General features: G+C 33.5%; 104 protein-coding genes and 1 pseudogene (2 of these 105 cut by a window edge). 22 read left to right on the top strand and 83 right to left on the bottom strand.

What is annotated here, in order from left to right:
• Both AC4FRF_RS13335 and truA read right to left on the bottom strand, forming a co-directional pair.
• Positions 1–264 carry the start of an ABC transporter ATP-binding protein gene (locus AC4FRF_RS13335; RefSeq protein ID WP_491160049.1) on the bottom strand. It extends 1,491 nt beyond the left edge of the window, so only the first 264 of its 1,755 coding nucleotides appear in the window; it begins with the start codon at positions 262–264; the stop codon falls past the left edge of the window.
• A 90-nt stretch (positions 265–354) separates the two neighbouring features.
• The gene (gene truA / locus AC4FRF_RS13330) at positions 355–1,095 is read right to left on the bottom strand and encodes a tRNA pseudouridine(38-40) synthase TruA (protein WP_491160048.1); all 741 of its coding nucleotides are present in this window, start codon (positions 1,093–1,095) and stop codon (positions 355–357) included.
• A 186-nt stretch (positions 1,096–1,281) separates the two neighbouring features.
• Here truA and AC4FRF_RS13325 point away from each other — a divergent pair, with 186 nt between their 5' ends.
• Entirely contained in the window at positions 1,282–1,779 is a 498-nt protein-coding gene (locus AC4FRF_RS13325; protein WP_491160047.1) for a metallophosphoesterase family protein, read from the top strand.
• On the opposite strand, the gene AC4FRF_RS13320 is transcribed toward AC4FRF_RS13325, so the two are convergent.
• From AC4FRF_RS13320 to AC4FRF_RS13310, 3 genes are all read right to left on the bottom strand, one after another.
• Positions 1,780–3,480, bottom strand: coding sequence for a tetratricopeptide repeat-containing sensor histidine kinase (locus AC4FRF_RS13320; RefSeq protein ID WP_491160046.1), 1,701 nt, complete (start codon positions 3,478–3,480; stop codon positions 1,780–1,782). It abuts the gene before it with no gap.
• Positions 3,481–3,504: 24 nt separating this feature from the next.
• On the bottom strand, positions 3,505–4,167 hold the full coding sequence (locus AC4FRF_RS13315; RefSeq protein ID WP_491160045.1) for a response regulator: 663 nt from the start codon (positions 4,165–4,167) through the stop codon (positions 3,505–3,507).
• A gap of 101 nt (positions 4,168–4,268) precedes the next feature.
• On the bottom strand, positions 4,269–4,682 hold the full coding sequence (locus tag AC4FRF_RS13310) for a DUF4293 domain-containing protein (protein WP_491160044.1): 414 nt from the start codon (positions 4,680–4,682) through the stop codon (positions 4,269–4,271).
• Between the two features lie 184 nt (positions 4,683–4,866).
• On the opposite strand from AC4FRF_RS13310, the gene rho reads away from it, so the two are divergent.
• On the top strand, positions 4,867–6,663 hold the full coding sequence (rho, locus tag AC4FRF_RS13305; RefSeq protein WP_491160043.1) for a transcription termination factor Rho: 1,797 nt from the start codon (positions 4,867–4,869) through the stop codon (positions 6,661–6,663).
• Positions 6,664–6,797: 134 nt separating this feature from the next.
• Here rho and AC4FRF_RS13300 read toward each other — a convergent pair whose 3' ends face one another.
• From AC4FRF_RS13300 to AC4FRF_RS13285, 4 genes are all read right to left on the bottom strand, one after another.
• Positions 6,798–8,012 carry an RsmB/NOP family class I SAM-dependent RNA methyltransferase gene (locus AC4FRF_RS13300; RefSeq protein ID WP_491160042.1) on the bottom strand — a complete coding sequence of 405 codons (1,215 nt, stop codon included), beginning with the start codon at positions 8,010–8,012 and terminating at the stop codon, positions 6,798–6,800.
• Between the two features lie 98 nt (positions 8,013–8,110).
• Positions 8,111–8,989: a dienelactone hydrolase family protein gene (locus AC4FRF_RS13295; protein ID WP_491160096.1), complete on the bottom strand. Its 879-nt coding sequence runs from the start codon at positions 8,987–8,989 to the stop codon at positions 8,111–8,113.
• A 123-nt stretch (positions 8,990–9,112) separates the two neighbouring features.
• A complete protein-coding gene (locus tag AC4FRF_RS13290) occupies positions 9,113–11,374 on the bottom strand; it encodes a TonB-dependent siderophore receptor (RefSeq protein ID WP_491160041.1) in 2,262 nt (753 codons plus the stop codon).
• A 321-nt stretch (positions 11,375–11,695) separates the two neighbouring features.
• Complete coding sequence (locus AC4FRF_RS13285; protein ID WP_491160040.1) at positions 11,696–13,093, bottom strand: alpha/beta hydrolase family protein; 1,398 nt, start codon at positions 13,091–13,093, stop codon at positions 11,696–11,698.
• Positions 13,094–13,303: 210 nt separating this feature from the next.
• Here AC4FRF_RS13285 and pafA point away from each other — a divergent pair, with 210 nt between their 5' ends.
• Positions 13,304–14,917 (top strand): alkaline phosphatase PafA, encoded by a 1,614-nt coding sequence (gene pafA / locus AC4FRF_RS13280; RefSeq protein WP_491160039.1) that lies wholly within the window; start codon positions 13,304–13,306, stop codon positions 14,915–14,917.
• Positions 14,918–14,963: 46 nt separating this feature from the next.
• Here the strand turns inward: pafA and lysA are convergent, their stop codons facing one another.
• From lysA to gltB, 3 genes are all read right to left on the bottom strand, one after another.
• A complete protein-coding gene (lysA, locus tag AC4FRF_RS13275; RefSeq protein WP_491160038.1) occupies positions 14,964–16,181 on the bottom strand; it encodes a diaminopimelate decarboxylase in 1,218 nt (405 codons plus the stop codon).
• A 204-nt stretch (positions 16,182–16,385) separates the two neighbouring features.
• Positions 16,386–17,840 carry a glutamate synthase subunit beta gene (locus AC4FRF_RS13270; protein ID WP_491160037.1) on the bottom strand — a complete coding sequence of 485 codons (1,455 nt, stop codon included), beginning with the start codon at positions 17,838–17,840 and terminating at the stop codon, positions 16,386–16,388.
• Between the two features lie 4 nt (positions 17,841–17,844).
• On the bottom strand, positions 17,845–22,359 hold the full coding sequence (gene gltB / locus AC4FRF_RS13265; protein WP_491160036.1) for a glutamate synthase large subunit: 4,515 nt from the start codon (positions 22,357–22,359) through the stop codon (positions 17,845–17,847).
• A gap of 423 nt (positions 22,360–22,782) precedes the next feature.
• Here gltB and sucC point away from each other — a divergent pair, with 423 nt between their 5' ends.
• The 3 genes from sucC to AC4FRF_RS13250 all read left to right on the top strand — a co-directional run bounded on the left by sucC (position 22,783) and on the right by AC4FRF_RS13250 (position 25,314).
• On the top strand, positions 22,783–23,976 hold the full coding sequence (gene sucC, locus AC4FRF_RS13260) for an ADP-forming succinate--CoA ligase subunit beta (RefSeq protein ID WP_491160035.1): 1,194 nt from the start codon (positions 22,783–22,785) through the stop codon (positions 23,974–23,976).
• A 331-nt stretch (positions 23,977–24,307) separates the two neighbouring features.
• On the top strand, positions 24,308–24,646 hold the full coding sequence (locus AC4FRF_RS13255; protein WP_491160034.1) for a hypothetical protein: 339 nt from the start codon (positions 24,308–24,310) through the stop codon (positions 24,644–24,646).
• A 329-nt stretch (positions 24,647–24,975) separates the two neighbouring features.
• Positions 24,976–25,314, top strand: coding sequence for a hypothetical protein (locus AC4FRF_RS13250; RefSeq protein WP_491160033.1), 339 nt, complete (start codon positions 24,976–24,978; stop codon positions 25,312–25,314).
• A gap of 77 nt (positions 25,315–25,391) precedes the next feature.
• Here the strand turns inward: AC4FRF_RS13250 and AC4FRF_RS13245 are convergent, their stop codons facing one another.
• From AC4FRF_RS13245 to AC4FRF_RS13235, 3 genes are read right to left on the bottom strand one after another with little or no spacing between them, the layout of a single operon-like run.
• Positions 25,392–25,859: a DUF1456 family protein gene (locus AC4FRF_RS13245; protein WP_491160032.1), complete on the bottom strand. Its 468-nt coding sequence runs from the start codon at positions 25,857–25,859 to the stop codon at positions 25,392–25,394.
• Between the two features lie 39 nt (positions 25,860–25,898).
• A complete protein-coding gene (locus tag AC4FRF_RS13240) occupies positions 25,899–26,936 on the bottom strand; it encodes an aminotransferase class I/II-fold pyridoxal phosphate-dependent enzyme (RefSeq protein ID WP_491160031.1) in 1,038 nt (345 codons plus the stop codon).
• Positions 26,937–26,942: 6 nt separating this feature from the next.
• A complete protein-coding gene (locus AC4FRF_RS13235) occupies positions 26,943–27,953 on the bottom strand; it encodes a dipeptide epimerase (RefSeq protein ID WP_491160030.1) in 1,011 nt (336 codons plus the stop codon).
• A 322-nt stretch (positions 27,954–28,275) separates the two neighbouring features.
• Here AC4FRF_RS13235 and AC4FRF_RS13230 point away from each other — a divergent pair, with 322 nt between their 5' ends.
• Positions 28,276–28,680, top strand: a complete 405-nt coding sequence (locus tag AC4FRF_RS13230) for an excinuclease ABC subunit B (RefSeq protein WP_491160029.1) — start codon at positions 28,276–28,278, stop codon at positions 28,678–28,680.
• Here the strand turns inward: AC4FRF_RS13230 and uvrB are convergent.
• The 13 genes from uvrB to trmD all read right to left on the bottom strand — a co-directional run bounded on the left by uvrB (position 28,677) and on the right by trmD (position 44,013).
• Positions 28,677–30,668, bottom strand: a complete 1,992-nt coding sequence (gene uvrB / locus AC4FRF_RS13225) for an excinuclease ABC subunit UvrB (RefSeq protein WP_491160028.1) — start codon at positions 30,666–30,668, stop codon at positions 28,677–28,679. The genes AC4FRF_RS13230 and uvrB overlap by 4 nt on opposite strands.
• A 113-nt stretch (positions 30,669–30,781) precedes the next feature.
• Complete coding sequence (locus AC4FRF_RS13220) at positions 30,782–31,360, bottom strand: YdeI/OmpD-associated family protein (protein WP_491160027.1); 579 nt, start codon at positions 31,358–31,360, stop codon at positions 30,782–30,784.
• A gap of 57 nt (positions 31,361–31,417) precedes the next feature.
• On the bottom strand, positions 31,418–32,707 hold the full coding sequence (locus AC4FRF_RS13215) for a nucleoside hydrolase-like domain-containing protein (protein WP_491160026.1): 1,290 nt from the start codon (positions 32,705–32,707) through the stop codon (positions 31,418–31,420).
• Between the two features lie 177 nt (positions 32,708–32,884).
• Entirely contained in the window at positions 32,885–33,844 is a 960-nt protein-coding gene (rlmF, locus tag AC4FRF_RS13210) for a 23S rRNA (adenine(1618)-N(6))-methyltransferase RlmF (RefSeq protein WP_491160025.1), read from the bottom strand.
• A 157-nt stretch (positions 33,845–34,001) separates the two neighbouring features.
• Positions 34,002–34,664, bottom strand: a complete 663-nt coding sequence (locus AC4FRF_RS13205; protein WP_491160024.1) for a thiamine diphosphokinase — start codon at positions 34,662–34,664, stop codon at positions 34,002–34,004.
• A 98-nt stretch (positions 34,665–34,762) separates the two neighbouring features.
• Positions 34,763–35,584, bottom strand: a complete 822-nt coding sequence (locus tag AC4FRF_RS13200) for a DUF4249 domain-containing protein (protein WP_491160023.1) — start codon at positions 35,582–35,584, stop codon at positions 34,763–34,765.
• Positions 35,585–35,588: 4 nt separating this feature from the next.
• On the bottom strand, positions 35,589–37,970 hold the full coding sequence (locus tag AC4FRF_RS13195) for a TonB-dependent receptor (RefSeq protein ID WP_491160022.1): 2,382 nt from the start codon (positions 37,968–37,970) through the stop codon (positions 35,589–35,591).
• A gap of 95 nt (positions 37,971–38,065) precedes the next feature.
• Complete coding sequence (locus tag AC4FRF_RS13190; protein ID WP_491160021.1) at positions 38,066–39,337, bottom strand: MFS transporter; 1,272 nt, start codon at positions 39,335–39,337, stop codon at positions 38,066–38,068.
• Between the two features lie 3 nt (positions 39,338–39,340).
• Positions 39,341–39,571, bottom strand: a complete 231-nt coding sequence (locus tag AC4FRF_RS13185; RefSeq protein ID WP_491160020.1) for a hypothetical protein — start codon at positions 39,569–39,571, stop codon at positions 39,341–39,343.
• 11 nt (positions 39,572–39,582) lie between these two features.
• On the bottom strand, positions 39,583–40,176 hold the full coding sequence (locus tag AC4FRF_RS13180) for a TetR/AcrR family transcriptional regulator (RefSeq protein WP_491160019.1): 594 nt from the start codon (positions 40,174–40,176) through the stop codon (positions 39,583–39,585).
• 118 nt (positions 40,177–40,294) lie between these two features.
• A complete protein-coding gene (locus tag AC4FRF_RS13175) occupies positions 40,295–42,532 on the bottom strand; it encodes an NADP-dependent isocitrate dehydrogenase (RefSeq protein ID WP_491160018.1) in 2,238 nt (745 codons plus the stop codon).
• A gap of 265 nt (positions 42,533–42,797) precedes the next feature.
• Complete coding sequence (gene rplS / locus AC4FRF_RS13170) at positions 42,798–43,148, bottom strand: 50S ribosomal protein L19 (protein WP_491160017.1); 351 nt, start codon at positions 43,146–43,148, stop codon at positions 42,798–42,800.
• A gap of 184 nt (positions 43,149–43,332) precedes the next feature.
• The gene (gene trmD / locus AC4FRF_RS13165; protein WP_491160094.1) at positions 43,333–44,013 is read right to left on the bottom strand and encodes a tRNA (guanosine(37)-N1)-methyltransferase TrmD; all 681 of its coding nucleotides are present in this window, start codon (positions 44,011–44,013) and stop codon (positions 43,333–43,335) included.
• Positions 44,014–44,255: 242 nt separating this feature from the next.
• On the opposite strand from trmD, the gene AC4FRF_RS13160 reads away from it, so the two are divergent.
• From AC4FRF_RS13160 to AC4FRF_RS13150, 3 genes are all read left to right on the top strand, one after another.
• Positions 44,256–44,870, top strand: coding sequence for a murein L,D-transpeptidase catalytic domain-containing protein (locus AC4FRF_RS13160; RefSeq protein WP_491160016.1), 615 nt, complete (start codon positions 44,256–44,258; stop codon positions 44,868–44,870).
• A gap of 157 nt (positions 44,871–45,027) precedes the next feature.
• Positions 45,028–46,182, top strand: a complete 1,155-nt coding sequence (locus AC4FRF_RS13155; protein WP_491160015.1) for an MFS transporter — start codon at positions 45,028–45,030, stop codon at positions 46,180–46,182.
• Positions 46,183–46,225: 43 nt separating this feature from the next.
• Positions 46,226–47,158, top strand: coding sequence for a peptidylprolyl isomerase (locus tag AC4FRF_RS13150; protein ID WP_491160014.1), 933 nt, complete (start codon positions 46,226–46,228; stop codon positions 47,156–47,158).
• Positions 47,159–47,267: 109 nt separating this feature from the next.
• Here AC4FRF_RS13150 and AC4FRF_RS13145 read toward each other — a convergent pair whose 3' ends face one another.
• Entirely contained in the window at positions 47,268–47,783 is a 516-nt protein-coding gene (locus AC4FRF_RS13145; protein WP_491160013.1) for a hypothetical protein, read from the bottom strand.
• Positions 47,784–47,872: 89 nt separating this feature from the next.
• Positions 47,873–48,430 (bottom strand): thioredoxin family protein, encoded by a 558-nt coding sequence (locus tag AC4FRF_RS13140; protein ID WP_491160012.1) that lies wholly within the window; start codon positions 48,428–48,430, stop codon positions 47,873–47,875.
• Between the two features lie 103 nt (positions 48,431–48,533).
• On the opposite strand from AC4FRF_RS13140, the gene AC4FRF_RS13135 reads away from it, so the two are divergent.
• Entirely contained in the window at positions 48,534–48,878 is a 345-nt protein-coding gene (locus tag AC4FRF_RS13135; RefSeq protein ID WP_491160011.1) for a tRNA-binding protein, read from the top strand.
• 11 nt (positions 48,879–48,889) lie between these two features.
• On the opposite strand, the gene AC4FRF_RS13130 is transcribed toward AC4FRF_RS13135, so the two are convergent.
• The 5 genes from AC4FRF_RS13130 to AC4FRF_RS13110 form a co-directional block, all read right to left on the bottom strand.
• Positions 48,890–49,384, bottom strand: coding sequence for a nuclear transport factor 2 family protein (locus AC4FRF_RS13130; protein WP_491160010.1), 495 nt, complete (start codon positions 49,382–49,384; stop codon positions 48,890–48,892).
• A gap of 124 nt (positions 49,385–49,508) precedes the next feature.
• A complete protein-coding gene (locus AC4FRF_RS13125; RefSeq protein ID WP_491160009.1) occupies positions 49,509–50,312 on the bottom strand; it encodes a sulfurtransferase in 804 nt (267 codons plus the stop codon).
• 110 nt (positions 50,313–50,422) lie between these two features.
• Positions 50,423–51,328, bottom strand: coding sequence for a mechanosensitive ion channel family protein (locus tag AC4FRF_RS13120; RefSeq protein WP_491160008.1), 906 nt, complete (start codon positions 51,326–51,328; stop codon positions 50,423–50,425).
• 81 nt (positions 51,329–51,409) lie between these two features.
• Positions 51,410–51,793, bottom strand: a complete 384-nt coding sequence (locus AC4FRF_RS13115; RefSeq protein ID WP_491160007.1) for a PUR family DNA/RNA-binding protein — start codon at positions 51,791–51,793, stop codon at positions 51,410–51,412.
• Between the two features lie 72 nt (positions 51,794–51,865).
• Positions 51,866–53,626, bottom strand: a complete 1,761-nt coding sequence (locus tag AC4FRF_RS13110; protein WP_491160006.1) for an ABC transporter ATP-binding protein — start codon at positions 53,624–53,626, stop codon at positions 51,866–51,868.
• Positions 53,627–53,866: 240 nt separating this feature from the next.
• Here AC4FRF_RS13110 and nusB point away from each other — a divergent pair, with 240 nt between their 5' ends.
• Together nusB and yajC are read left to right on the top strand one after the other, a co-directional pair.
• Positions 53,867–54,778: a transcription antitermination factor NusB gene (nusB, locus tag AC4FRF_RS13105; RefSeq protein WP_491160005.1), complete on the top strand. Its 912-nt coding sequence runs from the start codon at positions 53,867–53,869 to the stop codon at positions 54,776–54,778.
• 32 nt (positions 54,779–54,810) lie between these two features.
• Positions 54,811–55,083 carry a preprotein translocase subunit YajC gene (gene yajC / locus AC4FRF_RS13100; RefSeq protein WP_491160004.1) on the top strand — a complete coding sequence of 91 codons (273 nt, stop codon included), beginning with the start codon at positions 54,811–54,813 and terminating at the stop codon, positions 55,081–55,083.
• A gap of 96 nt (positions 55,084–55,179) precedes the next feature.
• On the opposite strand, the gene pepT is transcribed toward yajC, so the two are convergent.
• Entirely contained in the window at positions 55,180–56,457 is a 1,278-nt protein-coding gene (gene pepT / locus AC4FRF_RS13095) for a peptidase T (protein WP_491160003.1), read from the bottom strand.
• A 68-nt stretch (positions 56,458–56,525) separates the two neighbouring features.
• Positions 56,526–56,933, bottom strand: coding sequence for a DUF1003 domain-containing protein (locus tag AC4FRF_RS13090; RefSeq protein ID WP_491160002.1), 408 nt, complete (start codon positions 56,931–56,933; stop codon positions 56,526–56,528).
• A gap of 177 nt (positions 56,934–57,110) precedes the next feature.
• Here AC4FRF_RS13090 and AC4FRF_RS13085 point away from each other — a divergent pair, with 177 nt between their 5' ends.
• The 5 genes from AC4FRF_RS13085 to guaB all read left to right on the top strand — a co-directional run bounded on the left by AC4FRF_RS13085 (position 57,111) and on the right by guaB (position 62,953).
• Entirely contained in the window at positions 57,111–58,130 is a 1,020-nt protein-coding gene (locus AC4FRF_RS13085) for a quinone-dependent dihydroorotate dehydrogenase (protein ID WP_491160001.1), read from the top strand.
• A gap of 187 nt (positions 58,131–58,317) precedes the next feature.
• Positions 58,318–59,181: a hydroxymethylglutaryl-CoA lyase gene (locus AC4FRF_RS13080; protein WP_491160000.1), complete on the top strand. Its 864-nt coding sequence runs from the start codon at positions 58,318–58,320 to the stop codon at positions 59,179–59,181.
• A gap of 67 nt (positions 59,182–59,248) precedes the next feature.
• Positions 59,249–59,803 carry a hypothetical protein gene (locus AC4FRF_RS13075; protein ID WP_491159999.1) on the top strand — a complete coding sequence of 185 codons (555 nt, stop codon included), beginning with the start codon at positions 59,249–59,251 and terminating at the stop codon, positions 59,801–59,803.
• Positions 59,800–61,200, top strand: coding sequence for a DUF5723 family protein (locus tag AC4FRF_RS13070; protein WP_491159998.1), 1,401 nt, complete (start codon positions 59,800–59,802; stop codon positions 61,198–61,200). Before AC4FRF_RS13075 ends, AC4FRF_RS13070 begins: the two co-directional genes overlap by 4 nt.
• A gap of 280 nt (positions 61,201–61,480) precedes the next feature.
• Positions 61,481–62,953 (top strand): IMP dehydrogenase, encoded by a 1,473-nt coding sequence (gene guaB / locus AC4FRF_RS13065; RefSeq protein WP_491159997.1) that lies wholly within the window; start codon positions 61,481–61,483, stop codon positions 62,951–62,953.
• 70 nt (positions 62,954–63,023) lie between these two features.
• On the opposite strand, the gene AC4FRF_RS13060 is transcribed toward guaB, so the two are convergent.
• The 9 genes from AC4FRF_RS13060 to nhaA form a co-directional block, all read right to left on the bottom strand.
• Complete coding sequence (locus AC4FRF_RS13060) at positions 63,024–63,407, bottom strand: SpoIIAA family protein (RefSeq protein WP_491159996.1); 384 nt, start codon at positions 63,405–63,407, stop codon at positions 63,024–63,026.
• A 20-nt stretch (positions 63,408–63,427) separates the two neighbouring features.
• Positions 63,428–64,711, bottom strand: coding sequence for an MgtC/SapB family protein (locus AC4FRF_RS13055; protein WP_491159995.1), 1,284 nt, complete (start codon positions 64,709–64,711; stop codon positions 63,428–63,430).
• 28 nt (positions 64,712–64,739) lie between these two features.
• On the bottom strand, positions 64,740–66,026 hold the full coding sequence (locus AC4FRF_RS13050) for an APC family permease (RefSeq protein WP_491159994.1): 1,287 nt from the start codon (positions 66,024–66,026) through the stop codon (positions 64,740–64,742).
• Positions 66,027–66,136: 110 nt separating this feature from the next.
• A complete protein-coding gene (locus tag AC4FRF_RS13045; protein ID WP_491159993.1) occupies positions 66,137–66,643 on the bottom strand; it encodes a DUF6438 domain-containing protein in 507 nt (168 codons plus the stop codon).
• Between the two features lie 468 nt (positions 66,644–67,111).
• Positions 67,112–68,476, bottom strand: a complete 1,365-nt coding sequence (gene hemN / locus AC4FRF_RS13040) for an oxygen-independent coproporphyrinogen III oxidase (protein WP_491159992.1) — start codon at positions 68,474–68,476, stop codon at positions 67,112–67,114.
• A gap of 189 nt (positions 68,477–68,665) precedes the next feature.
• Positions 68,666–70,639 carry a DUF349 domain-containing protein gene (locus AC4FRF_RS13035; protein WP_491159991.1) on the bottom strand — a complete coding sequence of 658 codons (1,974 nt, stop codon included), beginning with the start codon at positions 70,637–70,639 and terminating at the stop codon, positions 68,666–68,668.
• Positions 70,640–70,939: 300 nt separating this feature from the next.
• Positions 70,940–71,551 carry an alpha-ketoglutarate-dependent dioxygenase AlkB family protein gene (locus AC4FRF_RS13030; RefSeq protein ID WP_491159990.1) on the bottom strand — a complete coding sequence of 204 codons (612 nt, stop codon included), beginning with the start codon at positions 71,549–71,551 and terminating at the stop codon, positions 70,940–70,942.
• Positions 71,552–71,582: 31 nt separating this feature from the next.
• Positions 71,583–72,890, bottom strand: a complete 1,308-nt coding sequence (locus AC4FRF_RS13025; protein WP_491159989.1) for a TIGR00341 family protein — start codon at positions 72,888–72,890, stop codon at positions 71,583–71,585.
• Positions 72,874–74,046, bottom strand: a complete 1,173-nt coding sequence (gene nhaA, locus AC4FRF_RS13020) for a Na+/H+ antiporter NhaA (protein ID WP_491159988.1) — start codon at positions 74,044–74,046, stop codon at positions 72,874–72,876. The genes AC4FRF_RS13025 and nhaA overlap by 17 nt, the downstream gene beginning before the upstream one ends.
• A gap of 452 nt (positions 74,047–74,498) precedes the next feature.
• Here nhaA and yaaA point away from each other — a divergent pair, with 452 nt between their 5' ends.
• On the top strand, positions 74,499–75,257 hold the full coding sequence (yaaA, locus tag AC4FRF_RS13015) for a peroxide stress protein YaaA (RefSeq protein WP_491159987.1): 759 nt from the start codon (positions 74,499–74,501) through the stop codon (positions 75,255–75,257).
• Between the two features lie 108 nt (positions 75,258–75,365).
• Here yaaA and AC4FRF_RS13010 read toward each other — a convergent pair whose 3' ends face one another.
• Genes AC4FRF_RS13010 through AC4FRF_RS12995 form a run of 4 tightly spaced genes read right to left on the bottom strand, consistent with a single transcriptional unit; the run spans position 75,366 to position 79,996 of the window.
• Entirely contained in the window at positions 75,366–76,946 is a 1,581-nt protein-coding gene (locus tag AC4FRF_RS13010) for an MDR family MFS transporter (RefSeq protein WP_491159986.1), read from the bottom strand.
• A 1-nt stretch (position 76,947) separates the two neighbouring features.
• Positions 76,948–78,027, bottom strand: coding sequence for an HlyD family secretion protein (locus AC4FRF_RS13005; RefSeq protein ID WP_491159985.1), 1,080 nt, complete (start codon positions 78,025–78,027; stop codon positions 76,948–76,950).
• A 12-nt stretch (positions 78,028–78,039) separates the two neighbouring features.
• Positions 78,040–79,380, bottom strand: coding sequence for a TolC family protein (locus AC4FRF_RS13000; RefSeq protein WP_491159984.1), 1,341 nt, complete (start codon positions 79,378–79,380; stop codon positions 78,040–78,042).
• Complete coding sequence (locus AC4FRF_RS12995) at positions 79,370–79,996, bottom strand: TetR/AcrR family transcriptional regulator (RefSeq protein WP_491159983.1); 627 nt, start codon at positions 79,994–79,996, stop codon at positions 79,370–79,372. Before AC4FRF_RS12995 ends, AC4FRF_RS13000 begins: the two co-directional genes overlap by 11 nt.
• Positions 79,997–80,420: 424 nt before the next feature.
• On the opposite strand from AC4FRF_RS12995, the gene AC4FRF_RS12990 reads away from it, so the two are divergent.
• Entirely contained in the window at positions 80,421–80,975 is a 555-nt protein-coding gene (locus AC4FRF_RS12990; RefSeq protein ID WP_491159982.1) for a DUF4494 domain-containing protein, read from the top strand.
• 74 nt (positions 80,976–81,049) lie between these two features.
• On the opposite strand, the gene AC4FRF_RS12985 is transcribed toward AC4FRF_RS12990, so the two are convergent.
• Positions 81,050–81,778: a sulfite exporter TauE/SafE family protein gene (locus AC4FRF_RS12985; RefSeq protein ID WP_491159981.1), complete on the bottom strand. Its 729-nt coding sequence runs from the start codon at positions 81,776–81,778 to the stop codon at positions 81,050–81,052.
• 280 nt (positions 81,779–82,058) lie between these two features.
• Here AC4FRF_RS12985 and AC4FRF_RS12980 point away from each other — a divergent pair, with 280 nt between their 5' ends.
• Entirely contained in the window at positions 82,059–82,340 is a 282-nt protein-coding gene (locus AC4FRF_RS12980; RefSeq protein WP_491159980.1) for a hypothetical protein, read from the top strand.
• 215 nt (positions 82,341–82,555) lie between these two features.
• On the opposite strand, the gene AC4FRF_RS12975 is transcribed toward AC4FRF_RS12980, so the two are convergent.
• The 20 genes and pseudogenes from AC4FRF_RS12975 to AC4FRF_RS12880 all read right to left on the bottom strand — a co-directional run bounded on the left by AC4FRF_RS12975 (position 82,556) and on the right by AC4FRF_RS12880 (position 101,523).
• Positions 82,556–83,122, bottom strand: a complete 567-nt coding sequence (locus AC4FRF_RS12975) for a hypothetical protein (RefSeq protein ID WP_491159979.1) — start codon at positions 83,120–83,122, stop codon at positions 82,556–82,558.
• Between the two features lie 148 nt (positions 83,123–83,270).
• Positions 83,271–83,819: a hypothetical protein gene (locus AC4FRF_RS12970; RefSeq protein WP_491159978.1), complete on the bottom strand. Its 549-nt coding sequence runs from the start codon at positions 83,817–83,819 to the stop codon at positions 83,271–83,273.
• A gap of 249 nt (positions 83,820–84,068) precedes the next feature.
• Positions 84,069–84,830 carry a tryptophan synthase subunit alpha gene (trpA, locus tag AC4FRF_RS12965; protein ID WP_491159977.1) on the bottom strand — a complete coding sequence of 254 codons (762 nt, stop codon included), beginning with the start codon at positions 84,828–84,830 and terminating at the stop codon, positions 84,069–84,071.
• Between the two features lie 136 nt (positions 84,831–84,966).
• Positions 84,967–85,287 (bottom strand): gamma-glutamylcyclotransferase family protein, encoded by a 321-nt coding sequence (locus AC4FRF_RS12960; protein ID WP_491159976.1) that lies wholly within the window; start codon positions 85,285–85,287, stop codon positions 84,967–84,969.
• A gap of 132 nt (positions 85,288–85,419) precedes the next feature.
• Positions 85,420–86,601: a tryptophan synthase subunit beta gene (gene trpB, locus AC4FRF_RS12955; protein WP_491160093.1), complete on the bottom strand. Its 1,182-nt coding sequence runs from the start codon at positions 86,599–86,601 to the stop codon at positions 85,420–85,422.
• Positions 86,602–86,640: 39 nt separating this feature from the next.
• Positions 86,641–87,228 (bottom strand): annotated as a pseudogene (locus AC4FRF_RS12950) (phosphoribosylanthranilate isomerase); the annotation flags it as partial.
• 155 nt (positions 87,229–87,383) lie between these two features.
• Positions 87,384–88,163, bottom strand: a complete 780-nt coding sequence (gene trpC, locus AC4FRF_RS12945) for an indole-3-glycerol phosphate synthase TrpC (RefSeq protein ID WP_491159975.1) — start codon at positions 88,161–88,163, stop codon at positions 87,384–87,386.
• Between the two features lie 58 nt (positions 88,164–88,221).
• Positions 88,222–88,590, bottom strand: coding sequence for a four helix bundle protein (locus AC4FRF_RS12940; protein ID WP_491159974.1), 369 nt, complete (start codon positions 88,588–88,590; stop codon positions 88,222–88,224).
• 34 nt (positions 88,591–88,624) lie between these two features.
• Complete coding sequence (trpD, locus tag AC4FRF_RS12935; protein ID WP_491159973.1) at positions 88,625–89,617, bottom strand: anthranilate phosphoribosyltransferase; 993 nt, start codon at positions 89,615–89,617, stop codon at positions 88,625–88,627.
• Between the two features lie 61 nt (positions 89,618–89,678).
• The gene (locus AC4FRF_RS12930; RefSeq protein ID WP_491159972.1) at positions 89,679–90,245 is read right to left on the bottom strand and encodes an anthranilate synthase component II; all 567 of its coding nucleotides are present in this window, start codon (positions 90,243–90,245) and stop codon (positions 89,679–89,681) included.
• 92 nt (positions 90,246–90,337) lie between these two features.
• The gene (locus AC4FRF_RS12925; RefSeq protein ID WP_491159971.1) at positions 90,338–91,738 is read right to left on the bottom strand and encodes an anthranilate synthase component I family protein; all 1,401 of its coding nucleotides are present in this window, start codon (positions 91,736–91,738) and stop codon (positions 90,338–90,340) included.
• A 315-nt stretch (positions 91,739–92,053) separates the two neighbouring features.
• On the bottom strand, positions 92,054–92,620 hold the full coding sequence (locus AC4FRF_RS12920; protein WP_491159970.1) for a YceI family protein: 567 nt from the start codon (positions 92,618–92,620) through the stop codon (positions 92,054–92,056).
• Between the two features lie 28 nt (positions 92,621–92,648).
• Positions 92,649–93,281 (bottom strand): NAD(P)H-dependent oxidoreductase, encoded by a 633-nt coding sequence (locus tag AC4FRF_RS12915; RefSeq protein WP_491159969.1) that lies wholly within the window; start codon positions 93,279–93,281, stop codon positions 92,649–92,651.
• A 13-nt stretch (positions 93,282–93,294) separates the two neighbouring features.
• Positions 93,295–93,747, bottom strand: a complete 453-nt coding sequence (locus AC4FRF_RS12910; protein ID WP_491159968.1) for a MarR family winged helix-turn-helix transcriptional regulator — start codon at positions 93,745–93,747, stop codon at positions 93,295–93,297.
• 280 nt (positions 93,748–94,027) lie between these two features.
• Positions 94,028–95,245: a cation:proton antiporter gene (locus AC4FRF_RS12905; RefSeq protein WP_491159967.1), complete on the bottom strand. Its 1,218-nt coding sequence runs from the start codon at positions 95,243–95,245 to the stop codon at positions 94,028–94,030.
• A 264-nt stretch (positions 95,246–95,509) separates the two neighbouring features.
• Entirely contained in the window at positions 95,510–95,803 is a 294-nt protein-coding gene (locus AC4FRF_RS12900; RefSeq protein WP_491159966.1) for a chaperone modulator CbpM, read from the bottom strand.
• Entirely contained in the window at positions 95,800–96,699 is a 900-nt protein-coding gene (locus AC4FRF_RS12895; protein WP_491159965.1) for a DnaJ C-terminal domain-containing protein, read from the bottom strand. Before AC4FRF_RS12895 ends, AC4FRF_RS12900 begins: the two co-directional genes overlap by 4 nt.
• 306 nt (positions 96,700–97,005) lie before the next feature.
• Positions 97,006–99,246, bottom strand: coding sequence for a cation:proton antiporter (locus AC4FRF_RS12890; protein WP_491159964.1), 2,241 nt, complete (start codon positions 99,244–99,246; stop codon positions 97,006–97,008).
• A 137-nt stretch (positions 99,247–99,383) separates the two neighbouring features.
• Positions 99,384–100,730, bottom strand: coding sequence for an adenylosuccinate lyase (gene purB, locus AC4FRF_RS12885; RefSeq protein WP_491159963.1), 1,347 nt, complete (start codon positions 100,728–100,730; stop codon positions 99,384–99,386).
• A gap of 97 nt (positions 100,731–100,827) precedes the next feature.
• On the bottom strand, positions 100,828–101,523 hold the full coding sequence (locus tag AC4FRF_RS12880) for an SIR2 family NAD-dependent protein deacylase (protein ID WP_491159962.1): 696 nt from the start codon (positions 101,521–101,523) through the stop codon (positions 100,828–100,830).
• 90 nt (positions 101,524–101,613) lie between these two features.
• On the opposite strand from AC4FRF_RS12880, the gene AC4FRF_RS12875 reads away from it, so the two are divergent.
• Entirely contained in the window at positions 101,614–102,276 is a 663-nt protein-coding gene (locus AC4FRF_RS12875) for a TrmH family RNA methyltransferase (protein ID WP_491159961.1), read from the top strand.
• 67 nt (positions 102,277–102,343) lie between these two features.
• Here AC4FRF_RS12875 and AC4FRF_RS12870 read toward each other — a convergent pair whose 3' ends face one another.
• From AC4FRF_RS12870 to AC4FRF_RS12815, 12 genes are all read right to left on the bottom strand, one after another.
• The gene (locus AC4FRF_RS12870; RefSeq protein WP_491159960.1) at positions 102,344–103,945 is read right to left on the bottom strand and encodes a PepSY domain-containing protein; all 1,602 of its coding nucleotides are present in this window, start codon (positions 103,943–103,945) and stop codon (positions 102,344–102,346) included.
• Between the two features lie 15 nt (positions 103,946–103,960).
• Positions 103,961–106,165, bottom strand: coding sequence for a TonB-dependent receptor (locus tag AC4FRF_RS12865; RefSeq protein WP_491159959.1), 2,205 nt, complete (start codon positions 106,163–106,165; stop codon positions 103,961–103,963).
• 95 nt (positions 106,166–106,260) lie between these two features.
• Positions 106,261–106,638, bottom strand: coding sequence for a hypothetical protein (locus AC4FRF_RS12860; RefSeq protein ID WP_491159958.1), 378 nt, complete (start codon positions 106,636–106,638; stop codon positions 106,261–106,263).
• Positions 106,639–106,910: 272 nt separating this feature from the next.
• Positions 106,911–107,696, bottom strand: coding sequence for a hypothetical protein (locus tag AC4FRF_RS12855; RefSeq protein ID WP_491159957.1), 786 nt, complete (start codon positions 107,694–107,696; stop codon positions 106,911–106,913).
• A gap of 141 nt (positions 107,697–107,837) precedes the next feature.
• Entirely contained in the window at positions 107,838–111,182 is a 3,345-nt protein-coding gene (gene secA, locus AC4FRF_RS12850; RefSeq protein ID WP_491159956.1) for a preprotein translocase subunit SecA, read from the bottom strand.
• Positions 111,183–111,260: 78 nt separating this feature from the next.
• The gene (locus tag AC4FRF_RS12845; protein ID WP_007138072.1) at positions 111,261–111,482 is read right to left on the bottom strand and encodes a DUF2795 domain-containing protein; all 222 of its coding nucleotides are present in this window, start codon (positions 111,480–111,482) and stop codon (positions 111,261–111,263) included.
• Between the two features lie 162 nt (positions 111,483–111,644).
• Complete coding sequence (locus AC4FRF_RS12840; protein ID WP_491159955.1) at positions 111,645–112,214, bottom strand: cob(I)yrinic acid a,c-diamide adenosyltransferase; 570 nt, start codon at positions 112,212–112,214, stop codon at positions 111,645–111,647.
• A 101-nt stretch (positions 112,215–112,315) separates the two neighbouring features.
• Positions 112,316–113,020, bottom strand: a complete 705-nt coding sequence (locus AC4FRF_RS12835; protein ID WP_491159954.1) for an ABC transporter ATP-binding protein — start codon at positions 113,018–113,020, stop codon at positions 112,316–112,318.
• A gap of 110 nt (positions 113,021–113,130) precedes the next feature.
• A complete protein-coding gene (locus AC4FRF_RS12830; RefSeq protein ID WP_491159953.1) occupies positions 113,131–113,910 on the bottom strand; it encodes an O-methyltransferase in 780 nt (259 codons plus the stop codon).
• Positions 113,911–114,037: 127 nt separating this feature from the next.
• Positions 114,038–114,706: a 3-keto-disaccharide hydrolase gene (locus tag AC4FRF_RS12825; RefSeq protein ID WP_491159952.1), complete on the bottom strand. Its 669-nt coding sequence runs from the start codon at positions 114,704–114,706 to the stop codon at positions 114,038–114,040.
• 33 nt (positions 114,707–114,739) lie between these two features.
• The gene (locus AC4FRF_RS12820; protein ID WP_491159951.1) at positions 114,740–115,078 is read right to left on the bottom strand and encodes a cupin domain-containing protein; all 339 of its coding nucleotides are present in this window, start codon (positions 115,076–115,078) and stop codon (positions 114,740–114,742) included.
• Between the two features lie 103 nt (positions 115,079–115,181).
• Positions 115,182–115,343, bottom strand: the 3' portion of a protein-coding gene (locus tag AC4FRF_RS12815; protein ID WP_408081972.1) for a glycoside hydrolase family 28 protein. It continues 1,194 nt past the right edge of the window; the window shows 162 of its 1,356 coding nt (coding positions 1,195–1,356); its start codon lies off the right edge, out of view; its stop codon occupies positions 115,182–115,184.

Here is a 115,343-nt window from a genome sequence, read left to right as displayed (position 1 = left end):
ATTTGCCCAATACACAAAATAAAACTGCGAAAAGACCTCTAACAAAAGTACAATTCCCATCAAACTGATGTACATTAAAAGTCCATTGGCATCTTGCGTTTGGATGTAGCTATCCACGGTTTGCTTCAATAAATACGGACGCAAAGCTGCGAAAATAGATAATGAAATGGCAAAAATTACTACGCCATTAAAACGCCATTGATACGGCTTGGTATATTGTAAAATTCGTTTGAATAATCGGGTATCAAATGCTTTTGCTTTCATTTTTTTATTTTAGTCCTTTTTTTAGTCCTTAGTTTTTAGTCCCTAGTCCTTAGTTTTTATTTATGAAATAAATTTACTAGGGACTAAGTACTAATCATCTAAATAGGGATATTCTATTTTTGTTAAATACAATCCGTGTGCTGGAACCGAAAAACCCGCTTTTTCTCTGCTTTTACTTTCAATAATAGCATTAAAATCGGCTAGCGTTATTTTGTGTAAACCAATATTAACCAGTGTTCCTACAATAGAGCGTACCATGTTTCTCAAAAAACGATTGGCTGAAATTGTAAAAATTAATTTATTTCCTTCTTGTTTCCAATAAGCTTCAAAAATAGTACAATCAAACGTATTTACATCGGTATTTACCTTAGAGAAACATTGAAAATCAGTATGATTGAATAATAATTTTGCGGCTTCGTTCATCAAATTAACATCTAACTCTTGATGAAAGTACCAACTTTGCTCTTGTAGAAAAACATCTTTATACCTATTGATGTGGTATTCATACGTTCTTTTAGTTGCATCAAAACGACAATGCGCATCGTCTGCAACAGCCAAAATGTTATAAATAACAATGTCTTTAGGAAGAAAGGAATTGAGTTTGTGAATTAATTTTGGAATATCAAAATCAGCTTCAAAATCAAAATGCGCATACATTTCGCTAGCGTGAACTCCAGTATCGGTGCGTCCAGCGCCCATTAAACTAATTTCTGAATGTAACAAAACCGAAAAAGCTTTATTCAAAGTTTCTTGTACCGAAGCAGCATTTGGCTGAATTTGCCAACCATGATAAGCGGTTCCGTTGTAAGCTAATTTTATAAAATATCTCAAGAGTAGTGTTCCGTATTCAGTGTTTCATATTCACGCAATAATGCCGAAAAATGTTCATTGAAAATTAATAGTGACAAATTTACAAAGTTTTATCTTAGTTGTTGTTTAAAAAAGCCTAAAACTAAAAAGCACAATTGGTATTAAATAATAACTTTGCTGACTAATCTTTGAAGCACTTTTAGCTAAATGAAAAAAATCCTTTTACTTTCAGATACGCATAGCCATATAGACGATGCCATTTTAAAATATGTAAATCAAGCCGATGAGGTTTGGCATGCAGGGGATATTGGCGATTTGAAAGTGACTGATACTTTGAAAAAACTTAAACCTTTGCGTGCTGTATATGGTAATATTGATGATGCTCAGGCACGTTTAGAGTTTCCTTTACATAATCGGTTTATGTGTGAAGGAGTTTCGGTTTGGATTACGCATATTGGTGGTTATCCAGGAAAATACAATCCGAATATTAAGGCCGAAATGACTGCGAATCCTCCACAATTATTTATTTGCGGACATTCCCATATTTTAAAAGTTATGTTTGATAAGAAACACAATTTGTTACACATGAATCCCGGTGCTTGTGGGAAAAGTGGTTTTCATCAAGTTCGTACCATGTTACGATTTGTAATTGAAGCAGATAAAATTAAAGATTTAGAAATTATAGAATTGGAAAAAAGAGTTTAATTAGCTTTTGTTCTCAATTGGAACCATAATTTCGATAGTAGTTCCTATGTTTGGTTTTGAAATAATTCGAAACTTTCCATTCATAGTATTGATTCTGGCTTTAATTTGGTTCAAACCAAAACCTTCAATAGTTTGGTATTGTTTAATTTCAAAGCCGATACCATTGTCTTCAACAAGAATCTGTAATTTACCGTCTTTTTGTTTCAAGTCTAGTTTGGCAACCTTGGCCTGACTGTGTTTGATAATGTTGTTTAGTAATTCGCTAATGATAAAATACATTTTCATTTCATAATCTTCATTATAGCGTGTTTCTGCATCGGTATTTGTGCTGAAATGGAAGAGGATATTCGAATTAGAGTTCATTTCGCATAAATCATTGAGTGCATAAAACAATCCAAAACGAACCAACAAAGATGGTAATAATTGGTGTGATAAATCCCTTATTTTATAATGAGTTTGTATAAGAATGGCTTTTGTTTTAGTGATTTCTTCGCTGTTAGTCTGGTTTTTTGAAGAAAAAATGGTGAGATGTAAGGCAGCCGAAGAAAGTAAAGCACTGATGTTGTCATGTAAAAAGGCAGCGATTTTTTTTCGTTCTATTTCTTGCCCACTTATAGTAGCCGTAATGATGTTTTCCTGAATTTTACTCTCAATATTTTTGAGTTTATTGGTTTGTTTTAATTGGCTATTTTGAAAATAAAAATATGAAAAAACAATAATTAGTAACAATATTGATATAATAACAATGCTTATTAGTTTGTTTTTGGATTGTTTTTCAATTAAAAGTTGGTGATTGGTTTTGTATTTAGTTTTAATATTGTCAATCTCTCTTTTGTACTCATCAATCTCCAGATTGATTCCTGCAACATTGAGTTTTCGTAGTTTTTCTTCGGTATTAAGATAGTCAGTAATTTTATTATAAGCTTCAAGATGTTGATAAGCTTTTTTGTAATCTTTAATTTTAAATAGAAATTTTGAATACTCTAAATGGGAATAAGATAAGTCTGATTTCTCATTGCCATTTTCGCCTAGTGCAATAGCTTTTTCAAAATAAAAATGCGCTTTTGTATTGTTGTTTATATGCGAATTATACATGCCGTTGAGCATGTTTAATGCAACAATGGTTGAGGTGTCACCAAATTTGTCATGATATTTATTAATGTATTTTAAATAAGGAAGTCCTAAATTGAATTTTTCAATATCAAAATATGCCCAGGTAATATTGAGTTTGGTAAAGACTATTTCAGAAGAATCGCCTGATTTTTGACTGTATTCAAGTGACTTTTTATAATAATAAATTCCTTTAGCATATTCTTTTTTGTCAAAACAATAAATATTGCCAAGGTTGTTGTTGATCCAGTTTTTTAGATGGTTATTGTTAGTTTTATTCGCATAAACAAGACCTTTTTTATAGTAAAATAATGCCTTTTCATATTCAGTTAATTGATCAAAGTTACTGGCAATCGTATTGTAACACAAAGCAATCAAGTTGTCGTCTTTTAAGAGTATGGCTTTTTCTAAAGTTTGACGAGCAAGAATTAATGATTCCTCATATTTGTCGGCTCTCATCAGATTTTTGGCTTTTTGTGCCAGAACAGTTGTTTCTTCTTTTGTTAATTTGCTGGTTTGTGCATACAAAAAGTTATTAGTGCTAATCCATAAAAGCACCAATAGCAGGTTGTAAATACGTTGGTAAGGCATAATAAAAAGTTGAAATGACTGATGTTAAGGAGTAATCAAATTGTTTTTTAAGGCAAATTTGACCAAACTGATGGTGTTTTTAGCGTTGAGTTTTTTTAGAATGTTTTTTCTATGGGTTTCTACAGTATTTGAACTGATGAATAGTTTTTCAGAAATCTCTTTTCCACTATATTCTAAAGCAATTAAAGTGACAATTTCAATTTCTCTATCGGTCAATTGAAATTCTTGATTGATTTTGCTCTTGTTTAATTTTGGATTTTTCTTTGTTGCCGAATTGAAAATAGTTTCTCTAACTTGACTACTAAAATATTCTTCCCCAGTGCTTACCACCTGTATTGCTTCAACGATGTTCTCACCGGCACATTGTTTTGTTAAATAGCCACTAGCACCTAATTTCATTACTTCCTGAATGATTTTGATATCATCATAGGTAGAAAGTACAACCACTTTGCAAGGAAATCCTTTTTTAGCAAATTCTTTAAGCACTTCAATTCCGTCTTTTTCGGGCATACTAATATCTAATACTAGAATATCTGTGGAATTATTTGTTACTTCTTCATAAAGTGTCGTCCCTTTTAGAGAATATCCCACCACATTAAAATTGGGGATAGAATTGAGCAAGGTGCGCATGCCATCAATAAGTACTTTGTGATCGTCTGCTAAATGAATTCGTATTGGAGTTTCCATGTGTAGTTTCTAATATTTTCAAATGTATAAAAAATATAGCACAAAAAAACCCGAATTTTCATTCGGGTTTCCTTCGCACTAATAAATTAAAATTTATAGGTTTACCTCAATCTGTCCACAGATTTTACAAGATCCTCATCCTTTTTGATCGCTTTATTAGCCAAAACCAATGCTGCGATAGCAATAATAGGTAGAAACATCCCAATACCTTTCTCAGAAACCTCAGGAGTTTCTCCAGATAAATTTAGTGAACGATATAAAAACAATCCTAATAAAATCAAATTTAATATGATATTCAATCTGCCAATAACAAATTGATTTTGTCTTTTCTTGTAGGATATAATGCTTAAAATTGATAATGTGGTACTTAATCCAAATAACACAACATAAACTTGACTTTGCATAAATAAGAAAGATTTACCATCGCTAAGTGTCCATAATGGAAAAATAAAAGGTAAAATTCCTGTGATTACAAAAGCAAGAAGTAAATATACGGTTTGAATTCTTTGTATCATTAGTATCAATATTGCTCTACAAAAATATATTTTCTTTTTTTAAAATACTATTGTATCCTAAAATTTTATTCGTATTATTGCAATACAATACCGTAAGCACTTCATACTGCGGTGAATTCAAAGTAAAAAAAACACACCTAATCTTTTCAAGGTTCCCCATTTTAATTAAACTCATAGAACATTCATGTTTGATATTTCGGCATTAAAAGAAATGAAGCTTTCTGAGCTTCAACAAATAGCTAAAGCTGCTAAAACAATAAAATACAACGGTGTTAAAAAAGAAGCTTTAATTACGAGTATTTTGGATTTTCAAAATTCTTTGGCAGCAACTCCGGTGGTTGAAGAAACCAAAATAACAACTGAAGCTGCTGATGATAAGGCTAAAAGGGTTCGTATCACCCCAGTAAAAAAGCAAATAACGCCTAAAAACAAGTCGCTTGCTTCTAAGGAAATTGATGCTCAAGTTGCAGTAAAGAATGTGGAGAAGATTGATTCCTCTGGTGAAACTACAGAAAATACAAAGCTAAACGAGCAAAAGGAAGAAACAGCAAAAGAAGTTGTTCCAACTGAAAAACCAAAGGTGGTAAAATTTAATAAGGCAACTTACGAAAAGAAAATTGCTTTAAAAAAGAATAAGGAAACCCAAAATGAGGATCAGACAGATGCTGTAGTTGAGGATAAACCAAAACAAGCAGAAACGTCTGCTGAGAATACTCCAGCACCTCAAAAGAAAATCAATCCGAATCAACAAAATAAGCAAAATCCAAACCAAAACCAGAATCAAAACGGAAACCAAAATCCGAATCAAAACCAAAATCCGAATTTTAAAAATAAGAAAAATAATTTTAGAGATTCCGATTTTGAATTTGATGGAATTATAGAAAGTGAAGGTGTTCTTGAAATGATGCCTGACGGTTATGGATTTTTACGTTCTTCCGATTATAATTATTTAGCCTCACCAGATGATATTTATTTATCTACTTCACAAATTAGATTATTTGGTTTAAAAACTGGAGATACCGTAAAAGGAGTGGTAAGACCTCCTAAAGAGGGAGAGAAATTTTTCCCCTTAGTTCGTGTACTGAAAATAAATGGACATGATCCTCAGGTTGTTAGAGATCGAATTTCATTTGAACATTTAACTCCGGTTTTTCCATCGGAAAAATTCAAATTAGCCGAAAGAGATAGCTCTATTTCAACCCGTATTATCGATTTGTTTTCTCCAATAGGTAAAGGACAACGTGGTATGATTGTAGCTCAACCAAAAACGGGTAAAACCATGTTGCTGAAAGAAATAGCCAATGCTATTGCTGCTAATCATCCTGAAGTCTACCTTATTGTTTTGTTAATTGACGAACGTCCTGAGGAAGTTACAGATATGCAGCGTTCTGTAAGAGGTGAAGTTATTGCTTCCACTTTTGACAGAGAACCACAAGAGCATGTTAAGATTGCAAATATCGTTCTTGAAAAATCAAAACGTTTAGTAGAATGTGGCCATGATGTTGTAATTCTTTTAGATTCCATCACGCGTTTAGCTAGAGCTTACAATACAGTTCAACCAGCTTCAGGTAAAGTATTAAGTGGTGGTGTAGATGCTAATGCGTTGCAAAAGCCAAAACGTTTCTTTGGAGCTGCGCGTAATGTTGAAAAAGGTGGTTCATTAAGTATTATTGCAACTGCATTGACAGAAACAGGTTCTAAAATGGATGAGGTTATCTTTGAAGAGTTCAAAGGAACAGGTAATATGGAATTGCAATTGGATAGAAAAATTGCTAACAAACGTATTTTTCCTGCGATTGATTTGACTTCTTCTAGTACACGTCGTGATGATTTATTATTAGATAAAGATACATTGCAAAGAATGTGGATCATGAGAAAATACCTTTCTGATATGAATCCTGTGGAAGCAATGGAGTTTATCAATGATCGTTTTAGAAAAACTAGAAATAACGAGGAGTTCTTGATTTCTATGAATGACTAATTCAGTTTGCAGTGTTCAGAAGGCAGTATTCAGTGTTCTGACTAAAATATATAAAAAAAGCGATTTTCAGTATGAAAATCGCTTTTTTTATATCTGTCTTCTAAAAATAGTCTTCTGCTGACTTAGAATTGAAGTTATGCTTTTCTTTCTAACAAAGCCATGTAGAATCCATCAAAACCAGATTCTGAAGCTAAGATTTTATGGTCTTTTACAAAGGTGAATTGTTTTCCAATTTCGGTAGTTAAAAAACGTTCAACTTGCTTTTGATTTTCCGAAGGCAAAATAGAACAGGTTGCGTAAACCAATTTTCCGCCTGGTTTTACAATTTTAGAATAGCTTTCTAAAACTTCCGATTGTACTTTACGGATATTATCAATAAATTCAGGTTTCAATTTCCACTTTGCATCAGGATTTCTTTTTAAAACTCCTAAGCCACTACAAGGCGCATCAATCAATACGCGATCAGCTTTTTCATGTAATTTTTTAATCACTTTAGTGGTGTCAATAATGCGGTATTCGATATTAAAAGCACTGTTTCTTTTAGCCCTTAACTTTAATTGCTTTAATTTGCTTTCGTATAAATCCATAGCAATTAATTGCCCTTTGTTTTCCATCAAAGAGGCTATATGCAAGGTTTTACCACCCGCACCCGCACAAGTATCTACAACACGCATTCCTGGTTTTACATCAAGAAATGCCGCAACTAATTGTGAATTGGCATCTTGAACTTCAAACAAACCTTGTTTAAAAGCATCGGTCATAAAAACATTAGCACGTTCTTTTAAAACTAAAGCATCGGGTTGGTCTTTTAGATATTCGGTATCGATATCTAAATCCATTAAAATAGCTCTTAGTGCTTCTTTGGTTGTTTTAAGTGTGTTTGTTCTTAGGATTACTTTGGCTGGTTGGTTTTGCGCTGCAATTTCTTTAGCCCAAACTTTTTCGCCTAATTCTTTAACCCCTAATTCGTCCATCCAGTCTGGAATAGATTCTTTAAGCGGTCTTATTTTTGAAAGTTCGTCAAAACGACCTTTGATTTTTCGTTCTGGAGTTCCTTCAAGTTGACGCCAATCCGGAATTGGGTAACCTCTTAAAACTGCCCAAACAGCAAACATTCTCCAAAGATTATCTCTGTCAAATGGCTCTTTAACTTCAGCAATTTCGGCATATAATCTTTTCCAACGAACAATTTCGTAGATTGTTTCAGCAACAAACTTTCTGTCGGAACTTCCCCAACGCTTGTCTTTTTTTAATGCTCTTGCTACTACTTTATCAGCATATTCTCCTTCGTTAAATATTGCATTTAGAGAATCGATAGTAGTATATACTAAGTTTCTGTGTAATCTCATTGTATTTATTTGAGCTGCAAAGGTACTATTAAATGAATTGAAAGTTAAATTTAAATTTCATTTCTGTAAAAATGATTTTCTCTTTTGTGGAATCTGTTTTATTTTAATTTCTCTTTAAAAAAATCAATGGTTCTATTCCAGGCTAATGTTGCTGCTTTTTCATCATAACGAGGTGTGGTATTATTGTGAAAACCATGATTGACATTCGGGTAAATGTATGCGGTATTAGGAACTTTGTTTTCATTTAATATTGTTTCAAATGCGGGCCAACCAGCATTTACTCGGGTATCTAAACCTGCATATTGTAATAACATTGGTGTTTTTATTTGTGCGGCTTCCTCGGCAGTAGGTTGACCACCATAAAAAGGAACTGCAGCGCCTAAAGTTGGAATTTTTACAGCCATTAAGTTAGCAATCCAACCACCAAAACAAAATCCGACTACTCCGATGTTTCCGTCGCAATCGGGATGATTTTTTAAGTAATAATACGCAGCAATAAAATCTTCGAGCATTTCATAACGGTCTCTTTTTTTCTGCATTTCCCTTCCTTCATCATCGTTGCCGGGATAACCTCCCAGTGGGGTTAGCGCATCTGGTGCTAAACTGATAAAACCATCAACCGCTAGGCGTCTTCCTACATCTTCTATGTAAGGATTTAGTCCTCTGTTTTCGTGAACTACAATTACTCCTGGTAGTTTTTTATTGGTTTTGCTTGGTTTAGAAAGTAATCCTTTGATTTTTCCTCCTCCTTTTGGAGATTCGTAAGTAATATAATCTGACTCTATTCTGGGGTCATCTGGCTGAACTGTTATTGAGTTTACATAATCAGGTGTTATAAAACTCAATAAGGAAGGTAAAGTTAATGTACCAACAGCAAATACAGATAGTTTTTCAATGAATTGTCTGCGTTCAATTTTATTATGAGCGTAATCGTCGTAGAGGTCAAATATTTCCTGACTGATATCTTCTTTGGTTATTTTTTACATTGCTGTAGCGGTTAGTTAAGAACACTTTAAATATAGTTAATATTCTGGTTGGTTATGAAACAAAAAAAGCTCCTGAAACGACAGGAGCTTTAAAAAAAAATAAAATAATCAATATTAGAACTTATATTTAAGACTTGTCATTACTTGACGAGGTGCAATTGGGTTAGCACTATAGTTTTCGTGAACGGTATAGTTTAACTCATTTGTAATGTTAGATAATTTGCATAAGATTGAGAATTTTTTCCAAGTATATCCAATGGATGCATCTACTGTAGCATATCCGCCTACTGGAACTTCTCTGTCCCAAATTCCGGTTGGATATTTTGTTAAATCATCTTTATGTTGATTGTTCCATCCTGCAATACGGTCTCCGATGTAATTTCCAATTGCTCCAATAGAAAAGCCTTTTAAAGTTCCACTTGGCACTGTATAAAAGAAACTTAGATTAGCCGTAGTTGTTGGTGTTCTTGCAACACGGTCACCTTCAACAAAACTACCATCAAGTCCTGAAGTTTTCGTGTATCGCATATCGTTGTAGCTATAACCAGCATTAATTTTGAATCCTTCAAAAGGTCTTGCCGTTACATCTACTTCTACACCTTTACTTTTAGTTTCACCGCTCATTACTTTGATGTTTGGGTCATTATTTTGGGTAATACCATCGGCTAAAAAGGCTGCAGTTTGTACCAAATTATCGTTATTTATAATGTATAAAGTAATATTAGTGCTTAAGAAGCCTCTCCAAAAATCAGTTTTAATTCCTGTTTCATATTGATCAATAATTGATGGGTCAAGTGGTTTATCGTCGTATGTATTTCCTGTATTTGGTGTGAATGAATTAGAATAACTAGCAAATAAAGAAATGTTTTTTGTTGGTTGCACCACCAATCCTACTTTTGGTGAAAAGGCATTGTCTAAACGTTTTGGATCTTCAGAAATAGCTACTGGATTTTCTGTAAAGTTGTAGATTGTTGCCTGAGATTCTTGCCAAGACCAACGTACACCAGCTAACACTTTGATATAATCAGTAAATGAGATTAAATCCTGAGCGTACGCTCCAAAACGATTGTATTCTGTATCCGTATTTTGAGTAGCAACAGTACTGTATGGATTTACAGTGCTTTGTGTACTTGGATCATAAGTAAAAAGATTAATTGGAGTATCTTCAGTTGTTTTAAGGTTACCGTTACTATCATAAAATGCAAATCTGTATGAGGATGTTAAGGAGTTTTCAAAATCAACACCTGTAAAAATTTGGTGTTTGATAGCTCCGGTTTTGAAATGGCCTTGTAAACTTAATTGATTACCAAATACTTTTTCTCGATTATCATTTTTGGTTAAACCTCTTTTCCAATCACCAGGAGTTGCATAACCATCTAAACCTGATAATTGAGATGTAGAGGTTTGTGTTCTTTTATAATTTTGGAAAGAAGTATTAAAGTTTAATTTCCAGTCTTTGTTGAATTCATGATTTAATAATATTGAAGCACTTGCTGATTTAGTGTTACCATTAGACCAAAGCGCTCCGTAGTATGCACTTCGAGGTGTGTCAAGGATTTCTTTACCAATGATTCCTGTTCCAAAATCAGGAGTCCAATCGGCACTTAAATAGTCTCCTTGTACAGTAATTTGCGTTTTGTCTGTAATTTTAAATAAGAACGAAGGGTTAAAATAAATGCGTTCATTCTTAACGACATCTCTAAAACTTTCCGAGTTTTCATAAGAACCAGTAAAACGATACGCGATAGATTTGTTTAAAGGACCATAAAAATCAATAGAAGGTTTGTAATAAGAGTAACTTCCAGCCTGCATTGAAATTTCTCCACCTTGTGTGAATTGAGGGGTTTTTGTAACTAAATTTAGAATTCCTCCCGGAGCAACGTTACCAAATAATAAGGCAGAACCTCCTTTTAAAAATTCTACTCTTTCTAATGATGAAACTTCAGGGATAGAACCTGCATTGTAACGAAAACCGTTTTTTAGCATATTATTAGCACTCATGTCGTATCCTCTTGACCAAAATGATTCCTGAGCGCCACCACGAGCAGAACCTACATAAACACCGTTAGCATTTTTTATAACTTCACTCAAACGGATGGCTTGTTGTTGTGTGATGATTTCGTTGTCTATAACTTGAACACTTTGTGGCAAATCCATTGGTTTGATTCCAGATCTTGTTGCTGAAATCGGTTTTTGTGGTTTGTTTCCAGTAATCACAATTTCTTTAAGGATTTGACCTTTTTTATTTTTTATAGTATCAAAAGGAGATGTTGTGATTTCGTTAGAAATAGAATAGTTTATTGCAGATGCTATTTCTTGTGCTTGGTTAGATATTGAAAATAATAGTGCTATTGAGGGCAGTAAAATTCTTTTCATTCGTTTTTTATTTGGATTTATTTAAAATAACGGTGCAAATGTATGAGCTAAAAACGATTTAAACAAATGTTATTTGGAATAAATAAAAATAAAAAACAACAAAAGTTTTAGAAGTTGTTTGATTTATTTTTGGAAATCAGTTTTTATTTAGAATAAATCTTAGTAATGGAGTTGTTGATATTTTGTTAAGTAGTTGTTTTGTAGGTCTTTATAATGTATTGTTGAGTGTTGCAATGCAAATGTATCTTCCAAAATACGTAAAGCTATTTTTTGTAAAATTTTTTTTGACAAGAAATTTTTATTTGGATTTTACGCTATTTGTTATTTAGACACTGAGGTTGCTTTCAGATTGATTGCGAAGAAATGGTAGAGTTCGTTTAAAGTACTAGCAGTTTGCGGTATAGCATGACCTTTACCGTAATTTACAAGAGTAGATGTTAATACACCTAAATTATCTAATTTGGCTTTGAAATGTTTAATTTGGTCAGCATAATAGGGATCATCATCCGTGTTGTAAAAGAAAAGGGTAGGAGCAGCTGTTTTTTCAACCAAAAACGATGAACCCATCGATTCCCATAAAGTTCTGTTTTCGTCTAAGTTTCCCCAAACCCAAGGGCATCTTTGTTCTAAATTTTTATCTCCATCATTTAAAGCATTATAAATTAAGGTGTAATCAAAAACACCTGGCCCTAAAGCTGCTGCTTGAACATCATCTTTGATTTCTGTGTGGAAACCAGCGTTTTCTATAGTATCTATTTTTTTATCTCCAATAGCCATAGAGCCTGCTGTAGAGCCTCTGGAAAAGCCAAAAATACCTATTTGATTTGAAAGTTTCATTTTGTTTGCAAAAACACGTAAGGTTCTAATAGCCGATTTTACTTTTTGTGCAGTATCAGGATTTGTTTCAAATGACTTGTAGGCATCATTAGGTCCGTTAGTAGGTTTTCCTTTTCCCCATTGACAATATTTTGGATGATCGGCAATAGCCCAAGCCATTCCGATGGCAGGAGCTCCTTCTAGAAAAGAATCATTAAAGCCAGCAAATGAATAGGGCAGATAAAGTCTTTGGTCTTTATAAGCATTCGTCAATATTTCTTTTTTGTTATCAAAAAAAGCATAGCTGTTGCTGTAGGAAAAAGATAAAATAGTTGGGATTTTTATTTTTGGATTTGCCGGATAAATAATATCCATGTGCAAGGAATCACCCACAATGTATTGTTCTGGGCTGTTGTATATTTTAGGATTGTCGATAAAATAACTAATATCTCGGGCTATGCGATATCCTTCAAAAAGAATATAAGATTTATTAAGAGAACAATTTTTTAAACCACAAAAACTTCCAGCAGCTATGGAATCGTTAATAGCAATAATATCCTCATTAATTTTAAGTGCAACGGCATTTTTATTTTTTTTATAATCCAATTCAATAACACGGTAACCTTGTGATAGAAGCCAATGAACGTTTTTTTTATTACTGTTTCTTCCGATTTTTTTTATGGACAGATTTTCCAAATAAATGACGGTTACAAAATTTCCATTGTAATCTTTTATTGGTTTTTTGGATTCTGTTGTTTTGTATTCAATAGTTCCAGCTGTTGTTTTACTTGTCCATCTTCCAGTAAATGCCTGAGAACTTATTGTAAGTAGCAGACTTGTTAAAAACGCTAATAGATTTTTTTTTGAAATAAAATTTAAAAAAAGGATAGGGCTGTATCTCATTGTGTTTTTATTACGAGTAAAGATTTCTAAATCTTAAGATTATTATTTTAGAGTTACAAAAATAAGTTTTTAAGTTTGTTTTGGACAGATACAATAAGCTTGAGTTTTTAATTTTAGCTTTTTTAAGCTATGATTAAAGGTTTAGATAACGATTTAATAATATAATAGGTGGCTTTAATTTGTATTTTTGCTTTTATATCCAAATTTAATATGAAAAAAATACTTTTACTTTTTGCTTCTACAGCAATTTTTAACACTTATGCGCAACAAAGGCCCAAATTAGTGGTTGGTATTGTGGTAGATCAAATGAAGATGGAATACCTCTATAGGTTCTCTGATGATTTTTCAGCTAATGGCTTTCGCCGATTGATGAATGATGGTTTTGTATTTCACAATACTCATTATAATTATATGCCAACTTACACAGGTCCGGGTCATGCTTCTATTTATACCGGAACTACACCAACTACTCACGGAATTGTGGGAAATACATGGTTTGATAAATCAATGGGGAAGTCTAGATATTGCACGGATGATGCATCGGTTACCATTTTAGGAATTGGGGATGCAGATGAAGGAAAAATGTCACCGTTGAATTTAGAAACCACAACCGTTACTGACGAATTGCGTTTGGCCACAAATTTTAAAGGAAAAGTAATTGGGATTAGCATAAAAGATCGTGGAGCAATTTTACCTGCTGGACATTTTGCAAATTGGGCATTTTGGCTTAGTGATACTGGGAATTTTATTTCAAGTACTTTTTATGGAAAGGAATTGCCTAATTGGGTTAAACAATTTAACGAAAAGAAACTTTATGAAACTTATTTGAGTAAAGATTGGTCTTTACTTAAATCTGAATCAGTTTATGATAAGAGTTTAGCTGATGATAATGCATACGAAGGTCTTTTGTATGGAAGTAAAAAACCTATTTTTCCTTATGATTTAAAATCAATGTATGCTAAAAAAGGAGCTAAGGTAATTAAGTCAACTCCTTTTGGAAATGATTTATTAGCAGATTTTGCTAAAGAAACGATTGCGAATGAAAATTTAGGTACGGATAATGATACTGATTTTTTAGCCGTAAGTTTTTCTTCAACTGATTATGTAGGACACTTGACAGGCCCTCGCTCTAGGGAAATTCAAGATACTTATTTGCGTTTGGACAAAACCATTGCTGATTTTTTAGACTATTTAGATGAAAAAGTAGGTAAAGATAATTACCTTTTGTTTTTAACTGCAGATCATGCAGCAGCTGAGAATGTAAACTTCTTGAAAGATAATAAATATGCAGTGGATGCTATAGATTATAAAGAAATATCAAATAAACTACATGAATTTTCTAAAGCTACTTTTGGAGTTGATTTAGTATTGAATTACTCTAATTACAATTTGTTTTTTGATAAGAAACAAATTCAAGAAAAAGGACTTTCTTTAGACAAAGTAAAACTTGCTTTTAAAGGTTTCTTGATGGCAATGCCTCATGTGAAAAGAGTTTATACAGAAGAAGAAATTCTAGCTGCTCCTAGTTCAGATTATTATTTAAATTTTATTTCAAAAGGATATGATCCAAAACAAAATGGGGAATTGGTTATTTTAGATAAACCTGGATATATTGAGCATGAAGGAACAGGAACTTCTCATGGAACACCTTATAGTTACGATACGCATGTGCCTTTGTTGTTTTATGGTTGGAATATCAAAAAAGGAGAATCTTTTGATAAAAAAGTAATTACTCAAATAGCGCCAACTGTTGCACAGAAAATTAAGGTTGATTTTCCAAATGGGACTCATGCAGAAGTTTTGCCTGAGGTTTTAGGAAATTAGATAAAAAAAAGGGACTTTTTAAAAGTCCCTTTTTTATGGTTTAGTATTATTTTGCTACCGAAACAGGCAATGGAATTTGATTTTTTAATAAATCTTCAAATGTTTCATGAGCTCTAATTAAGTGACCTTCTCCGTTAATCCATAAAACTTCTGCTGGTTTGTATCTGGAATTATAGTTAGAAGACATGGAGTAGCAATAAGCTCCTGCATTTCTAAAACAAAGAATATCACCTTCGGCAATTTCTTGAATTCTACGGTTGCTTGCAAAAGTATCTGTTTCGCAAATGTATCCTACTACAGAGTAAAAACGCTCTTTTCCTTTTGGATTCGAAATGTTTTCAATGTGGTGTTGAGAACCATAAAACATTGGGCGAATCAAATGATTGAAACCAGAATCTATTCCGGCAAAAACGGTAGAAGTCGTTTGTTTTACTACATTTACTTTTGCTAAAAAGAAACCTGCTTCGCTTACCAAAAATTTACCTGGCTCAAAAATTAAAGTTAATTCTTTACCATATTCATCGCAGAATGCATTGAATCGTTTAGATAATTTTTTACCTAATTCTTCAATATCAGTTTCAATATCATCTTTTTTGTAAGGAACTTTAAATCCACTTCCAAAATCTAAGAACTCAAGATTTTTGAAGTTTCTTGCAGCATCAAATAAGATTTCAGCAGCATACAAGAATACTTCGATATCTAAAATATCAGAACCAGTATGCATATGAATACCTACAATGTTCATATTTGTGTTCTCAACAATACGAACTAAATGAGGTAATTGATGAACTGAAATACCGAATTTACTATCGATATGCCCCACTGAAATGTTTTCGTTTCCTCCAGCCATTACGTGTGGGTTGATACGAATACAAACAGGAACTGTTGGGTGTTTTGCACCAAACTGCTCTAAGATGGATAAGTTGTCAATATTAATTTGGACACCTAAAGCGTGTACTTCTTCAATTTCTTCTAAAGAAACACCATTAGGAGTGTAAAAAATTCTTTCTGGAGCATAACCTGCATGAAGACCTAATTGCACTTCTTGGATAGAAACAGTGTCTAATCCAGACCCCATGTCTTTTAGAAGTTGTAGAATAGCAACATTAGACAATGCTTTCATCGCATAGTTAATGCGTAATTTTTCTACTTTTGAAAAAGCTTTAGTTAATCTATTATATTGTGATTTTATTTTCTCGGCATCATAAACATATAATGGACTGCCAAATTGTTCTGCTAATTGAAGTAAGTCTTTTGATTGCATTGCTGTTATTTTTACACAAATTTATTATTCTTTATCGATACTACAATAGATAAAAATATTTCTAACAAATTATAACAAATTGTTTTAAAATAAACATACAACGTTGTAATTATTATTTTTTAAACAAAATTTAGATAGTTAATAAAAACAAAAAAGGCTATCTGAAATTGCTTCCAGATAGCCTTTTATATAATTAGTTAAGTACTACAATGGAGGTAGATCTCCACCTTCTTTAGTAGGAAGGTTAGTAGTTCCCATTAAGAACAAATCAACTTCTCTTGCAGCCTCACGACCTTCAGAGATTGCCCAAACGATTAATGATTGTCCTCTTCTCATATCTCCCGCAGTAAATATGTTTGGTACATTAGTTTGGTAATTATTGGCTTTGTAATTGCTTCTGAAATCAGTTTCAAGACCCAATTGTTCTGCTAAATTTTTCTCTGGACCTGTAAATCCTAAAGCTAATAAAGCTAAGTCACATGGCCAGATTTTCTCAGAACCTTCAATCTCGATTAATTCAGGACGTTGCCCTGGAACCATTTTCCATTCAACATTTACAGTTTTAAGAGCTGTTAATTTACCATTAGCATCTTTAATGAATTCTTTAGTGTTAATTAACCAGTTTCTTTCACATCCTTCTTTATGAGAAGAAGATGTTTTTAATTGTAAAGGCCAGAAAGGCCATGGAGTAGATTCACTTCTTCCCACAGGTGGTTTTGGCATAATCTCAAAGTTTGTTACTGATTTTGCACCGTGACGGTTAGAGGTACCCACACAGTCAGATCCTGTATCTCCACCACCAATTACGATTACATCTTTACCAGTAGCTAAAACTTGGTTTTCAATTTTTTCACCCCAAACTACTTTAGTTTGTTGTGTTAAGAAATCCATTGCTTGTACCACACCATCAGCATCTGCTCCTGGAGTAGGTAAGCTTCTTCTTTCAGTAGCACCCCCACAAAGCACGATAGAATCAAATGCTTTTAAGTCTTCAATTGAGTAGTTTACCCCAACATTAGTATTTACTTTAAAAGTGATTCCTTCTGCTTCAAGGATAGCAATACGTCTGTCGATAATTTCTTTTTCTAATTTAAAATTAGGAATACCGTAACGTAATAAACCACCAATAGCGTTGTCTCTTTCAAAAACAGTAACAGTATGACCTGCTCTGTTTAATTGTTGTGCGGCAGCTAAACCTGCAGGACCTGAACCAACAACAGCCACTGTTTTGCCAGTTCTGTTTTTTGGAGGTTGTGGTTTAATCCACCCTTCTTGGAAGGCGCGCTCCACAATATTTTTTTCTATGTTTTCAATAGAAATTGGATCATTGATAATTCCTAAAACACATGCTTTTTCACATGGTGCAGGACATAAACGCCCTGTAAATTCAGGGAAGTTGTTTGTTGAATGTAGGATCCATGAGGCTTTTTGCCATTCACCTTGGTGTACCATGTGGTTGAAATCAGGGATTAAATTCCCTAATGGACATCCACTGTGGCAAAATGGAATACCACAATCCATACAACGAGATCCTTGTTTTGTAATTTCAGCTTCACTCAAAGGAACTGTAAATTCTTTATAATGTCCTACACGCTCTTGTACTGCTGTGTATGATTCATCTTTTCTTTCGAATTCTTTAAAACCTGTTACTTTTCCCATTGTATTATGCTGTTAATTCTTCTACCATTTGTACCTCAGTTTCCAAACGCATTAATGCTTTTTTGTACTCTGTAGGCATTACTTTTACAAAATTTTCTAAGCTTGTGTTCCAATCACTTAATAATTCACTTCCTTTTGTACTGTTAGTGTACTGAACGTGTCTTTCTATTAAAGTTTTCAATTCATCAGCTTCGTTTCCTTCTACTGTTTCAAATTCGATGGTTTCAGTATTACATAAACCATTTTTAAATTTGTGTTCTGGATCGTAGATATAAGCAATACCACCACTCATACCTGCAGCGAAGTTTCTTCCGGTTTTACCAAGAACAACTACTTTTCCACCAGTCATGTATTCACAACCATGATCTCCCACACCTTCAACAACTGCTGTAGCTCCTGAGTTACGAACTGCAAAACGCTCTCCAGCAATACCATTGATGAAAGCTTCTCCTTCAATAGCACCGAATAAACAAACGTTTCCTACGATGATGTTTTCAGAGGCAACAAAAGTTGCTTTGGCTGGTTTTTTGATGATTAGTTTAGCTCCAGATAAACCTTTACCTAAATAATCATTAGTATTTCCTTCAACAGTAAAAGTCAATCCGTGTGCACTAAATGCTCCTAAACTTTGACCGGCAGAACCTGTGAAATTGATGTTTAATGTGTCTTCAGGTAAACCTAAATGTCCATATATTTTAGAAATTTCGTTACTAACAATAGCTCCCACGGAACGGTCGGTATTTTTAATAGCGTATTCTAAAGTCATTTTTTCTTTTCTATATAAAGCACGGTGAGAATCTTTTAAGATTTGGAAGTCCATAACATTGTCTAATCCATGATCTTGTTTCTCAGTGTTACGAACCGTCATTTCTCTGTAAGATGCTGGACGGTGTAGGATAGAAGATAAATCTAAACCTCTTGCTTTGTAGTGTGTAATGGCTTTGTTAGAATTGATTTTGTGTGTTTGTCCAATCATTTCTTCTAAAGTTCTGAAACCTAAAGAAGCCATAATTCCTCTTAATTCTTCCGCTACATAGTAGAAGAAGTTAATTACGTGCTCAGGAGTTCCTTTAAAGTTTTTACGCAATTCTTTATCTTGAGTTGCAATACCTACAGGACAAGTATTTAAGTGACACTTACGCATCATAATACATCCAGAAGCTACAAGTGGAGCAGTAGCAAAACCAAATTCTTCAGCACCTAATAAAGCTGCGATAGCTACGTCACGACCTGTTTTTAACTGTCCGTCACATTCTACAACAATACGGCTTCTTAAGTTATTTAATACCAAAGTTTGTTGTGCTTCGGCTAATCCAAGCTCCCAAGGAAGACCGGCGTGTTTCAATGAAGTTAATGGAGAAGCTCCAGTACCACCATCGTAACCTGCAATTAATACAACGTCAGCTTTTGCTTTAGCAACACCAGCAGCAATTGTACCAACACCAACTTCAGAAACAAGTTTCACGTTGATACGTGCTTCTCTGTTAGCATTTTTCAAGTCAAAGATTAATTGAGCTAAATCTTCAATAGAGTAAATATCATGGTGAGGCGGCGGTGAAATCAATCCTACGAAAGGAGTTGAGTTACGAGCTGATGCAATCCAAGGCAATACTTTTTCACCTGGTAATTGTCCACCTTCTCCTGGTTTAGCACCTTGAGCCATTTTAATTTGAATCTCTTTTGCACTAGATAAATAGTGAGAAGTTACTCCAAAACGTCCAGAAGCTACTTGTTTAATAGCTGAGTTACGGCTATCTCCGTTTACGTCTGGTTGGAAACGAGTTCTGTCTTCTCCACCTTCACCTGAATTAGATTTTCCTCCAATACGGTTCATAGCGATAGCTAAGTTCTCGTGTGCTTCTCTAGAAATAGATCCGTAAGACATCGCTCCGGTTTTGAAACGTTTCACGATTTCTGTCCATGGTTCTACTTCGTCTAATGGAATAGGGTCAAGATTGTCGAATTCAAATAAACCACGAATGGTCATTAAACTCTTAGCTTGATCATTTACTGTTTTAGCATAAACATCATAGCTATCTTGATCACTTAAACGTACTGCTTGCTGTAATTTAGCTATAGTAGTAGGGTTAAACATGTGTCTTTCCCCGTTACGTCTCCATCTGTATTCTCCACCAATGTTTAAACCTAAACGGTTTGGAATTAATACATCTGGGTAAGCATAGTTGTATCTTTCGCTAATTTCTTTTTCGATTTCGTATAATCCGATACCTTCAATTCTTGAAGCGGTGTATGGGAAGTATTTTTGAACAAATTTAGAGTTGAAACCAACAATTTCGAAAATTTGAGAACCTCTGTAAGAGTGTAATGTAGAGATTCCAATTTTGTTCATGATTTTTAAAATACCTGAACCAATTGCTTTGTTAAAGTTGTCAACTGCTTTTTGTTCGCTAATTCCAGTGATAAACCCTTCTTGTACTTGTACACGAATAATTTCGTTAACCATATAAGGGTTGATTGCACTTGCACCATATCCAAATAAAGTTGCAAAATGATGTGGTTCACGAGGTTCAGCTGATTCGATAATGATATCAAAGTACGAACGTTTACGTAAACGGTTCATTTGATGGTGAACATAAGAGCAAGCTAATAAAGCAGGAATTGGAGCGAATTCTTTATTTACACCTCTATCAGATAAAATAATGATGTTAGTTCCTCTGTCTACCGCTTTACTAATTTGGATGATAATGTCTTCTAGAGCATTTTCTAAACCATTTAAACCTTTTTCTTTAGCATATAAGATTTCAATTGTTTCTGCTTTAAAATGATCAATATCAATATTTCTGATTTTTTCTAAGTCGTCGTTAGAAATAACCGGATTCTGAATTCTTAATTTTCTACATTGTTTGCTAGAAATATCAAAAATATTTCTGTCTTGACCTAATGCTAAACTAATATCAGTTACAATTTCTTCACGGATACCATCCAAAGGTGGGTTAGTTACCTGAGCGAATAATTGTTTGAAATAGTTAGGGATTAATTGTGGTCTGTCTGATAATACAGCAAGAGGAGTGTCGATACCCATAGAACCCAAAGCTTCTTTTCCAGCTTGAGCCATTGGAGTAATCATATCCTGAATATCTTCTAAAGTATAGTTGAATAAACGCTCTCTTGTCTTTAAATCGATAGTTTCAATTGGGCAAGCTTTAGTTGTAGTAGGAACGTCTTTTAGGTTCAAACGGTATTGTTTCAACCATTCTTGGTAAGGTCTTTCAGAAACAATTTTGCTTTTGATTTCCTCATCATTAATAATACGTCCTTCGTTCATATCAACCAAGAACATTTTTCCTGGTTCTAGTCTACCGTGGCTTTCTACATCTTCTGGTTCAACTGTTACAACTCCAATTTCTGAAGCCATAATCAATTTACCACTTTTGGTAACAGTATAGCGAGAAGGTCTTAAACCATTACGGTCTAATAAAGCTCCTACGTAATCTCCATCAGAGAATGGTACAGAAGCAGGTCCATCCCATGGTTCCATGATACAAGCATTGTATTCGTAGAATGCTTTTCTTTCTTCCGACATGGTTTTGTGTTTTTCCCATGCTTCAGGGATCATCATCATCATTACTTCTGGTAATGAACGCCCTGTGTGAGTTAACAACTCAACTACCATATCCATAGAAGCTGAATCTGATTTTCCTGGAAGAATAATTGGGAATAATTTCTCAATTTGTGGACCAAAAACATCACTTTTCATGATTTCTTCACGAACACGCATTCTACTTACGTTTCCACGTAAGGTATTAATCTCACCATTTTGACACATATATCTAAAAGGTTGAGACAACTCCCAAGTAGGCATAGTGTTAGTAGAGAAACGTTGGTGTACTAACGCCAAACGAGTTACTAAATCCGTTTGTTGTAAGTCAGTATAATATGGCCCAATATCCTCAGGCATAATGATACCTTTATATATTAAGGTAGTAGTAGATAAACTTGGAACATAAAAATAAGAACTTTGAGATATTTTAGAATTCGCAATTGTATGTTCTGTTATTTTACGGGCAGCATATAATTTTGCTTTAAATGTAGCTTCGTCAATTTCTTCTTTTTTGCCAACAAAAATTTGCTCAATAGTAGGTTCAGAAGCTAAAGCAATTTCACCTAATTGAGTAGAGTCAACAGGAACTTCTCTCCATCCTAAAACAGTTAGTCCTTGTGCTTTAATTTCTTTTTCAAATATGTCTTTACAAAAAACGTATTGATTTTGGATTTTAGGTAAAAATACCATTCCAACAGCATATTCACGTGCAGCAGGTAATTTGAAATCACAAACTCTATTGAAGTATTCATGAGGAATGTCAATCAAAAGTCCAGCTCCATCTCCCGTTTTTCCGTCAGCACTTACACCACCACGGTGCTCTAGTTTTACTAGAATCTCTAATGCGTCGTGAATAATTTGATTCGTTTTCTCACCTTTAAGGTTGCAAATAAAACCAGCTCCACAGTTTTCATGCTCGAATTCTGGCAAATAAAGGCCTTGTTCTTTAAGTTTCATGCTTGATAATTTTTTCTACAAAAATAGATATTTCATTAAATATATTCCATCCATTGCGGTTATAATGAGCTACTTTTACAGGAATAATAGAAAAATGTATAATAAATAATAATAATTGCATTATTTAGGTCATGTATTAACAAATCGTTAATATAGTTATGCTTTTTGACTGATATTTTGACAATTATTTCTGATTTTTTTAAATCCTTAATTGCTGTATTCCACAAAAAAACGTCAGTTAGCTTATTTTTTTTCTGCAAAATCTTTTTTTTGATAAAAATAAAATGGCAAAAGCATCTTTTTTTAACTTTATTTATAAGATATTTTAAATCACTAAAAAGATTTCAGATTTAAGTTCATTTTTGCTACTTTTGTCGCACTCATGTTTTGAAATAACTTCAAAATCCAGACAAATTCTATATTATGAACATACACGAATATCAAGGAAAAGAGATTTTAGCTAGCTACGGGGTTCGCGTTCAACGCGGAATCGTTGCTAATAATGCAGTTGAAGCTGTTGCTGCTGCAAAACAATTAACTACCGAAACGGGAACGAGTTGGTATGTTGTAAAAGCCCAAATTCACGCTGGTGGACGTGGTAAAGGAGGCGGGGTTAAACTTGCTAAAGGAATTGACAAAGTAGAAGGCGTTGCAAGCGAAATTATCGGAATGCAATTGGTAACTCCTCAAACTTCTGCAGAGGGAAAAAAAGTACACAAAGTTTTAATTGCTGAAGATGTTTATTATCCAGGAGAATCTGAAACTTCAGAATTTTATGTTTCTGTTTTATTAAACAGAGCAACTGGTCGTAATATGATTATGTATTCTACTGAAGGTGGAATGGATATCGAGGAAGTGGCTGAGCACACACCTCATTTAATTTTTACTGAAGAAATTGATCCTACTGTAGGATTACAAGGTTTTCAAGCAAGAAGAGTTGCTTTTAACTTAGGTCTTTCAGGAAATGCTTTCAAAGAAATGGTGAAGTTCATCGATGCATTATACAAAGCTTATATTGGTTCTGATGCTTCAATGTTTGAAATTAACCCAGTATTAAAAACGTCTGATAATAAAATTTTAGCGGTTGATGCTAAAGTAAATATTGATGATAACGCATTGTACAGGCAAAAAGCTTATGCTGAAATGCGTGATATTCTTGAAGAAAATCCAATTGAAGTAGAAGCTAAAGAAGTAGGATTAAACTACGTTGATCTTGACGGAACTGTAGGATGTATGGTGAACGGAGCTGGTCTTGCTATGGCAACTATGGATTTAATTAAATATGCAGGTTTTGAACCAGCTAACTTCCTTGACGTAGGAGGAACTGCTGATGCTAAACGTGTAGAAACGGCTTTCCGTATTATCTTGAAAGATCCAAACGTAAAAGCAATCTTAATTAATATTTTTGGAGGAATCGTTCGTTGTGACCGTGTTGCTCAAGGAGTTGTTGATGCTTACAAAAACATGGGAGATGCTATTAAAGTGCCTATCATTGTTCGTTTGCAAGGAACAAATGCTGAAATTGCTAAAGAATTGATTGATAATTCTGGTATGCCAATTTTATCTGCAGTACAATTTCAAGAAGCTGCTGATCAAGTACAAGCTGCGCTTTCTTAATTAAGGAATTTAGTTATATATCAAATCCTGTCTCTTTTTAGAGGCAGGATTTTTTTTGTTTTAACTGAAACGGGGTGTTAATCTATTCTTATATTAATTTAATATTAATTGGTTAAAAGTTGCTTTTTTAATGGTGTTTTGCTTGTTTTTATGCAATTGATGTAATTTTAGTTTTTCTTTTTTATGAGGGTCTTATTTTATGTACAGATTCTTTTTATACCTGATAAATATTAAAAAAGAATTCTTTTTATGATTAGGTTAAGTAATTGTTTTTATGGTTTTTATGTTGAAAACAGTGCTAATTTTGAACTGTAATTAAAAACTAAAAATCATGAAAAAATTATTTTTATCTGTTATTGTTACTTTATTTATGAGCACAGCTTTTGCTGCAGATAAGTCTCCCAATGCAGCAAAAAATTTTGATGAGACTTATAAAGAATTAACTAAGATGTTGAATACGTATCCAAATTTTGGTAGTTTGGACGAAGATGTTGTTGTGAAAGTGAGAATTGCAATTAATGAAAATCATGAAATTGTAGTAATGAGCACAAACACAACTAATGAAGATTTAAATTATTATATTAAAAATACATTAAACTATCAAAAGTTGTTGGCCGAAGAATTAGAGGTAGGTAAAGGACTTGTTTTTTTGGTTAAGTTTGCTAAATAGTTGAATGTCAATTAAAGTTTTAAATCCTGTTTCATTTATTTAAATGAGGCGGGATTTTTCGTTTTTTGGTCTTTTTTGTTGAAAAATTCTTAGAAATTATTCCTTTTTTGGGTTTTTTGTTGTTTTTTTCTTTCTGATTTATTGATTTTTGTGTGAATAGTTAAAAATTAATTATTTTTTTTTATTATCCTTTTAAAATATTGCGTTGAAAATTTTTGTAATCGTAAAACTTGCATAATCAGCAACATATATTGTTTTTTAATGATGTTTTTTGATAATTTTGTAATGAAATATTAAATCACTTATGTTTAATTTAAAACTAAGAAATCATGAGAAAGTTATTTTTATCAGCTGTTGCAACATTATTTTTAACAACAGCATTTGCGGCAAAAAGTCCTTCAACTAATCCAGATGATTATAGCAAGACTTACAAAGAAATAACAAAGTTACTGAACAGTGCTCCAGTTTTAAGCGGATTGGAAGGAGATGTTTTAGTGAAAGTGAGAATTGCTATTAATGAGCATCACGAAATGGTTGTGATGAGCACTAATACTACTAATGAGGATATAAATTATTATATCAAAAGTACGTTGAATTATAAAAAACTATCAGCCGATGATTTGGAATCAGGAAATGGACTTGTATTCTTGGTTAAATTTACCAAGTAATAAAATGTAAATCCCGTCTTTAAGTAGACGGGATTTTTTTTTTATAAAGAAGAGAAAATCAAAGAAAAGATTTCCAATTAAGATTTTTTGTTTTTACCGTTGTTGAATTTTACTTTTTCTACAACTTGCACTTTAGGAGTGGCTTTAGGATTATTTTTCTTGTATGGCTTTTTGGTGCCTGTTCCTGTTTTTAAAGGTTTTTGATCTCCTCTGGCTTTTTGGGTATCTTTAGGTGTTGCTTTAAATTCAGAACGCTCTTTTGTGTTGTCTTTTTTAGGAATTTCGGCTCTGTGTTTGGCTAACACTTCATTAGGGTTCTTAGGATTTTCTTTTGTTCCGCGTAGGTGAATTACTAATCCATTTAGAAAATTACGTAATACTTGGTCTCCGCATTCCATATAATTAGGGTGTTTCTCATCACGAAAAAAAGCACCTAATTCTGATTTGGAAATTCTAAAATCTACCAATTCTAGTATTTCTACTATTTGGTCATCGCGCAGCATCAAAGCTACTCGTAATTTTTTAAAGATATCGTTGTTTGTCATTTTTCAAATTTTTACAAAGGTACGTTATTATAACATTAGCTAGTCAATTTGACTTTGATATTGATTCAGGATTTGAATTATTTTGTCTAGATCCTTTTTTTTGTGATTAGCAGTAATAATAATTCGATTCAAAAATTGATTTTCGGCGTATTTAAAATGAGTTATAATAATTTTATGGGCTATCAAAGTATTGTTGAAATCCTTTATTTGTGGATAAATAACAGGGTAGTTTTTATCAAAAAGTATGTCTTTGTTGAGGAGTAAAGTCTCATTTATATAAGCTAAGTTTTCTTTTAACTTTTTTATTTTCTTGTAATACAGTTTTTCTGCATCGGCAAGAGTGGCAACAAAAGCGGGATTCATTCCAGCACTGGAAATAAAAGTATCATTTTCTTTAATTTTTGTAATACAATCTAAATCACTAGCAATTACTCCACCAGATAAACCCATCGCTTTTCCTAAAGAAGCAACCATAATTTTTCTTTTAATGTTGGGCTGATTTATAGAGGCGTAGATTCCTCTTCCATTATGGTTTACAATTCCCAACGAATGCGATTCGTCAATAACTAAAGTTATTTCTTTTTGATGGGAAATTTGTTCTATTGCCGATAAATCTGTTATTTTAACATTATTGCTGGATACAGCATCGGTTAGCAGACAAATTTTTTCTTTTTTGTCATCCAATAAACGTGGATTGATTTTGTCATTTATAAAAAAAGGCAAGCTGTCAACAGGATTAATAGCGGGATGTATATCTGGAAAATGATAGAATACTTCTGTTTCTGGTTTTAAATATTCAAGCACTAGACTTCCTGCTAACATTCCTGATGATATGGTAAGTGCAGCCTCAGCTTGGATGAATTTTGCGAGGAAAATTTCTCCTTTTTCGTAAGCTTCTAATTGTATATTGGCATTCCTGGAGCTTCCATAAGCGGTTCCCCAACGACTAATATTTTTAGAGAGTATTTTTTGGAATTTTTTATTTGGCGGAAGTCCTAAATAAGCGGTTCCGCCAAAATATAAATAGTTTTCATTATCAATTTTTACAACTCGGTCTGGAAATTTAGTTACTTTCATTAAATGTTATTTTAAAATAACGCCCGTTCCATTTAATTCAGAATAGTCAATTTTTCCATTTTGAATTTGAACGCCATTTGCAATATCTTCAGATAAAAGTAGGGCACCATCCATGTCCACATAATCCAATTGTGGCAATAAATGGGCAATTGCCGAAATACCGACAGAGGATTCAGTCATGCAGCCTACCATGGTTTTTAATCCTAGTTTTTTGGCTTGTTGAATCATTCTTCTGGCAGGAGTTAATCCGCCACATTTTACCAATTTAATATTCACACCGTGGAAATGATTGTAACATTTGGCTACATCTTGTTCAATAATGCAGCTTTCATCAGCAATAATTGGTAAAACAGAATGTTTGAATATGATCTCGTGTCCCTTCCAATCATCTGCTTTTAGTGGTTGTTCTAGAAATTCGACTCCAAGTTTTTTGAATTCAACAGCATTGTTAAGTGTTTCTTCAATTCCCCACCCACAATTAGCGTCTATTCTAAAAATAGCATCGGTATGTTCTCTTAAGGCTTTAACTATAGCTAAATCTTCACTTGTACCTAATTTTATTTTATAAATAGGCCATGGTAATTCTTTCATTTTAGCTACCATTTTGTCTATAGTATCAATTCCGATGGTGTAATTAGTCAACGGGTTTCTTTCAATGTTATAATCCCAAATTTCATGGAGTTTTTTTCCTTTTTTACGCGCATGCAAATCATGGAAAGCCATATCTAAAGCACAAAGTGCAAACATGTCGTGTTTTAAGTAAGGATGTACTTTTGCCCAGAAATCCTCGGGAGTTTCATCTGCCATAGATTCAATGAGAGTTCGTATTGCTTCTAAATCCTGTTTCATCATTGGCACACTAATGTTGTAATAAGGGTTTGAAGTTGCTTCACCATATCCGGAGAATCCGCCATTTTTTAATTCTACAATTAAAGAGGGCTGAATATCGATTGATTCTCTAGAGATTGTAAAGGTGTGCTTTAATTGTAGCTCGTATTCTCTAATAATCATTTCCATAATAGTCGCGTTTTATGATAAAATTAAGCTATAAAAATGAATATTATTTACTACAGATGAAGAATTTTTATTTTCGGATTATTTTAATCTCATTTTGCAGATATAATAAAAAAGCATAGTCATAAAAAAGTATTCTGTAAAAACAGGATTTTTGAACTACGTATTTAAATCGACGAAATGCAACATCTTGTGATTTTTAAGTCTTTTTTTGCTTTTTTATGTTGAAAAAAAAATATGATTTTTCAATTAAATTGTTTAATTATCGGTATTTCTTTGGGATATTATCATAAAAAATGATATTTTAGCTAAAATTATTTACGATATGGATACTTGTGAAGAAAAAAAGAAATTGCTTTTAGAGATGATTGCTTTTGCGACAGTTGATGGTCAATTGAGTAAAAAAGGCTATGATTTTTTATTTCTAATTGCTAATGAATTGAATTTTGAAAAAGGAGGGTTTATTGACTTATTGAGTCAGGAATTACCAAAGTTGCCAGAGAATATGAAATTGAACCGAATCAAACAGTTTTATCAGTTGGTGGTCTTTTTTCAGAATGATGGTGTTTTGTATAAACAAGATCCTGATTTAATAGTTCATATCGCTATTAGTATGGGATTAGATATTGATGCAATTAGAATTTTAATGAAAAAGGTTAAAAATGCTCCAAACAATGTTATACCAGACGAAGTATTATGGAATATTTTTCACGAAGAAACTGAATATTAAGCCAGTTGTTCTTGTAATTTTTTTATTTCATCTCGTAATTTTGCGGCTTGCATAAAGTCCAGTTCTTTTGCGGCTTTTTCCATTGATTTTCGTTTCTCACGAATGCGTTTTTCAATTTCGTCTTTAGATAAGTATTCGGTAACTAATTCTGCAGCCGAATTCATAGTGTGACCCAATTCGTATTCCACCAGTGGGTTTTTAGTAAAGGCACTGTCTATTTTCTTATTCAATGCTTGCGGAACGATGTTGTTAGCGGTATTGAAATTAATCTGTTTTGTTCTGCGATAATTGGTTTCGTCAATTGTTTTTTGCATGCTATCTGTAATTTTATCGGCATACATAATAGCTTTTCCATTTAAGTTACGTGCTGCACGACCAATAGTTTGCGTCAACGAACGATGCGAACGCAAGAAACCTTCTTTGTCAGCATCTAAAATAGCTACAAGGGAAACTTCAGGTAAATCCAGTCCTTCACGTAATAAGTTGACTCCAATTAAAACATCAAAAATTCCTTTTCGTAAATCCTGCATGATTTCAATACGTTCCAGAGTATCTACATCAGAGTGAATGTAACGACAACGGATGCTGACTTTAGTCAAATATTTGGCCAGTTCTTCCGCCATTCTTTTGGTTAAAGTCGTCACCAAAACACGTTCGTCTAGCTCACAACGTTGTTGGATTTCCTCAATTAAATCATCAATTTGATTCAAACTGGGACGAATTTCGATAATTGGATCCAATAATCCAGTAGGACGAATTACTTGTTCTACATAAACCCCATCGCATTTTTGTAATTCATAATCCGCTGGTGTTGCTGATACATAAATGACTTGGTTTTGCATGGCTTCAAATTCGTCAAACTTTAAAGGACGGTTGTCCATTGCCGCTGGCAAACGGAAACCATATTCCACTAAGTTTTCTTTTCTACTTCTATCTCCTCCATACATAGCATGAACCTGAGAAAGCGTTACGTGGCTTTCGTCCACCACCATTAAATAATCTTTTGGGAAATAATCCAATAAACAGAAAGGACGTGTTCCGGCCAATCTGCCGTCCAGATAACGGGAATAATTTTCGATACCGGAACAATAACCCAATTCGCGAATCATTTCTAAGTCGAAATTAGTTCGTTCTTCCAGTCTTTTGGCTTCCAGATGTTTGCCTATTTCTTTAAAATAATCTACTTGTTTAACTAAATCTTGCTGAATTTCCCAAATAGCGCCTTGTAGCACATCTGGAGAAGTCACGAACATATTGGCTGGATAAATAGTGAGTTTTTCAAATCGTTCAATCACTTGAGCTGTTTGAACATCAAAGCTTTCAATTTCCTCGATTTCATCACCAAAAAAGTGAATCCGATAGGCATCATCTGCATAACTTGGGAAAATTTCCACGGTATCCCCTTTGATTCTGAAATTACCAGGTGTAAAATCGGCTTCGGTTCTGGAATACAAACTTTGCACTAAACTATGCAATAATTTGGTTCTGGAAATTTCCTGATCTCTTTCTAATGCAATGACATTTTTTTGAAATTCGACAGGGTTTCCGATACCGTACAAACAAGAAACTGAAGCTACCACAAGAATGTCTCTACGACCAGAAAGTAGGGAAGAAGTGGTGCTTAAACGCATTTTTTCCAACTCTTCGTTGATAGATAAATCTTTTTCGATAAAAACCCCTGTAACCGGCATAAATGCTTCGGGTTGGTAATAATCGTAGTAGGAAACGAAATACTCTACCGCATTATTAGGGAAAAACTGTTTGAATTCCGAATACAACTGAGCTGCCAGGGTTTTGTTGTGTGCCAAAACTAAAGTTGGACGTTGTACTTCCTGAATAACATTTGCTACTGTAAAGGTTTTTCCGGAACCCGTAACCCCTAAAAGTGTTTGAAACTTTTCGCCATCTATGATACCTTGCGAGAGTTTGTCAATAGCTTGGGGTTGGTCTCCCATTGGTTTGTAATCCGATACGACTTGGAAATTCATTTGTTTTTTGTTGCAAAGTTTGAAGTTGCAAAGTTACAAAGTTTATTGGCAATCTGTTTTAATTGTTGTTAAAGCTATGTTGAGCTACAATAGAACGAAACATTGTCTATTAGTTAATCATCTAGTCCTTTTCCGCTAAGAATTTTTTCAAGGTGTTTTTCAATGCGGGCTTCGCGGGTTTTAGCTTGTTTGGCCGAAGAAAAATATAATAAATAGGCTTTTTGACGACCAGGAGTTAAAGTTTGGAACGCTTTTTTTAGTTCAGGCATATCATCTAAAACAGTCTGGAATTCTTCTGGCATATGGAATTCTGCGGTAGTTTTCATTACGACTTTTAAACCTGCTTTTTCTATAGCAATCGCTTCCTGTATGTATTCTTTGATAACTGATTCTAATTTTTCAATTTCTTCCACATTTTTAAATCGAAGTTGTCTTCGGTCCTGAACGTTTTCTGTTTGTTGAATTAGAATTTTTTTCTCGTCTTTCATTAAAACTCCCTTGAAAAACAGTAAAGCACAATAGTCTTTGAAACCGTGAATTAATACCACGTTAGCGTTATCTTGGGTGTAGCAAGGATGCATCCATTTGAAATCTTCCTCTAGTGCGCATTCCATAATTATTTCTCTTAGCAGTGTCATTTCGTCTTGCCACTTTTTTGCTTTGCTTAAAAATTGGGCTACTTTAGGATTCATAATTTTTTTAATGTTAAAGTTACTATTCGAGCTCGAAAAAAAAAGTTAATCATTAAATTATTTTAGCCAACTCCATCGTTTAGCCCAATCTTCTAGGATAGCATTACGCCATTTTAGAATGGTTTTTCCGCCTTGAATTTTTCCATCAAATAAAGAGCTGTCTGATTTGTCACTGTACCAGTTGTTACCTAAAATATAACTGTCTTTTTGTTGTTTGCCAGGCCATAAATTAGTCACTACAATATCGCCTTCAAGACCATTGAGTTCGGCAATTTCGGAACGAATTTGATAATGTATGTTTTCTGCTTTTTTAGGAATGTATCTTATGGCATAATCGCCATTTCCTAAATAGTAACCAGACCATTTTTGGATATTATTCCCGTATGGTATTTCCATAGTAAAACAAACAGTATTGATAGGAAGTTCTTTTTTTGGGCCTTTTAAATGCATTTCAATAATGGAACAATAAGCAACAGTGTCTTTTAGAGTTGTTGTACCGTGGTAGATAGTTCTAGGGCTATGCGTTATTTTTTCAAAGCTGCCTCCCCAGCTTTCTCTGCCTGGATTATCAGGATTTCCATCCATTAGGTAAAATAGAGAAGGGGAGTCACCCATTTTGATTTCTCCGTTATAATAGCTTTTAAAGTCTTTTCCCAGATGGCCTGCTCCCTGAATAACGGTGTCAAAATAGTCAGAGGTTTTAACGGTATCGGGTTCGTTATTGTGAGAAAAGAATCCGTAATAACTAGAGTTTACTTCGATAAAGAACAAATTAGGAAAGTTTTTTACGATGTAGGCATAGCTGTTAGCGCTCCATTTTTTGTTGGGTCCGCCTATCCAGTATATTTTGATTTTATTCTGAATTTCAGGTGCATCGTGCAAGGCTTGTGCAATATCTTCAAGACCGCCCCAACCTAAAACCCATAAGGGTTGATCGCTTTGTTTTTTGGCACATTTAATGATCCAATCGGAACCTTCGGTTGCTTTGGTGAATCCTGAAAAGGGAGCATTTCTTTTAAGCCCCTGTTTGGTAATGGAGCGGAGGTATTTTGGCTGAGCCAGTTTTTTATTGTGTTTTTTCAGTTTTGGAAGATCCTTTTCGTAAAGGTCAATCATTCTAAGAATCTCTTCTTTATTTCCGTTGCCATAGGAAGGAGATGAAACCAAACCTTCTAATTGAAACAAATCACTGTATATGAATAAATGCGTCATGGACTGATTGTCATCAGGATCGGTACCTCCAATATCAGTACTTATAAGTACCCTGGGTTTTGTAGGTGTCGGATTTTGTGCTACAATTGAAAATTGGGTCAAACAAATAAATGCCAGTAAAAACAGCTTTTTCATAATTCTTTTTTGTTTATAATCGATGTTGGTTTTTTTCTAGTTGACTAATGCTTCAATTAAAAACTGTTTAATTGAAAAACAGATGCGTTAAAGATATTTTTTTTAGATAAAAAAAACAAACAAAAGAAATAAAAAGAAATAAAAAGAAAGTAAAAGAAAATAATAAAAAATTATTTATTAAAAAAGAGGCTGCTTTATCTCAAATTCCCAGTCTTGTTGTTGGGTTTCGGTCAGGAAAGACCAGGCTAGTATGCGACTTGTTTTTTGTCCTTGTGTCATGTCGATGGTTCTAATTTGAGCAGCGTTGACCTTGTTTAAGGTTTTGTATAAACTTTTAAGGTGTGAATGTTTAGAAACAAGTGTGGTAAACCAAAGGCACTGCATGGGGTAGCGTGCACTTTCATAAATCATTTGGGTAATAAAGCCCAGTTCGCCACCATCGCACCATAATTCGCTATTTTGCCCACCAAAATTCAAAATGGCTTTAGTGTTTTTTTTATCAGCTAAATTATTTACTTTTCTCAGGCTACCTTTGCTTGCTTCTTCTGCTGATTTATGGAATGGAGGATTGCAAATGGTAAATGCAAATTTATCTTCGGGAGTGATGATGTTTTTAAAAATAAATCTCGGCTCCAGCTGTAGTTGTAAGCTAATGGCATCAATCAATTCAGGATTCGCTTCGATTATTTTACTGCAATTATTTAAGGCTTTTTCGTCAATATCAGTTCCAACAAAGCTCCATCCGTAAATTTTATTACCAATAATAGGATAGATACAATTAGCTCCAACGCCTATATCTAAACCTTCTACTTCGTCTCCTGTGGGTACAACTCCGCCATTACTTTCCGCTAATAAATCGGCAAGATAATGGATGTAATCAGTTCTGCCAGGAATGGGTGGGCAAAGGTAATCTTTAGGGATATCCCAGTTTTTAATGTCGTAAAAGTAAATTAATAAGCTTTTGTTAAGGCATTTTACCGCATCAGGATTACTGAAATCTATGCTCTCTATTTTGTGTTCGTTAATGAAAACAAAAGGTTTTAATTCAGGGCAACTTGCTATAAGTTGTTCAAAATCATAACGGGAACGATGTAAATTTCGTGGGTGTAAGTTTGATTTTTCAGTAATTACTGCCATTTTAAGGAGAGCTTAATTTTTTGCAAAGGTAGGGTTTTTATTTATGAATGGCAATGCTTAGTTGTTTGTCTTTGAATTTGTTAGGGATATTTTATTATTCAAAATAAGAAATGGGAGTTTTGATAGAAAATCCATCATTCTTTTTATTGTAAATGCATTAATCCATACATTCCATCAGTAATAAATCGCCTTCTTGGTGTTCAATTACAACCAAACCATCTTGTGCCACATGATTGCTGCTCCCTGTACGATAACCAATGGTAAGACTGTCATCTTTTAATGGGTAAAATAGGTTTTCGGAATGAATTCCGCTCACGTGTCCTATTGGAATTAAGGAAATTGGAGTGTTGGCAGTATACCATTTTTCGAATCTTCGAGGCAATAAAAATACTTTAGAATGATCGTCTAGGATTACAATTTTTAGTTTGTCTCGATAGCGTACAATATTGGTCAGATTCGTAATGGTATGATCGGCGCGTCTTCCGGTAGCCCAAACCACATTTACCGCAGGGATTTTTCTTTCGTACAAATAATCAAAAGCTTTTTCTAAATCGGTTTTGTCTTGGTCAGGAGTATGGATAATTTCTAGTGGATATTGTTTCTCTTTGTAATAATTTGGGTCAAAATCGCGGTCAAAATCACCTAAAAGAACATCTACTTTGATATCTAACTCCATAACACGTTCTATGGCTGAATCTAATACAATTACTAGCGGAGACCATTCCAGTAATTGTCCTAATAATTCAGGATTGCAAGCAGCGCCATTGGCTATAATTAAAGCAGGTTCTTGATCGTCGCGAACTATATGATGTGATGACAAAGGAGTATAGATTTAGAGTTCGGTATTGAGTTAACAAATATAGCTATTTTTTCTGCCACAGATTCGCTGTGTTTAGTAGCTTTTAATAGAATCTAAAATTATTGGATCTCATAATGGCGCATGTCTGTTTCTCCTAATGCAAAATACCCTAAAGGATAGTTTTGTGGATTTGTTAGGTTTTTAATATTTCCTCTAACCGTTGCTGGTGGAGTTTGAAAAGGGCCGCCTGAATTGTTACCTATTATTCCAATTAAAATTGTCATGTAGTTGTAGTATTCTTTAGAAATCCCCATATGAGTCAATTCAATTGCATCACCAGTTTTTAGTTCATCATTTTGAGATCGACTAAAAAATTCATTTCCTTGAAAGAACTTATCTTCATCTGCATTATAATTTACTGTGGCTTGGTTTGAGTATTGGTAACGGTATAAATAGTAGTTGTCTATGTTATCAGGATCATTAAAATAAGCTTTGATTTCGATGTCTTTTCCTGTAAAACCGCCATTGTTGTTTTGCTCTATTCGGGTAATAGGCGCTAAGGATTGAAAGGTTTCTGTTCCGGTATAGGTTTCTTCATTGTAAATGATAGTTAGTGTATAGGTTTCGCCTATTTTAGGGACAAAATTGGTACAGGCATATTCACCTGTTTCAGGAATTTCGTCAAAAGTAAAAACGGTATTTTCGCTGTTGTTAATGGTTACTTTTGCGCCGGTAACAATAGGGATTTCGGTATTATAATAGGAGGTTGTGGTCGTTAATTTTATTTTTTGGGCTTTTCCAGTGCTGCCTTTTATCCATACAATTGATGCGTCTACCACTAAGCGTGGAGGAGCGGTGTCTAATTTTAAATCGACTACTTCTTCGCAACTTGTGAATAAGCAGATAAGAAGAATAAAGAATGGTAAAAATATTTTTTTCATATTTTTAAAATTTAAAATTATAACTCACCGCTGGTACGATTCCAAAAATGGAAGTTTTTACGGCTTCATTAGCGCCAGTGTCTGTATTTTGTCTAAAATTCATAGAAGCTGCATTTTGTCTGTTGTACAAATTGTAAATACTAAAAACCCATTCGCCTTTCCAGTTTCTATCTTTGTTTTTAGTTGGCGTTAAAGTTGCTGAAATATCCAGATGATGGTAGGTAGGTAAACGATTTGCGTTTCGTAAACCATAACTAGGAACATCTACACCTAAATAATTATATTTGCCATCAGGATAAGTTACAGGTTGTCCGGACTGCAAAATAAAATTGGCTCCAAAATCCCATTTTTCATTCAAATGATAGGCAGATGTTATGGCTAAATTATGTGTTTTGTCATAGGCCGAATTGTACCATTTTCCGTAATTAATTCCTATTTCTTCAGGAGTTCTACCCGGTGTTTGTTGTTCAGAGCGCGATAAGGTATAAGAAATCCAACCGTTTAAGCGACCTTCGTTTTTCTTGAACATCATTTCTAAACCATACGAACGCATTCTACCATTTAGCACTACTTGTTCAATGGCGTCATTTGCAATCAAATCGGCGCCATCAATGTAGTCCATTCGGTTTTGGATTTTCTTGTAATAGCTTTCTATTTCAATAGCATAATCGCCATTGCGAATATTTTTAAAGTAACCAATAGCAACCTGATCTGCAATTTGTGGTTTGATGTAATTGTCACTCGGCATCCATACATCCAATGGAGTAGGCGAAGCAGTATTAGAAACCAATTGTAAATATTGCAACATGCGGTTATAGCTAGCTTTAATTGCCTGATCATCGTCTAGTTGATAAGAAATCGCAAAACGTGGTTCTAGATTGTTGAAACTTTTAATGGTTTTGTTTTTGCCGTAATAAGTACTGCCTATAGGTGTCGCTTTTTCGTATATCTGTAAATCTGAATTAAAGTGTACCGGATTGTTGTTGTCGTATCGATTGATGGTCGAATTTCCTAAACGATAAAACAGACTATAACGCAATCCATACGCCAGACTTATTTTTTTAGTAAGCTTGTTTTCAGCTTCGATGTATAGTGCGGGTTCAAAAGCATATTTTCGGTCTAATTGATCAGGGTTGATTCCAGAATCGGCACTAGAAGGTTTGATGGTTCCTGGATTAAAATTGTAATAAATAGCATTGGCACCGTAATTTAACTTGAATTTTTCGGAGATGTAATTCTTAAAATCATATTTGATGTTGTAGTTCTTAATCCCCGAATCCCAATTGAAACCTACAAAATCTAAATCCAGTCCGTAGTAGTAATCGCTGTAAATCAGGGAGAAATTTGAAAATAATTTATCAGAGAACAAATGATTCCAGCGTAAATTCAATGTTGTATTTCCATAAGTATTGCTAAAACTTTGATTGATAGCAAACACATCACGACCAAAATAACCCGACAAATAAAGGTTATTGTTGTCGTTTATTTTATAGCTCAATTTGGTGTTTAAATCATAAAAATAGGCCGAATTGTCTTTTTGTTCCGGTGAAAGTTTTAGGAACAAATGAGCATAAGAAGCTCTTCCGCCAATTAAAAAAGAACCACGATCTTTAACAATTGGACCTTCGGCAAGCAGTCGACTTGAAATTAAACCAATTCCGCCATTCATATGGAAATCATTGCTATTTCCATCTTTTTGATAAATGTCTAAAACCGAAGAAGCTCTTCCGCCAAAACGAGCCGGAATTCCTCCTTTATACAATTTTAAATCCTTGATAGCATCGGGGTTAAATACAGAGAAAAAACCAAAAACATGGGACGAATTGTAAATAGTAGCTTCGTCAAGAAGAATCAAATTTTGATCGGCACCACCGCCACGAACATTAAAACCGGATGCTCCTTCGCCAGCATTTGTAACTCCAGGCAAAAGCAAAATAGATTTAATAACATCGACTTCTCCTAAAACAACAGGCATTTTTTTAATGGTAGACATAGCCATTTTGTTTACACTCATTTCAGGAGTTCTAGTATTCGCGCGACCATGATTGTCAGTGATTATCACTTCATTCAATAGCTCTCCGTTTTCAGTAAGAGCCCAATTCCTTTTGGTACTTTGAATCAAAGAAATAGTCTGTTCAGTGTTTTGATATCCTATATAACTAATGAGTATTTTTTGGTTTCCTTTTGGTACACTAATAGAATAAAAACCATATTCATTAGTAGTAGTCCCAATTTTTAAGTCTGGAAAATAGATATTGACACCTATTAGAGTTTCATTGTTTTTAGCGTCAGTGATAACTCCGCTTAAGGTAAATTTTTCCTGAGCAAAAATAGTGGTGCTGATAAATAAAAGGACAAAAAGAAAACTGATTTTTTTTGAATTCATTTTAGAAAATTTGTAATGCAAATGTCAATTATTTGCAAAGGAATATCAACTGAACAACTGTTAATTTATACTTATTATTGTGAGCTTGTTCTTATTTATACTTCAGAAACCGTTAATAGTGATTCTGATTCCTGTTCCGGATTCTTTTTTAAATGTTGGTTTACTCGACTCAGTAAAACAATGGACAGACAGGAAATCCCAATAATGATATATCCTAAGGTATTGTAGTGTTCTAATGGGCTGAAATTGTCTTTTTGTGTCACAATTGTCCCCGCGAAGGCAGCAGCAATTCCTCCTGAAATTTGTTGTAATGAAGAGTTGATACTCATAAAAGCGCCTCTGTCTTCTTTATCAGGAACCGAGGTAACCAAAGCTGTGGAAGGAACCATTCGACTCATAACTCCCATCATCATAATCACATTAATTAAAGCGACTAATAAGAATGGCGTTTCTCCTAAATTGGTGTAAATAGCAACTGTAAAAATGGTCCAGATAGTTGCGGCGGTAAAAATTTTGAATTTATCAATTTTGTCACTCAGTTTTCCAATAACTGGCATAATAATTAAGGTCGATAAGCCAGCAATCATGAAGATTAAAGGAAGTTGTTCTTCGGTTATTTTTAGATTATTAATAGCAAAAGCACTACCGAAGGGCATCAGCATAAAACCTCCAATAGAAAGAATAGCTGTTGCCGCAAAACCGATACGATATTCTTTTTTGCTAATGGTATGAAATAAATGTTGGAGTGGTGATTTCTCTTTTTGAATGGCTAAATGTTCTGTAAGAGGCTTTAATTTTAAAGCAATTAAAACAGCTATTGCTATTGCCATGACTGCTACCCATAAAAAAGGAGCGTGCCAATCCCAGGTTGTAGCAATATAAAGACCGAGCGGGATACCAAAGATTTGGCTTGCGCCAAAAGCCATTTGGATAAATCCCATGACACGACCTCTTTGTTGCATCGAAAATAAATCGGTTACAATGGCCATTGAAATCGATCCGATGACACCGCCAAATAATCCTGTAATAATTCTTGCTGCAACTAACAAAGGATATGAAGTGACCAATCCGCACAAAATAGTTCCTAGGATAAATCCTGTATAGAAAAAAAGCAATAACTTTTTACGATCAAATTTATCTGCGAACCCAGCAGTTAATAAACCTGATATTCCTGCACTGAAAGCATAAGCCGAAACAACTAATCCAAAATGTGAAGGTTTTATTTGCATTGATTTCATTAAAATATCTCCTAAAGGCGACATGACCATGAAATCTAATATGACTGTAAATTGAGTGATGGCTAAAATAAAAATTGCAAATTTTTGGTAAGAGGTAAATGGGATGCTATGTGAGGTGTTTTTTTTCATAACTTATTCATTTAGTTCAGAACATTTGTAATCTTGTTCTGTTATTATTTTTATTACTTGTTCCGTATTTAATGTTTTGGTTTCAATACGTAAAACAGAATCGATATCTTCTAAATCAATATGCCATTGTTCAATTTCAGGATGAGCATTCAATACGGGGCTTACTATGGCTCTATCTTTCTCGGTTTTGATATTAGTTCCAAAAATCAAAATAGTATTGCTATTCGTTTCCATACGTTTTTAGTTTAAGGTGTTAATGCTTTTAGGACTAACTGAAATGTTTCGTCTGTAATTTTTTTGTTGAGTTTAAATGGGCCTCCGCCAAAATTTTTTCCATCTCTTTCAAATCGAAGTAAAGAGTATAAAGGACCATAGGCTATACTCCAGAATACTTCTTTGGAAATTGTAGGGATGAGTTCTTTTCGATCAATTGCATTTTTAAAAAACGTTCCCATTATAATTTTAAATTCGGTCAAACTTTCATCTAAAATGGATTCGCTATAACTGGAATGAGTCAATACTTCCCAACAACTTACCTCCATGGGGAATTCTTGGGTAAAAAAACTTCTGTTTTCCCATTGTTTGTATAATCCCTCTTTGAAAGACATTGTAGGAGAGAAATCCTTAGCCATTTCGCTGAAGAATTTTTTTCCAATTTCGATCCCAATTTTTTTGATTAATTCATCTTTGTCGGAATAGTAGATGTACAAGGTAGCTACGGAAATCTTACTTTCTTTAGCTAATCGATTCATGCTAAAACCTTCAATGCCTTTCTCGACCAACAATTCAATGGCTTTTTGTTTTACAATTTCTTCTTTTTGACTATCTCTGGTTCTCATGGTTTTAATTCTTGCAACAAATGTATTAATTATAAATGAATGTTCGTTTATTTATAAATAAAAAGCAAAAAAAAAGACAACCCTTTCGAATTGTCTTTGGATATATGATAAGAAAAAATTAAGCCGTTTTTAAGGTGGTAATTTTATCTAAAATAGTATTTAAAGTTACACTAGGACGCATCGCTTTGCTTACTAAAGCTGGATTTGGTTGGTAGTAACCTCCAATTTCCTGAGCTTTTCCTTGAGCGCCGATTAATTCAGCATCAATTTTAGCTTCGTTTTCAGAAAGTTCTTTTGCAATAGGAGTAAAGATAGCTTTTAAATCAGCATCTTTATCTTGAGCAGCTAATGCTTGAGCCCAATATAAGGCTAAATAAAAGTGAGAACCACGGTTGTCAATTTGGCCTACTTTTCTAGCCGGAGATTTATCGTTTTGCAAGAAAGCATCATTTGCCTGATCTAAAGTTTCAGAAAGAACAATTGCTTTTTCATTGTTTAAACTTTGTCCTAAATGTTCTAAAGATGCACCTAAAGCTAAAAATTCTCCTAAGGAATCCCAACGTAAGTAACCTTCAGTTACAAATTGTTCAACATGTTTAGGAGCTGATCCACCTGCACCCGTTTCGAACAATCCGCCACCGTTCATTAATGGAACGATAGATAACATTTTAGCAGAAGTTCCAACCTCTAAGATAGGGAATAAGTCAGTAAGGTAGTCGCGTAATACGTTTCCGGTAACTGAAATCGTATCTAATCCTTTTATAAGTCTTTCGCAAGTAAATTCAGTTGCAGCAATTGGGTTTAAGATACGGATGTCTAATCCAGTTGTATCGTAATCTTTTAAGTATAGGTTTACTTTTTCGATTAATTGTCTGTCGTGAGCTCTGTTTTCGTCTAACCAAAAAACAGCAGAAGTATCGGATAGACGTGCTCTGTTTACAGCCAGTTTTACCCAGTCCTGAATAGGAGCGTCTTTTGCTTGACACATTCTGAAAATATCATTAGCTTCAACAGCTTGTTCCATTAAAACAGTTCCGTTTGTATCAACAACGCGAACAACTCCGTTAGCTGACATTTGGAATGTTTTGTCATGAGAACCATATTCTTCAGCTTTTTGGGCCATCAAACCTACGTTTGGAACTGATCCCATTGTAGTTGGGTTAAAAGCGCCGTGTTTTTTACAGAAATCAATAGTAGCAGTATAAACTCCAGCATAAGAACGGTCTGGAATAATAGCGATAGTATCTTGTGGTTTTCCTTCTTTGTTCCACATTTGTCCAGAAGTACGAATCATAGCTGGCATAGAAGCATCTACAATTACATCTGATGGTACGTGAAGGTTAGTGATTCCTTTGTCTGAATTTACCATAGCAAGAGCTGGTCCGTTTGCAATTGCCTGATCGATAGCAGCTTTTACTTCTGCTTCTTGTGCGTTACCTGCAATTTTAGCATAGACATCACCTAAGCCGTTTTTAGTGTTTACTCCTAATTCAGCAAATAAAGCAGCGTATTTTTCGAAAACATCTTTGAAATAAACTTCAACGATAGCGCCAAAGATGATTGGGTCAGAAACCTTCATCATAGTCGCTTTCAGGTGAACAGAAAGTAAAACTCCTTTAGCTTTAGCTTCAGCAATTGTTTTAGCAACAAAAGATTTTAAAGCGTTTAAGTGCATTACAGAACTATCAATAATTTCACCTGCTTTTAATGGAGTACTTGCTTTAAGAACAGTAGTTGTTCCGTCTTGTCCAACAAATTCGATTTTTACATCAGTAGCATCAGCTACCGTAAGTGATTGCTCGCTTCCGTAGAAATCTCCACTTTCCATAGAAGCAACTGCTGTTTTTGAATCAGCAGACCAAGCGCCCATTGAATGTGGATTTGCTTTAGCGTAGTTTTTTACAGCTTTCGGTGCTCTACGATCAGAGTTTCCTTCACGTAAAACCGGGTTTACTGCCGAACCTAATATTTTAGCATATTTTGCTTTTATTGCTGCATCAGCATCGTTTTGTGGAGCCTCTGGGTAGTTAGGAACCGCATATCCGTGTGCTTGTAATTCAGCAATAGCTCCTTTTAATTGAGGAACAGATGCAGAAACGTTTGGTAATTTGATGATGTTTGCTTCTGGAGCAGTAGCTAGTTTTCCTAATTCAGCCAATGAATCTTTTACTCTTTGCTCCTCAGTTAAAAACTCAGGAAAATTAGCAAGAATACGAGCGGCAACTGAAATGTCTTCTGTTTCAATTTCGATTCCTGCAGTAGCAGTAAAAGCTTCAACGATAGGTAAAAACGAATAAGTAGCTAACAAAGGTGCTTCGTCAGTTAATGTGTAAACAATCTTTGATTTTTGTGTCATTTTTTTTATTTTATAATCGTAATTCTTTAAGGAAGAATATGAAATGTATTGTTTGCTTTGAATAAAGCGGTGCAAAGATATGTAAATCAGACTAAAATACAGTCTTGTTTGTTATAGAAATAGCTGAATTATGGGATAACTAACGACAAGCTTGTAAAATGTTATTTTTTTTAAGAGATTTTGATGACTTGTCTTTGTTTTAATATGGTTTTGTAAAAAAAAAGTCTCGACATTGTCGAGACTTTTATGATAAAGAGATAAAAAATTATCTTCTTTTGTCTTTAATTTTTGCTTTTTTACCAGTAAGTTCTCTGAAGTAGAAAATTCTAGCTCTACGTACAGCACCTTTCTTATTGATTTCAATTTTTTGTAAAGCTGGTAAGTTGATAGGGAAGATACGCTCAACACCTACTGAACCTGACATTTTACGAATTGTAAAAGTTTCAGTAGTTCCACTACCTCTTCTTTGGATTACAACTCCTTTAAAGAACTGAGTTCTTGTTTTTTCACCCTCTTTAATTTCATAGTAAACTGTGATTGTGTCTCCAGCTCCGAATTCAGGGAAATCTTTTCTTGTAACAAATTCGTTATTAACGAAATCTACTAAATTTGCCATTTTAATTGCTAATTTTTTGTTTAAAATCGGATCAACATTCACGGGTATCGCCAGAGGTTAATCAAATGTGGGTGCAAAAATAAAAAAAAGTTATGAGTTATCAGTTATGAGTTGTGAAATATTTTCGTTAAAAAAAATGAGTTATAGGTTAAGAGTTAGAGATATAACTCTTAACCTATAACTTTTAACTTTCTTCCAATAAATCCGGTCTTCTGTTTTTAGTATGTTCATAAGCCATGTCTTCGCGCCATTTGTCAATTTTTGCGAAGTTTCCACTGGTTAGTACTTCGGGAACTTTCCATCCTTTATAGTCGGCAGGTCTAGTGTATATAGGACCTGATAACAAATTATCTTGAAAACTATCAGTCAATGCTGAGGTTTCATCGCTTAAAACTCCCGGAATCAATCGGATTAAAGCGTCTGATAGTACTAATGCACCTAATTCACCTCCGCTCAATACATAATCACCAATCGAAATTTCTTTAGTGATAAAATGGTCGCGAACTCTTTGATCTACTCCTTTATAATGTCCACATAAAATGATAATGTTTTCGAACATAGACATCGTATTAGCCATTTTTTGGTTCAGAGTTTCTCCGTCTGGAGACATATATATGATTTCGTCGTAATTTCTTTGGCTTTTTAAATGTGTAATACAATCGTCAATAGGTTGTACTGTCATGACCATTCCTGCTCCTCCACCATAAGGATAATCATCCACACTTTTTTGTCTGTTTGTGGTATAATCTCTTAAATTATGGATGTGTACTTCAACCAGTCCTTTATCAATAGCTCTTTTCATGATCGAAGCTTCAAATGGACTACGTAGCAATTCAGGTAAAACAGTAATAATATCAATTCGCATATGTGCTTGTCTAAATTTTGAAGCCACAAATGTACAAAGTTTTTTCAGGAGCTTATAAATTGATATGGATTAAAGCTTTTTTTAGGATTAATTTTTTGAAAATTAGTATGTTAATTTTTTTTGATATGTATTTTGAATTTAAAAAAGTTATATTTTTGAGTGTCCCAAATTTATTATCAAAGTGCAAAAGAAAAAATTAATTAAGAATTTGATTTTGTGCCGCATACAATTTTAACCTGCGAATGAAAAATATACTATTAGGAGTATTTGTGATAGGAATACTTTGTGGTTTTGGAGTAAATTCCAAATCTTTGAAAAAAAATCAAAATGAAAGTCGATTGGAATTTGTAACCAAGGAAGAAAGAATTTCCGAACAAATTGTTGCAATAAAGTCGATGCTAAAATCAAATCCGAAGTTTAATAATAAGATTGTTTTTTTGCTGGATATGAAAATAATGTCGGGTAAAAATCGCTTTTTTGTTTATGATTTAATTCAGGATAAGATTATCGATCAGGGTCTGGTAGCTCATGGACTGGGTTCAGGAATGTTTAGCGATTTAAGATTTAGTAACGAAAATAATTCCTATTGCACTTCATTGGGTAAATATTATATTGGGCAAAGTTATTTTGGTGATTTTGGAAAAGCCTATAAATTATATGGTTTGGAATCGACAAATAGCAATGCTTTTTCAAGAAATATTGTTTTGCATCAATATGATAAAGTCCCTTATGAGGAACAGAATACTTATATCTGTAATAGTTTAGGTTGTCCAATGGTTAATGAAGTTTATTATAGTAGAATTCAAAAGTTGATTGATAATTCAAAGTCTAATATCATTTTGGATATCTATTATTAATAGTCTCTTTTTTGCTTTAGCAAACTATAAAGTTTTCCTAATATTTTCTTCGTAAAATTCTTTATGGTTAATTTTGCTGTCCCTTAAAATTAAAGAGTTTTAGGGAAGTTAAACTTATTTGTTCTACATGTATTTATCTAAAAAAAATGTCCTTTTTATGGCGTTTGCCACAGGATTGATAGTGGCTAATTTGTATTATTGTCAACCTTTGATTGTTTTAATAGCCCGTGAATTTAATATTCCTAATTCCGATGCAGGGACTATAACCTATCTTACTCAAGCTGGTTACGCGATTGGTTTGTTTTTTATGGTTCCGCTAGGTGATAAAATTGAACGGAAAAATCAAATTTTGATTACCACTTTTGCAACAGTGATTGCTTTGATTGTTGCAGCTACTGCACAAAGTTTTTTGGTTTTAGAAATTGCGTCTCTTTTAATTGGGATTAGCTCTATTGTGCCTCAACTTATTTTACCATTGGCCGCGTCTTTAAGTGAACCGGAACAAAGAGGTAAGGTTGTGGGAACTATTATGAGTGGTTTGTTAGTTGGTATTTTGCTTTCGCGAACCTTAAGTGGTTTTATTGGAGAAGTTTTAGGATGGCGTGCCATGTTTTGGATTGCAGCAGGACTGTGTTTGTTTTTATTGTTAGTTATCCAAAAGCAATTTCCGTACAACAAACCTGTTTTTGAAGGTTCGTATGGTCAGTTGATTGGTTCACTTTTTACTTTGATAAAAGAACAGCCTTTGTTGCGTGAAGCTACTTTAATTAATATGTTTTCTTTTGCGCAGTTTGGTGCTTTTTGGACAACGATGGTTTTGTTGTTGTCAGCAGATCCTTTTTCATTTAATAGTGCTACTATTGGTTTGTTTGGAATTATAGGAGCTTCAGGAGCTTTGGCGGCTCCTTTGGTGGGAAGATTAGGGGATAAAGGAGGTTCAAGAGTAGCGGTAGGCTATGGCTGTTTGTTAATTGCTTTAAGTTTTGTGATTTTTTATTTTTCAATCACGAATATTATTGGGATTGCTTTAGGAATAGTATTTATTGATATTGGTTTGCAAGGAATTCATATTTCTAATCAAACCAGAGTTTATGCTATATTGCCTGAAGCTAGAAATAGAATGAATACGGTTTTTATGTCTTTTAGTTTTTTAGGAACTGCTGCTGGTTCGGCTTATGGTTTGCTTTTATGGAAACTTGGCGGGTGGCAGGCCGTCACTTTGGGATGTTTATTGTTGTCGGGTTTTGCTTTTGCAGTTTATGGAATGACATATCAATCCAAACGGAAAGCGTTAGAAAGCGTTCACGAATAAAAAATTAATTTGTAAATTTGCACTTCAATAAAAAATAATAAAAATGGAAAACGGAATATATGCTAAATTCAATACCGCTAAAGGTTCGATTTTAGTGAAATTAACTCACGATTTAACACCAGGAACAGTAGGTAACTTTGTGGCTTTAGCAGAGGGAAATCTAGAAAACAATAAAAAACCTCAAGGAGTAAAATATTACGACGGATTAACTTTTCACAGAGTAATTCCTGATTTTATGATTCAAGGTGGATGTCCATTAGGTTCAGGTACAGGAGATCCTGGCTATAAATTTGACGATGAGTTTCATCCAAGTTTAAAACACGACAAACCAGGGGTGCTTTCTATGGCTAATGCAGGGCCTGGAACTAATGGTTCTCAGTTTTTTATTACTCACGTACCAACTTCTTGGTTAGATGGAAAACATACTGTTTTTGGTCATGTAGTAGAAGGACAAGATGTTGTTGATGCTGTGGCTCAAGGTGATGTTTTGGAAACTTTGGAAATTATCCGTGTGGGTGAAGAAGCTGAAAAATGGAATGCTGTTGAAGCTTTCAGAGTTTTTGAAGGAAACAGAAAAAAACGTTTAGAAGCAGAGAAAGCTGCTGCTGAAGAAGCAATGGAAAAATTAGCAGCTGGATTTGAAAAAACAGAAAGCGGATTGCGTTACCAATTCATCCAAAGAGGTGAGGGTAAAAAAGCAGAAAATGGAAAAACAGTTTCTGTTCACTATACAGGACAATTGCCTGATGGAAAAGTTTTTGACAGTTCTTATCCACGTAAAAAACCAATCGAATTTCCATTAGGACAAGGAAATGTAATTGAAGGATGGGACGAAGGTATTGCTTTGTTGCAAGTAGGAGATAAAGCGCGTTTTGTAATTCCGGCTCACTTAGGATATGGTTCTCGTGGTGCAGGTGGAGTAATTCCGCCAAACGCTACTTTGATTTTTGACGTTGAATTAATGGACGTTAAATAATTTAGATTTCAGAAAGCAGAATTTAGAATGCAGTTTTGTTTAAATATAAAAGCGATTTTCAATTTGAAAATCGCTTTTTTTATAAGTGCTAAAAGATGATGTTAGATGATTATTCTAAATCTAATTCTTTTTTTATAATTTGACTTTCATTTTTTCTTTCAGACTTTCTTCTCTCAGACTTTTGTTTTTGAATATACTTATTTATGTTCCCAATACACATTTCGTATTCAGCCATGAATGAACCTTGTTTAATCATTATGCCATTCATAGGACAAGTTTCATATCCACAATTATGTTTAGAATATTCACCGAAATTTTGGTGCCTGATTCTTTTTTCGCGTAGTATTTTTTCTTGATTTATTCTGATTTCATTCCAAATTTTTTCTTTGTCTCCATTTGTTAATTCCAATCCTAAAGTTTTTACTTTAATATAAGTCCAAGGATCTTTTATTTGAAGAAATTCGAAAGTTTTGAGGAAAATATTATTGGCAAAATCTCGAACCTGAATTTTTTCTTCAATGGTTATTTTTTCATTCTCGGAAATTGAACGATAAAGTCCTAAAGTGTTGAAATCAGAGTAGTTTTTGTGGTTTTTTATATAGAATTGATATTCTTCAAAACTCATGCTGTTAAATTTTTTTTCAATTACCATATTATTCCTTTTTTTGAATATTTACATCTAATTTCTGAATTCTGCTTTCTGAATTCTACAAACTATTTTTTCCATTTAATATTACAACCAATACTAGGTTTTTGGTCTGGATTTATAATTCGGTTGTAGAGTACGCTGTCAATGGCGCCTCGCAAATCACTTCCGCTTAATGGAATTCCATTTCCGGGACGGCTATCGTCCAGTTGTCCGCGATAAACTAATCGGTCTTGTTTGTCAAATAAATAAAAATCAGGAGTGCAAGCTGCTTGATATGCTTTGGCTACTTCTTGTGATTCATCATACAAATAAGGAAATTCAAATTTGTTTTCAAAGGCAAATTCGCTCATTAATTCCGGAGCATCCTGCGGATAATTGACCACATCGTTACTTGAAATCGCAATGATACCAATTCCCTGAACCCGATAATCATTGGCAATGCGAACTACTTCTTCCATAACATGATGTACAAATGGACAATGATTGCAAATAAAAAAAACCAATGTTCCTTTGTCTCCTTTTAAATCTGAAAAAGAATAGTAGTTGTCAGATTTGGTGTCTTTTAAATAAAATTCAGGAGCTTTTGTTCCTAAATCAATCATATTGGAGGGAGTTCTTGCCATTTTTTTAATTTTTTTCAGTCTATAAAGTTACTAAAATAGAAGGCTGTTTGTATCGTAAAAGCTATTTTTGACTAAATTAAGAATTTATAATTTTTTGAATTTAATGGTAGAAAGTAATTTGACTTGGGCTGAATTTGAGAAAGTAGCTATGTATGTAGGGACAATTATTGCGGTAAATGATTTTCCTGAAGCCAGAAAGCCAGCATTTCAGTTAAGTATTGATTTTGGAGAATCTATTGGCGTTAAAAAAACTTCGGCACAAATCACAAAAAGATATTCTAAAGAAACGCTTTTAAATCGTCAGGTGGTTGCGGTAATTAATTTTCCAAAGAAACAAATAGGCAAATTTATGAGCGAATGCCTCGTTTTAGGTGCAATGGGGCATGAGGGAGATGTTATCCTGTTAGCACCTGATTTTAAAATTGAAAATGGCTTGCGAATAGGATAAATTATTATGCATTAATGCAAACTAATAACTTTGGTTATTTGCCATTGGTTGTTGATAAAATGCCAAATGATAATAAATTTACTAACTTTAGAAATAGTTGATGACGGTTCTTGATTGTTATGGAATTTATGCAGTCCTATTTCTACCGCACCAAAATTCTTTATAGGGTAGACTTCGATACTTCCTTTAACTAATTTACGGGTAACTTTTCCGCAAATATTTTTTTTAGTAGCATCTAATATTTCTTTTTTGGAAGTCATTAAACCTCCCTGATCGTGGTAAAATTCCAGGCTGTCCGAATATAGTGTAGCTTGTTTATTGATGTCACAAGTATTGTAAGCGGTAAAAAAAATACTATCCATCATAGCGATAGTATCGTATAGTTTTTTATCGTCTGTAATATAGGTATATGTTTTTTGCTGCTTAATATTTTTTGAAGTAATACATGCGCTTAGACAAACTGTGATGAGTATTAAAAATAGAAATTTAAAAACAGGTTTTTTCATGAATTTTATAATTTTAGCTCCTAAATAAACAAAGAGGAATTAGAAGATTGTTTGGTTTTGTATGTTGAGGAAATTTTAAAATTCATTTTATTTCTGGTTATAAATTTAAGCCTAATTCATTTTTCTATTTTTCTACCGGTAAGTTATGGTCTTGTCCCCATTCTGTCCAGGAACCGTCGTAAATGGCTTTGGGTTGGTTGTTTGAAATCAATTCATAAGCAATTAAATTGATACAGGCGGTAATTCCGGATCCACAAGAAAAATACAGGTTTTGATCCTGATGTGGTAAAATTTGCTGCAGTTCTTCTTTGCTTAGATAATGTCCATCTTTTAAAACTTTTGAAAAAGGTAAATTTACTGAATTCGGAATATGTCCGCTTCTAAGTCCTTCGCGAGGTTCTTCTGTTTCTGCATTAAATCTGTCAGCAGAACGAGCGTCGATAATTACAGCATCTTTTGAAGTAATATTGTGTAAGATTTGAAATTTGTTTTTAAACATTTCAGTTTTGTAATGTGCTTCAAAATCACCTTCTCTAAATGATTTTGGAGCTACTTTTTCGGTTTCAAATCCTTCTTTTTGCCATGCTGGAAAGCCTCCGTTTAATACCCAAACATTTTCATGTCCCATACTTTTAAATAAATACCAGGCTCTTGGACTGGAGTAAATTCCTTTAGTGTCATAGACTACTATTTTGCTGTGTTTGCTGATACCTAGTTTTCTTGCTTCAGCGGTAAAAGTTTCTGGGCTAGGGAGTGTATTGGGTAATGGGTTAGAAGTATCGCTAAATTTATTTTTAATATCAAAAGTGCGTGCCCCGGCGATTTGTAAATCATGAGGCGGAGTGTCTAAAACAGCATCCAGAATGATAAGTTCGGGATTGTTAATGTTCTCTTGGAGCCAACTTACGGATACAATTGGGATTTTCATAAGGCAATTTTTTTGAGATTAAATGTAGCACTAAGTTACAAAATGCTTCCGCAAAATTGAAGTAATTCGACCAATAAAAAAACCTGAAATTATTTCAGGCTTTAAATATATTATGTAGAGGCAGCGGCTTCAGTTGCTTTGTGGATGACTAATTGTGGAAACGGAATTTCGATTCCTTCTTTGTCAAAGGTTATTTTGATTCTTTTACGCAATTCACCGGTGATGTCCCATTTTTTATCCGGTAAAGATTCTCCTAAAATTTTAATGACAATGGATGAATCAGCAAATTCATCAATGCGAAGAAACTGCGGCGCTTGGATAATGTAATCCTTCCATTGCGGGTCATTGGTCAGGTCGTTACCAATTTGGTTTATTACCGTAATTACTTTTTCGATGTCACTGCTGTATCCCACACCAATATTGATGTTGATTCTGGAAAATTCATTAGAAAGATTAGAAACCTTTTTGATTTCTCCATGAGGAATATGATGTACTGTTCCGTCAATATCTCTTAAGGTAGTTTTGCGTAGGCTAATTTGTTCGACTTTGCCGCTGGCTAAATCTAAATTGACAACATCACCTACACGGTATTGGTTTTCTAAAATGATAAAAAGTCCCGAAATAATATCGCGTATCAGGTATTGACCACCAAAACCAAAAGCTAAACCTACGATTCCCGCTGCGGCAAGAATAGGGCCAATTTCTATTCCGAATTCTTCCAGAACCATCAGGGAAGAAATACATAAAATGGCAATTTTTGATGAGGTGGAGAAAATTTGAATAAGTGTATTTTCTCTTTTTTCTTCGGCTTCTTTTGAAGAATATTTGTCTGGCCTAACGGCTATACGGACAGCTTTTTCAATAAAACGATGCAGTATTTTATTTAGAAAAAATGAAACACCTAGGATAAAGGTAATTTTGATACCGCTGGTTAAAAGCCAGGGAATAATGAGTTCGCTGTATTCACTAAGGTATTTGTTGGTGAGTTCTTGCCAATTAATTGTTGTTAAATTCATAGTTTGTTGTTTGTATTAATGTAAAAAGTCCAAAAACCGAATGGCCTTTGGACTTAAATTTTTTGTTGTTTTTTGAGATAATTAAATGTCATCAAAATCAATATCAGTGAAACTTGAGATTTCAGGAACTGCGTCTTCGGTAGTTACTCTTTCAGTTGCATATTCTTTTTTGAAATCTTTTTGATGTCTCTCTGAAATTACTTCTTCGCCTTTGTGGTTCAAAACGTATGAAGTCATTTCTCCTAGGATTTCTGTAAAAGCAGTAAAATCTTCTTTGTACAAATATATTTTATGTTTTTTAAAGTGGTACGAACCGTCTTCTTCAGTGAATTTTTTACTTTCTGTAATGGTAATATAGTAATCATCAGCTTTTGTAGCTCTCACATCGAAGAAATAAGTTCTTCTTCCTGCACGTAAAACTTTAGAAAAGATTTCTTCTTTTTCTAACATGTCATTTTCTCTCATAATCCGTTCTATACAATAATATGGTTGTTAATTGAAACCAAAAATGATAAAAATATATGTATTAAGCAAGATTTATAGTAATTCTTTTTCAGAAAGTTGTTTTAAATATAAAGAAGAATAATAGCCTTCTTGATTTATTAACTGGTTATGAGAACCTTGTTGAATTATTTTTCCGTCTTCAAGAATAATGATTTTATCAGCGTTCTTAGCCGATGATACTCGATGGCTTACAATGATGGTTGTTTTGTCTTTACAAATGGCATTTAGGTTGTTTAAAATTGCCTCTTCGGTCTCTGTGTCAACCGCTGATAAACAGTCGTCAAATAATAAAATAGGAGGGTTTTTGATAATGGCTCTCGCTATCGAAACACGTTGTTTTTGACCTCCCGAAAGGGTAATTCCTCTTTCTCCCAGTATGGTTTCATATTGTTTGTTGAATCCCATGATATTGTCGTGAACTACTGCTTTTTTTGCGGCAGCCATAACTTCTTCTATTTTTGCATCTTCTTTCCCAAATTTAATATTGTTTTTAATACTATCAGAAAATAAGAAAGCGTCCTGAGGTACAATTCCGATGCTATTTCGTAAATCAAATAAGTTCAAGTGGCTAATTTCTTGGTTGTCAATTTTAATAACGCCTTGGTTCACATCATACATTCTGGAAATCAAAGATAAAATAGTCGATTTTCCAGAACCTGTTTTCCCTAAAATGGCCAGTGTTTCTCCTTTATTGACCGTGAACGAAATCCCTCTAAGTGCTGTGATATTAGTATCTTCGTAAGTGTAGCTTACGTTTTCAAAAGCAATTGCACCTTCAATAATTGATTTTTCAGGATTGTTGTTTTTGATTTCAGGTTTTATTTTTAAAAATTCGTTCAGTCGTTTTTGAGAAGCTTCGGCTTCTTGAACCATGGAGGAAACCCAACCTAAAGAGGCAACAGGCCAAGTTAACATATTGACATACAAAATAAACTCGGCAATGGTCCCAATGCTTTTGATGGTTCCGTGAATGTACATTAGACCACCAAAATAAATCACCACCAAGTTACTGATTCCAATAAGTGCCAGCATTAACGGACCAAATAAAGATTGTACTTTGGCTAAATCCAAACTTTTACTTTTGCTTTCTAAAGCTAAGGCTACCATATTGTTTTGGTGTTGATTTTCTAGCGAATAGGCTTTGATAACTCGAACTCCAGAAAATATTTCTTGCGTAAAACTTGAAACCTTAGATAAATATTGTTGGAAGGTAGTACTGCGTTTGTTGATTTCAGTACTCAGTTTAAAGATGGCATACGATAATAAAGGTAATGGTAAAAGTGTATACAAAGTAAGTAAAGGCGATACTCTGTACATGAACAAAATTACAATAGCAAAACGAATAAAAGTATTGATGGTGTACATTACTGCAGGGCCAACATACATTCTTACTTTAGAGACGTCTTCGCTAATACGGTTCATTAAATCTCCAGTACGGTTTTTTTTGTAGAAATTTTGTGATAGGTTTTCGTATTGTCTAAAAACTTCATTTTTTAAGTCAAATTCTACGTGACGTGACATTACAATCAAGGTTTGACGCATTAAAAACGTTAGAAATCCCGCAATGATGGTGGTGGCAATAATTAAAAGAATATTGTTGATTAATTCTCCTCGAATGACTGCATTAGAAATACCCTCGTTTTTAGCAAATGTTTCGATTGAAGCAAAAGATTTGCTAATTAATTTGGGTGTAAATAACATGAATATTTGAGCAACAATGGTAAAAATGATGCCCAGAATAAAACGGTATTTGTATTTGATGAAGTATTTGTTAAGATAGAGTAATTCTTTCATTTCTAGGGTAAACTATTTTATAGAAATACAAAGATAAGGAATAATTACTATCAGATTTTGGGCTTTAGCGTTCCTTTAGGAAAGATTAGTTGAAATTAGGAGGAAGTATATTAATTGTTATGAATTCCTTTTTTGCCCATTTAAATTTTATTTTGAAAAAGGAAATCCTTATTTTTGCACACTAATTTTATAAAAAGTTCTTACAAGGTGGTAAATAGACGACACATTCGCGTTAAAGTTATGCAAACCATTTATGCGATGCATCAAAACGGCTCTGATAACATGGAAAAGGAAGAGAAATTTCTTTTTCACAGTATCGACAACATTCAAGATTTATACCTTACAATGATTTCTTCCTTGCTGGAAATTTGTAAAAAAGAAACTCAATTTTTGCATTTGTCTAGTCAGAAACATTTAGCTACTGCTGCTGAACGTAATCCTAACGAAAAATTTATCAAAAACAGTATTTTCGAAATTTTAGCCGAAAATAATTCTTTAAGTATTGCTTTAGAAACCAGAAAAATTGATGCTTGGCATTTGCACGAAGATTATATAGCATTGTTATTAGCGGCTATAAAAGAGAGTTCATTTTATCAAAAATACATGAGCAATCCAGAGCGTTCTTTTGAAGAAGATCGTCAATTAATTGTGGATTTGTTTACGGAAGTAATTGTTCCAAATGAGAAATTATATGAATTTTTAGAAGACGATAAGTTGACTTGGATTGATGATATTCCGATGGTGAATACACAAATCATCAAGCAATTGAAAGCCATGAAGCCTATTGAAAATGATAATTTCAAAGTGCCAAAATTGTATAAGGATAATGAAGACAAGGACTTTGTTAAAGATTTGTTCCGCAAAACAGTTTTGAACGAAGCTGAGTTAGCCAAAGAGTTTGTAGATAAAACACCTAATTGGGATAGCGATCGTATTGCTGAGGTAGATACTATTATTTTGAAAATGGCTATTTGCGAATTTTTAAAATTTCCATCTATTCCTGTAAAAGTAACTTTGAACGAATATTTAGAATTAGCTAAAGAATACTCAACTCCTAAGAGTAGTATTTTTATCAACGGAATTTTAGATAATTTGGTTAAAGATTTGGAAACAAGTAAGAAAATGATAAAAGCCGGTCGCGGTTTAATGTAATATACTAATTAATAAAAAAAGAATTAAAAATTATGGGTCAATTAAGTCAGTTTGCGCCGTTTATTTTAATGTTTGTGGTTATCTATTTCTTCATGATTAGACCACAACAAAAAAGAGCAAAACAGGAAAAAGAATTTGAAAGCAGCTTAAAAGTAGGTGATAAAATAATTACTAAAAGTGGTCTTCACGGTAGAGTGGCTGAATTAGCCGAAACAACTGTAGTTATTGAAACTATGGCAGGAAAATTAAAAATGGAGCGTACTGCAATTTCTATGGAAATGAGTGCTTCATTAGCTAAAAAATAAGACTTAGTTTAATCTTATAAAAAAAAACAGCTGTTTCAAGTAATTTGAAACAGCTGTTTTTTTATTGCAAAACAAATAAGTAAGCTTTTTTATGTGTTATTTCTTCTTTTTTGTTTTAGGTTTTTCTAAGCCAAATTCAGGTAAAGCGGTCAATTCAGCAATTTTTACAATTACTTCTACTGCTTTTTGCATGCTTTCTACAGGTACATATTCGTATTTACCATGAAAGTTGTGTCCACCAGCAAATATGTTTGGACAAGGTAATCCCATATACGATAATTGAGAACCATCCGTTCCGCCACGAATAGGTTTTATAATTGGTTTGATCTTTAAATCTCGCATGGCCTTTTCAGCAATATCAACAATGTGTTTTACAGGAAGTACTTTTTCCTTCATGTTGTAATATTGGTCTTTGATAACGGCAATAGCAATATCTTGACCAAATTGCTTTGCAAATTTCTTATTGATTTTTTGAACTATTTTCTCAATGGTCTGTTTGCGTTTTTCAAATTTTCTCTTGTTGTGGTCTCTAATAATTAATTCTACTACAGTTTCTTCGATGCTTCCATTAAAATGGTGTACGTGGAAAAAACCTTCGTAGCGATTCGTTTTTTCAGGAACTTCGTCCGAAGGTAATTGGCTGATAAAATCATTGGCAATTAGCATCGAATTAATCATTTTTCCTTTGGCGTAACCCGGATGAACGCTTTTTCCTTTGAAAGTAATTTTGGCTCCAGCCGCATTAAAATTTTCGTATTCTAATTCGCCCACTTGGCTTCCGTCCATGGTGTAGGCCCATTCAGCTCCAAATTCTTCCACATTAAAATGATGAGCTCCACGACCTATTTCCTCATCAGGAGTAAACGCAACTCTTATTTTTCCGTGCGGAATTTCTGGATGATGCAGTAAATATTCCATAGCCGTGATGATCTCGGTAATTCCAGCTTTATCATCGGCTCCTAAAAGTGTTGTTCCGTCAGTGGTAATTAAGGTTTGTCCTTTGTATTGCAATAAGTCTTTGAAATAACTAGGCGATAAAACAATATTTTCTTCTTCGTTTAAAACAATATCTTCTCCGTCGTAATTAACTACCACATGCGGACGGACATGAGCTCCTGAGAAATCCGGTGAGGTGTCAAAATGAGAAATAAATCCTATGGTAGGTACTTCGTGTTCTACGTTGCTGGGTAGGGTAGCCATGATATACGCCTTATCGTCGATAGTTACTTCTTGCATGCCCACTCTTTTTAAATCTTCGACTAATTTATGAGCCAAATCCCATTGTTTTATGGTACTAGGAGTTGTTTCGGAGTTAGGGTCTGATTCAGTGTCAATCGTTACATAGCTGATAAAGCGATTAATAATATCTTGCATAAACTGGTATTTTTTTAATGGATTGCAAAGATAGGATTTAATTAGGCTCAAGTCCAGCCCAGCGCGTTTTATTGCATGTTTTCTAGGATTTTTATTATTTTATCCAGTTTTTCTATTTCAATTGAATTGAGTTTTGCCGCTAAAGCTTCTATCTCTAATTTGGCTTCTTTGTTGGTTTGATAATCGTCTTGTGCTTGGATACGGTCTCTTTCATTTTGACGGTTTTGAGCCATCATAATAATGGGTGCTGCATAAGCTGCTTGGGTTGAAAATAAAAGGTTTAGTAAAATAAAAGGATAAGGATCCCAATGTTCAAAATAAGCAACGAGATTCAATCCCATCCAGATGAGTACAAATATGGTTTGGATAATAATAAAACGCCAGGAACCCATTCCTTTGGCTACCGCATCGGCAACTCGGCTTCCAAATGCCAGACTATCATAATGTCTTTGATGCCAGTTTTTATTGATGTTCATTTGCATTGATTTTTTATTTAAAAGTACAGAAAGTTTTGTTTGAAAATACATTCCGAATTGTAGGAGATAGTTAATTTTAATTTAAAAAGAAGTTGAGGATAACATCTCTAAAAAATACAGTCAATTGTTTCTTATTCGCTTAGATAATTCTATTTTTGCACCACAAATTAAAAACCTATGTATAAACAGCTTATCCGACCGCTATTTTTTTGTTTTGATCCAGAAAAAATACATCATTTTACGTTTTCGTTAGTTCGTATTACTTCTAAAATTCCAGGTTTCTCTTCCATTTACAAATCACTCTACTTGGTAAATGACAAAAGATTAGAAACGGAAGTTTTTGGATTAAAATTTAAAAATCCAGTAGGACTAGCAGCTGGTTTTGATAAAGATGCCAAATTATACAAGGAATTGTCCAATTTTGGTTTTGGTTTCATCGAAATTGGAACTTTAACACCAAAAGCTCAGGATGGAAATCCTAAAAAACGTTTATTTCGTCTTAGAGAAGATTCAGCAATTATTAATCGAATGGGATTTAATAATGGAGGAGTAATGGAAGCGGTGAAGCGATTGAAATCTAATCCAGGAGTTTTGATAGGAGGAAATATTGGTAAAAATAAAGTAACTCCAAACGAAGAAGCAACTTCGGATTACGAAATTTGTTTTGATGCTTTATACGATTATGTAGATTATTTTGTGGTGAATGTAAGTTCGCCTAATACGCCTAATTTACGTGCTTTGCAAGATAAAGAACCATTGACACAATTGTTACAGACTTTGCAGAATAAAAATATGGCTAAGCCAAAACAAAAACCAATTTTGTTAAAAATAGCTCCTGATTTGACTGACGAGCAATTGTTAGACATTATTGATATTGTAAAAGAGACCCAAATTGCAGGAGTGATTGCTACTAACACTACTATTTCTCGAGAAGGTTTGCAATCGGAAAATAAAACTGAAATGGGCGGTTTATCAGGAAAACCTTTAACCAAACGTTCAACAGAAGTAATTCGTTTTCTATCTCAAAAAAGTAATAAAGCTTTCCCTATTATTGGAGTAGGAGGGATTCATACTGCCGATGATGCCATCGAAAAATTAGAAGCTGGAGCAAGTTTGGTGCAATTATATACTGGTTTTATATACGAAGGTCCAGCCTTGGTAAAAGCTATTAATCAAAAGATTTTAAGTCGATTATAGCGTTATAATTTCGCAGAGTTTCACAAAGAAATACGAAGATTTGCTAGGTTTTTGTTTAAAAGTGCATGCAGATTAAATTTTCTTTGTATATCTCTGTGGTTTCTTTGTGAATCTTTGTGGAACAAAAGATCTTTTTTTGTTGGTTCTAAATTTTGCCACTTTACTAGTTTTAGTATCTTTGAAAGCTATGGAACCAATAAAAATTATAGAATGTCCCCGCGATGCCATGCAAGGTATCAAAAGCTTTATTCCTACCGAGAAGAAAGTGGCGTACATTCAATCTTTATTGCGAGTAGGTTTTGATACCATTGATTTTGGTAGTTTTGTTTCGCCAAGAGCTGTTCCGCAAATGCAAGATACTGCAGCTGTTTTGGAACAGTTGGATTTGTCAGAAACCACTAGTAAACTTTTGGCAATTATTGCCAATACTAAGGGAGCCGAAATGGCATCTGAATTTGAATCCATCCAGTATTTAGGATTTCCTTTTTCTATTTCCGAAAATTTCCAAATGCGTAATACACATAAAACCATTGCAGAGTCTATTGTGAGCATGCAAGAAATTCTGGAAATTGCTTATAAGAAAAATAAAGAGGTTGTGGCTTATTTGTCTATGGGTTTTGGAAATCCGTACGGAGATCCTTGGAATGTAGATATTGTGGGCGAGTGGACTGAAAAGTTAGCGGCTATGGGAGTGAAAATTTTGTCGCTTTCGGATACCATTGGAAGTTCTACTCCAGAAGTTATCCAGTATTTGTTTTCTAATTTAATTCCAAAATATCCGCAAATTGAGTTTGGAGCACATTTGCACACTACTTACGATAAATGGTTTGAGAAAATAGAAGCGGCACACCAAGCGGGATGCCGTAGGTATGACGGCGCTATTCAGGGATTTGGAGGTTGTCCTATGGCAAAAGATGAATTAACCGGAAATATGCCCACCGAAAAATTACTTTCGTATTTTACGGCCAATAAAGAGAATTTAAATTTGAATCCACTGAGTTTTGAAAGTGCTTATAATGAGGCTTCCAAGGTGTTCAATACTTTTTATTAATTCACATTAATTATACGAATGCATTTAAAATAACGTTGGTATTAGCTGGAGGAATTTATTAAACAAAATGAAAAATTATTTTTTACACCATATATGCTGCATTGTACTTCTTATTACGTGTAGTTTTTCATGTACGAGTGATTTAGATTTTAATCAAGTTAATGATTTAAAATTAGAACCTGTAGTTGTGGGGAATTTTAGTCATTTTGATATTCCTGCTACAGCTTTTGTGGCAAGTGATGGTTCTGAATACGATTTAGCTTTTGATGATGAGGAATTTGATGTTTTTAGAGATAAGTATTTTAATAGTTATTTGCAAAAAGCTGATTTCTATTTTGAAATAAACAATACTATTAATCGAGCATATTCATTTTCTATTGTCTTATTAGATGCTAATGATACTGCATTGGAAACCATTCAATTTAATATTCCTGCTTATTCAGGAAGTACTAATATCATTACTCAGACTGAAATTTTTGAAAATGCAAGATTGGATTTATTGAAAAGATCTAGAAAAATAGGATTTATACTTGCAATGGATCCTGGTCCAGCTTTGGATAAAAATAGTACAGGAAGCATAGTGTTACGTTCAAGTGCAACAGCTTATTTGACCATACAATGAGAAAGTTCTTTTTAGTCTTAAGTTTTTTGTTAGCATTAGATGCTGTTTCTCAAAACAAGCAAATTTTATATAATTTCACTTCCGTTCCTCAGTCATTGATGACAAATCCTGGTGCCGATTTTAAATACAAATACTATTTTGGAGTTCCGTTCCTTTCAGGAATGTCATTTAAGGTAGCTTCTAGCGGATTTTCTACTTATGATTTGTTTGCTAATAACGGTGTCGATTTCAATCAGAAATTACGAAATGTGATTTATTCTACTTCTCGAAATGACCATGGAGCTATTAATGAACAAATAGAAATTTTGAATGGAGGAATTAAACTAGGGGATTGGCTAGAAAACAAAGGTTATCTTTCATTTGGTTTGTATCAGGAATTTGATTTTTGGAGTTATGTGCCTAAGGATTTAGCTGTTTTGACTTTGGATGGAAACCAAAATTATATTGGTAAATCCTTCAATTTGTCTGATTTAAGTGTAAAAGCCGAAATGCTTTCCGTTTTGCATGTAGGTTATCATAAAAATGTTACTGATAATTTCATTGTTGGAGCTAGAGGGAAAATTTATTTTAGCGGTTTCAATGCAACGAGTACGCATAATTCAGGTTCTATAACTACAAGACCATCAGATACAACTATGTATGAGCAAATTATTGATTCCGATTTAACGTTAAATACTTCTGGAATTTCAAAATACATAGCCGAGGATTACAATGGCGATGTGGCTACCGATGTTAGAAAACAACTTTTATTAGGCAGCGATTTAGGTTTGGGATTCGATTTGGGTTTTACGTATTATCCCAAAAAAAACACCCAAATTACAGCTAGTATTCTCGATGTTGGTTTTGTAAAACATGCTAAAGATGTGGAAAATTTCACCTATAAAGGCTATTATAAATACGAAGGCATTAATCCTAGCTTTTCTGATTTTAACGATCCAGGAAGTGTGTATAGTGACTTTCAAGATGCGGTTAAACGCGATACATTGTATAATAAATACACCACTTGGCGCCCTGTAAAACTTAATGCTTCCTATCAATATTCGTATGGAATTGCAAACGATGAGGATTGTGTATGTATTGCAGGCGAAAAAAAGTATAAGAATGCTGTAGGAGCACAATTTTTTATGATGAGTACACCAAGAGTGCCTATCACAGCTTTAACCGGTTTTTATCAAAGAAATTTTTCGGATAGATTACAACTTAAAGCAACTTATACTTTAGATTCTTATTCGTACACTAACATCGGATTGGGACTATCCACCACTTTAGGTAAATTCAATATGTATTTCATGGCCGATAATCTATTGGAATACCGAGATGTGTCTAAAGCCAATAGTCTTTCGTTACAATTTGGCTTTAATTTTATTTTTGCTGATAGTAATGAACCTCCGTATTGATGTTTTTATCAGAAGCTAATCCAGCTATTCATTACAAGCACGCTATTAAAAATCCTATTTTTCTTGTTTTTAAAATAGCTTCCTTTGGTCGCTTTTTAAAAATAGAAAAATTTAGGTTTTTAATTTACGTGGCTTTTCATTACTATCTGGGCTATTGCGTGACTCTGTTAGCAATGAAGCGATTTGACTCAAAACCCAAATGTTAAATTAATTAGATTTAGGATTTAATAATTCGAAATAATTTGCTATATTTGCACGCAATTCAACTAGAAATTGCAACATGATAGCACACAACTCCAAGATTATCGGCGAAGGTTTAACTTACGATGATGTATTATTAGTTCCTAACTACTCGCAGGTGCTTCCTCGCGAAGTGAGTATCAAAACAAAATTCTCAAGAAACATAACACTTAACGTTCCTATTGTATCTGCCGCTATGGATACCGTAACCGAAAGTTCTATGGCAATTGCTATGGCACAAGAAGGAGGAATTGGTGTTTTACATAAAAACATGACTATTGAGCAGCAAGCTGCTAAAGTACGTAAAGTAAAACGTGCAGAATCAGGTATGATTATCGATCCAGTTACTTTACCATTGAATGCTACAGTTGCTGACGCTAAAGCAGCAATGAAAGAATTTGGTATTGGTGGAATTCCAGTAGTAGATGAAAATCAAAAATTGAAAGGAATTGTTACCAATCGTGATTTGCGTTTCGAAAAAAACAGTACCCGACCAATTATTGAGGTTATGACTAGCGAAAACTTAGTTACTGTTGCTGAAGGAACTTCTTTAGAACAAGCTGAAGTCGTTTTGCAAGGACACAAAATTGAAAAACTTCCTGTAATTGACAAAGACAATAAATTAGTAGGTTTGATTACTTTTAGAGATATCACTAAATTGAATCAAAAACCAAATGCTAACAAAGATAAATACGGACGTTTGCGTGTAGCTGCTGCATTAGGAGTTACTGCTGATGCTGTTGAAAGAGCTACAGCTTTAGTAAACGCAGGTGTTGATGCTGTAATTATTGATACGGCTCACGGACATACTAAAGGTGTGGTTGATGTTTTAAAATTAGTTAAAGCACAGTTCCCTGATTTAGATGTAATTGTTGGTAATATTGCTACGCCAGAAGCAGCTCAGTATTTAGTTCAAAACGGAGCCGATGGAGTAAAAGTTGGTATTGGACCAGGTTCTATTTGTACTACTCGTATCGTTGCAGGTGTTGGTTTTCCACAGTTTTCTGCGGTATTAGAAGTTGCTGCAGCTATTAAAGGTTCAGGTGTTCCTGTAATTGCTGATGGAGGAATTCGTTATACAGGAGATATTCCTAAAGCTATTGCTGCTGGTGCTGATTGTGTGATGTTAGGTTCATTATTAGCGGGTACTAAAGAATCTCCTGGAGAAACGATTATTTTTGAAGGAAGAAAATTCAAATCGTATAGAGGAATGGGGTCTGTTGAGGCGATGCAAACAGGTTCTAAAGACCGTTATTTCCAAGATGTAGAAGACGATGTGAAGAAGTTAGTTCCGGAAGGAATTGTAGGTCGTGTGCCTTATAAAGGAGAATTAAACGAAAGTATGTTACAGTTCGTTGGTGGACTTCGTGCTGGAATGGGATACTGTGGTGCTAAAGATATTGCTACTTTGCAAGAAACAGGACGTTTTGTACGTTTGACTTCAAGTGGAATTTCTGAAAGCCATCCTCATAATGTTACGATTACTAAAGAAGCTCCAAATTATTCTAGATAATTTAAAGCTTAATTCATAGAAAAAGGCTGTTTAAAGTAAAAACTTTGAACAGCCTTTTTTCCTTCCAGAATCAATCTTTTTCTACAAAAGCAAAAGCTTCTTCCAATTGCGAAATATCGAAATAGCGTTCTAATCTTCCTGAACTTGCTCTTTCAAAAAATAAATTATCTATAGGAACTAATGCTTTTAGCATTTTAGAATGGGCAACAATAGCTAGATGTCCCATTTTTTTGTAATTGCGTAACGCCCAAACGGTATCTTCCCAAAAAGCTTTGGTGCTGCTTTTAGAAAGTTTCATTTCGTCTAATTTGATTAAAACATTGACTTTGTCAAAACCTTTCTCTAATTTTTCCAAAAATAGTTTTTGACATAATTTTTCGTCAGTTTCGGTAAAGCCATCAAGTATAGTAATGGCTAATACATTGTTGTTGTAGGTTTTTAATTGTTCGATCATTTTTTATTTTTTTTAGCTGTTTAAAAAAATATTGAAAGTGCAAAACCAAAAATGATTAAGATACCAAATCCAATAATTATTGGTTTTCTAATGCTTTTTTTAGACAAAATGATCCCGTAAATCATTTTCAAAATATTATTACTCGTTACGGCATTTATGACAGCAGTGGCTAAAATTCCGTCGCTAATACTCCATTTATTTTGAAAAATATTGATGATAAAAGGATCAATATCGGTTACACCCACAACAAAGGATAAAATTTTAATTCCCGATGTTCCGTATTGCATGTTTACAAATCCGGTAAGCAGCGCAAATACAATAAAAAGAATGCCAAAAACTAAGGAAGTTTTAAATTCTAATGGATTAGATAAGGAGTTTATTTCGGCTTGATATTCGGGTTTATGCTGTTGTTTATAGTCTAGCCAAATAAAGTATAAAGCTATAGCTGCTGAAAGCACAGCAAGAATACTCAAACTAGGCGCTAACTGCATAGCAATCGATTTATTAAACAAATAGGCAAGAATAAATATTCGAATAAACATCATGGTTGTGGCTAAGATAATAGCGGCTGTTATTTTATAATTTTCATCAGATTCTTTACTCTTTTTTGCCAAAATAAAAGTAGTAGCTGTGCTGCTGTACAATCCTCCTAAAATTCCAGTGAGTAGAATGCCTGATTTTGGAAAAACAAATTTTTGTAATAAATAACTAAAATAGGAAATACCCGAAACCGCTACGATGGCCAACCAAAATTTATAAGGTGTAATCGAAATAGTTTCTGAAAAAGAAGTGTTGGGTAGTAGCGGTAAAATTACTCCAGCGATGATTAAAAATTTTGCTAACGTAATAAATTCGTTATCGTCTATTTTTTTTGAAAAATCAAAGAGCGCTTCTTTTATTTCTACCAATATTAAAACCGAAACAATAATTAGGATGACCAACCAATCTACTTGGGTATAAATCAATGGAGCAATGCAAAACGTAATAAGCGCAACAATAATAGAGGTTAAACTATAATCTTTTTGCAGATGGCTTTTGTTGAAATAAAATACCGCTAAAAACAATCCTAGTACCAATCCACCACCAAGGAAGGGAAGCAAGGTGTCCGGGGATAATTTGTAAAGTATAAAACCTAAAATCCCGATAAGCGTAAAAGTTCTATCAGTTCCAAATCGACTTCCTATGCTTGAATTTAAAAATTGTCTTCGTTGCTCTAATCCAATCAATAAAGAAAAAAGAACCACCAAGGCAAATTTTATTAAATCTGGAGGTAATAAATTGATTAATTCGTTCGATTCTTTCATCTTGAGCAGTTTTGAAATCAAATATTTTTCATGCTATGGAAGCTTTCTCTCGGTTTTTATACAGCCATTCCATTATGAAGCATAGTGAAATAATGGATAGAGCCACCCAGACTCCCATGATGTTGGTTTGGAACTGTTGGTTGATTAAAACCGCAGTTGCCAACATGCACAACAAAAAGCCTATTAAAGGTACAAATTTATTTGTTTTCATTTCAGGAGCTAAGCGGTATCCTGCCCAATTGACTATCCCAAAAATCAGCAAAAAACCAACACTTCCTGCAGTAGAAATACTTTCTAAATCAAGTATGTTTACTAAAATTAATGTTGCCACAGCAGTAATCAATAAGCCAACGGGTTGATTCCAGAGTTTCGCTAGAAAATGATGCGGTAATTCATCGTCTTCGGCAATTTCATAATTTACTCGACTACCTCCTAATAAGGATGCATTTATGGCTGAAAAAGTAGAAATTAAAGCGGCTATTGTGATAATCGTAAATCCAATATCACCCAACATCGGTTTAGCAGCTTCGGCCAAAACATAGTCTTGAGCAGTTGCGATCTTAGAAAAAGGAAGTGAACCTACAGTGACCAATGCAATCACCACATAAAGTACCATGACAAAAAGCACCGAAAAATAATAGGCACGAGGAATGTTTTTCTCGGGATTTATAATATCAGGAGCTGCATTAGCAATAAGTTCAAAGCCTTCGTAAGCCACAAAAATAACCATACCTCCAGCAAACAATTGGATGGGCGATTCCCAGTGAGAAATAGCTAATTGAGTTGTGGTAGGATTGCCAATTAAACCGTAAGCACCAATAAGAATAAAAGCAATTAGAATCACTAATTTTATAATTACCGCATACGATTCTATTTTGCCCACCACGCTTATGCTATAATAATTGATAGCTGTTGCCAAAAGAATAATAGCTGAGGCATAAAGATGAAAATCAAGGGGCTTGCTAGCTGTTATAGCAGCCAAATTAGGTGCATAGGAGCCAAAAGCAGAAGCATAAAGTGCAAGCATGATAATATAACTAATCCATAAAAGATTATTCATAGTACCACTAAAAACGGTTTTTCCAAAAGCTTGATTGATAAATTTTACGGTTCCGCCTCGGTCAGGGTATTTTTTAGATAGGTTGACATAGCTGTAGGAGGTAAGTAGGGCCAGAATACCTGCAAATAAAAAAGAAATGGGCGTGCCGCCTTTAGCTAGAGATACCGCCAGACCTAAAACTGCAAAAATACCACCGCCTACCATACCACCAATTCCTATGGAAATCGCTTCTTTTAATCCAATGGTTTGCTTCATTTTAATCTGTTTTTTGAATAAACCTGTTGAGGTTTAGACGAAAATACAAATAAATTATGGTGTTTCCTCAATATCGTTTAGAAGATATCGAGGCTTGCTATAGTAAAAAATTATTCGTTGGCTTGTTCTATTTCAAAAGTTTCCGCTGATTTTGTTAGGTTGTCTGACTCACAAACTTCATATAAAAGAGCAACCAATTTTTTAGCTTCCTCGGGTGGAAACATCGTTTTTACAAATTTACGTTTCTTATTGTAATAGATAATAATGGTTTTTACTGGAGCATCGCAGCAGTTTTGTCCTTCTAGTTTTAAAGTGTCGGTTCTCTTTATTTCAGCTAGCAGTTCTGCATACTTTTTATGACTCATAATGCCTTTGTAGTAAGCTTTAGTAGTCGTTGTATTTGCTGTGCCACTGACTAATTTAGAACTACGACTACTTTCTCCTTTGGAAAGTAAAAAACTTTTATCCTGATTAATTTGTAAGTTGTAAATAGGACAATTGCCAAAACAAGCTGAGGTATTAAAAATGATTTTCTCGAAACTATTTTGTGTCCTTTTAGAAGCACAACTTGACAGAATTACTGTTAAACTTAATATGAACAATATTTTTTTCATCATTGTTAATTTATGATTTTTGAATGTAAAGATAAGGAGTGGCTAGTTATTTTGCTCAAAATAAAGGTGTTTTAAGTTTTTTAATGAAAGTTTTGTTATTTCATTTTACTCGATTTTATAATTACAAGAGGTAAGAAGTAAAAGTATTAGAATTGAAATTAAGTTTTTCATCATTTTGTTATTCAATTGTTTGGATTATTTGTTGTTGTGAATCATTATATAAATCGAATAAAAATTACCACCAAACCTGAGTAGGTAGGATTGAAGGTAGTCAGATTTTATGTTTTCAAATATGTTAAAAAGATCTTACAAATAAACTAAAGGTATAATTTGAGAAACAACGACAATTTCAATTTTTTAGAAATATATTTTATGTGGTATAAGTGAATAAAAAAATCCGATTTTGGGGGCAAATCGGATTGAGTAGGTTAGTTTTTAGCACTTCGACAAGATTAGGCTGACAATAAAATACTATACCGTCATGGAAAACAAAGTGGTTTCGGGGGCTTTTCGTTTTAAATGCAGGTCAAATGCCATACAGATATTTCGAACATAAGCTTTGCCTTTATCAGTAACCAGAATACCATTTTCTTTGATAATTAGTAGGCCGTCATTTTCCATTTCTTCTAATTGCAGCAGTACTTTTGGAATTTCTTTGAAATAGCTATTTTCCTCGTCCCAATGGGTTTTAAAATGACACATAAGATTCAAGATGTGTTTTCTAATAATGAGATCTTCATTTGTTAATAAATGTCCTCTAAAAATGGGCAATTTGTCCCATTCTAACAGTTGGTAATAATCGTCTAGGTTTTTCTCATTTTGTGCAAAGCTATACCAACTATCACTTATGGAAGAAACTCCTAAACCAATCATTAATTGGGTTTTTGATGCACTGTACCCCATAAAATTACGATGCAATTGGCCATTGTTGAAAGCTCGATACAAGCTATCGGTGGGCAAAGCAAAATGATCCATGCCAATTTCGTGATAGCCATTTTTTAGTAATAATTCCTTACCTACTTGGTATAGAATTCTTTTTTCTTCGTCTTTTGGGATGTCTTCATCTTTAAAACCGCGCTGTCCATTTCCTTTTATCCAGGGCACATGAGCATAGCTGTAAAAGGCTAATCGGTCGGGTTGTAGCGATTTGGTTTTTTCAATCGTATCCACAACGTCTTTTAATTTTTGGAAAGGCAAACCAAAAATAATATCGTGACCTATGGAGGTATAGCCAATTTCTCGGGCCCAAAATGTCACTTTAGCTACATTGTGAAACGGCTGTTCCCGATGAATGGCTTTTTGAACTTTTTCGGCATAATCCTGTACCCCAAAACTGACTCTTCTAAAACCTAAATCGTAGAGTTTTTGCAAATGTGCATAAGTTGTATTATTGGGATGTCCTTCAAAACTAAATTCATAATTTTCGGCTCGACTGGCATAAGCAAAAATGCCGTTGATTAAATCTTCTAAATTTTTTGTTGAAAAAAAAGTAGGTGTTCCTCCGCCCAAATGGATTTCTTTGATGATGGGTTTTTCATCTAACAATTTGCTGTACAAACGCCATTCTTTTAAAACAGCTTGGATATAGGGAGATTCTACACTATGATTTTTGGTAATTCTTTTATTGCAACCACAAAAAGTACACAAACTTTCGCAAAATGGGAGGTGAATATACAGGCTAATTCCTTCTTTAGTATTACTTTCTTTAAAAGATTTTTTAAAAGATGTAATCCAGTCTTGATAGGTGAAATTGGTTTCATCCCAATACGGAACAGTAGGGTAACTGGTGTATCTGGGACCAGGAACATTGTATTTTTGAATCAAAGAATTTTTCATAATCAATTATTTTCAAATCAAAAGTAGCGTGATTTCTCTTGACTAGAAATGATAATTGTCATACTTGTATTTTTTAGTGTTAAGAGACTATTGTTGTCGTGAAAAAACTTTTGTGTTGACATAAAAAAAAGCGATTTTCAAACTGAAAATCGCTTTTTAAACTCCTAATTTACACTTCTTAAATCAACTTTATTCTTGATTTAGATTTCTAAGTTGTTTTAGTTTTTCTTTCCAAGTTTCTAAGCTTTCTTTGTGGATAGCAATGTTTTTACGAACCTCTAAAACAATAGAGTTTTCTTTTTTTGCATTCTTGGTATTGGCAAAAAATTGAATGTTGTTTTCTAATTGGAAAATCTCGTTCTGTACTTCTTCTATTTTACGAATGATAAAAATCTTTTCGTTTTCTAGTTTTCTGTTGTCATTACCGTCCGAAAGATTTTCTAGTTTATTGGCAAAACGCATCATATCAGTTTCTTTTTTGCTCAAACTTAGTTTGTCAAACAACGCATCTAATATTTTGTTGAATTTACCTTCAATATGTCTTCTGGTATAAGGAACTCTTCCGATGTTTTTCCAGTTTTCAATATGCTGTTTTATAGCATCTAAATCGGTTTTGTGGTCGCCCACTAATTGAAATTCTTTAATGCTTTCTAAATAAGCTTTCTTTTTGTCAAAAGCTTCCATTTCTTCGGCATTATGTTCACTTCTTTGTTCTTTTAAACGGTCAAAATAATGGTTGCAAGCCTCTTTGAATTCGGCCCAAACTTTATCGGAGTATTTTCTAGGTACATGACCTATTTTTTTCCAATCTTCCTGAATTTTCTTCATGATTGGGGTTGTTGCTGCAAAATCTTCGCTGTCTTTTAGCTCGTTAGCTTTGGCAACCAGAGCATTTTTCTTATTTAGATTTTCGTTTTGCTCTTTTTTAATGTCTTTGTAAAATGAATTTTTAAAAGCATTGAAGTTTCTAACTGCATTTTTAAACGCTGCCCAAGTAGCTTCATTAACATCAGCAGGAACTTTTCCAGTAGAGAAAAAAGCTTCTCTTAAGGCTTCTACTTTTCCTATTTGAACCAACCATTGCGAATGGGCGTTTACTTTTATAGTACCCAATTCTTCAATTTGAGCAATAATAGCGTTCTTCTTTTCAAGATTTTCTTGCTCAGTTCCTCTTAATTTTTCAAAAAGGATTTCGCGTTTGTCGTGCATTTTTTTGGTTAAATCAGAAAATTGATTCCAAATTTCATCACGATGTTCTCTAGAAACAGGACCGATGTCTTCTTTCCAGATGCGGTGTAAATCTTGTAATTCTCTAAAAGCTTTATTGATATCTGCCTCCTGAAGCAATTCTTCTACACGAGTAATTATTTTTTGTTTAAGCTCTAAATTGTGTTTAAAGTCTAAATCTCGGGCTTCTCTATCTAGGTGTAAATAATCGTAAAAATTCTCTACATGAAAATGATAGTTGTTCCAAACGTGGTTGTATTTGTCTTTTGGGATAGGACCTGCTGTTTTCCAACGCTCTCTTAATTCGTTGAAATGTTTTAGCGTATCCTTAATGTTTTCGTTAGGATTGATTAGCTCTTTTAATTCTTCAACAATAGCGAGACGTACTTCTAAATTGTTTTTTAGATTGTTTTGAAGACTTTTGTAGTGCGTGTTTCTATTGTCTTTGTATAAAGTATAAAACTGATCAAATTTATTTTTCAAAGGAAAATGATACTGAAATTCTTCGGTAGTGTCCGGGTTATCAGCAAGAAATTCTTCTTTTTTCTCTTCTATAAAGTGGTTGTATTTGGATAAAAAAGCTTTTTTTATTTCCTCCACATGATCACGTATAGACATGACTTTTTCATTAGAAACCAGCTTTTGTAATTCGTCAACCAATACTTCCATAGATAAAGTATCGTAATCAAGCATTGGAATTTCATGACGGGCTTTTAAGGTTTCGTCTTCATGTTCTTCTGCATTTGAAGCCTCAATTTCATTGATGGCTTGTTGCTTTTTACAATTTTCGGTATCCTCCGCTGTTTGTTCTGAGGCTGGAATATTAGCCGCTTCAGTGTTAGTGGTAGCTTGATTATCTGCTTGAACATCAGTGGCTAAGTTTCCATCTGTCTCGTTCTTGGATTGAGACAGGTTATCATTCATTTCTTCTAACATTTTTTTAAATGTTTAAGGGTTCTGTTTAATTGGTTAAATTGATTGGAAAGATAGTAAAGGTCTGTTGAAAATCAAAATATTTCCTTTGTTTATAGTTGATTTACTTAAAAGAATCAATTTTTTTTAGTGTTTTTTGCACATTTTATATTCTTTTTTAAGATATATCTAAATTGAAAAGAGTTCAATAGCTTAGCTTTTTTATCAAAAAAAAGAATCGTTATTAATAGGTAAAACAGGTATGTGTTTTCTACTTTAAAATTTTAAAAAAAAACAGCACAGATTTGACCAATAACAAACAGTTTATTGAGAAACAATCGTTCGAAAAGTCAGATTGATTCGGGCTTTGTTGATTTTTTTAGAAGGAGGAAGGCGGTGCAACCAATGGCTTTGTGTTTCGTCTTTCATGACTAAAAGGCTTCCAGATTCCAGTTGTATAGAAACGGTTTCTTTGGTAGTTTTGTGTTTAAAGGCAAATTTTCTTTCGACACCAAAACTAAGAGATGCGATTGCTCCATTTTTCTTCAAATCTTTTTCACCATCGCTATGCCAAGCCATGCCTTCCTTGCCATCATGATATAAGTTAAGTAAACAGGAATTATAGGTTTCGGCTGTTTTTTCTTCAACCAAGGCTTTTAATTCTGCTAATTCAGTGGTCCAAGGCAAGGCTTCTTTAGTAATTTTAGAATAGCTGTATTTAAAATTGTTATCGCCGTACCAAGCTACTTTTCTCTTGGTTGTAATTAATTGTCCAAAAATAATGGCTTCGTCATTTTTCCATTCGATAGATTCTAACAAACGATTGAAAAAAAAGTCTGCTTGAGAAAAGCTCATGATTTTACCATAGTACAAAACTGTACCGTCTTGTGGCAGCAGGTTCGTGTTTTCGTCAAAATCGGGATTAAATAAATCCATTTTTTTCTTCTTTAAGCTTTAATTCAATTCCTTATTTCTGGTGGAAAATCTCAATTTGTTTTTTGGTTAAACGTTGTTTTAGCCATTGAACCAACTTGCTTTGTTCGTCAGGTTCAAGTTCATTTTTACTTTTGTATATAAGTACAGGAACTACTTTTGTACTGTCGGTTTTCTCATTAAAAGTATGATTAGAAATAGATATGTTCTCAATCTTTGGGAACAAAATTTTCATTTCGGCAAGTAGTTCGTGGTTCTCAAAATGATTCGCAGCAATTTGCTTTTTCAAATTAAGAATGGTAACATCTTTTTGACTCAAAGCCGATTTGTTGTAATTGATTTCATTTAAAATATCGCTTTTTAAATCGGTAGTATCTTGTTTTACAACTAATCGAGTGTTTTCTAATTCGTAATCTTTAAGACTGTTGTTGAGCTCCTTAAGTTCAGTATCACTAAAACGTTTAGAAAGGAAACCAAGTTCTAGAATCTTAGGTTTTTTGTTGAATTGTGTTTTTTGGTATACAATTGTAATTCCTTTATCTGTAAATTCTTTTTCGGTAAAAATTGTAACCTGTTGTTGGAATTTTTTTTCTTCAAATAGCTGATAGGCAAAATAAATACTTGGAAGAATAAAAATAGTCAATAAGGTACTAATGTAATATTTTACCTTTTTTTGAGTGGGATCATCCAATTGTTTTTTGATAGGATAAGCTAAATATTTTACAATTAGAAAGGTAGAGATACAAATAAAAATACAGTTTATGGAGTACAAATACATGGCTCCAAAAAAGAATTTAAAACTAGCAGTTGCTAATCCGTATCCAGCCGTACAAAGTGGCGGCATTAAAGCCGTTGCAATGGCAACACCGGGAATAGGATTTCCTTTTTCGACTCTGGTTATCGCAACTGCCCCCACAATTCCACCAAAAAATGCAATCAGAATATCGTAAATATTAGGCGAAGTACGCGACAAAAGTTCGGGTTGAGCTTCTTTAAACGGACTTATATAGAAATAAATAGTAGAAACTATTAAACTGACAAGAGTAGCAATCAAGAGGTTTTTTAAAGACCTTTTTAACAAGTCAAAATCGTAAGTTCCCAATCCAAATCCGGCTCCAACAATTGGTCCCATTAAAGGAGAAATTAGCATGGCACCAATGATAACAGCCGTCGAATTAACATTTAATCCTACGGATGCTACTACTATAGCACAGGCTAAAATCCATAAATTAGAACCTCTAAAAGAGATATTGGTTTTTACATTTTCTAAAACTTTTGATTTATCTTCTTCACCTCGATTGAGGTTGATGTAAGCAAAAAGTTTTCTAACTATTGACTTCATTTTTGTTTTTTAAGTTTTGTTTTAACAGTAAAAAACCAACGATACCAGCAGTTAAAGAAGAAATTAGAATGATAAATTTAGCGTTATTAATGATATGATGGTCGTCAAAAGCAAGTAAGGTCACAAAGATAGACATGGTGAAACCAATACCTCCAAGAAAACCAACACTCATGATGGTTTTCCAATTTAAATCGTTAGGTAATTTGCACAAACCAATAGAAACCGCAATGAAACTAAATAAGGCAATACCTAATGGTTTTCCAACCACTAATCCAAGCATGATTCCCATACTGTAATGCAAATGTAACGTTTCTACGATATCAGATCCTAAGACGATGGCAGTATTTGCTAAGGCAAATAATGGCAGAATGATAAAAGCAACTGGTTTGTGTAAAAAGTGTTGTAATTTATACGATATTGATTTTTTAGTTCCGTCTCCAAAAGGAATTACAAAAGCCAATAATACACCAGTAATTGTAGCGTGTATTCCAGAATTTAACATAAAATACCACATGATAACTCCACCAATAAGATAAGGAATTAGGTTTTTTACTTTCATTCTATTAAGAATAAATAATACTAATAAAATACCTAAGGCAATCCCTAAATTAGACCAAAAAATGGTTTTAGTATAAAAGATAGCAATTACTAAAATAGCTCCTAAATCGTCAATAACGGCTAAGGCAGTTAAGAAAACTTTTAAGGATAATGGCACTCGATTTCCTAATAATGAAAGTACTCCTAAGGCAAAAGCAATATCAGTAGCCATAGGAATTCCAGCTCCAGAGTGGGCTACAGTTCCATAGTTAAGTAATAAATAAAGTCCTGCAGGAACCAACATTCCGCCTAAGGCAGCAAAAATAGGCAATAAAGCTTCTTTGATATTTGACAATTCTCCCTGATAAATTTCTCGTTCTAACTCTAAACCAATTAGTAAAAAGAAAATAGTCATTAAACCGTCGTTAATCCAGTATTCAAGACTTTCTGTTCCTATTTTCATGTGCCAAGTGTGTAGGTATTCTGCAGAAAAAATAGAATTAGCTAATATTAATGAAATCAAAGTGCAGCCAATTAAAACAAGTCCACTTGATTTTTCATTATCAAAAAATTCTTTAAAAAGGTCTGAATTGTAAAGGCGTTTAATGGTCTTTTTCATTTGTTATTTAATTTTCTTTTACATTATGCTTTTTGTAATCAATACTAACTTACGATATTGCTTACTGCTGTGTTTTAGTTTGTTTTTATCATTTAGTTAAAGAAATGATTGATTTTACTCTTATCTTTAGAAAAAATGTAGAGATATGCAAAAATAACGAAATACTTAGTAAAAGTCCGCTGTTAAAATGATAATATTAGACTATTTAAACTTATCTAAAATAACGAAACAGGAAATTGCCTTTGTTTTTTTTATTAATTTATTAAAGCATTATAAAACGATATTTTAAAATTGATACTTAATTAGAAGCTTAATGGCTTTTAAATAAGTTTGTTACAAAATCATAAAAGCTTTTTATGTAGTATTAGATTAAAACTATTGCATTCTGTCTTTTAAATTGTTTTCATTGTAGTATTTTTGAAAATGCTTAAAAAAAATGCCAATAGTACTTTATGAAAATAGTTATATCACCCGCCAAATCATTAAATTTTGAGAAAGAATTGCCTACAGTGCAGTTTACACAGCCTAGTTTTTTAAAAGAATCCAGACAAGTCCATAAAGTATTGAAACAACAATCACCAAAGGATTTATCTAGCTTGATGTCTATTTCGGATAAGTTAGCCGATTTAAACTGGCAACGCAATAAAGAGTGGAAAACCCCTTTTACTCCTGAAAATGCTCGCCCAGCGGTATATACGTTTGATGGTGATGTTTATACAGGTTTAGATGCTTATACCATTCCTGTTGAAAAATTGGATGTACTTCAGGATAAACTTAGAATTTTATCTGGTTTGTATGGGATTTTGAAACCTTTGGATTTGATGCAAGCCTATCGATTAGAAATGGGTACCAAATTGCCTATTGGTGATAAAAAAAATCTTTATGATTTTTGGAAATCAACTTTAACGACCGCACTTAATAAAGAATTAAAAAAAGAGGAGTTATTTATCAATTTGGCTAGTAATGAATATTTCTCAGCTGTTGATTCTAAAGCGTTAAAAGTTCCTGTAATTACTCCTGATTTTAAGGATTATAAAGATGGAAAGTTAAAAATGATTAGTTTTTTTGCCAAAAAGGCAAGAGGAATGATGGTGCGTTATATTATTGATACAAATGTAGAAACTATTGATGATTTAAAAGGATTTAATTACGAGGGCTATCAGTTTGATGCTAATTTGTCTAAAGGAAATCATTTAGTTTTTACTAGATAAAAGTTTAGTTTAAAAGCAAGAAATATACAAAATCCGAATTTCACTTTTATTGAATAGTGAAATTCGGATTTTTTTGATAAATCTAAATTCTAAAATATGTCTTGTCAATTAGTGCATAGCATCGGCAGGATTTATTTTGTTGTTCCCTTTTTTGATAAATAAAATAATAGGAATACAACATAAAAACAATAATCCTAAGTACATAAAAATATCCATATAAGCGAGTACTGTACTTTGTTTCATGACAGAAAAATCGAGTACTTCGTATGCTTTTTTGAGCGCTTCGTTTATAGAGTACCCTTTAGCCATAAATCCATGTTGCAATTGAGAAATTCTTTGCTGTACCTCGAATCTACTAGCATCTAAATTTCGAACTAAATCTACACGATGACTTTGAGATAATCGAGTGATAAACGTGGTAATAATGGCAATACCAAATGAACCACCTAATTGTCTCATCATTCCTGTAAAAGCAGCTCCTTCACCAATGTTTTTTCCTTTAAGAGTGGATAGTGATAAAGTGGTAATAGGGACGAATAACAATCCTAAACCAATTCCTCTCAAGATTAATGGCCAATACATGTGTTCCACACCAGTGTCTGGAGTCATGTTGAAATACATGGTCATGGTGAAAATAAAGAATATTAGGAAGCCTACTGCTACCATGTAACCTTGCGGCACACCTTTTTGAATCATTTTCCCCACAAAAGGCATCATGATGGCTGTTGTAATCGATCCTGGAATTAGGAGTAATCCGGCATCCGTTGCTGTCCATCCCAAAATAGATTGGGTGTAGATAGGGATAATCAACGTAGAACCGTATAATCCAAATCCCATAATAAAACTCAAAACAGTACCAATTCGTAGATTTCCATCTTTTAATACACCCAAGTTCACAATTGGGTATTTGTATACTAATTGTCTCCAAATAAAAAGAATTAATCCAAAAAAGGATACAATACTCAGTCCTACAATCAAATTATCATTGAACCAATCATCTTGTTGACCATGTTCTAAAACAAACTGTAAAGAACCAATAAAGGTGGCTAAAAGTATAATTCCATACCAATCGACCTGATTTGATTTTAATTTTTCTCCATATTTTGGACTTCTCACAAAGCTAAGAGTCAAAATTGTAGCAATAATCCCTAATGGAATATTGATGTAAAAAATATAAGGCCAAGAAAAATTATCTACTAAATAACCTCCTAAAGGCGGACCCAATGTAGGACCTACAATTACACCCATACCGTAAATAGCTTGCGCCATTCCACGTTTTGCAATAGGATAACTTTCGGTTATAATGGTTTGTGCTGTTACCAGCAAAGCACCACCTCCTAAACCTTGAACAAATCGAAAGGCTACTAATTCCCAAATATTTGTTGCATTTCCGCACAAGAAAGAAGAAACCGTAAATAGGATAATCGAAACAGCAAAATAATTACGTCTTCCAAATTGTTGCGAAAGCCAGCTTGTCATTGGGATTACAATAACATTTGCAATTGCATAGGCAGTAATTACCCAAGCAACATCTGTTAATGTGGCTCCTAGGCTTCCCCTCATGTTGGTCAAAGCCACATTGACAATAGTGGTATCTACAATTTCAAGCAAAGCACAAAGTACTGCTGTAATTGTTATGATTACCCTTCTAAAGCCATATTCTACTAAATCGTCGTCTGCTAGTACCATATTATTTTATATGTACATCTACATCCACATTCATTCCTGGACGTAATAGTTTTACTTTTTCAATATCATTTGATGAATCAATACTAATTTTTACCGGTAAACGTTGAATCGTTTTCACAAAGTTTCCTGTTGCATTATCAGGAGGTAAGATTGAAAAACGAGAGCCTGTAGCTGGTGAAAATGAAGTTACGGTTCCGGAAAATTCATAATCAGGATAAGCATCTACTTTTAAAGCTACTTTTTGCCCTGCTACCATTTTGTTTAGCTGTGTTTCTTTAAAGTTAGCAATGACCCAAGCCTCATTGTTGTTGATGATATAAAACAAAGATTGCCCTGGTTGTACCAATTGTCCTGGCTGAATATCAATTTTAGAAACTTGTCCGTCTATAGCAGCAGTAATAACAGTGTAGCTTAAGTTTAATTTAGCCGATTCTAATAAAGCCTGTGCTTTTTTAATATTAGCAGATGCTACATCAATTTGTTTGTCTGAAACTACCGATTTAGCTTGAGTAACCGATTTTTGAAAAGCAGAAGCTTTTTCTTGTTGTTGTAAAATACGTACTTGATTTTCGGCTTCTTGTTTAGCAGCTAAAGCTTGCTCGTATTGCTGTTTAGTAATTGTATGGTTTTTATACAAATTGCTGTAACGATTGTAATCATTTGTTGCTAAACCTAATTTAATTTTAGCCGATTGGATGTTTCCAGTTGCCGATTTTACATTAGCATCCGATACCGATACGCTTGCTAAAATACTACTAATATCAGCTTTTGATACTTCAAAATTTCCTTCGGCTGCTGCCAACGCTGCTGCAGCTTCATCAATTTTTAATTCGTAATCTTTTTTGTCAATGGTAAATAATGTATCTCCTTTTTTTACAAAATCATTGTCTTTTATGTACACCTTACTAACATAACCAGAAACACGAGGAATAATTGGAGTCATGTATTTTTCTATCTGAGCATCATCAGTTCCCTCATGGGATAATGAGTGGATGTATTTGTATGAGCCATATACAACGCCTAATAGTACTAAACTACCTATTATAGCGATAAATTTTTTGTTTGTTTTTTTCTTTTCCATTTTAGGTATCGATTATATTTTAGAAAGTTTGAAAGTTTGGTTTAATTGTCCTGTTACAGATAACAAGCTGTAATATTTTTGAGTAACATTGGCTTTAGCCACTGCCTTATTAATTTTAGCACTCAATTGCTCTACATCGGCTTCTAATAAGTCATTAGTGTCCGATAAGCCATTGTCGTATTTGTCTTTTATAATTCTATAATTTTCAGTAGCCTGTTCTAAAGCTTGAGTGTAGACTATATTTTGTTTTACTGATAAATCATAATCTTCTAATGCTTTTTGAACTTGAATTTTAATGTAATCGGTAAGCATCATTTCAGAATTTTGGATTTCAGCAGCTTTGCTTTTTGCTACTTTTACTTCCGTTCCATTTTTAAAAATGTTACTTAAGTTATACGATAGTCCAATACCAAAATTCATTGCGTTTTGAACATTGATTACATTTTTAATGTCTAATGTTGTATAACCACCTACTAGAGAAAGTGAAGGATAGTAGCCACTACGAGCTACTTTTATATTAGCCAAACTTGCTTTTTCCTGATAGCGCATTGCTTCTAAATCCTTACGGTTTTCTAATGCCGGATTTTCATCCATTGGAATGTTGCTCATGTCAAACGTGGTAAAATCACTTTCTTTAACTTCAATTGTAGTTTTAGGATCAAGCTTTAATAAATTGGCTAATTCGTAATTAACCACATTCAAATCGCTATTGGCCTGGTCTAAAGATAACTGCACTTTAGAAAGTTGTAATTGTGTTTTTAGTAAATCGTTTTTAGGAACAATTTCATTTTTTTCCAATTCCGTAAAATCACTTACACGTTGTTGTGCGCTTTTGTAATTTTCTTTTAGTAATTCAACTGTTTTTTGAGCTTTATATAAGGATACATAATAGTTAATTACTTTCATTGCTGTTTCTTCTTTGGTTTGCAAAGCATTAGCTGTTTCAGCTTGAAGTAAATTATCTGAAACCTTGATGCTGTTATGCAATTTAAAACCCGAGAAAATGGGTAAGCTTGCATTGATTTGTCCTAGAACCAATTGATCTACATTAGGAGCTTTAGAATCCGAACCGCTATCATCGCTACTAGAGCTGTTGCTTTTCATGTCTATATTGGCTTTGGTCAAACGTTGGTATTGAGCCGAAGCTTTCAAATCCGGATAGGTATGGTTTTTAACCGACTGCAATTCGTATTTTTTAGTAGATACTTTCGCATCGGCTAAGTTTACTTCATTGCTCTTCTCCCAAGCCATGTGGATGGCTTCATCGAGTGATAAACTCTTTTTTTGCTGAGCTTCTACGGAAGTTATTCCTAAAAATAAAATCCCAAAGAGTATTAATTGATTAGCTTTCATAAATTAGAAGTGCTTTGATTGTTTGTTGAATATGCGTTTTAAATTTTGTTTGAATATAATTATCGAATTGATCGTCAGTTTCTAGAGCCAAAAGTTTTTTGAAGTAGGCTTTATTCATGTTGAAGTGAAAAAATGTACCCATTATTGTGGTTGGAATTAGTGGAATGATTACATCTTTTCTAAAAATTCCTTTTTCTTGTCCTTCATGAATAATTGTTTCTAGTGATTTTAAATTCCGATCTCTTACCTCATTTAAGACTTTTAATTTGTCTTCATGATCTTCTGATGAAAATTCGAAATGTAAGATTCGATAAATGCCTTTATTGCATCTAATACGGTTGATGTAAAGTTCAATTAACTTGTCAATTTTTTCAATAGGATCTAAGTCTTCAACGGATAAGTTTTCCATTTGAATTTTTAAATCAGAAGTGCGATAGATGATTAAAGCTTCCAGTAATTTTTCTTTCGAACCAAAATAATAGGAAACCATTGCCACATTAATTTGGGCTGCTTTAGCTATAGTTCTAATCGAAGTTCCTTCAAATCCATTTTCAGCAAAAAGAGTTTCTGCTATTAGAAGAATTTGGATTTGTTTTTCATTAAAATCAGTTTTCACTTGAATGTGTTTTTAATTACAGTACAAAATTAAACAACTGTTTAAATTAAACAGCTGTTTAATTTTTATTTAACACAATATTAACGTGTGTGGTTAATGTCGATTTTGTTTTTAAGTGTTTGAAATTGTTGACTTTAATGTGTTTTTTATTGCTTTTTGATTAATTAAAAAAGCACGATTTAGAAACATTTTGAAAACATGAGTTGTTCATTTGGAATGCAAAATCACAGAAAAAGAATCTTGTTTCTATTTTTTCGGATATTGATCTTGTTAAATTAATTAGGTTGTTTAATCTAATTAATGCTAAATACTTCATTGTGAAAGCTGTAGTTTTTAGAATTCAAAATTGTGAATATCTATTTTTAAAAGAGGGCATTTATTTTTGCTCTAAAATCTATCTTTGGCATCCTTAAAAAAAGAAATTATGAGCGCAATTTGGTACGAATGCAAAGTAAAATATAGAAAAACGGATGAAACCGGAAATCAAAAAATGGTAGGTGAAATTTATTTGGTTGACGCCATTTCTTTTACCGAAGCCGAAAGTAGAATTAACGAAGAGATGAAGGCTTATGTGAGCGAAGAGTTCAAAATTGCTAATATTAAAGTAGCTAATTATGCCGAAATTCATCCTTTTGAAAATGCCGATAGATGGTTTAAATCTAAAATTTCTCTATTGGCTTATGACGAAGAGAGTGGTAAGGAACGCAAAACAAATATGTATTTTCTAGTTCAAGCTAATGATGTAAAAGAAGCTTATGATAATACTGTTCAAACCATGAAAGGTACCATGGGTGATTATACCATTCCTGCTATTTCAGAATCGGCTGTTTTAGACGTATTTCCTTATTTTAGTGGCGATGAAAACGAATTAGAACAGTTAGAACGATTTAATACGCTTAAAGCTTCAAAACCAGAAGTAGTTGCTGAAATGGAAGATCACATGGAATTTGCAACTGAAGAAGAGATGGCTTCAGAATAATTGTAGCTACACCCTAAAGCATAAAAATCGCAAATTAGAATTTCAAAAATGAAAATTAATTTGCGATTTTTTATTTAGTTAAAAATCACTTTCCAAAGCGTTACGATTCCTGTAATTAATATCAATACTAAAACAATAGATTTGAACTGTTGTTCTGAAATATGGTTTAGAATTTTTTTTCCAATGTATGTTCCAGCAATACTTACTAGAAGCAAAATGGGAATAAGGTACAAATCATGTTGATGTACATAACCATTATAAGTATACACAATGCTTCTACTGGAGTCAATGGCCAAATCAATAATAGCCGAAGTAGCTATAAATACTTCCATTTTAAGATTGTAAGCAGCTAATGTCATTCCGCGTATTGCTCCACCTGTTCCTAGCAAACCCGCAATTAATCCTGATAGTGTTCCACCTGCGAGAGAATTAGATATTGTGGGTTTAATAACTATATTTTTAAATAATAAAAAGATTAAACTTATAAGAATCAGAAATACCGCAAGTGCAATTTCAAGGATGTTTGTTGCAATGTATTTTCCAATAAATGCACCTACAATGACAAATAGAACTGCCGGAACACCAATGGTTAATAGTAATTTTTTATCGAAGCCTTTTCTAAAAAAAGCTATTTTAGTAAGATTGCTAGATACGTGAAAGAGTGCTGTAATGCCTAAAACAGAATGAAAATCTAAAAAATAACTGGCTATAGGTACAAAAAACAATGAAGACCCAAAACCACCAACAGTGCCAAGGATTTCAGCTAATAAGGCTAATAGTATAAATAAAGCTAAATTTTCCACGGATAAGTTTGTCTAGCTGTGTTATGTAAAAATACACTAAAAATACATACCTAATTTGTTTTTTATCTGGAAGGAGTTTTTTATCTACAGAAGCCTACTTTAATAGAGAAGTTACGGTTTGATATTGTTCTAATTTGCCTTAAAAATTAATAAAATATTGGCATTTAAAAAAAAGATAGTTTTTAAATTTATAGTAGTACTTTTTATTGGGCTGATAAAGGAATTAGCCTTTCTTTTTTGGCTTCAATAATTAGTTAGTATTAATTAAATTTTTAGAATTATGACAGAAGAATTCACAATCATTGAGAAAGAAGATATCACTTCTCTAAAGTTTCCAGCAACAGATGTTTTGGACGATGATAGCGAAATTAAAACCAGAATAAGCGAAATTAATAGAGCTTTAGCATTAGGAAATTTAGAACATTCAAAAATTAAAATTTTCTTTGAAGACAACGAATCTAAAAAAATTGTAAACACCACTGTGTGGGCAGTTACGGATAAAAATGTTGTTTTAAAACAAGGGGTGGTAATCCCAATTAATAGAATATACAAGTTGTTTTAGTCTTTCAATCATGAGATGGTTAATTGATTAAAAACTTTAATATGATGCAATAAAGCATAAAAAACGGCGCAAGTCTCCAAGGAGGTTGCGCCGTTTTTTATTGGTTTTGTTACTGAGCCGCGTTGCAAACGCTACGATTTGTCTATTTATATAAATAGGTACTTGATGCAATTGAGCACCAGTTGAGGTTTATTAGCCCATTGTATTATTCCCAGTTATTCTTTTGTCCATTGCAGTTCAATATATTTTGTGCAGTCATTTTTCATATCTTGAAAAGAATCAAGTAGAATTGCTGAACCACCATTTTTTACAACCTTCTTAATAATTTCATACGTTTCTTCAGCACCTTTTGGGTCTTGTCCAACTATGTCAAACACAATGTTGTTTGTTTTGGAGAGTGTTGCATATAAACTTAATAGACGTCTTGGATTACCAGAAAGTGTATTGACTTTTGTGTTTTTATTTATCCAGTTAATTTCATAAATTTTTGTTGCATATGGACTATCAAAATTTGCATTCTTTTTTAAGTATTCTCCAACTGTCACGGGATAAAAAAGTCGTCTAAGTTTCGGTTCAATAAAATGCTCTACGAATGTCAAGCTTTTATGAACCACAAAATTTTCATCCTTTATTTTTCCGCTAAAAATATCTTTTAGGAACATTTCAGTTTGGTAAAAATGCTTTCCATTGAATAAATGCACAACAACAATTTCTCCAACGTTCAAGTCGAACGGTGGTAAGTAAAAAGTCTCATTCTTTATTCCCTTATTTTCAATTAACATTATGTGGTTTTATAATTGGGTATAACGTTTCCCCCACCTGTAGCAGTTTGCGACTAACGAAGAGGAGTATTTTAGTTGAACAAAAATAAGAATTAAAACGGTAGTTCAACTAAATTCGCAAATGGCTACAGACGTGTGTTCTGCGAGGTTACTTTAATTCACGAATATTTCTTTTTGTATTTGTTTTCTTTGTCTTAAATGCTTTTCCAATATTGTGTAAATTATATAGTCCTCTTTTTGTTGAATTTTCTAATTCAAATCTTAAATCAGAAATATGTTGATAATGTTTTTTACCCAAATCTATTAATTCAGCATTAGATTTTCCAGCAGTTTTTATATTTAAATTGTAAAAAAGTTCGTTTAACTTTTCTAAATTCTGCGTTGTTTCATCATCTATCCACAAACTATAACTAATAGCCATAACCATATTTTTCTGAAAATCGAAAAATTCAACATCGCTATAAGAAAACATCATATGATAAGGTTTATTATCACTTTCATCCAAAACAACTGTTTTAAGAACTGCTATTTGACTTTCTATATATTGATAGGCAACTAGTCTTTTCTTTAGTATTTCTTTATAATACTCATTTTTGAAATCGAGTTTTTTGAGTTTAATAGAGATGATATATGAAACAAGTGCTGAAACTATTCCAGATACAAAAGTACTAGTTAAAATTAATTGGATATTTTCCATATTTAAGTAGGTTTTTAAGCGTAAACATTGGTAATATCGTAATTATATACTAATGACGTAGTCAGACATATGAACCCCATTTTGGGTGTATAAGTCTCACAGAAGTTACACTTTATAGTGTTGTTAAATATATAAAAATAATCTTTCAAATATTTTAAAGTAAGTAATATCAAGAAAAAAAATACCGCAAATTCACAAATTTTTAATCTGCGAATCTGCGGTAAAATAAATTTTTAATTCAGAAATAAACTATCGAATTGCTTTTACAAAATCAGCAATTTTTCCGCTGCCTTCTTCTGATAAATGTTTGATGAAAGCACTACCAATAATAGCACCTTTAGCATATTGCGTAGCTTGATTAAAAGTTTCCGCATTGTTGATTCCGAATCCTACGATTTGTGGGTTTTTTAAATTCAAATCAGCAATACGTTTGAAATAATCTTCCTGTGTGCTTCCAAAACCTGCTGAAGAGCCTGTAACACTTGCCGAGCTTACCATATAGATAAATCCGCTGGAAACGCTGTCTATAAAACGAATGCGCTCGTCAGATGTTTGTGGAGTTATCAAGAACACATTGATCAAGCCGTATTTGTCAAAAGTAGCTTTGTATTGTTCAGCATAAACATCAACAGGCAAATCCGGAATGATTAATCCATCAATACCAATTTCGGCACATTTTTGACAAAAGGCTTCTACACCATATTGTAACATTGGGTTGAAATACCCCATAATGATTAAGGGAATAGTAACCGTTTTGCGAATATCTTTCAGTTGGTTAAACAAAATTTGAGTCGTCATTCCGTTATGCAAAGCAGTGGTAGAACTCGCTTGAATGGTTGGTCCATCGGCCAATGGATCGCTGAAAGGCAAGCCAATTTCAATTAAGTCAACTCCATTTTTTTCTAAGTCCTGAATAATTTGTACCGTATCGTTTAGATTAGGATATCCAGCCGAAAAATAGATAGAAAGTATCTTTTTGTCTTCTTGTAATTTTTGTTCGATTCTGTTCATTGTATTTTTTTTAAACCCCTAAAATCCATCCAGTTTGTCATTCCGACGAAGGAGGAATCTCATATAGTTATTCAGCTAGCGGAGTTTCCTCCTTCGTCGGAATGACAATATTGGGGTAACTTTGTGTTTAATTTTTTTAATTGGTAACAATATACGCCCAAGCAGTTTGCAGAGATTCTAAGGTTACTTCGATGCGTTTGTAGTGCAAACCTTCGTAGGTGTCAGCAAGATGTACGTCTTCTTCGGTAATATCATATACAATTCCTTCTACAATGTCTGCGGTATTTTCAGTAGCCGTAATGATAGGATATTTTTCTATTCCAAATTCTTCTTCAATTTCGATATAGTTAATTACAAATCCGACTAATCTATCTGGGGTTCCTTTTAGCGAACGTCCAAAAATATTTTCTTGAATGTCTTTGTCTTTTAAGGTTCCGTAAGCGAATAATTTTTCCATTTGTGCTGTTTTGAAAATTGAACTTTGGTTATGTTTTGCGTTAGGGATGGCAGTGGAGCTCTCCCGATTTTTTATCGGGAAGCGGGAACGTACAGCCCGACCCCCGATTTTTTTTATCGGGGTAACGCCCTATTAAAATTTAAAATATTCGATATAGTTGTTTAAATCTTTATCGCCTCGACCTGAAAGGCAAATAACAACAACATCTTCGGGTTTGAACTTTTTATCGTTCAAGACCGCTAATGCGTGTGAAGATTCAATGGCTGGAATAATTCCTTCTAGTTTACAAAGTTCCAGACCGGCATTCATAGCGTCATCATCGGTCACAGAGAAAAACTCAGCGCGACCAGTTTCGGCTAAATGCGCGTGCATAGGTCCCACACCTGGATAATCTAAACCTGCCGAAATAGAATAAGGCTCGGTGATTTGACCATCGGGAGTTTGCATCAACAAGGTTTTGCAACCGTGGATGATACCTACTTTCCCTAATTTGCTTGTGGCAGCACTGTGTCCGGAATTGATTCCTTTTCCAGCAGCTTCTACCGCAATGATTCCTACTTCGGGTTCGTGTAAAAAGTGGTAAAAAGTACCTGCAGCGTTACTACCACCACCAATACATGCTACAACATAATCAGGGTTTTCACGTCCTTCTTTTTCTTTTAGTTGCCATTTGATTTCCTCAGAAATAACACTTTGAAAACGTGTTACCATATCCGGATAAGGATGAGGTCCAATGGCAGAACCAATGATATAATGGGTGTCCACTGGATTGTTAATCCAGTCGCGAATAGCCTCGTTAGTGGCGTCTTTTAGTGTTCTGGAACCTGAAAGGGCTGCACGAACTGTTGCGCCAAGCATTTTCATACGGGCAACGTTTGGCGCCTGACGTGCAATGTCAATTTCGCCCATATACACGATGCATTCTAATCCCATTAAAGCACAAACGGTCGCAGTTGCTACACCGTGTTGTCCGGCGCCGGTTTCGGCAATGATACGTTTTTTACCTAGTTTTTTAGCTACTAAAATCTGTCCAATAGTATTGTTGATTTTGTGTGCTCCTGTATGATTTAAATCTTCTCTTTTTAAGTAGATTTTAGTGTTGTATTTTTCAGAAAGGCGTTTGGCAAAATACAGTGGACTAGGACGTCCTACATAATCTTTTAGCAATTGGTCAAACTCAGCTTTAAAACCAGGTTCGGCCATGATTTTTAAATATTGTTGGCGTAATTCCTCTACATTAGGATATAACATTTCAGGAATGTATGCTCCTCCAAACTGGCCATAATAGCCTTTTTCATCAACGTTGTATGACATTTTATATGTTTTATTGGTAGTAATGCGTTGCAACGCATCTTTACATAATTGTACGTTTTTTAATCCTGGTTCTTTTTCAAATTTACTGTTTACATCAATAGCATAAACGGGCAAATTGGTTTTTAGTATTTCATTAACAGCATCTATTTCATCAGGTCCAATGCCTCCGCTTAAGAAAAACGGTTTCTTTGATGGGTATTTTTCCAATACTTTCCAGTCAAATGTAGTTCCGTTTCCTCCGGGTAATTTTCCTTTGGTGTCAAAAAGAAAATAATCGCAGGCATTTTCAAAAGCTGCTAAAACAGAGAAATCAAAATCATCGGCTACCGAAAATACTTTTATGATTTCGATAGAAGCAAGTTTTAAATGCTGAAATTCAGTTTTCAAATTTAAACAAAAATCTACAGATTCCTTGCCGTGTAACTGAACTGCCTGCAAATCGTGTTGTTGTACTTTTGCAAGGATGTTTTCGATTGTTTCGTTGACAAAAACCCCTGTTTTTTTAATCGATTTTGGCAACTCAGGGATAACACCATCAAAATAACGAGCCGATCTTTCCCAGAAAATAAATCCCATATAATCGGGTAGGAGCGCGCCTACTTCGAGTATATTGTCGGGATATTTCATGCCACAGATTTTAATCCCCACCCCAGCCCTCACCGAAGAGAAAGGAGTCGTTGTGTTATGTTTGTTGGTATTTTCCATTTTATTTTGTAATAGTAAATCATTCCCCATTTTTTATTTCCTTAAAATTGGAGTTCCCCCTTCGGGGGCTAGGGGGATTATAGCTTTTTAATAAATTCAGTGGCTGCTTTACCAGCATTGTCGGTTTTCATAAAGTTTTCACCAATAAGGAAACCTTTATAACCGTATGGTTTTAGTTCGTTAATAGCTTCAACTGAACTGATGCCACTTTCGGAAACTTTTACAAATTCATTCGGAATTAAGTCGGCTAATTGCTTGCTGAAATCCAGACTTACTTCGAATGTTTTTAGGTTTCTGTTGTTTACCCCAATCATATCCAATGTAGGCATGATGGATTTTTCCAATTCTTCCTGATTGTGGACTTCTAATAAAACTTCTAATCCTAAGCTTTTAGCAAATTCAGACAAGGATTTGATTTCCTCACGCGTTAAAACCGCTGCGATTAGCAAAATTAAATCGGCCCCATAGGCTTTGGCTTCTAAGATTTGGTATTCATCAACGATGAATTCTTTTCGCAACAGTGGAATATTCACAGAAGCTCTAGCCAACAATAAATCGTCCAGCGAACCACCAAAATATTTTCCGTCCGTCAAGACCGAAATCCCGCAAGCTCCTGCATTTTCATAACCTTTTACAACTTCTTCTACCGTAAAACCATAATTGATTTCAGCTTTAGAAGGAGAACGGCGTTTGTGTTCGGCAATAATTCCAGAATTGCTATTTCGCAAATTGTTGCTTAAAGAAATAGTCTCTTTCTCAAAGAAAACCGAAGCTTCCAATTGTGAAACCGGAATGATTGATTTTTTAAGAATGACTTCTCTTTTTTTGTCAAAGATTATTTTATCTAATATGTTCATTTATTTAATTTAAAGATTGAAAAATTTAAAGATTGAAAAATTTGTGATGTGTAACAAATTACTCTTTAATTTTAGTGTTTAAATATTTTATAAAGTTGGATAAGTTTTGAGAAATCTCAACGCTTAAATTATAACTTTTTTCAATTTCTAATTGTGATATTAATTCTAATTCTCTAGCTAAAACTAGCATACTTCTAACTTCTGCACAACTGCCTTTAGAAATTTTGAGATAACGTATTAATTGCTTGTTATTATTATATTCAGAACCTTCTGCAATATTATTCGTAATTGAAATGACTGCTCTTTTAATTTGATCTTTAAAACTGAATTCTTTTTCGAAAGATTTATTTTCTAATAATTTAAAAATCAATTTAGCTAATTGAATTCCCTTTTGGTAAACTTCAACTTCTTCAAATGATTTTGTCATAATCTTTCAATTTTTAAATCATTAAATCTTTCAATTAAAAACTTAACTCTTGTAATTTTTTCAAAGCTGTTAATCCTTTTCCGGAGAATAAGCTTTCTTTAGCTTGTTCAAAACCTTCTAATGGCGTGCATCCTGTTACGGTAGCAATTGCCATAGCAGCATTGGCACAAACCACATTGTTTTGTGCTTCAGTACCTTTTCCGGAAATAATATTCAGGAACATTTGAGCAGATTCTGCAACGGTGCTTCCACCTTCAATTTCACTTTGTTTGATTATATTAACTCCGAAATCTTCAGGATTTAGCATTCCTTCTGTACTATGCGTAATTACTTTGGTAGCTCCCGTTAGCGAAACTTCATCATAACCATCTAAGGCGTGTACGATGGTAAAGTTACTATCCGTATTTTGATAAAGATACGCATACATACGAGCCAATTCCAGATTAAAAACGCCTAACAATTGGTTTTTAGGGAATGATGGATTAATCATTGGACCTAAAATATTGAAAATAGTTCTTACTCCTAGTTCTTTTCGAATAGGTCCCACATTTTTCATGGCAGGATGGAATAGTGGAGCGTGAAGAATACAAATTCCAGCCTGATCCACACATTTCTTCAAGAAATCAGAGTCGTTACTGAATTTTATTCCTAAACTTTCCATTACATTACTGGAACCTGTAATTGAAGAAACACCATAATTTCCGTGTTTGGTTACTTTAATTCCTGCTCCGGCTGTGATGAAAGAAGCCAAAGTAGAGATATTAAAAGTATCTTTTCCATCTCCTCCGGTTCCTACTAAATCAATGGTGTTGTAATCGGATAAATCAATACGAACACACAGTTCCTGAAGCGCCTCTCTAAAACCAGCTAATTCGTCAATACTAATGCTTCGCATCATGTATACGGTTAAAAAAGCGGCTATCTGGCTGGTGTTATAGTCTCCGTTAGAAATGTTAACCAATACGTTTTTAGCTTCTTCTTTAGAAAGCAATTCGTTATTGATTAATCTATTTAATATGTTTTTCATTTTTTTTTAAGTTGCTAAGAATCTAAGTAACTACGGTTCTAAGTTTTTTATTAACTGAATATTATGAATTTACCCAGTTTTCAAGCATTTTCTTTCCATTAGGAGTCAATACACTTTCTGGATGAAACTGTACTCCGCGAACATCATAAGTTTTATGACGCAAAGACATCACCTGACCGTTTTCGTCAAAAGAAGTAGCTTCTAAACTTTCTGGCAAAGTAGCATCAACTACCCATGAATGGTAACGACCGACTTCGAATTCTTTGTCTAAACCTTGGAATAAAAGTTCGTCGTCAACCACTGTTTTTACGTTGGTTGCTACTCCGTGATACACTTTATCTAAGTTAGAAAGTGTTCCGCCGTAAACTTCGCCAATGGCTTGTTGACCAAGGCAAACTCCAAAAATGCTTTTAGTAGGACCATATTTTTCAATAACTGGTTTTAACAAACCTGCTTCATCAGGAATTCCAGGACCTGGTGACAAAAGGATTTTATCAAAATGAGCAATTTCGTCTAATTCAAATTCGTCATTTCTGTATACCGTAACCTCACAATTCAAATCTTCAAGATAATGCACTAAATTGTAAGTGAAACTATCGTAATTATCTATAACTAGTATTTTCTTCATTTTTTCATTGAAAAATTAAAAGATTAAAAGATTGAAAAATTAGCATAGTGGTCAATCTTTAAATTCTTAAATTATTAAATCTTTAAATTATTTTAAATAGTTTCTGCTAAATCTAAAGCTGTATTTAAAGCTCTCAATTTGTTGTATACTTCCTGCATTTCACTTTCTTCATCTGAACTGGCCACAATTCCGGCGCCCGCTTGTGAATGCAATTGGTGGTTTTTACTCAGGAAAGTACGAATCATAATGGCGTGATTAAAGTTGCCTTCAAAATCCATAAAACCGATGGCTCCACCGTAGAAATTACGATTTGTTTTTTCATAATCTTCAATTAATTGCATGGCTCTGTGCTTTGGAGCTCCACTCAGGGTTCCGGCAGGGAAGGTATCGGCAACAACCTGCATTGCGGTCGCATTGTCATGTAAATGTCCGGTAACTTTTGATACCAAGTGGATAACGTGAGAAAAGAATTGAACTTCTCTGTAACGCTCCACATTTACATTATGTCCATGACGGCTTAAGTCATTTCGAGCCAAATCTACTAGCATTACGTGTTCGCTGTTTTCTTTTTTATCTTCAGATAATTGTTTGGCTAAAACAGCATCTTTTTCGTCATCACCAGTTCTTTTGAAGGTACCAGCAATAGGGTGAATTTCGGCTTTTCTATTTTTTACAATAATTTGAGCTTCCGGTGAAGAACCAAATATTTTGAAATCACCATAATCAAAAAAGAATAGGTAAGGGGATGGGTTGATGCTTCTTAAAGCGCGATACACGTTGAATTCGTCTCCTTTAAAACCTTGGGTAAAACGTCTAGAAAGAACCAATTGGAACACATCTCCTCGGTGACAATGTTTTTTAGCTAAGGCTACATTGTGTTTGAATTCTTCATCAGTTAAATTGGATTTCCCTTCGCCATCTCGTGAAAATTTATAAGAAGGAATATTTCTAGATTGCATCAACTGCTCAATTTCTGAAATGTTATTTGTGTCGTCTACACTGTGACAGAAAATATAAGCCTCATTTTTAAAATGATTGATGGCAATGATATTTTGGTAAACTGCATAATACACATCAGGAATTGTGGTTTCTTCATCTTTTTTAGCGATAGTTACCTTTTCAAAATAACGTACAGCATCATACGAAATGTAACCAAATAATCCATTATTGATGAACTTGAAATTGTTTTTCTCTGATTTGAATTGACCTGAGAATTGCTGAATTACTTCAGGAATATTCGTTTTAGCATCGATAGCACTGGTTTCGGAAGTTCCGTCAGGAAATTGTTTGACAATCGTTTCGTTTTCAATTTTTATAGAAGCAATAGGGTTGCAGCAGATGTAAGAAAAACTGTTATCATTTCCGTGATAATCACTACTTTCCAGTAATAAACTATTTGGAAATCTATCTCTTATTTTAAAATACACACTAACAGGAGTAATCGTGTCAGCTAGTATTTGCTTGAATTTTGTATTTAGTTTAAATTGTTTCAATGGGAATAAATTTAAAATTTGTAAGCATTTGTTTGTAATTCGTTTGGCATAAAAAAAAGGCCTGTCGTGATGACAAGCCTTTTATATTTATAGATAATAATACCATAGGAGCTTAGTTCACGACTATTGACGTAAATTGTTCCACCACCAAGTATTATTTGTAATTGTTTTCATATTGCAAATATAGGAATGTAATTTTAATTTTCAAATACTTAAAAATAAAAAAATCAATATTAATTGTTATACTATTTTTATAGAAAAAAGAAACCCCAACAAAAGATTGTTGAGGCTTTCTAAAGTAAAATGAGTATTTGATTAGAATTTTAACGCTACTGTTAATTCAAATTCGTCATCGATAGCTTTGTCTCCAATTGCGCTGAAAATGCTAGCTGAATTGTATTTAATGTCATATTTAGTTCTGTCTACATTGAATTTTGTTGTAGCAGTTTTTCCGTTTACAGCAATGTCAAAAGTAACTGGTTTAGTAATTCCTTTGATAGTTAAATCAGCAGTTACAGTGTAAACGTCTTTTGCTTTTGCACCGATTTTTTTGAAAACTAAAGTTGAAGTTGGGAATTTTTCAGTAGCAAAGAAATCGTCTGATTTCAAGTGTCCGTTTAATTTCCCTAAGTATTCACCTGTAAGATCTGTAGCGGTAAGTGAAGTCATATCGGCAGTAAATGTTCCACCTACTAATTTTTTTCCTTTAAATACAAGTGCTCCGTCTTTTAGGTTTACTGTACCTGCGTGTTGTCCACCAACTTTTTTAGACAACCAGTTAATTGAACTTGCAGCAGCGTTTACTTTTACTGTTTGAGCTGATGCTACTGCTGTAGATAAAACTACTACTAAAGCTAATGCTATTGATTTTAAATTTTTCATTTTGTTTTAATTTGATTTTAATTGATAATTATAGTGTAATAAATAATTCTTCTTCTGATTTTCTCACTTTTGCATAATGTTGGGTTGCATCTTCTTCATGTCTGTATCCTAAAGTTGCAATAAGTGAAGTGTTTAAACCTAATTTTCCTAGTCCTAAAATTTCGTTTACTTGTTCAGGAACAAAACCTTCCATAGGTGTAACGTCAATTTTTAATTCGGCAGCAGCATTCAATAAGTTTCCTAAAGCCAAATAAGTTTGTTTAGCAGTCCAAATGTTTTTTGTATCATTTGATAGTGTTAGGATTTTAGACTTCATGAAGTCAGAATATCCGGTAAGTGAATCTACAGGAATGTTTCTAGTAAGACTAATATTAGTAACATAATTGTCTATATCTTGCTCTTCTAATTGGGTTTGATTTGCAAAGACGATAAGATGTGAAGCTTCTACAATTTGAGATTGTCCCCAAGCAGCGGGTTGGATTTTAGCTCTTAATTCTGGATTTTCAATAATAATTACTTTGTAAGGTTGTAATCCATAAGAAGATGAACTCAAGCGGATAGCTTCTTTTAATGTTTTTAAATCTTCTTTTGATATTTTTTTTGTAGCATCAAATTTCTTTGTTGCGTATCTCCAATTTTGGTTTTCTAAAAAATTGCTCATGATATTTCTATTGTTAATTTCTGTATTTTTCTAATAAATTGTTTAATTGTTCTAATTCTTCGGTAGTCAAATTGTTTGTCAAAGCGTTTTCGTGTTCAATTACTTTAGGGTCTAATTCGGCTAACACATCCAATCCTTTTTGTGTAATAAGTACTTCTATTTTTCTACGGTTATCAGGACATACATTCCGAGTAACGAATTCTTTCAATAATAATTTGTCTACTAGTCTTGTTGTATTGCTGGTTTTAGCAATCATTCGTTCTTGAATAACACACATATTAGCAGGATTTCCTTTTTGTCCTCTTAGAATCCGTAATACATTATATTGTTCACCTGACAAATCATACGGCTTTAAAACTTCATTAAACTTTTCAGTTAAAATATTCTGGGTATACATGATATTGAGAATAATTTTTTTAGAAAGGTTTAACTCAACGGTACTTTTTATTTCATCTTCAATTTTCATTCCAATACTGTTTTTGTTTGTTGGTACAAATATAACACTTTTTTTATTTGTATATACAAATATTGTGATGGAAAATTTATTTTTTTTATTAAAAAAAAAGTAAAAATGTCGTGAAGTATTGATTTTACTAGGTTTTTTGATTGCCTTTTTAAGGTGTGAAAAAATACTATTTATTGTATAAAAGCGATTTGATTTTAATAAGCCGGTTTTAGGAGCTGTAATTTCAGGTTTGGTTTTGTCTAAAATGCCTAAAATTATCTTCAAAATCAAATTTTAAGTTTCATATTAAATGATCTTGATTGCTGTGCAATGCTTTTCTAGTCTCTTCGATGTTTTTCTTCCTTTTGAATGTAGTGAACATAATTCCAAGCATCATGATAACAGCAGTTAACAATATCACTTGAATAATAAGTGATTTGTTTACCAAATAAATCTGGTTTTCGGGCGCTATGGAAAGGAATAGAAGAATGGTAATTAATCCTCTAGGTGCTACAAATAGTAAAGGAAAAATAGGCAGCTTTGATATTTTAAGCTGGAAAAAACGAATAAAAAGTATAATTCCTACAATACCTAAGGCCCAAATAATAGTTTCTGGATTAATTATTTCGGAGGTTTTAATTAGATAACCAAATAATAAAAAGAATAAAGCGCGTACTAAAAATGTAGCTTCAATAATTAGTTCTTTAAATTTATGAACTTCTTTGTTTAATAGATCTAACCTAAATTTTTCAGTCCATTTGTAATGTTTTAATTCATCTAAATTTCCAATTGATAAGCCAAAAACCATGATAAACACAAGGGCTGGTAAATGAAAAATTTTAGATATTTCGTATATTAAAATAATAAGCAAAACTATTGGAACAAACTTGATGTGATGGTCTATTTTGTTTAATAGAAAGGAAAGGAAAATAGTAGCAACAAAGGATATGATAATAATCAACAGGATTTCAAGGAAGAAATGTCCAAAAGTTTCTACTCCAAAACTAGTGTTGAATGCCACAAAATTAAAAAATATAACACCAAAAATATCTGACAAACTACTCTCGTAAATAACAAATTCTTTATAGGTCTGGCGTAGATTTCTAACGCTAGGAATAGCAATAGCACTGCTTATAACGCAAAAAGGAATTGCATTACTAAGGCAAGTTTTAAAGTCGTATTCGCTATAATAATACAATAGATAAGCAAGGCTAAAAGCCATTGCAAACAATGGGATTAATGCGCCCAAAGATGATTTTTTTATCAAACTTACTTTGGATTTATTTAATTCGAGTTCTAATGAACCTTCAAGTACGATTAGTATTAATCCAAGTGTACCTAAGACTGGAAGAGTAGAGCTTAAATCGGGTAAATTTATAAAGAAGAAAGTAGTAATTTCTTTTACAATCCAACCTAAAAGCAGCAATAATATAACCGATGGAATATTTGTTTTGGCAGCAGTAAGGTCAAACAAATAAGAAACCAATAATAAAATACAAAGAGAAATTATAATTGTCATATTTTTTAGTTTTTCATCAAATAATCTTTAAAAGACTAGCTTATAGCTGGATTTTCTTTTAAATATACTTTATTTTGATGTTAAAATATGAAAAAAATATAATTTAATATAATATATGTTCTTCTTTTAGCTTATTTTTTAGAATTGTAGATTGCCGTTTTTTGGGCTTTAGTTATAATGAGTTCAAAATTAGTATTTTGAGTTTTTTCTATGTAAATAAAAACCAAAGTGTTTTTTATACAAGGTTTGTTATTGTAAAAGCATTTAGTTTTCGTATAACAATAAACGGTTTCTCACTCGTAATAATTCTGTTTGTAAAGCATCAATTTTTTGTAATAAATTAAGAACAACGTCAATACCTTCAATATTAACATCCAGTTCTTTATGCATGCGTACAATTTTTTCAATTTCATAAATAGATTCTTTATGTACGTACTCAATGTTGTCAACATGTTGAATTTCAATAAGTCCATTGTCGTTAAGCGTATTGAAAAAACTAATTTCTAGTTTGTAATGCTGACATAGTGTATTTAGAGGGATAAAATTTTCGGTATTCATGTTGTTCTTAATTTAGATAGTTCAGTAAATAATGCAATTTCTTTTTCGTTAAGATTGCTCGGGATTTTTATTTGAAAAGTAATGTATAAATCGCCAAAATGACCTTCTTTTTTATAAACAGGAAATCCTTTTCCTTTGAGCTTTACTTTAGTACCGTTTTGTGTTCCTGGCGCAATTTTAAGTTTTGCTTTACCATCAAAAGTATTTACGGTAACTTCTCCTCCTAATATAGCTTTGTATAAATCGAGATTAACGGTTGCATATAAATTGTCTTTGTCTCTTTTAAAATCAGGATGGTTTTTAATTGAAAATGTAATGTATAAATCGCCTTTAGGACCGCCGCCAGCACCTTCGCCACCGTGACCTGAAATTTTTATGGTTTGTCCGTTTTCAATTCCTGCGGGAATCGTAAAACGAATGTTTTTTCCATCTACAGTAACTGTTTTTTTATGGGTAGTGTAGGCTTCTTCTAGATTTAATTGCAATTCAGTGGTGTAATCAGCTCCTTTAAATTGTTGATTTCTACCACGATTTCTGGCTGCGTTTCCAAAAAGGGATTCGAAAAAATCTGAATAATCGTCTCCATCTCTACCATAGGAGTTGAATTCTTCTTGAGATCCGCTACTGCCATAATAACGTTGTTGTTGATTGGCTTTTTCATATTCGGCAGCATGTTGCCAATGTTCTCCATAAGCATCGTATTTTTTTCGTTTCTCAGCATTGCCCAGTACTTCATTGGCCTCATTGATTTCTTTGAACTTTTTTTCGGCTTCTTTGTCATTTGGGTTGATGTCCGGATGGTATTTGCGAGCCAATTTTCGGTAAGCTTTTTTTATTTCGGCTTCTGTTGCTTTTTTGTCAATTTCTAATACTTTGTAATAGTCTATAAATGCCATGTTGAATTGTTTTTCAATTACTAATTGTTAGTGCTCTTATAGGATTTCCGATTGGAAATTATCAAGATAAATATTCAAGTTTAAACAATCTTGATACTATAAATTTACTCAAATTTCATTTGAAAAAGAGCTTAACAGAAATTTATTTTAGATATAATATTTTAATCGGTTTTGAAATTTAATTTTCTCGATATTATCTGTATCAAAGCATATGAAAATAAAAAAATGCTCAGACTATTAATAAGTCCAAGCATTTTTAATATTGAAAATTAAATTGTTTTAGGTGTTTTTGTTTAATTCAAAAAATTACTCTTTGAATAGTTCGGCCATTAATTTCTTGCTGCCTACCAGCCATAATAAATCATTTTGTTCTAAGATGATGTTGGATTCAGGATTTAGAATTCGGTTTCCTTTTCGTTCAATGCCTACTAATAAACCTTTGGTACGTTCTCTTAATTTAGATTGACCAACACTTTTACCAATAAATTCTTCATTGTTTAGAACAATTTGACGTAAAATAATTTCTTCATTGACTACTGTTTCCGGTACTTCAACTTCATGTTGGGTTAAAAACTTAGAAAATTCTTTTACTTGTGCATCCGACCCAATTACACAAATCTCATCGCCAGGAAACAAACGCTCCATTTTATTAGGGATTTGGATAACTATTTCCCCTCGTTTTATGTAAGCAATATTGACTCCAAGAAGTTCTCTCATTTTAATTTCGCGTAATGTTTTTCCAGCTAGATTAGATTCTTTTGAGATTTCAAAAGTAGTCATGTGGCCATCCCAAGATGTTAAATAGGCATAGCGGCGATCCATCTTTTTTTCTTCTCTATCGTTGAGGTTTGTCAAGAAATGGCTTTCGATTTTGTGGTATTGCTCGTGTAATTTTTTTGGAAATAATAAATAGACTACAATAGCCATTACTAAGGCGAAAAATGCAATTATGGGTGAGAAGAAAATGTTTAATAAAAATCCAATATAAAATACGGCTAATCCCATACGGAAAAAGAAAAGCATTAAAATAGGACCTCGATATCTTTTTTCTTCAAATAATAAATCGACTTCTTTTACAGCAACCCTTCGTAATGAAAGTGCCCACAAAAATGGAGAAATAACGATCATTGTAATTAAAGCTGCAATGGTATTTCCAAATTTTGAATCTTCTACTAAAGGCAATACAAATTTAGAAGACATTAAAATAACCGATGTAATAATAATAGTATGTAGTATTATTTGCATCAGGTGTGCTCTAATAACAACTTGCCAAGTACTTACCGAGCGGATGGCTTGTGCATTGGCGCTATATCGAGCTATTCTTTTCGTCCATTTTCGGGGTAATTCTTTTTCTAAATAAGTAGAAAAAGGAACCGCCATCTTTACCATAAAAGGAGTAGTAAAGGTGGTTATTGCCGAAACGGCTACGACTACCGGATATAGAAAGTCACTCGTTACATTCATAGACATTCCTAGTGTGGCAATAATAAAGGAGAATTCTCCAATTTGTGCCAAACTCATTCCTGTTTGCACCGATTGTTTTAAAGGTTGTCCAGAAATTAAAGCTCCCAAAGTAGAACTAATAGATTGGCCAAAAATGGTAATAAAGGTCAATATTACAACAGGAATAGCATATTCGTACAAAGTATGCGGATTAATTAACATACCCACCGATACAAAGAATACGGCTCCAAATAAATCTTTTACGGGCTTTATAAGATGTTCAATGTGTTCGGCTTGAGTGGTTTCGGCAATGATAGATCCCATGATAAAAGCGCCTAAAGCTGGAGAAAAACCTACGTTTGAAGCTAAGATTACCATCATTAAACACAATGCTAATGAAATAATAAGCATCATTTCATCTGTTAGTAAATGCTTTGTTTTTTTTAATAATGTTGGTATAAAAAAGATTCCACCCACAAACCAAGCAATCAGGAAAAAGCCTAATTTGAATACAGACATTAATAATTCACTACCTGAAAATTGCTGACTCACTGCTACGGTGGATAACAATACCATCATTAAAATAGCTACAATGTCTTGGACAATAAGTGAACCAATAACGATTCCTGCAAATTGTTGGGCTTTCACACCTAATTCATCAAAGGTTTTAAGGATAATGGTAGTGGAGGAGATAGAAAGAATTACACCAAGAAAGATACAATCCATTTCCCGCCAATCCATCCATTTTCCAACCAAATAACCAATGAGTACCATGGCTATGATTTGAGTAATGGCGGTTATGGAGGCTGTGCCTCCCACTTTCATTAATTTTTTAAAACTAAATTCTAGTCCCAAACTAAAAAGTAATATGATAACGCCAATTTCTGCCCAAACTTCAACGCTATGGACGTCTTTTACAGATGGGAAAAAATCGAAATGGTTTCCCGCTAAAAAACCAGCAATTAAATAGCCCAGCACTAAAGGTTGTTTAATTATTTTAAATAACAATACAGCACAACCAGCGGTCATAAGGATTAGTCCTAAATCGCTAATTAAAGGTTTTAAATGTTGGGATGCCTCAGCAACTGCAGCAACTGTACTCATATATTATTTCTTTTTTTGCAATCTTGCTAAATATAGCAAAAGCGCTTTTGATGTGCAATTTTAAAATTTCATTTAGGATATTTATAAAAAAAGTCCCGAAACTCGGGACTTTTTAAAAATTGAATATGTGAATTTAATTAAATTCCTAAAAAGTTACTTGGAGTAATTTGTAATAACTCTGCCTTAATTGCTTCCGAAACTTCCAATGTTCCAATGAATTCATGTATTGATTTTTTAGTAATCGCCTCATTAGTTCTAGTTAAACCTTTTAAAGCTTCATAAGGATTTGGATAGGCCTCACGACGTAAAATAGTTTGGATGGCCTCAGCTACTACTGCCCAGTTGTTTTCTAAATCTTCATGGAATTTAGACTCGTTCAATAATAACTTGTTTAATCCTTTTAAAGTAGCTTCAAAAGCAATGATAGTGTGTCCCATAGGAACACCTATATTTCTTAAAACGGTACTATCGGTTAAATCACGTTGCAATCTTGAAATAGGCAATTTAGCTGATAAATGTTCGAAAATCGCATTAGCAATACTTAAGTTTCCTTCTGAGTTTTCAAAATCAATAGGATTTACTTTATGTGGCATTGCCGATGAACCTATTTCTCCCGCTTTGATTTTTTGTTTGAAATATTCCATCGAAACATAAGTCCAAATATCTCTGTCTAAATCGATGATGATGGTATTGATTCTTTTTAATGCATCAAAAAAAGCGGCAAAATGATCATAGTGTTCAATTTGAGTTGTTGGAAATGAATGGTGTAATCCTAAATTTTCCTGAACGAATTTAGTACCAAATTGTTTCCAGTCAATTTGTGGGTAAGCCACGTGGTGGGCATTGTAATTTCCTGTTGCTCCACCAAATTTAGCAGCAAAAGGAATGTTGAATAACAAACGCATTTGCTCTTCAATACGCTCTACAAAAACAGCAATTTCTTTCCCTAAACGAGTAGGAGAAGCTGGTTGTCCGTGCGTACGGGCAAGCATAGGTACATCTTTCCATTCTACACTTAATTCTTTTAATTTTGAAATTAAAGCAATCAATGATGGCATGTATACGCTCTCAAAGGCTTCTTTTGTAGAAAGTGGAATGGCAGTATTGTTGATATCTTGAGAAGTCAATCCAAAGTGAATGAATTCTTTGTATTCCGATAAACCTAATTTTTCAAAGGCATCTTTGATAAAATATTCAACGGCTTTAACGTCGTGATTCGTAACTTTCTCTGTTTCTTTAATCCAAAGTGCGTCTGCAGTAGAGAAATTTTTATAGATGTCACGTAAACTTTCGAATAAATTAGGGTTTACATTTTTTAATTGTGGCAAAGGTACTTCGCACAAAGCAATAAAATATTCAATTTCTACCAATACACGGTACTTGATTAAAGCTTCTTCAGAGAAAAAAGGAGCCAATGAAAGTGTTTTATTTCTATATCTACCATCAATTGGAGAAATAGCATTCAATTCGTTTAAAGTCGTCATTGTGTTGTTATTTTTTCGAAAGGCACAAATATAGACAGAATTTTAGGAATTTCGGGCTATTTTTTGAATAGATTTATCTACTTTTTTGAATTGATTGTTACTGAAATTCGGCTATTAATCTATTTTTTAATTGCGGCACTCCTTCTGATGCCAAGAGCGGAAATGTTTCCAATGGATTTCTTAAATCAGGAATTTGAATTGGCTTAGGGTCAATATAGAAAATAGGAATGTGTGGAGGAACAAAAGCTATTAATCCCGCGGCTGGATACACCTGTAATGAAGTTCCAATTACGGCAAAGTAATCGGCGGTTTCTGTAATATTCAGGGCTTCATCAAAAGCAGGTACTGATTCGCCAAACCATACAATATGTGGACGCAATTGATTATTATAAGAATCCAAATCGCCTATATTTAAATCGCCTTCCCATTCTAAAATATACTTTGGATTTTTAGTGCTTCTTACTTTTAAAAGTTCACCGTGTAGGTGCAAGACTTTTTGGCTTCCGGCACGTTCGTGTAAGTCGTCCACGTTTTGAGTGATGATGTGAACATCATAATGAATTTGCAGTTGGGCTAATTCTCGATGACCTAAATTAGGTTGTACTTCTTTGAGTTGACGACGTCTTTGATTGTAAAAATCCAAAACCAATTCAGGATTTCTTTGCCAACCTTCGGGTGAGGCTACATCCATTACATCATGGCCTTCCCATAATCCATCACTATCTCTAAAAGTTTTGATACCGCTTTCGGCACTAATTCCAGCTCCTGTTAGTACGACTAATTTTTTTTTCATTCTGTTTGTTGCCACGAATTCATAATATTGAGTGCTAAATATAGCTTTTTTTTTCTTTTTACTATTTTTGCGACAAAATAAAAAAACACAATGATTGATATAGATTACTTAAATTACCTGGAGACAATATTGACAGACAATCGCAAAGAGCGTTTTTTAGAAGTATTGCAAAATAGAACAAAGCATTTTACGGTAGCTGTAGAAGATGTATATCAATTGCATAATACTTCAGCGGTGATGCGCAGTTGCGAGGTTTTTGGAATTCAGGAATTGAATGTAATAGAGGAACGTTTTGGAAAAAGAATTGACAAACAAATAGCCATGGGCGCTCAAAAATGGGTGGATATCAACCGACACGATTCGGTTACGAATTGTATTGCTACGTTAAAAGAGCAAGGCTACCAGATTATAGCCACCACGCCACATGAAAAGGACTGCACACTGGAAAAATTTGACATCTCAAAACCAAGTGCTTTGTTTTTTGGAACAGAAAAAGAAGGTTTGTCCGAAGAAGTAATGCAAAATGCCGATGGTTTCTTGAAAATTCCCATGGTAGGTTTTACCGAGAGTTTGAATATTTCGGTTTCAGCGGCTATCATCATTCAGGATTTGACCAATAGATTGCGTCGTTCTGAAATCGACTGGAAATTAACTGATGCCGAAATTCTTGAAAAACGATTGGATTGGGCTCGAAAATCAATTAAAGATATCAAACGAATTGAAGCCAGATATTTCGAAGAAAATCCTAAGTAAGTTGCTGAGAAGCTAAGGCTCTAAGTGAAAATGAACTCAGAATCTTAGCTTCTTAGGAACTTAGAAACTATTTCTTTATAAAAAGTATTAATCCCATAACACTAACAATAAGAATACACAGTGCTGCTAAAACCATTGTTAAATCACGCACGTTTTTGCCAGCCCAGTCCATAAACAGGTATTTGTGCAAAATAGCAAAAGAATAACCTTCTACCATATCCGAATTTTTAACAATGGCAGCCAGTCTTGAAGTAGCTGTTTCTATAAAATAGGTTGTTTTTTCGGGCGTATCATAAGCTAGTTTTATTACAGGTAAACGTTTGTTTACAAAACCATAATCTCTGTTTTCAAAATTAGTGATGACTTTTGATTCTAATAACTTTACATTTTCTAATGAAACTTCCGATTCTTCAGGAATTTCTGGACTCATCATTTCACAACAAGGTGCTTTTGGTGCGCCATCAGTAAAATAATAGGCCAGAAATTCAGCATATTGTAAATCTAAATTGGGTGTAACTGTGTTGGTTGTAGCATTGATATACACGACTTCTGTTTTAGGGGAAGCCTTTTTATTCCATTTCGAATTGGCATCTGACTTGGGTTTTTTGAACTTTCTATTGGATTGTTCTTCCATCTGACAACGGTAGTAAATACTGTCGTTAAAAGTAATCAGACTCGCGTTTTGAAAACGATTCCAGTCTAAATTCAGTTTGTTGTTAGCTAATTGAATTTCGTTGGTTTTAAAAGTAGGTTCGTACACCATCTGGTCTAAGGTGTATGGATCCCACTTAGTAGTAGCATGATATCCACCACTAAACGCAAAGGTTAGGGTAAACAAGGAAATCCAGATTCCTATTTGGCGGTGGTATTTTCGAATCCCCTTTTTAGGCTCCAGACTGTCTGATTTTTTAAACTGTTTCCAAAGAAAACCATAAATCACAATTCCGCTAATAGCAGAAAATCCGATGATGGACAACAAGAAAAGCATTGTGATAATGCGAATACTATTGTTGCTAATAGCATCCAGAAATGACCAGTTGTGGAAGGTGTCAAAAAACCAGATGAAAAATTGTCTTGAAGTAGGGTTGTAGGTGGCTAACTTGCTAGAAGAAGTGTCTACATAAACCTGCATAGCATCAGGATTATCAAAACTCAGTTTGTACACCGGCAAATAACGATTGACATATTTGTATTGATGGTCAAATTCAGTGATAATTTCGCTTTTTTGAATACTACTTTTTTGATCGTCTAAGAAATAACGCGACAACCATTCGGCATATATTTTATCTCCATTTTGGAGTTCTTTTCCAGTTGAAGTATCAAAATACAATAAATCACCAATAACGTTTTTTACTTGGTAATAGTTCTTGTTATTGAAAGAAACGATTCGGAAGTTTTTAAACTGCTGAATCTTGTTTTTTTCTAAAACTTCCTGAATAGAAAGCTGTAATTCGTTTTGAGGAATTGTTGTGATTTCTATTTTGTCATGTGCAATTTCAGGTTTAAAAAAGTGCGCCATAAAAGGATGCATTAATCCTGATAAAGTCCAGAAAATAACCGGTACAATGGTAATGATTCCAATGGTTCTGTGCCATTGGTACATTTGCTGTTTGATTTTTTTAACTAGCTTAGAATCTTTCTTTTTAGAAGACTTTGTTTTAGAGCTCATACGGCTTGTTTTATATTATTTTTTTAATGAAAAATGATATTGGATTCCAAATACAAATGTTCTAGGAGCTGCAGCTGTATAGCTTGGAGCAGCACCCGCTGTATTGCTTCTGGAAACATTGTAAGCATATAATTTATCGGTTAGATTCATTATATTTCCGTAGAATTCAAATGATTTCCATTGGTAACCGATTCTGGCGTTGAATAAATTATAACCACTATATTTTACCGTGTTAATTTGATTTTGGTAGTAGCTACCCACTAATTGCCATTCGATGGAAGTTCTAAAATTAGGAAGCCATTTGGGGTAATAATAAAGTTCTGAATTTCCAGACCATCTTGGTGCTGATGGCATTTCTTTTCCATTTAAGTTTTGTAAAGCATCGGTAGATTTGTCTGAAATAGCAAAATCAATATACGTATGTTGGGCATAAGTTCCTCCTAAACGGAAATTGATTTGCGATGATGGTTTATAGCTTAAGCCAAATTCAATTCCTTTATGGCGGGTTTCGCCAGCCGAACGGTAATCGGTTGAATTGTCTTCTAGCTTTACATTTAATAATTCGTTTTTCCCTTCCATGTAATACAAAGCGTAATCCAAGTTCAGTTTGTTAGCTAACAAAGTCATCCAACCACCTATTTCATAATTATTGAAAGTAGCCGGTTTAAGGTTGTAATAAAACTCAGCAGGAACTCCTGTTGTTCCCCCTGTCCCTGATTTTGTTCTAAAGATAGATGTAATTCCTGGAGGAGCAAATCCCTGTGAATAATTGCCATAAAAACCTGCAAAATCAAATGGATTGTAGTTAGCTCCTACTTTAAAAGTAACTCTATCATATATTTTACTGCCTAAAGAAAGGTCTAAAGTATTATCATATGCTATTTTCATATTGTCATAACGACCACCTAAAGAAAGGACTATTTTTTCAATAGGATTAAAACTCAATTGTGCATAAGCAGCAGTATTGTAAATGTCAGCCTTATAATCGGCAATTTTTACATCAGGTCTTTCGGTTAATACTTCATAATGGTTAACGGTTTGTTTTCCTACTACTCCAGGATTTAATACCGCTTTTAAATCCGTGCGATAGGACCAATAAGTAACAGGAGAATAATCGTATAAAGCTCCTGCAACTAATTTAGTGTTCAAGAAATCAAACTTTTGGGTATGTTGCCCAATGGCACCAAAGCTTTTAAAATTATTTGAATTTACTTCACCGTATGCTAATTCAGGATTATTGTTTTGTGTGGGATAGTAAACATCTTTTTTTGTGGGATCGGCATTCCATTTGATTCCGTAAGAAGGATTTTGACCTAATTTATTGTCTCTATAATAAGTGGTAATGTAGCTGCTTGCGTTTTCGTTCCAGTCGTGTTCTAATGTCAATCTTGTACGCAAAGCATCCGATTTTCTATAGGTAAAATCAGAAGTACTGCTGTAACTACGGTCGTTAAAAGCCGTTTCGTTGACGCTTCCACTCATTTGAGAATAATATTTACCGTACATAGTATTACTGATTAATCGGGTAGAAGGTGAGATGTGGTAATCAATTCGGGCATTCAAATTGTCTTTGTTGTAATCAGAATTGGCCATCCAACCGTTTTTTTGCAAACTAGAGATTCCTGCAATATGGAATCCTACCTTGCCTATCGTAGCGCCACCAGCAGCTTGAATGCGGTGGAAACCAAAATTATCGGCTTGTATTCCAAATTTAAATTCGGGATCAATACTAGGTTTTAAGGAGATAAAATTAATAGTTCCTCCCACTGCTTCTGGTCCATAAAGAGAAGAGACAGGACCTTTTACCACCTCAATACTTTGAAGATTGAATTGGTTGATTTCTAATAAGGCATTGTGATTAAAAATTCCCATAGGACGAATAGGTAAGCCGTCTTCCAAATACAAATAATAAGAATTGGTCGTCATGGGTTGACGAATGGACATCATGTGTTGTTCATTGCCTAAATTTACCATCAACACTCCAGGAGTTTTGTTTACAATTTCGTAGGCTGCCGTAGCCTTAGCTTCATTGATGGTTTTAGCCGTTAATTTGCTAATGGCAACAGGAGTTTCTTTGCGTAATGTAGCGGTACGGTTAGCAGTTATAAAAACGCTTTCTAATTCTAGGACGTCAGTGCTGTCTTTTGGAGTTTTGTTTGGGTTAATTTGAGCAACCGCAAATTGGCTTATACTAATTAAAGCCAGAAAAATATGTTTCATTTTAATTTATATAAATGTAGATATAACGAACTTTTCTTGGAGGAATCCCAAGAGAAAATACTGTTCAATAAAAAATTGAAAAGTGATATTAAAATTTATATAAAATAGGATGGAGGTCTAAAGGAAGACAAAGCAACCGAAATAGGTTTTTTGTCTAAAGTATAGCAATTAGGTTTTTCAATGGGATTGCTAGGAATTAGTTTAAAATCAGGAACAGCAGTATGGATGATAAAAACCAAATCGACTTTGTTGTCCAGATTGTTTTGCATTCTTTTTTCGTTGTCGTTGTATTTCTTGATGCTTTTATCCAGTTCGCAACGACCGTTACAGGTATTGTTAACCAATTTTCGTTGCACACAAATGGTTTTTACAATTTCGTCCTGATGCAATTTAAATGAAGTATACACAAAAAAGCTACCAAAAGAAGGTAGTAATAAAAGTATAGAAAGTACTATGCTAAATAAGGTCTTCAAAAACTGCTTTTTTGTTTTCGAATGCAAAAATACAGATAAATATTTTTTTAGGGTATTTTTTTAACAGAAAAATCCTTTGACTTCTTTTGGGATAGAATTAGGAGAAATTTATCCGCAAACTTGTCATGCTAACGAAGGAAGCATCGCATCAAAGTAACTTAATAAAGATAATCGTGCTAAAAAACCGCGTTACAGACGCTACAATTTTTCAATTAATTTAAGCAGGCACTCGTCACAGACGAGCACCAGAGGGTTTATCGCCAGCTATAGTTTTAAAATTGTTTTCCAAGAATTGTTCCTACAACAACAGAGATCACAAACATTATTAAACTAAAAAGCCAATTGTTTTTTATTAATTCAAAGATTCCTTGAGGACTAATTCCATAAATATCAAAAAGATTAGATTTAGTTTTTAGTTGACCTTCAGCGGTAAGTTTAATAATGTTTTCAAAAACATCAACTTTTGCTAATGTAGATTGATGAAGTCTAACAAACTCTTTATTTTGAAAGGCTTTCGCTTCATTATCTCCATTTAACCAATTTTTAGATGAAATTTTATTTTGTTCTAAAATTGAAACTAACCTTGGATGATCTGCGTATTTTTTGCCATATATATCTATAAGGATTCTGGCTAAATCAAACTTTTTATTATCTTGAATTTCATAAATTTTCTTAAGGCCAAGTACATTCGCTCTATACTGAATAGCTTCAAACCCATAATTTATATCTCTCATATTCCAATGAATCCAGGAATATGTAGAGTGTTTTTCAGCGAAAGCGAAGAATTCTTTAAGCATTTCTTTTTCTAAATCATCATAATTATCAGTAATTTCATTGATTAAAATTCCCTTTAATTCTGCTATTTTATGAATAGAAAAAGACTTTGTTTGTGCAGAAGTTAAATATCTTACGGCAATAGATGTAATTCGAGGAGTTTTACCATCGGTTATATCATAAAAACTTTCACATGAGTAATGAATAATTAAACAATGAGAATCTTGTTCGTAAAAACTATTAATTAATTCTTTTCCTTTTTTGTGTTTTTTTATTCTTTTCAATTTAGATCATGTTTTTATTTGTTTTCAAATATATAAAATTTATCTTATGAAATATTTGTGTTAATATTTATAAAAGTAATGGAAAAAAAATCCCCAACTACTTTTGTAATTGAGGATTTCTAAATTTATGTAATCTGTAAACTATTCATTCACAATAACCCATTCGCCAGTTGCTAATAAGGCTTCTGCTTTTTTGTATTTCATAGATTCCGTTTTTCCGGTAGCTATTTGTTGAACGGTTACGGTATCGTTGCGGTTGATTTTTGGCATATCGCGTACGATGGTTTCCGTTACCTGACGTTGCTGTGTTTCTCCAGCTTCGCGGTTCATGCTTTCGCTATTTGGAATCTCGTCTTTAGTCAATTGCAATTTTTCTTTTGGACGTTGCACTTCTCTAGCTTCTTCAATCGGAGCCTGTTGTTGTGGCAAATCACCTTTGAAAAGGAACGAAATTACTTCTTTGTTGATGCCGTTCAACATATTGTTGAATAAGTTGAAAGCTTCAAATTTATAGATAAGCAAAGGATCTTTTTGTTCGTGAACGGCTAATTGAACAGATTGTTTCAATTCGTCCATTTTACGCAAGTGTTTTTTCCAGGCTTCATCTACAATAGATAAAGTGATGTTTTTCTCAAAATCAGCTACTAATTGTCTTCCTTCTGTTTCGTAAGCTTTTTTCAAATCGGTTACTACGCTTAATGATTTTACTCCATCGGTAAATGGAACCACAATGCGCTCAAACTGATTGTTTGGATCTTCGAAAATATTTTTTACAATAGGGAAGGCTTCTCTGGCGCTACGCTCACATTTTTCAGTATAGTATTTTAAAGCTTCTTTGTATACTTTCGCAGTTAATTCGATTTCTGTTAAACGTGTAAATTCTGATTCGCTTACTGGGGAAGTGATAGAGAAATAACGAATTAAATCGAATTCGAATGTTTTGTAATCGTTAGTTCCTTTCGTGTTTTGAACGAATAATTCGCAGGTGTCATACAACATATTTGCGATGTCCAGTTTCAAACGCTCTCCAAACAAGGCGTGGCGACGACGTTTGTACACTACTTCACGTTGAGCGTTCATCACGTCATCATATTCTAACAAACGTTTACGAACACCAAAGTTGTTTTCTTCTACTTTTTTCTGAGCACGCTCGATAGATTTAGTCATCATCGAATGTTGGATCACTTCACCTTCTTCCAGTCCCATACGGTCCATAACTTTAGCTACTCTTTCAGAACCAAATAAACGCATCAAGTTATCCTCTAGGGAAACATAGAATTGAGAACTTCCTGGATCTCCTTGACGACCAGCACGACCACGCAACTGACGGTCTACACGACGTGAATCATGACGCTCAGTACCTACAATGGCTAAACCACCAGCAGCTTTTACTTCGGCAGATAATTTAATATCGGTACCACGACCAGCCATATTAGTTGCAATAGTTACAACCCCAGCTTTTCCTGCTTCCTCAACAATTTGTGCTTCTTGTTTGTGCATTTTTGCATTCAATACATTATGCGTCACTCCTCTCATTTTAAGCATACGGCTTAATAATTCAGAGATTTCAACAGAAGTGGTACCAATCAATACAGGACGACCTGCTTTAGATAATTCAGTTACATCTTCAATTACAGCATTGAATTTTTCACGAGTAGTTTTATAGATAAAATCTTCTTTGTCGTGTCTTGCAATTGGACGGTTTGTTGGGATTTCAACAACGTCTAATTTATAGATTTCCCAAAGCTCGCCAGCTTCAGTAACAGCAGTACCGGTCATTCCACCTAATTTGCTGTACATTCTGAAATAATTTTGCAAAGTTACTGTTGCAAAAGTCTGAGTGGCAGCTTCGATTTTTACATTTTCTTTAGCTTCAATCGCTTGGTGTAATCCGTCAGAATAACGGCGACCATCCATAATACGACCTGTTTGCTCATCGACAATCATAATTTTGTTGTCCATGATTACGTATTCTACATCTTTTTCAAATAAAGCATAGGCTTTTAAAAGTTGTGTTAAAGTGTGGATACGCTCGCTTTTGATACTGAAATCTTGAAATAATTTTTCTTTTTCTTCTGCTTCAGCGTCTTTGTCTAATTTTTGTTTTTCGATGTTGGCAATTTCAGTTCCAATATCTGGTAATACGAAAAAGTCAGCATCAGTATCTCCTGAAAGGAATTTGATTCCGTTATCAGTTAATTCTACTTGGTTGTTTTTTTCTTCAATAACAAAATACAATGCCTCGTCTACCTTTGGCATTTCTTTGTTATTGTTTTCCATATAGGAGTTCTCCGTTTTTTGAAGCAATTGTTTGATTCCTTCTTCACTTAAAAACTTAATTAAAGCTTTGTTTTTAGGTAAACTTCTGTAAGCTCTCAATAACATGAAACCTCCATCTTTAGTGTTTCCTTCTTTGATTAATTTTTTAGCTTCAGTTAAGAATCCAGTTGCTAACTGACGTTGCAATCCAACCAATGTTTCGATTTTTGGTTTCAATTCGTTGAATTCGTGACGGTCTCCTTGCGGAACTGGTCCGGAAATAATCAATGGCGTTCTTGCATCATCAATTAATACCGAATCCACCTCATCGACAATGGCGTAGTTGTGTTTTCTTTGAACCAAATCAGATGGCGAATGTGCCATGTTATCTCTCAGGTAGTCAAAACCAAATTCGTTATTGGTACCATAAGTAATATCAGCGTCGTATGCTTTTTTTCTTCCTTCAGAATTCGGTTGGTGATTGTCGATACAATCTACAGTCATTCCGTGGAATTCAAATAAAGGCGCTTTCCAAGTGCTGTCACGTTTGGCTAAGTAGTCATTTACGGTTACTAAATGCACACCATTTCCAGTTAAAGCATTTAAGTATAAAGGCAAGGTTGCTACCAATGTTTTTCCTTCCCCTGTTTGCATTTCGGCAACTTTACCTTGGTGCAATACCATACCACCTATCAACTGAACGTCGTAGTGGATCATATCCCAAGTGATTTCTTTACCAGCAGCATTCCATTTGTTTAACCAAACGGCTTTGTCTCCTTCAATGCTTACATAAGTTTTTGTGGCTGAAAATTCGCGGTCTCTGGCTGTAGCAGTAACTGTGATTTCGTTGTTATCTTTGAAACGTCTTGCTGTTTCTTTTACTACAGCAAAAGCTTCTGGAAGAATTTCCATTAGGGTTTTTTCAGAAAGTGTATAAGCTTCTTTTTCCAGATTATCAATTTCTGTATAGATGTCTTCTCTTTTGTCGATGTCTTCAATTCCTTCAACATCCGATTTAAGGGCCTCAATTTTGGCATCAATGGCAGCACGAGATTCTTTAATTTTTTCTTTAAAGAAAACGGTTCTTCCTCTTAATTCGTCATGAGATAGCGTCTGTAAGTTACTCTCGAAGGTTTTGATTTTATTTAAATAGGGCTGTAAAGCTTTAACATCTTTCTCCGATTTGTCTCCTACAAAAATTTTAATAATGCTGTTTACGAAACTCATAATGTTTTATATTTCTAATTATTTATCTGTTTGTTGAACCAAAAAAAAAGCCTCTTTTGAGACTTTTTCTTAGTTTTTCTAGTATTCATCCTCATTCCAAAGATAATCTTCGTCAGTAGGGTAATCTGGCCATATTTCTTCCATAGACTCATATATCTCGCCTTCATCTTCAATAGATTGTAGGTTTTCAACTACTTCTAGTGGAGCTCCTGCACGTATAGCGTAATCAATAAGTTCGTCTTTGTTAGCAGGCCATGGCGCATCACTAAGATAGGATGCTAATTCTAATGTCCAATACATCTTTTGTCGATTTAGTTTTGTGCAAAAATAATTTTTTTACTGAAAAAGACAAGTAAAAAATCATTTATTTTATGTTAAAGTTAAGAACGTGTTTTTTAGTGGTCAGTATTCAGTGTTTAGTATTCAGTTTTTCATTGTAAACTGATCACTGTAAACTGAATATTATTTCCTCGGAATCCACTTGACTTCCTCGGCGTTTAAATCATGGGTCAACTTTCGTGCCAACACAAAAAGGTAGTCAGAAAGTCGGTTTAAATAGCTAATTACTATTTCTGGAATCCTTTCATTATGACTTAAATGCACGGTTAAGCGCTCCGCTCGGCGGCAAATACAACGTGCAATATGACAATGTGACACAGTAGGATGTCCTCCTGGCAACACAAAATGTGTCATTTGTGGAAGTTGCGTTTCCATGCTGTCAATTTCATTTTCTAATAATTCAATATCCGCCGGAACAATTCCTAGATTTTGTAATCTTGTTTTACCATTTTTTAAAACAGTTTTGTCTTCAGGAGTTGCTAAAATGGCTCCTGCGGTAAATAGGCGGTCTTGAATTTCGATAAGAATTTCTTTGTAATGTACATTGATGTCCTGGTCCCGAATCAACCCGATATAAGAATTCAATTCGTCAACTGTTCCGTAGCTTTCAATCCGAATATGGTCTTTAGGAACCCGGCTTCCGCCAAAAAGTGCTGTTGTTCCTTTATCTCCAGTTTTGGTATATATTTTCATTTTAGTAAAAAAGTTAAGTGTTATAGGTTAGAAGTTAGAAGTGGGATGTTCGTAGATTAAGAACATATAATTAATTATTGGAATTTGAAACCCAAAACTCCTTAACTCTTAACATCTAACTTTTTTCTGGTGTCACTTTCAATCATGCCGTCACGCAAACGAATAATCCGGTGCGCATACTCAGCAATTTCTTCTTCGTGAGTTACTAAAATTACGGTATTGCCGTTAGCGTGAATTTCATTAAAAAGATTCATGATTTCTACAGATGTTTTACTGTCTAAGTTTCCAGTAGGCTCATCGGCAAGAATAATAGAAGGTTTGTTGACCAATGCTCGAGCTACAGCCACACGCTGGCGTTGACCACCCGAAAGCTGGTTGGGTTGGTGATCCATTCGATCAGCCAGATTGACTTGTTCGAGTACTTCGGTAGCTCTTTTATTGCGTTCTGATTTTGGGTGTCCCGCATAAATCATGGGTAATGCTACGTTGTCTAAGGCAGTTGTTCTAGGCAATAAGTTGAAAGTTTGGAAAACGAAGCCGATTTCTTTGTTGCGAATTTCGGCCAGTTCATCATCTTTCATCTTACTTACATCCTTCCCGTTTAAGATATAGGTTCCGGATGTGGGAGTGTCTAAACAGCCTAAAAGATTCATTAAGGTGGACTTTCCTGAACCCGAAGGTCCCATAAGTGCCACGTATTCTCCTTTATTAATTTCTAAATTGATTCCTTTTAATACATAAACGATTTCGTCTCCGAGTACAAAATTTCGTTTTATATCCGATATTTTAATTAATGGCTTGCTCATAATTTCAGGTTTCGATTTAGAATTTATTTTCGAAAAACCAAAGCTAAAAAATCATTTAGTAATAAGTGGATATTATTGTGAAAATCTTATGATTTAGGACAAAAAATAGCTTATACTCTAATGGTAAAATGCTCTTTGGGTTGTTCTCTTCTAAAAAAAACAAGTCCCCACTGAAAAGTGTCAATAGTTACAGAGACTTTAGAATGTTTTTTAATGGTTTCCCAAGCTTCTTCCATATCGGCAGACCAGTGAATGTCATCAAAAATCCATACACTATCATTTGTAATTGTTGGGAGTAAAGACTCAAAATAGTCTAAAGTGGCTTTTTTAGAATGATTACCGTCAAAGTAAATTAAGTCGTGAGTTGTGAGTTGTGAATTGTGAGTTGTGAGATACTTTGAAAATTCAGTTGTAATCAATTCAACATTATTTATATTATATGATTGCAATTGTTTTTTTGCAATTGCCATTGTGTTTGCACAACCTTCTAATGTTGTAATACTTGCTTTTGGATTTCCTAAAGCCAAGGCTGAAGTCGCTAATCCTAAAGAAGTACCTAATTCTAAAATGTTTTCCGGTTTGAAATATGCAGTAATTCGAAATAATAATTGGGCTCTTTTTTTAGAAATCCCAGCCGTTTTGGCAATTTGGGCAATCACTCTGGTATTTGATTTAAATACTTTAGAACCGGCGCCGAAATCGGTAACTTCAATACTGTTTTTATTCTTTAAAAGCGCATTGCGGTAGTCTTCCAATATTTCGTATTCCGGTTTTGGTTTTTTATCGTAAAAACATTTGGTAATCAAGCTAAAAACAAAAGGGGAGTGCACCGCATGTTCGTTTTTTGAATGCCAAAGAAATTTTAGATACGCTTTAATTGGGAAAAACATAGATTGATAAAAGGATTTGCTTTTTCTTTAAAAAATAATTGCCACAGATTTAAAAGATTTACACCCATTGATCCATGCTAACCTTTAAAATCTGTGGCAAAAATAAAAGAATTTCTTTTGACTAAGATTATTTACATTTTTTTATATTCACTTTTCTAAAATCTATCGGAAAACCTTCGTATTGCAATAAAATTCTACCTTCGGTAACCGATGATTCCGTTCCTTTATTGACTAATTTTCCGTTTAGTTTTTGAGTGATTACCCCATTTTTAGAAGTAACCTCAAGTTTGTTCCATTCGCCAATAGTTTTTTCGGCGTCAGCAAAACGTTTGGCAACGACACTTTTTCCTGCTTCTGTTTTTGTTCCGTTGATGTTTAGCGTTACTTCTTGAAGTAAAACAAAATCACCGGTAGCACCTTCTTTTATTTGGAACTGAATTCCTTTTGGCCATAAAACATCTGGTGTTTCAGCAGGAACCAGATACATCACACCACTATTTTTATTATTACTTTTTTTAGCAAATTTAGTGTCAGTGTTCCAGCGGAATTCAACCGTTAATTTGAAATTTTTAAAAGATTCATTGGACATTAAATAACCAGCCTTTGGCCCATACATTCGAATGATGTTATCTTCTACCGAAAATAGTTCGGCAGCATGGTTTACTTTTCCTTTTTCTTCCCCAAAAGCATACCAGCCTTTTAAGTCTTTTTGGTTGAAAAGTTCGATACGTTGGGCATTACTATTTTGCGAAAGCAGCAATAGAACAATAAATAAGAAACGATACATGTGATTCATAATGGCATTTTTTTATTTTCTAAATTAGAAATATTACGAAATAAAATCTTCTCTAAGTGGCGTAAAACTATCTACTAGTTTTACATATTCGGATAAGGTTTGGATGCTGTGATTTAAATTGGATTCAATTTTAAAAACATCACCTTCTTCTAGTAGGTATTCTCGGTCTTCGACAAATAATTTTAGCGAACCCGATGCTACATAGGTAATTTGTTCGTGAACGTGTTTGTGAGGTGGATCCGGGTTTTCCATTGGTCCATTAAGGAATTCAATGATGGTAACCATCAAATGATCTAAATGAACAATCTTGCGCATTAAGGATGGATTTGAATTTACCACTTCAAATCCTTCTTTGTTTTTTATTACTTCCATAAGTGTTTGTAGATAGGAGGCTCAAAGTACTAAAATAATTTTTTAATGCACAATTTATCTTGTTCTTTAAACTTGAGGTTTGTTTCTTTTATTTTAAAATTAGTTAATTGATCTCAACTTTATGAGTATCTTCCTGAACTAACCAGGGTCTTTTATCTTCCGATTTCGCAGTAATGTTGCAATTTGTAAAAGTAATAGTATCGGCATGCCGGATAAAGAAACCAAAAGCATTGGTATTGCCAAAATAACTTCCTTCAGGATATTT

The sequence above is a fragment of the Flavobacterium sp. ST-158 genome, from assembly GCF_058309975.1.
Note: the sequence above shows the minus strand (reverse complement) of the source record. Positions and strands in the feature narration are given on the sequence as shown.

What these genes read in the sequence shown, in the direction of transcription:
- rho (WP_491160043.1), top strand. Translation starts at nt 4,867, where the DNA reads ATGTTTGATATTTCGGCATTAAAAGAAATGAAGCTTTCTGAGCTTCAA.
- AC4FRF_RS13245 (WP_491160032.1), bottom strand. Translation starts at nt 25,859, where the DNA reads ATGACAAACAACGATATCTTTAAAAAATTACGAGTAGCTTTGATGCTG.
- AC4FRF_RS13185 (WP_491160020.1), bottom strand. Translation starts at nt 39,571, where the DNA reads ATGGAAACGAATAGCAATACTATTTTGATTTTTGGAACTAATATCAAA.
- yaaA (WP_491159987.1), top strand. Translation starts at nt 74,499, where the DNA reads ATGAAAATAGTTATATCACCCGCCAAATCATTAAATTTTGAGAAAGAA.
- AC4FRF_RS13125 (WP_491160009.1), bottom strand. Translation starts at nt 50,312, where the DNA reads ATGAAAATCCCAATTGTATCCGTAAGTTGGCTCCAAGAGAACATTAAC.
- AC4FRF_RS13220 (WP_491160027.1), bottom strand. Translation starts at nt 31,360, where the DNA reads ATGAATCCTAAAGTAGCCCAATTTTTAAGCAAAGCAAAAAAGTGGCAA.
- AC4FRF_RS13290 (WP_491160041.1), bottom strand. Translation starts at nt 11,374, where the DNA reads ATGAAAAGAATTTTACTGCCCTCAATAGCACTATTATTTTCAATATCT.
- AC4FRF_RS13005 (WP_491159985.1), bottom strand. Translation starts at nt 78,027, where the DNA reads ATGGAAAAGAAAAAAACAAACAAAAAATTTATCGCTATAATAGGTAGT.
- AC4FRF_RS12980 (WP_491159980.1), top strand. Translation starts at nt 82,059, where the DNA reads ATGACAGAAGAATTCACAATCATTGAGAAAGAAGATATCACTTCTCTA.
- nhaA (WP_491159988.1), bottom strand. Translation starts at nt 74,046, where the DNA reads ATGAAAAAGACCATTAAACGCCTTTACAATTCAGACCTTTTTAAAGAA.
- AC4FRF_RS13145 (WP_491160013.1), bottom strand. Translation starts at nt 47,783, where the DNA reads ATGAGTTTTGAAGAATATCAATTCTATATAAAAAACCACAAAAACTAC.
- AC4FRF_RS12870 (WP_491159960.1), bottom strand. Translation starts at nt 103,945, where the DNA reads ATGAGCTCTAAAACAAAGTCTTCTAAAAAGAAAGATTCTAAGCTAGTT.
- AC4FRF_RS12830 (WP_491159953.1), bottom strand. Translation starts at nt 113,910, where the DNA reads ATGTTTTTCCCAATTAAAGCGTATCTAAAATTTCTTTGGCATTCAAAA.
- AC4FRF_RS13310 (WP_491160044.1), bottom strand. Translation starts at nt 4,682, where the DNA reads ATGATACAAAGAATTCAAACCGTATATTTACTTCTTGCTTTTGTAATC.
- AC4FRF_RS13215 (WP_491160026.1), bottom strand. Translation starts at nt 32,707, where the DNA reads ATGAAAAAGCTGTTTTTACTGGCATTTATTTGTTTGACCCAATTTTCA.
- AC4FRF_RS13180 (WP_491160019.1), bottom strand. Translation starts at nt 40,176, where the DNA reads ATGAGAACCAGAGATAGTCAAAAAGAAGAAATTGTAAAACAAAAAGCC.
- pepT (WP_491160003.1), bottom strand. Translation starts at nt 56,457, where the DNA reads ATGCAAGATATTATTAATCGCTTTATCAGCTATGTAACGATTGACACT.
- AC4FRF_RS13090 (WP_491160002.1), bottom strand. Translation starts at nt 56,933, where the DNA reads ATGAACATCAATAAAAACTGGCATCAAAGACATTATGATAGTCTGGCA.
- trpB (WP_491160093.1), bottom strand. Translation starts at nt 86,601, where the DNA reads ATGTCATACAACGTTGATGAAAAAGGCTATTATGGCCAGTTTGGAGGA.
- AC4FRF_RS12905 (WP_491159967.1), bottom strand. Translation starts at nt 95,245, where the DNA reads ATGACAATTATAATTTCTCTTTGTATTTTATTATTGGTTTCTTATTTG.
- secA (WP_491159956.1), bottom strand. Translation starts at nt 111,182, where the DNA reads ATGAGTTTCGTAAACAGCATTATTAAAATTTTTGTAGGAGACAAATCG.
- AC4FRF_RS13055 (WP_491159995.1), bottom strand. Translation starts at nt 64,711, where the DNA reads ATGAAAGAATCGAACGAATTAATCAATTTATTACCTCCAGATTTAATA.
- AC4FRF_RS13115 (WP_491160007.1), bottom strand. Translation starts at nt 51,793, where the DNA reads ATGAGAGAAAATGACATGTTAGAAAAAGAAGAAATCTTTTCTAAAGTT.
- AC4FRF_RS13050 (WP_491159994.1), bottom strand. Translation starts at nt 66,026, where the DNA reads ATGAAGCAAACCATTGGATTAAAAGAAGCGATTTCCATAGGAATTGGT.
- purB (WP_491159963.1), bottom strand. Translation starts at nt 100,730, where the DNA reads ATGACGACTTTAAACGAATTGAATGCTATTTCTCCAATTGATGGTAGA.
- AC4FRF_RS13235 (WP_491160030.1), bottom strand. Translation starts at nt 27,953, where the DNA reads ATGGAAATGATTATTAGAGAATACGAGCTACAATTAAAGCACACCTTT.
- AC4FRF_RS13315 (WP_491160045.1), bottom strand. Translation starts at nt 4,167, where the DNA reads ATGGAAACTCCAATACGAATTCATTTAGCAGACGATCACAAAGTACTT.
- AC4FRF_RS12970 (WP_491159978.1), bottom strand. Translation starts at nt 83,819, where the DNA reads ATGGAAAATATCCAATTAATTTTAACTAGTACTTTTGTATCTGGAATA.
- trpD (WP_491159973.1), bottom strand. Translation starts at nt 89,617, where the DNA reads ATGAAAAACATATTAAATAGATTAATCAATAACGAATTGCTTTCTAAA.
- AC4FRF_RS13285 (WP_491160040.1), bottom strand. Translation starts at nt 13,093, where the DNA reads ATGAGATACAGCCCTATCCTTTTTTTAAATTTTATTTCAAAAAAAAAT.
- AC4FRF_RS13080 (WP_491160000.1), top strand. Translation starts at nt 58,318, where the DNA reads ATGGAACCAATAAAAATTATAGAATGTCCCCGCGATGCCATGCAAGGT.
- AC4FRF_RS12890 (WP_491159964.1), bottom strand. Translation starts at nt 99,246, where the DNA reads ATGAGTACAGTTGCTGCAGTTGCTGAGGCATCCCAACATTTAAAACCT.
- AC4FRF_RS12910 (WP_491159968.1), bottom strand. Translation starts at nt 93,747, where the DNA reads ATGAAAATTGAAGATGAAATAAAAAGTACCGTTGAGTTAAACCTTTCT.
- rplS (WP_491160017.1), bottom strand. Translation starts at nt 43,148, where the DNA reads ATGGCAAATTTAGTAGATTTCGTTAATAACGAATTTGTTACAAGAAAA.
- yajC (WP_491160004.1), top strand. Translation starts at nt 54,811, where the DNA reads ATGGGTCAATTAAGTCAGTTTGCGCCGTTTATTTTAATGTTTGTGGTT.
- AC4FRF_RS13270 (WP_491160037.1), bottom strand. Translation starts at nt 17,840, where the DNA reads ATGGGAAAAGTAACAGGTTTTAAAGAATTCGAAAGAAAAGATGAATCA.
- AC4FRF_RS13010 (WP_491159986.1), bottom strand. Translation starts at nt 76,946, where the DNA reads ATGGTACTAGCAGACGACGATTTAGTAGAATATGGCTTTAGAAGGGTA.
- guaB (WP_491159997.1), top strand. Translation starts at nt 61,481, where the DNA reads ATGATAGCACACAACTCCAAGATTATCGGCGAAGGTTTAACTTACGAT.
- AC4FRF_RS13155 (WP_491160015.1), top strand. Translation starts at nt 45,028, where the DNA reads ATGGCGTTTGCCACAGGATTGATAGTGGCTAATTTGTATTATTGTCAA.
- AC4FRF_RS13140 (WP_491160012.1), bottom strand. Translation starts at nt 48,430, where the DNA reads ATGGCAAGAACTCCCTCCAATATGATTGATTTAGGAACAAAAGCTCCT.
- AC4FRF_RS13070 (WP_491159998.1), top strand. Translation starts at nt 59,800, where the DNA reads ATGAGAAAGTTCTTTTTAGTCTTAAGTTTTTTGTTAGCATTAGATGCT.
- AC4FRF_RS12930 (WP_491159972.1), bottom strand. Translation starts at nt 90,245, where the DNA reads ATGAAGAAAATACTAGTTATAGATAATTACGATAGTTTCACTTACAAT.
- uvrB (WP_491160028.1), bottom strand. Translation starts at nt 30,668, where the DNA reads ATGAATTTCCAAGTCGTATCGGATTACAAACCAATGGGAGACCAACCC.
- AC4FRF_RS13255 (WP_491160034.1), top strand. Translation starts at nt 24,308, where the DNA reads ATGAAAAAATTATTTTTATCTGTTATTGTTACTTTATTTATGAGCACA.
- AC4FRF_RS12915 (WP_491159969.1), bottom strand. Translation starts at nt 93,281, where the DNA reads ATGAGCAATTTTTTAGAAAACCAAAATTGGAGATACGCAACAAAGAAA.
- AC4FRF_RS12845 (WP_007138072.1), bottom strand. Translation starts at nt 111,482, where the DNA reads ATGTATTGGACATTAGAATTAGCATCCTATCTTAGTGATGCGCCATGG.
- AC4FRF_RS12820 (WP_491159951.1), bottom strand. Translation starts at nt 115,078, where the DNA reads ATGGAAGTAATAAAAAACAAAGAAGGATTTGAAGTGGTAAATTCAAAT.
- sucC (WP_491160035.1), top strand. Translation starts at nt 22,783, where the DNA reads ATGAACATACACGAATATCAAGGAAAAGAGATTTTAGCTAGCTACGGG.
- rlmF (WP_491160025.1), bottom strand. Translation starts at nt 33,844, where the DNA reads ATGGCAGTAATTACTGAAAAATCAAACTTACACCCACGAAATTTACAT.
- AC4FRF_RS12975 (WP_491159979.1), bottom strand. Translation starts at nt 83,122, where the DNA reads ATGTTAATTGAAAATAAGGGAATAAAGAATGAGACTTTTTACTTACCA.
- AC4FRF_RS13025 (WP_491159989.1), bottom strand. Translation starts at nt 72,890, where the DNA reads ATGAAGTCAATAGTTAGAAAACTTTTTGCTTACATCAACCTCAATCGA.
- AC4FRF_RS12920 (WP_491159970.1), bottom strand. Translation starts at nt 92,620, where the DNA reads ATGAAAAATTTAAAATCAATAGCATTAGCTTTAGTAGTAGTTTTATCT.
- trpC (WP_491159975.1), bottom strand. Translation starts at nt 88,163, where the DNA reads ATGAACATATTAGATAAAATAATCTTTGACAAAAAAAGAGAAGTCATT.
- AC4FRF_RS13190 (WP_491160021.1), bottom strand. Translation starts at nt 39,337, where the DNA reads ATGAAAAAAAACACCTCACATAGCATCCCATTTACCTCTTACCAAAAA.
- trpA (WP_491159977.1), bottom strand. Translation starts at nt 84,830, where the DNA reads ATGAACAGAATCGAACAAAAATTACAAGAAGACAAAAAGATACTTTCT.
- AC4FRF_RS13110 (WP_491160006.1), bottom strand. Translation starts at nt 53,626, where the DNA reads ATGAAAGAATTACTCTATCTTAACAAATACTTCATCAAATACAAATAC.
- nusB (WP_491160005.1), top strand. Translation starts at nt 53,867, where the DNA reads ATGCAAACCATTTATGCGATGCATCAAAACGGCTCTGATAACATGGAA.
- AC4FRF_RS13060 (WP_491159996.1), bottom strand. Translation starts at nt 63,407, where the DNA reads ATGATCGAACAATTAAAAACCTACAACAACAATGTATTAGCCATTACT.
- AC4FRF_RS13175 (WP_491160018.1), bottom strand. Translation starts at nt 42,532, where the DNA reads ATGACACAAAAATCAAAGATTGTTTACACATTAACTGACGAAGCACCT.
- AC4FRF_RS13240 (WP_491160031.1), bottom strand. Translation starts at nt 26,936, where the DNA reads ATGAAAGTAACTAAATTTCCAGACCGAGTTGTAAAAATTGATAATGAA.
- AC4FRF_RS13030 (WP_491159990.1), bottom strand. Translation starts at nt 71,551, where the DNA reads ATGGATTTATTTAATCCCGATTTTGACGAAAACACGAACCTGCTGCCA.
- AC4FRF_RS12865 (WP_491159959.1), bottom strand. Translation starts at nt 106,165, where the DNA reads ATGAAACATATTTTTCTGGCTTTAATTAGTATAAGCCAATTTGCGGTT.
- AC4FRF_RS12900 (WP_491159966.1), bottom strand. Translation starts at nt 95,803, where the DNA reads ATGAATACCGAAAATTTTATCCCTCTAAATACACTATGTCAGCATTAC.
- AC4FRF_RS13300 (WP_491160042.1), bottom strand. Translation starts at nt 8,012, where the DNA reads ATGAGATTACACAGAAACTTAGTATATACTACTATCGATTCTCTAAAT.
- AC4FRF_RS13120 (WP_491160008.1), bottom strand. Translation starts at nt 51,328, where the DNA reads ATGAATTTAACAACAATTAATTGGCAAGAACTCACCAACAAATACCTT.
- gltB (WP_491160036.1), bottom strand. Translation starts at nt 22,359, where the DNA reads ATGAAACTTAAAGAACAAGGCCTTTATTTGCCAGAATTCGAGCATGAA.
- AC4FRF_RS13230 (WP_491160029.1), top strand. Translation starts at nt 28,276, where the DNA reads ATGGATACTTGTGAAGAAAAAAAGAAATTGCTTTTAGAGATGATTGCT.
- AC4FRF_RS12825 (WP_491159952.1), bottom strand. Translation starts at nt 114,706, where the DNA reads ATGAATCACATGTATCGTTTCTTATTTATTGTTCTATTGCTGCTTTCG.
- AC4FRF_RS13075 (WP_491159999.1), top strand. Translation starts at nt 59,249, where the DNA reads ATGAAAAATTATTTTTTACACCATATATGCTGCATTGTACTTCTTATT.
- AC4FRF_RS13320 (WP_491160046.1), bottom strand. Translation starts at nt 3,480, where the DNA reads ATGCCTTACCAACGTATTTACAACCTGCTATTGGTGCTTTTATGGATT.
- AC4FRF_RS12940 (WP_491159974.1), bottom strand. Translation starts at nt 88,590, where the DNA reads ATGACAAAATCATTTGAAGAAGTTGAAGTTTACCAAAAGGGAATTCAA.
- AC4FRF_RS13200 (WP_491160023.1), bottom strand. Translation starts at nt 35,584, where the DNA reads ATGAAAAAAATATTTTTACCATTCTTTATTCTTCTTATCTGCTTATTC.
- AC4FRF_RS12840 (WP_491159955.1), bottom strand. Translation starts at nt 112,214, where the DNA reads ATGAAAATATATACCAAAACTGGAGATAAAGGAACAACAGCACTTTTT.
- AC4FRF_RS12880 (WP_491159962.1), bottom strand. Translation starts at nt 101,523, where the DNA reads ATGAAAAAAAAATTAGTCGTACTAACAGGAGCTGGAATTAGTGCCGAA.
- AC4FRF_RS13035 (WP_491159991.1), bottom strand. Translation starts at nt 70,639, where the DNA reads ATGTTAGAAGAAATGAATGATAACCTGTCTCAATCCAAGAACGAGACA.
- pafA (WP_491160039.1), top strand. Translation starts at nt 13,304, where the DNA reads ATGAAAAAAATACTTTTACTTTTTGCTTCTACAGCAATTTTTAACACT.
- AC4FRF_RS13045 (WP_491159993.1), bottom strand. Translation starts at nt 66,643, where the DNA reads ATGATGAAAAAAATATTGTTCATATTAAGTTTAACAGTAATTCTGTCA.
- AC4FRF_RS12875 (WP_491159961.1), top strand. Translation starts at nt 101,614, where the DNA reads ATGATTGATATAGATTACTTAAATTACCTGGAGACAATATTGACAGAC.
- AC4FRF_RS12990 (WP_491159982.1), top strand. Translation starts at nt 80,421, where the DNA reads ATGAGCGCAATTTGGTACGAATGCAAAGTAAAATATAGAAAAACGGAT.
- AC4FRF_RS13250 (WP_491160033.1), top strand. Translation starts at nt 24,976, where the DNA reads ATGAGAAAGTTATTTTTATCAGCTGTTGCAACATTATTTTTAACAACA.
- hemN (WP_491159992.1), bottom strand. Translation starts at nt 68,476, where the DNA reads ATGAAAAATTCTTTGATTCAAAAATACAATGTTCCTGGTCCCAGATAC.
- AC4FRF_RS13325 (WP_491160047.1), top strand. Translation starts at nt 1,282, where the DNA reads ATGAAAAAAATCCTTTTACTTTCAGATACGCATAGCCATATAGACGAT.
- AC4FRF_RS12895 (WP_491159965.1), bottom strand. Translation starts at nt 96,699, where the DNA reads ATGGCATTTATAGACTATTACAAAGTATTAGAAATTGACAAAAAAGCA.
- AC4FRF_RS13195 (WP_491160022.1), bottom strand. Translation starts at nt 37,970, where the DNA reads ATGAATTCAAAAAAAATCAGTTTTCTTTTTGTCCTTTTATTTATCAGC.
- AC4FRF_RS13135 (WP_491160011.1), top strand. Translation starts at nt 48,534, where the DNA reads ATGGTAGAAAGTAATTTGACTTGGGCTGAATTTGAGAAAGTAGCTATG.
- AC4FRF_RS13130 (WP_491160010.1), bottom strand. Translation starts at nt 49,384, where the DNA reads ATGAAAAAACCTGTTTTTAAATTTCTATTTTTAATACTCATCACAGTT.
- AC4FRF_RS13150 (WP_491160014.1), top strand. Translation starts at nt 46,226, where the DNA reads ATGGAAAACGGAATATATGCTAAATTCAATACCGCTAAAGGTTCGATT.
- trmD (WP_491160094.1), bottom strand. Translation starts at nt 44,013, where the DNA reads ATGCGAATTGATATTATTACTGTTTTACCTGAATTGCTACGTAGTCCA.
- AC4FRF_RS12960 (WP_491159976.1), bottom strand. Translation starts at nt 85,287, where the DNA reads ATGGAAAAATTATTCGCTTACGGAACCTTAAAAGACAAAGACATTCAA.
- lysA (WP_491160038.1), bottom strand. Translation starts at nt 16,181, where the DNA reads ATGCAATCAAAAGACTTACTTCAATTAGCAGAACAATTTGGCAGTCCA.
- AC4FRF_RS13160 (WP_491160016.1), top strand. Translation starts at nt 44,256, where the DNA reads ATGAAAAATATACTATTAGGAGTATTTGTGATAGGAATACTTTGTGGT.
- AC4FRF_RS12835 (WP_491159954.1), bottom strand. Translation starts at nt 113,020, where the DNA reads ATGAGCAAGCCATTAATTAAAATATCGGATATAAAACGAAATTTTGTA.
- AC4FRF_RS13000 (WP_491159984.1), bottom strand. Translation starts at nt 79,380, where the DNA reads ATGAAAGCTAATCAATTAATACTCTTTGGGATTTTATTTTTAGGAATA.
- AC4FRF_RS13085 (WP_491160001.1), top strand. Translation starts at nt 57,111, where the DNA reads ATGTATAAACAGCTTATCCGACCGCTATTTTTTTGTTTTGATCCAGAA.